General features: G+C 52.3%; 115 protein-coding genes, 1 other RNA gene, 1 riboswitch and 2 other annotated features (2 of these 119 only partly in view). Of the genes, 45 read left to right on the top strand and 71 right to left on the bottom strand.

The features are described from left to right. Positions 1-121: a binding site (T-box leader), on the bottom strand; it reaches 127 nt to the left of the window's first position. Between the two features lie 388 nt (positions 122-509). The 3 genes from HP435_RS11620 to HP435_RS11610 form a co-directional block, all read right to left on the bottom strand. Beyond that, positions 510-791 carry an Fpa/YlaN family protein gene (locus tag HP435_RS11620; RefSeq protein ID WP_063230762.1) on the bottom strand — a complete coding sequence of 94 codons (282 nt, stop codon included), beginning with the start codon at positions 789-791 and terminating at the stop codon, positions 510-512. 93 nt (positions 792-884) lie between these two features. Then, on the bottom strand, positions 885-1,817 hold the full coding sequence (gene glsA / locus HP435_RS11615; RefSeq protein WP_122965776.1) for a glutaminase A: 933 nt from the start codon (positions 1,815-1,817) through the stop codon (positions 885-887). Between the two features lie 81 nt (positions 1,818-1,898). Continuing rightward, positions 1,899-3,068 carry a MalY/PatB family protein gene (locus HP435_RS11610; protein WP_173599179.1) on the bottom strand — a complete coding sequence of 390 codons (1,170 nt, stop codon included), beginning with the start codon at positions 3,066-3,068 and terminating at the stop codon, positions 1,899-1,901. A gap of 181 nt (positions 3,069-3,249) precedes the next feature. Here HP435_RS11610 and HP435_RS11605 point away from each other — a divergent pair, with 181 nt between their 5' ends. Next, positions 3,250-3,753: a hypothetical protein gene (locus tag HP435_RS11605; RefSeq protein WP_122965774.1), complete on the top strand. Its 504-nt coding sequence runs from the start codon at positions 3,250-3,252 to the stop codon at positions 3,751-3,753. Positions 3,754-3,894: 141 nt separating this feature from the next. Here HP435_RS11605 and HP435_RS11600 read toward each other — a convergent pair whose 3' ends face one another. Together HP435_RS11600 and HP435_RS11595 are read right to left on the bottom strand one after the other, a co-directional pair. Further along, entirely contained in the window at positions 3,895-4,032 is a 138-nt protein-coding gene (locus tag HP435_RS11600) for a sporulation histidine kinase inhibitor Sda (protein WP_063230759.1), read from the bottom strand. 277 nt (positions 4,033-4,309) lie between these two features. Beyond that, complete coding sequence (locus tag HP435_RS11595) at positions 4,310-5,521, bottom strand: ornithine--oxo-acid transaminase (protein WP_122965773.1); 1,212 nt, start codon at positions 5,519-5,521, stop codon at positions 4,310-4,312. A 278-nt stretch (positions 5,522-5,799) separates the two neighbouring features. Between HP435_RS11595 and HP435_RS11590 the strand changes: the two genes are divergently transcribed. Further along, positions 5,800-7,140 carry a sigma-54 interaction domain-containing protein gene (locus HP435_RS11590; protein ID WP_229049948.1) on the top strand — a complete coding sequence of 447 codons (1,341 nt, stop codon included), beginning with the start codon at positions 5,800-5,802 and terminating at the stop codon, positions 7,138-7,140. A 215-nt stretch (positions 7,141-7,355) separates the two neighbouring features. Further along, positions 7,356-8,789, top strand: coding sequence for an amino acid permease (locus tag HP435_RS11585; RefSeq protein ID WP_173599180.1), 1,434 nt, complete (start codon positions 7,356-7,358; stop codon positions 8,787-8,789). Between the two features lie 307 nt (positions 8,790-9,096). On the opposite strand, the gene HP435_RS11580 is transcribed toward HP435_RS11585, so the two are convergent. Next, a complete protein-coding gene (locus HP435_RS11580; protein ID WP_173599181.1) occupies positions 9,097-10,314 on the bottom strand; it encodes an MDR family MFS transporter in 1,218 nt (405 codons plus the stop codon). Between the two features lie 132 nt (positions 10,315-10,446). Here HP435_RS11580 and HP435_RS11575 point away from each other — a divergent pair, with 132 nt between their 5' ends. After that, positions 10,447-11,331 carry a LysR family transcriptional regulator gene (locus tag HP435_RS11575; protein WP_122965769.1) on the top strand — a complete coding sequence of 295 codons (885 nt, stop codon included), beginning with the start codon at positions 10,447-10,449 and terminating at the stop codon, positions 11,329-11,331. 5 nt (positions 11,332-11,336) lie between these two features. Here the strand turns inward: HP435_RS11575 and HP435_RS11570 are convergent, their stop codons facing one another. Continuing rightward, positions 11,337-12,002 carry a phosphatase PAP2 family protein gene (locus HP435_RS11570; RefSeq protein WP_173599182.1) on the bottom strand — a complete coding sequence of 222 codons (666 nt, stop codon included), beginning with the start codon at positions 12,000-12,002 and terminating at the stop codon, positions 11,337-11,339. Further along, positions 11,989-12,453 carry a YaiI/YqxD family protein gene (locus tag HP435_RS11565; RefSeq protein ID WP_122965767.1) on the bottom strand — a complete coding sequence of 155 codons (465 nt, stop codon included), beginning with the start codon at positions 12,451-12,453 and terminating at the stop codon, positions 11,989-11,991. Before HP435_RS11565 ends, HP435_RS11570 begins: the two co-directional genes overlap by 14 nt. An 83-nt stretch (positions 12,454-12,536) precedes the next feature. On the opposite strand from HP435_RS11565, the gene HP435_RS11560 reads away from it, so the two are divergent. After that, entirely contained in the window at positions 12,537-12,851 is a 315-nt protein-coding gene (locus tag HP435_RS11560) for a hypothetical protein (protein ID WP_063230752.1), read from the top strand. Between the two features lie 108 nt (positions 12,852-12,959). Here HP435_RS11560 and HP435_RS11555 read toward each other — a convergent pair whose 3' ends face one another. After that, the gene (locus tag HP435_RS11555; protein WP_173595727.1) at positions 12,960-13,913 is read right to left on the bottom strand and encodes a S8 family peptidase; all 954 of its coding nucleotides are present in this window, start codon (positions 13,911-13,913) and stop codon (positions 12,960-12,962) included. A 192-nt stretch (positions 13,914-14,105) separates the two neighbouring features. Between HP435_RS11555 and HP435_RS11550 the strand changes: the two genes are divergently transcribed. Further along, a complete protein-coding gene (locus tag HP435_RS11550; protein ID WP_063230750.1) occupies positions 14,106-14,345 on the top strand; it encodes a stage VI sporulation protein F in 240 nt (79 codons plus the stop codon). 84 nt (positions 14,346-14,429) lie between these two features. Here HP435_RS11550 and HP435_RS11545 read toward each other — a convergent pair whose 3' ends face one another. From HP435_RS11545 to rnz, 3 genes are all read right to left on the bottom strand, one after another. Beyond that, positions 14,430-14,519 carry a YjcZ family sporulation protein gene (locus tag HP435_RS11545; RefSeq protein ID WP_122965765.1) on the bottom strand — a complete coding sequence of 30 codons (90 nt, stop codon included), beginning with the start codon at positions 14,517-14,519 and terminating at the stop codon, positions 14,430-14,432. Positions 14,520-14,651: 132 nt separating this feature from the next. Further along, entirely contained in the window at positions 14,652-15,263 is a 612-nt protein-coding gene (locus HP435_RS11540) for a YczE/YyaS/YitT family protein (protein ID WP_217364905.1), read from the bottom strand. A 121-nt stretch (positions 15,264-15,384) separates the two neighbouring features. Beyond that, positions 15,385-16,362 (bottom strand): ribonuclease Z, encoded by a 978-nt coding sequence (gene rnz / locus HP435_RS11535; protein ID WP_173595725.1) that lies wholly within the window; start codon positions 16,360-16,362, stop codon positions 15,385-15,387. 130 nt (positions 16,363-16,492) lie between these two features. On the opposite strand from rnz, the gene HP435_RS11530 reads away from it, so the two are divergent. The 4 genes from HP435_RS11530 to HP435_RS11515 all read left to right on the top strand — a co-directional run bounded on the left by HP435_RS11530 (position 16,493) and on the right by HP435_RS11515 (position 19,712). Next, complete coding sequence (locus HP435_RS11530; RefSeq protein WP_122965763.1) at positions 16,493-17,485, top strand: ABC transporter substrate-binding protein; 993 nt, start codon at positions 16,493-16,495, stop codon at positions 17,483-17,485. 6 nt (positions 17,486-17,491) lie between these two features. Next, on the top strand, positions 17,492-18,295 hold the full coding sequence (locus HP435_RS11525) for an ABC transporter ATP-binding protein (protein WP_122965762.1): 804 nt from the start codon (positions 17,492-17,494) through the stop codon (positions 18,293-18,295). Next, positions 18,276-19,082: an ABC transporter permease gene (locus tag HP435_RS11520; RefSeq protein ID WP_122965761.1), complete on the top strand. Its 807-nt coding sequence runs from the start codon at positions 18,276-18,278 to the stop codon at positions 19,080-19,082. The genes HP435_RS11525 and HP435_RS11520 overlap by 20 nt, the downstream gene beginning before the upstream one ends. 132 nt (positions 19,083-19,214) lie before the next feature. Further along, entirely contained in the window at positions 19,215-19,712 is a 498-nt protein-coding gene (locus HP435_RS11515) for an 8-oxo-dGTP diphosphatase (protein WP_122965760.1), read from the top strand. A gap of 27 nt (positions 19,713-19,739) precedes the next feature. Here the strand turns inward: HP435_RS11515 and HP435_RS11510 are convergent, their stop codons facing one another. The 3 genes from HP435_RS11510 to HP435_RS11500 form a co-directional block, all read right to left on the bottom strand. Further along, positions 19,740-20,129, bottom strand: a complete 390-nt coding sequence (locus HP435_RS11510; RefSeq protein ID WP_122965759.1) for a VOC family protein — start codon at positions 20,127-20,129, stop codon at positions 19,740-19,742. Positions 20,130-20,312: 183 nt separating this feature from the next. Further along, a complete protein-coding gene (locus HP435_RS11505) occupies positions 20,313-21,275 on the bottom strand; it encodes a tetratricopeptide repeat protein (RefSeq protein ID WP_122965758.1) in 963 nt (320 codons plus the stop codon). A 98-nt stretch (positions 21,276-21,373) separates the two neighbouring features. Beyond that, the gene (locus tag HP435_RS11500; protein ID WP_122965757.1) at positions 21,374-21,748 is read right to left on the bottom strand and encodes an ATPase; all 375 of its coding nucleotides are present in this window, start codon (positions 21,746-21,748) and stop codon (positions 21,374-21,376) included. Between the two features lie 174 nt (positions 21,749-21,922). Here HP435_RS11500 and HP435_RS11495 point away from each other — a divergent pair, with 174 nt between their 5' ends. Further along, positions 21,923-22,366, top strand: a complete 444-nt coding sequence (locus tag HP435_RS11495) for a DUF2621 domain-containing protein (protein ID WP_122965756.1) — start codon at positions 21,923-21,925, stop codon at positions 22,364-22,366. A 163-nt stretch (positions 22,367-22,529) separates the two neighbouring features. After that, a complete protein-coding gene (locus tag HP435_RS11490; protein WP_173595653.1) occupies positions 22,530-22,778 on the top strand; it encodes a hypothetical protein in 249 nt (82 codons plus the stop codon). Between the two features lie 124 nt (positions 22,779-22,902). Here the strand turns inward: HP435_RS11490 and HP435_RS11485 are convergent, their stop codons facing one another. Further along, on the bottom strand, positions 22,903-23,511 hold the full coding sequence (locus HP435_RS11485; RefSeq protein WP_122965754.1) for a DUF502 domain-containing protein: 609 nt from the start codon (positions 23,509-23,511) through the stop codon (positions 22,903-22,905). Between the two features lie 96 nt (positions 23,512-23,607). Between HP435_RS11485 and HP435_RS11480 the strand changes: the two genes are divergently transcribed. Further along, positions 23,608-24,435, top strand: coding sequence for a sulfurtransferase (locus tag HP435_RS11480; protein ID WP_173599183.1), 828 nt, complete (start codon positions 23,608-23,610; stop codon positions 24,433-24,435). A 145-nt stretch (positions 24,436-24,580) separates the two neighbouring features. Next, complete coding sequence (locus HP435_RS11475) at positions 24,581-24,994, top strand: DUF4288 domain-containing protein (RefSeq protein ID WP_173599184.1); 414 nt, start codon at positions 24,581-24,583, stop codon at positions 24,992-24,994. Between the two features lie 139 nt (positions 24,995-25,133). Here the strand turns inward: HP435_RS11475 and HP435_RS11470 are convergent, their stop codons facing one another. Beyond that, positions 25,134-25,877 (bottom strand): bleomycin resistance protein, encoded by a 744-nt coding sequence (locus tag HP435_RS11470; protein WP_173599185.1) that lies wholly within the window; start codon positions 25,875-25,877, stop codon positions 25,134-25,136. A gap of 497 nt (positions 25,878-26,374) precedes the next feature. Between HP435_RS11470 and HP435_RS11465 the strand changes: the two genes are divergently transcribed. Continuing rightward, complete coding sequence (locus HP435_RS11465; RefSeq protein ID WP_173599186.1) at positions 26,375-27,160, top strand: DUF817 domain-containing protein; 786 nt, start codon at positions 26,375-26,377, stop codon at positions 27,158-27,160. Positions 27,161-27,525: 365 nt separating this feature from the next. Here HP435_RS11465 and HP435_RS11460 read toward each other — a convergent pair whose 3' ends face one another. The 4 genes from HP435_RS11460 to HP435_RS11445 all read right to left on the bottom strand — a co-directional run bounded on the left by HP435_RS11460 (position 27,526) and on the right by HP435_RS11445 (position 31,491). Next, a complete protein-coding gene (locus HP435_RS11460) occupies positions 27,526-29,448 on the bottom strand; it encodes an AraC family transcriptional regulator (RefSeq protein ID WP_173599187.1) in 1,923 nt (640 codons plus the stop codon). Between the two features lie 166 nt (positions 29,449-29,614). Further along, entirely contained in the window at positions 29,615-29,797 is a 183-nt protein-coding gene (locus tag HP435_RS11455) for a hypothetical protein (RefSeq protein WP_173595647.1), read from the bottom strand. A 7-nt stretch (positions 29,798-29,804) separates the two neighbouring features. After that, positions 29,805-30,458, bottom strand: coding sequence for a hypothetical protein (locus tag HP435_RS11450; protein ID WP_173595646.1), 654 nt, complete (start codon positions 30,456-30,458; stop codon positions 29,805-29,807). A gap of 445 nt (positions 30,459-30,903) precedes the next feature. Beyond that, positions 30,904-31,491 (bottom strand): GNAT family N-acetyltransferase, encoded by a 588-nt coding sequence (locus HP435_RS11445; protein ID WP_173599188.1) that lies wholly within the window; start codon positions 31,489-31,491, stop codon positions 30,904-30,906. Between the two features lie 341 nt (positions 31,492-31,832). Between HP435_RS11445 and HP435_RS11440 the strand changes: the two genes are divergently transcribed. The 3 genes from HP435_RS11440 to HP435_RS11435 all read left to right on the top strand — a co-directional run bounded on the left by HP435_RS11440 (position 31,833) and on the right by HP435_RS11435 (position 33,728). Beyond that, a complete protein-coding gene (locus tag HP435_RS11440) occupies positions 31,833-33,125 on the top strand; it encodes a helix-turn-helix domain-containing protein (protein WP_122965892.1) in 1,293 nt (430 codons plus the stop codon). A 15-nt stretch (positions 33,126-33,140) separates the two neighbouring features. Continuing rightward, complete coding sequence (locus HP435_RS29060) at positions 33,141-33,269, top strand: hypothetical protein (protein WP_255679242.1); 129 nt, start codon at positions 33,141-33,143, stop codon at positions 33,267-33,269. A 285-nt stretch (positions 33,270-33,554) separates the two neighbouring features. Further along, a complete protein-coding gene (locus HP435_RS11435; RefSeq protein WP_217365719.1) occupies positions 33,555-33,728 on the top strand; it encodes an aspartyl-phosphate phosphatase Spo0E family protein in 174 nt (57 codons plus the stop codon). A 199-nt stretch (positions 33,729-33,927) separates the two neighbouring features. Here HP435_RS11435 and HP435_RS11430 read toward each other — a convergent pair whose 3' ends face one another. Together HP435_RS11430 and HP435_RS11425 are read right to left on the bottom strand one after the other, a co-directional pair. Next, positions 33,928-34,461, bottom strand: a complete 534-nt coding sequence (locus tag HP435_RS11430) for a GNAT family N-acetyltransferase (RefSeq protein ID WP_122965745.1) — start codon at positions 34,459-34,461, stop codon at positions 33,928-33,930. Positions 34,462-34,675: 214 nt separating this feature from the next. Further along, positions 34,676-35,833: an MFS transporter gene (locus HP435_RS11425; protein WP_122965744.1), complete on the bottom strand. Its 1,158-nt coding sequence runs from the start codon at positions 35,831-35,833 to the stop codon at positions 34,676-34,678. Positions 35,834-35,992: 159 nt separating this feature from the next. Here HP435_RS11425 and HP435_RS11420 point away from each other — a divergent pair, with 159 nt between their 5' ends. Beyond that, positions 35,993-36,511 (top strand): GNAT family N-acetyltransferase, encoded by a 519-nt coding sequence (locus HP435_RS11420; RefSeq protein WP_173595639.1) that lies wholly within the window; start codon positions 35,993-35,995, stop codon positions 36,509-36,511. Between the two features lie 126 nt (positions 36,512-36,637). Here HP435_RS11420 and HP435_RS11415 read toward each other — a convergent pair whose 3' ends face one another. Continuing rightward, a complete protein-coding gene (locus tag HP435_RS11415) occupies positions 36,638-38,236 on the bottom strand; it encodes a peptide chain release factor 3 (RefSeq protein ID WP_122965742.1) in 1,599 nt (532 codons plus the stop codon). A gap of 191 nt (positions 38,237-38,427) precedes the next feature. Between HP435_RS11415 and HP435_RS11410 the strand changes: the two genes are divergently transcribed. The 4 genes from HP435_RS11410 to HP435_RS11395 all read left to right on the top strand — a co-directional run bounded on the left by HP435_RS11410 (position 38,428) and on the right by HP435_RS11395 (position 42,053). Further along, positions 38,428-39,948, top strand: a complete 1,521-nt coding sequence (locus HP435_RS11410; RefSeq protein ID WP_173599189.1) for a carboxypeptidase M32 — start codon at positions 38,428-38,430, stop codon at positions 39,946-39,948. Positions 39,949-40,143: 195 nt separating this feature from the next. Then, a complete protein-coding gene (locus tag HP435_RS11405; RefSeq protein ID WP_167470357.1) occupies positions 40,144-40,287 on the top strand; it encodes a hypothetical protein in 144 nt (47 codons plus the stop codon). Between the two features lie 123 nt (positions 40,288-40,410). Next, the gene (locus HP435_RS11400) at positions 40,411-40,989 is read left to right on the top strand and encodes a mismatch-specific DNA-glycosylase (RefSeq protein ID WP_122965740.1); all 579 of its coding nucleotides are present in this window, start codon (positions 40,411-40,413) and stop codon (positions 40,987-40,989) included. Positions 40,990-41,066: 77 nt separating this feature from the next. Continuing rightward, the gene (locus HP435_RS11395) at positions 41,067-42,053 is read left to right on the top strand and encodes a phosphotransferase (RefSeq protein WP_173595637.1); all 987 of its coding nucleotides are present in this window, start codon (positions 41,067-41,069) and stop codon (positions 42,051-42,053) included. A gap of 72 nt (positions 42,054-42,125) precedes the next feature. On the opposite strand, the gene HP435_RS11390 is transcribed toward HP435_RS11395, so the two are convergent. Together HP435_RS11390 and metH are read right to left on the bottom strand one after the other, a co-directional pair. Then, entirely contained in the window at positions 42,126-43,991 is a 1,866-nt protein-coding gene (locus tag HP435_RS11390; RefSeq protein WP_173599190.1) for a bifunctional homocysteine S-methyltransferase/methylenetetrahydrofolate reductase, read from the bottom strand. A 34-nt stretch (positions 43,992-44,025) separates the two neighbouring features. Then, positions 44,026-47,475, bottom strand: coding sequence for a methionine synthase (metH, locus tag HP435_RS11385; protein ID WP_173599191.1), 3,450 nt, complete (start codon positions 47,473-47,475; stop codon positions 44,026-44,028). Positions 47,476-47,591: 116 nt separating this feature from the next. Next, positions 47,592-47,692: riboswitch (SAM riboswitch) on the bottom strand. Between the two features lie 209 nt (positions 47,693-47,901). Between metH and HP435_RS11380 the strand changes: the two genes are divergently transcribed. After that, positions 47,902-48,009 carry a YjcZ family sporulation protein gene (locus HP435_RS11380; protein ID WP_083955646.1) on the top strand — a complete coding sequence of 36 codons (108 nt, stop codon included), beginning with the start codon at positions 47,902-47,904 and terminating at the stop codon, positions 48,007-48,009. 69 nt (positions 48,010-48,078) lie between these two features. Here HP435_RS11380 and HP435_RS11375 read toward each other — a convergent pair whose 3' ends face one another. Next, entirely contained in the window at positions 48,079-50,247 is a 2,169-nt protein-coding gene (locus HP435_RS11375) for a YcdB/YcdC domain-containing protein (RefSeq protein WP_173599192.1), read from the bottom strand. Next, entirely contained in the window at positions 50,238-50,810 is a 573-nt protein-coding gene (locus HP435_RS11370) for a sigma-70 family RNA polymerase sigma factor (RefSeq protein WP_122965891.1), read from the bottom strand. Before HP435_RS11370 ends, HP435_RS11375 begins: the two co-directional genes overlap by 10 nt. A 208-nt stretch (positions 50,811-51,018) precedes the next feature. Between HP435_RS11370 and HP435_RS11365 the strand changes: the two genes are divergently transcribed. The 4 genes from HP435_RS11365 to HP435_RS11350 all read left to right on the top strand — a co-directional run bounded on the left by HP435_RS11365 (position 51,019) and on the right by HP435_RS11350 (position 55,496). Further along, entirely contained in the window at positions 51,019-51,513 is a 495-nt protein-coding gene (locus HP435_RS11365) for a hypothetical protein (protein ID WP_122965890.1), read from the top strand. A 43-nt stretch (positions 51,514-51,556) separates the two neighbouring features. Further along, positions 51,557-51,822, top strand: a binding site (T-box leader). Positions 51,823-51,898: 76 nt separating this feature from the next. Further along, positions 51,899-53,614 carry an arginine--tRNA ligase gene (argS, locus tag HP435_RS11360; protein WP_173599193.1) on the top strand — a complete coding sequence of 572 codons (1,716 nt, stop codon included), beginning with the start codon at positions 51,899-51,901 and terminating at the stop codon, positions 53,612-53,614. A gap of 172 nt (positions 53,615-53,786) precedes the next feature. Further along, the gene (locus tag HP435_RS11355; RefSeq protein WP_122965734.1) at positions 53,787-54,155 is read left to right on the top strand and encodes a hypothetical protein; all 369 of its coding nucleotides are present in this window, start codon (positions 53,787-53,789) and stop codon (positions 54,153-54,155) included. A 63-nt stretch (positions 54,156-54,218) separates the two neighbouring features. Beyond that, positions 54,219-55,496, top strand: a complete 1,278-nt coding sequence (locus HP435_RS11350; protein ID WP_173599194.1) for an erythromycin esterase family protein — start codon at positions 54,219-54,221, stop codon at positions 55,494-55,496. A gap of 189 nt (positions 55,497-55,685) precedes the next feature. Here the strand turns inward: HP435_RS11350 and HP435_RS11345 are convergent, their stop codons facing one another. From HP435_RS11345 to HP435_RS11320, 6 genes are all read right to left on the bottom strand, one after another. Then, positions 55,686-56,873 (bottom strand): thiolase family protein, encoded by a 1,188-nt coding sequence (locus tag HP435_RS11345; RefSeq protein WP_122965732.1) that lies wholly within the window; start codon positions 56,871-56,873, stop codon positions 55,686-55,688. Between the two features lie 33 nt (positions 56,874-56,906). Next, on the bottom strand, positions 56,907-57,647 hold the full coding sequence (locus tag HP435_RS11340) for an amino acid ABC transporter ATP-binding protein (RefSeq protein WP_122965731.1): 741 nt from the start codon (positions 57,645-57,647) through the stop codon (positions 56,907-56,909). An 18-nt stretch (positions 57,648-57,665) separates the two neighbouring features. Further along, positions 57,666-58,331: an amino acid ABC transporter permease gene (locus HP435_RS11335; protein ID WP_063227804.1), complete on the bottom strand. Its 666-nt coding sequence runs from the start codon at positions 58,329-58,331 to the stop codon at positions 57,666-57,668. 86 nt (positions 58,332-58,417) lie between these two features. After that, on the bottom strand, positions 58,418-59,227 hold the full coding sequence (locus tag HP435_RS11330; RefSeq protein ID WP_173599195.1) for a transporter substrate-binding domain-containing protein: 810 nt from the start codon (positions 59,225-59,227) through the stop codon (positions 58,418-58,420). Positions 59,228-59,266: 39 nt separating this feature from the next. Continuing rightward, positions 59,267-59,929 (bottom strand): 3-oxoacid CoA-transferase subunit B, encoded by a 663-nt coding sequence (locus HP435_RS11325; RefSeq protein ID WP_122965729.1) that lies wholly within the window; start codon positions 59,927-59,929, stop codon positions 59,267-59,269. After that, complete coding sequence (locus tag HP435_RS11320) at positions 59,929-60,594, bottom strand: CoA transferase subunit A (RefSeq protein WP_122965728.1); 666 nt, start codon at positions 60,592-60,594, stop codon at positions 59,929-59,931. Before HP435_RS11320 ends, HP435_RS11325 begins: the two co-directional genes overlap by 1 nt. 288 nt (positions 60,595-60,882) lie before the next feature. Between HP435_RS11320 and HP435_RS11315 the strand changes: the two genes are divergently transcribed. Next, the gene (locus tag HP435_RS11315; protein WP_122965726.1) at positions 60,883-62,307 is read left to right on the top strand and encodes a sigma-54 interaction domain-containing protein; all 1,425 of its coding nucleotides are present in this window, start codon (positions 60,883-60,885) and stop codon (positions 62,305-62,307) included. Positions 62,308-62,512: 205 nt separating this feature from the next. Here HP435_RS11315 and HP435_RS11310 read toward each other — a convergent pair whose 3' ends face one another. After that, the gene (locus HP435_RS11310) at positions 62,513-62,914 is read right to left on the bottom strand and encodes a hypothetical protein (protein ID WP_063227799.1); all 402 of its coding nucleotides are present in this window, start codon (positions 62,912-62,914) and stop codon (positions 62,513-62,515) included. 59 nt (positions 62,915-62,973) lie between these two features. Then, a complete protein-coding gene (locus tag HP435_RS11305) occupies positions 62,974-63,816 on the bottom strand; it encodes a deoxyribonuclease IV (protein ID WP_173599196.1) in 843 nt (280 codons plus the stop codon). Between the two features lie 153 nt (positions 63,817-63,969). On the opposite strand from HP435_RS11305, the gene HP435_RS11300 reads away from it, so the two are divergent. Together HP435_RS11300 and HP435_RS11295 are read left to right on the top strand one after the other, a co-directional pair. Next, positions 63,970-64,563 (top strand): TetR/AcrR family transcriptional regulator, encoded by a 594-nt coding sequence (locus tag HP435_RS11300; RefSeq protein ID WP_122965725.1) that lies wholly within the window; start codon positions 63,970-63,972, stop codon positions 64,561-64,563. A 61-nt stretch (positions 64,564-64,624) separates the two neighbouring features. Beyond that, positions 64,625-65,878 (top strand): MFS transporter, encoded by a 1,254-nt coding sequence (locus tag HP435_RS11295; RefSeq protein ID WP_173599197.1) that lies wholly within the window; start codon positions 64,625-64,627, stop codon positions 65,876-65,878. Between the two features lie 2 nt (positions 65,879-65,880). On the opposite strand, the gene HP435_RS11290 is transcribed toward HP435_RS11295, so the two are convergent. From HP435_RS11290 to fdhF, 12 genes are all read right to left on the bottom strand, one after another. Beyond that, complete coding sequence (locus HP435_RS11290; RefSeq protein ID WP_122965723.1) at positions 65,881-66,750, bottom strand: universal stress protein; 870 nt, start codon at positions 66,748-66,750, stop codon at positions 65,881-65,883. 225 nt (positions 66,751-66,975) lie between these two features. Further along, the gene (locus tag HP435_RS11285) at positions 66,976-67,833 is read right to left on the bottom strand and encodes an IS3 family transposase (protein ID WP_255679253.1); all 858 of its coding nucleotides are present in this window, start codon (positions 67,831-67,833) and stop codon (positions 66,976-66,978) included. A 32-nt stretch (positions 67,834-67,865) separates the two neighbouring features. Then, on the bottom strand, positions 67,866-68,549 hold the full coding sequence (locus tag HP435_RS11280) for a helix-turn-helix domain-containing protein (RefSeq protein WP_173600257.1): 684 nt from the start codon (positions 68,547-68,549) through the stop codon (positions 67,866-67,868). Positions 68,550-68,622: 73 nt separating this feature from the next. Beyond that, positions 68,623-69,684: an HD-GYP domain-containing protein gene (locus HP435_RS11275; RefSeq protein WP_122965722.1), complete on the bottom strand. Its 1,062-nt coding sequence runs from the start codon at positions 69,682-69,684 to the stop codon at positions 68,623-68,625. 184 nt (positions 69,685-69,868) lie between these two features. Beyond that, positions 69,869-70,492: an HD-GYP domain-containing protein gene (locus HP435_RS11270; protein WP_229049899.1), complete on the bottom strand. Its 624-nt coding sequence runs from the start codon at positions 70,490-70,492 to the stop codon at positions 69,869-69,871. Between the two features lie 39 nt (positions 70,493-70,531). Beyond that, positions 70,532-71,794 (bottom strand): molybdopterin molybdotransferase MoeA, encoded by a 1,263-nt coding sequence (gene glp / locus HP435_RS11265; RefSeq protein ID WP_173600088.1) that lies wholly within the window; start codon positions 71,792-71,794, stop codon positions 70,532-70,534. Positions 71,795-71,799: 5 nt separating this feature from the next. After that, a complete protein-coding gene (gene moaA, locus HP435_RS11260; protein ID WP_229049946.1) occupies positions 71,800-72,804 on the bottom strand; it encodes a GTP 3',8-cyclase MoaA in 1,005 nt (334 codons plus the stop codon). Beyond that, positions 72,794-73,615 (bottom strand): formate dehydrogenase accessory sulfurtransferase FdhD, encoded by an 822-nt coding sequence (fdhD, locus tag HP435_RS11255; RefSeq protein ID WP_173600098.1) that lies wholly within the window; start codon positions 73,613-73,615, stop codon positions 72,794-72,796. Before fdhD ends, moaA begins: the two co-directional genes overlap by 11 nt. Before the next feature lie 34 nt (positions 73,616-73,649). Beyond that, entirely contained in the window at positions 73,650-74,000 is a 351-nt protein-coding gene (locus tag HP435_RS11250) for a Na-translocating system protein MpsC family protein (protein ID WP_122965718.1), read from the bottom strand. Beyond that, positions 73,997-74,419, bottom strand: coding sequence for a phosphate-starvation-inducible protein PsiE (locus HP435_RS11245; RefSeq protein WP_173600089.1), 423 nt, complete (start codon positions 74,417-74,419; stop codon positions 73,997-73,999). The genes HP435_RS11250 and HP435_RS11245 overlap by 4 nt, the downstream gene beginning before the upstream one ends. Positions 74,420-74,463: 44 nt before the next feature. Beyond that, positions 74,464-74,943 carry a helical membrane plugin domain-containing protein gene (locus HP435_RS11240; protein ID WP_173600090.1) on the bottom strand — a complete coding sequence of 160 codons (480 nt, stop codon included), beginning with the start codon at positions 74,941-74,943 and terminating at the stop codon, positions 74,464-74,466. Beyond that, positions 74,943-77,894 (bottom strand): formate dehydrogenase subunit alpha, encoded by a 2,952-nt coding sequence (fdhF, locus tag HP435_RS11235; protein WP_173600091.1) that lies wholly within the window; start codon positions 77,892-77,894, stop codon positions 74,943-74,945. The genes HP435_RS11240 and fdhF overlap by 1 nt, the downstream gene beginning before the upstream one ends. Before the next feature lie 356 nt (positions 77,895-78,250). On the opposite strand from fdhF, the gene HP435_RS11230 reads away from it, so the two are divergent. Together HP435_RS11230 and HP435_RS11225 are read left to right on the top strand one after the other, a co-directional pair. Further along, positions 78,251-79,348, top strand: a complete 1,098-nt coding sequence (locus HP435_RS11230) for a GerAB/ArcD/ProY family transporter (RefSeq protein ID WP_167470354.1) — start codon at positions 78,251-78,253, stop codon at positions 79,346-79,348. Then, the gene (locus HP435_RS11225; RefSeq protein WP_122965706.1) at positions 79,345-80,436 is read left to right on the top strand and encodes a Ger(x)C family spore germination protein; all 1,092 of its coding nucleotides are present in this window, start codon (positions 79,345-79,347) and stop codon (positions 80,434-80,436) included. The genes HP435_RS11230 and HP435_RS11225 overlap by 4 nt, the downstream gene beginning before the upstream one ends. A 48-nt stretch (positions 80,437-80,484) precedes the next feature. Here the strand turns inward: HP435_RS11225 and HP435_RS11220 are convergent, their stop codons facing one another. The 6 genes from HP435_RS11220 to HP435_RS11195 form a co-directional block, all read right to left on the bottom strand. Beyond that, the gene (locus tag HP435_RS11220; RefSeq protein ID WP_122965705.1) at positions 80,485-80,796 is read right to left on the bottom strand and encodes a hypothetical protein; all 312 of its coding nucleotides are present in this window, start codon (positions 80,794-80,796) and stop codon (positions 80,485-80,487) included. A 45-nt stretch (positions 80,797-80,841) separates the two neighbouring features. Further along, positions 80,842-82,407, bottom strand: coding sequence for a solute symporter family protein (locus HP435_RS11215; RefSeq protein ID WP_370641099.1), 1,566 nt, complete (start codon positions 82,405-82,407; stop codon positions 80,842-80,844). Positions 82,408-82,491: 84 nt separating this feature from the next. Next, entirely contained in the window at positions 82,492-84,018 is a 1,527-nt protein-coding gene (locus HP435_RS11210) for a solute symporter family protein (RefSeq protein ID WP_208715233.1), read from the bottom strand. Then, positions 84,018-84,365, bottom strand: a complete 348-nt coding sequence (locus HP435_RS11205) for a DUF485 domain-containing protein (protein WP_122965702.1) — start codon at positions 84,363-84,365, stop codon at positions 84,018-84,020. Before HP435_RS11205 ends, HP435_RS11210 begins: the two co-directional genes overlap by 1 nt. Positions 84,366-84,499: 134 nt before the next feature. Next, a complete protein-coding gene (locus HP435_RS11200) occupies positions 84,500-85,231 on the bottom strand; it encodes a LytR/AlgR family response regulator transcription factor (protein WP_122965701.1) in 732 nt (243 codons plus the stop codon). Then, positions 85,231-86,982 (bottom strand): LytS/YhcK type 5TM receptor domain-containing protein, encoded by a 1,752-nt coding sequence (locus HP435_RS11195; protein ID WP_173600092.1) that lies wholly within the window; start codon positions 86,980-86,982, stop codon positions 85,231-85,233. The genes HP435_RS11200 and HP435_RS11195 overlap by 1 nt, the downstream gene beginning before the upstream one ends. Positions 86,983-87,118: 136 nt before the next feature. On the opposite strand from HP435_RS11195, the gene asnB reads away from it, so the two are divergent. Next, positions 87,119-88,966 (top strand): asparagine synthase (glutamine-hydrolyzing), encoded by a 1,848-nt coding sequence (gene asnB / locus HP435_RS11190; RefSeq protein WP_173600093.1) that lies wholly within the window; start codon positions 87,119-87,121, stop codon positions 88,964-88,966. A gap of 39 nt (positions 88,967-89,005) precedes the next feature. Here asnB and HP435_RS11185 read toward each other — a convergent pair whose 3' ends face one another. The 3 genes from HP435_RS11185 to rnpB all read right to left on the bottom strand — a co-directional run bounded on the left by HP435_RS11185 (position 89,006) and on the right by rnpB (position 92,389). Beyond that, positions 89,006-89,641: a DL-endopeptidase inhibitor IseA family protein gene (locus HP435_RS11185; RefSeq protein ID WP_173600094.1), complete on the bottom strand. Its 636-nt coding sequence runs from the start codon at positions 89,639-89,641 to the stop codon at positions 89,006-89,008. 57 nt (positions 89,642-89,698) lie between these two features. Beyond that, complete coding sequence (locus tag HP435_RS11180; protein ID WP_229049898.1) at positions 89,699-91,741, bottom strand: molybdopterin-containing oxidoreductase family protein; 2,043 nt, start codon at positions 91,739-91,741, stop codon at positions 89,699-89,701. Between the two features lie 259 nt (positions 91,742-92,000). Beyond that, positions 92,001-92,389, bottom strand: an RNA gene (rnpB, locus tag HP435_RS11175) — RNase P RNA component class B. Between the two features lie 134 nt (positions 92,390-92,523). Between rnpB and HP435_RS11170 the strand changes: the two genes are divergently transcribed. Both HP435_RS11170 and HP435_RS11165 read left to right on the top strand, forming a co-directional pair. Then, a complete protein-coding gene (locus HP435_RS11170) occupies positions 92,524-92,832 on the top strand; it encodes an iron-sulfur cluster biosynthesis family protein (protein ID WP_173600096.1) in 309 nt (102 codons plus the stop codon). 13 nt (positions 92,833-92,845) lie between these two features. Beyond that, complete coding sequence (locus HP435_RS11165) at positions 92,846-93,376, top strand: gamma carbonic anhydrase (protein WP_122965695.1); 531 nt, start codon at positions 92,846-92,848, stop codon at positions 93,374-93,376. Positions 93,377-93,434: 58 nt separating this feature from the next. On the opposite strand, the gene HP435_RS11160 is transcribed toward HP435_RS11165, so the two are convergent. From HP435_RS11160 to HP435_RS11150, 3 genes are all read right to left on the bottom strand, one after another. After that, a protein-coding gene (locus HP435_RS11160) for an IS3 family transposase (RefSeq protein ID WP_173600263.1) occupies positions 93,435-94,615 on the bottom strand; the annotation gives its coding sequence in 2 pieces (ribosomal slippage) (positions 93,435-94,318 and positions 94,318-94,615; 1,182 coding nt in all). A 108-nt stretch (positions 94,616-94,723) separates the two neighbouring features. Then, positions 94,724-95,269, bottom strand: coding sequence for a GNAT family N-acetyltransferase (locus tag HP435_RS11155; protein ID WP_173599745.1), 546 nt, complete (start codon positions 95,267-95,269; stop codon positions 94,724-94,726). An 82-nt stretch (positions 95,270-95,351) separates the two neighbouring features. Next, the gene (locus HP435_RS11150; protein ID WP_173595610.1) at positions 95,352-96,032 is read right to left on the bottom strand and encodes a DUF1385 domain-containing protein; all 681 of its coding nucleotides are present in this window, start codon (positions 96,030-96,032) and stop codon (positions 95,352-95,354) included. A 78-nt stretch (positions 96,033-96,110) separates the two neighbouring features. Here HP435_RS11150 and yfkAB point away from each other — a divergent pair, with 78 nt between their 5' ends. Beyond that, positions 96,111-97,226 carry a radical SAM/CxCxxxxC motif protein YfkAB gene (gene yfkAB / locus HP435_RS11145; protein ID WP_173595609.1) on the top strand — a complete coding sequence of 372 codons (1,116 nt, stop codon included), beginning with the start codon at positions 96,111-96,113 and terminating at the stop codon, positions 97,224-97,226. A gap of 31 nt (positions 97,227-97,257) precedes the next feature. Further along, a complete protein-coding gene (locus HP435_RS11140; protein ID WP_122965691.1) occupies positions 97,258-97,512 on the top strand; it encodes an alpha/beta-type small acid-soluble spore protein in 255 nt (84 codons plus the stop codon). A 235-nt stretch (positions 97,513-97,747) separates the two neighbouring features. Here HP435_RS11140 and HP435_RS11135 read toward each other — a convergent pair whose 3' ends face one another. The 3 genes from HP435_RS11135 to HP435_RS11125 form a co-directional block, all read right to left on the bottom strand. After that, a complete protein-coding gene (locus HP435_RS11135) occupies positions 97,748-97,939 on the bottom strand; it encodes a hypothetical protein (RefSeq protein WP_063227780.1) in 192 nt (63 codons plus the stop codon). A gap of 120 nt (positions 97,940-98,059) precedes the next feature. Then, the gene (locus HP435_RS11130) at positions 98,060-98,437 is read right to left on the bottom strand and encodes a LysM peptidoglycan-binding domain-containing protein (RefSeq protein ID WP_122965689.1); all 378 of its coding nucleotides are present in this window, start codon (positions 98,435-98,437) and stop codon (positions 98,060-98,062) included. 264 nt (positions 98,438-98,701) lie between these two features. Then, on the bottom strand, positions 98,702-100,237 hold the full coding sequence (locus HP435_RS11125; protein WP_173599746.1) for a fumarate hydratase: 1,536 nt from the start codon (positions 100,235-100,237) through the stop codon (positions 98,702-98,704). A 186-nt stretch (positions 100,238-100,423) separates the two neighbouring features. Between HP435_RS11125 and HP435_RS11120 the strand changes: the two genes are divergently transcribed. The 3 genes from HP435_RS11120 (at position 100,424) to HP435_RS11110 (ending at position 103,966) form a co-directional block, all read left to right on the top strand. After that, positions 100,424-102,376: a beta-propeller domain-containing protein gene (locus HP435_RS11120; protein WP_173599747.1), complete on the top strand. Its 1,953-nt coding sequence runs from the start codon at positions 100,424-100,426 to the stop codon at positions 102,374-102,376. 80 nt (positions 102,377-102,456) lie between these two features. Continuing rightward, positions 102,457-103,143 (top strand): tetratricopeptide repeat protein, encoded by a 687-nt coding sequence (locus HP435_RS11115; protein ID WP_173595605.1) that lies wholly within the window; start codon positions 102,457-102,459, stop codon positions 103,141-103,143. Positions 103,144-103,345: 202 nt separating this feature from the next. Continuing rightward, positions 103,346-103,966 carry a peptidylprolyl isomerase gene (locus tag HP435_RS11110; protein ID WP_173599748.1) on the top strand — a complete coding sequence of 207 codons (621 nt, stop codon included), beginning with the start codon at positions 103,346-103,348 and terminating at the stop codon, positions 103,964-103,966. Positions 103,967-104,051: 85 nt separating this feature from the next. Here HP435_RS11110 and HP435_RS11105 read toward each other — a convergent pair whose 3' ends face one another. From HP435_RS11105 to HP435_RS11070, 8 genes are all read right to left on the bottom strand, one after another. Beyond that, positions 104,052-104,741, bottom strand: coding sequence for an MBL fold metallo-hydrolase (locus HP435_RS11105; protein ID WP_122965684.1), 690 nt, complete (start codon positions 104,739-104,741; stop codon positions 104,052-104,054). A gap of 97 nt (positions 104,742-104,838) precedes the next feature. Then, the gene (locus tag HP435_RS11100; RefSeq protein ID WP_122965683.1) at positions 104,839-105,630 is read right to left on the bottom strand and encodes an ABC transporter ATP-binding protein; all 792 of its coding nucleotides are present in this window, start codon (positions 105,628-105,630) and stop codon (positions 104,839-104,841) included. Positions 105,631-105,792: 162 nt separating this feature from the next. Then, positions 105,793-106,230 (bottom strand): hypothetical protein, encoded by a 438-nt coding sequence (locus tag HP435_RS11095; protein ID WP_122965682.1) that lies wholly within the window; start codon positions 106,228-106,230, stop codon positions 105,793-105,795. Next, positions 106,227-107,057, bottom strand: coding sequence for a DUF3100 domain-containing protein (locus tag HP435_RS11090; protein ID WP_122965681.1), 831 nt, complete (start codon positions 107,055-107,057; stop codon positions 106,227-106,229). The genes HP435_RS11095 and HP435_RS11090 overlap by 4 nt, the downstream gene beginning before the upstream one ends. Before the next feature lie 34 nt (positions 107,058-107,091). Then, positions 107,092-108,267, bottom strand: a complete 1,176-nt coding sequence (locus HP435_RS11085; protein WP_122965680.1) for an amidohydrolase — start codon at positions 108,265-108,267, stop codon at positions 107,092-107,094. Positions 108,268-108,537: 270 nt separating this feature from the next. After that, positions 108,538-109,023 carry a hypothetical protein gene (locus HP435_RS11080; protein ID WP_173595602.1) on the bottom strand — a complete coding sequence of 162 codons (486 nt, stop codon included), beginning with the start codon at positions 109,021-109,023 and terminating at the stop codon, positions 108,538-108,540. 160 nt (positions 109,024-109,183) lie between these two features. Then, positions 109,184-110,713 carry an amino acid permease gene (locus HP435_RS11075; RefSeq protein ID WP_122965679.1) on the bottom strand — a complete coding sequence of 510 codons (1,530 nt, stop codon included), beginning with the start codon at positions 110,711-110,713 and terminating at the stop codon, positions 109,184-109,186. 22 nt (positions 110,714-110,735) lie between these two features. Next, positions 110,736-110,873, bottom strand: coding sequence for a hypothetical protein (locus HP435_RS11070; RefSeq protein WP_167470353.1), 138 nt, complete (start codon positions 110,871-110,873; stop codon positions 110,736-110,738). Between the two features lie 311 nt (positions 110,874-111,184). On the opposite strand from HP435_RS11070, the gene uvsE reads away from it, so the two are divergent. From uvsE to hutH, 4 genes are all read left to right on the top strand, one after another. Beyond that, positions 111,185-112,117: a UV DNA damage repair endonuclease UvsE gene (gene uvsE / locus HP435_RS11065; protein ID WP_122965678.1), complete on the top strand. Its 933-nt coding sequence runs from the start codon at positions 111,185-111,187 to the stop codon at positions 112,115-112,117. A 142-nt stretch (positions 112,118-112,259) separates the two neighbouring features. Beyond that, positions 112,260-112,514 carry a hypothetical protein gene (locus tag HP435_RS11060; protein WP_229049897.1) on the top strand — a complete coding sequence of 85 codons (255 nt, stop codon included), beginning with the start codon at positions 112,260-112,262 and terminating at the stop codon, positions 112,512-112,514. 10 nt (positions 112,515-112,524) lie between these two features. Beyond that, entirely contained in the window at positions 112,525-113,133 is a 609-nt protein-coding gene (locus HP435_RS11055; protein WP_173599749.1) for a hypothetical protein, read from the top strand. A 327-nt stretch (positions 113,134-113,460) separates the two neighbouring features. Next, on the top strand, positions 113,461-114,201 hold the beginning of the coding sequence (gene hutH / locus HP435_RS11050) for a histidine ammonia-lyase (protein ID WP_122965676.1). Its footprint extends 765 nt past the window's final position; 741 of the gene's 1,506 nt are visible here — the first part of the coding sequence; it begins with the start codon at positions 113,461-113,463; its stop codon lies beyond the right edge, outside the window.

Here is a 114,201-nt window from a genome sequence, read left to right as displayed (position 1 = left end):
GTTCAGAGGTCAGCTCCAGAGTGAATTCTACGAAGACTATTCCTGCGGCCGCTCTCAGTCTGTGGCGGCGCTTCCCTGTCAGGCAGCACTTTCGTATACTACTCTCTTTCGTCGCTATTTTCCTATGCAGGGGGTCGGCTAAATATAAAAAAACCCGTCCAAAAAAGGGACGAGTCTGTTCGCGGTACCACCCTGATTAAGCACCAAGAACATAGGACGTTCCCGGCACTTCACTTGCTCATCGTTAACGGAATGACCCGTTTCCTCCTACTTGGCCTGCGCCGTTCAAAGGGCTGCTCTGGAGGGAATTTCACGAGGCTCACTTCAAAGCTGCTTGCAGTCTTCGGCAGCTTCTCCCTGTCAAGCGATGTCATTCGTGTACTGGTCTCCGTCATTGCATTTTAGTTGTTATTGAAATGCTAGTGTTAAATTTAATATATACAACACAAATAGGCAAGACTTTTTTCAAAAAAAAACGAAAAGCGAGGATGATCACCGCTCTCCTCGCCTTACTTTTGGTTGAACAGTTCATGGAGAGTCGCCAGCTTGCGCTCCAGTGAACCCATGATATCACGGCCGATTTCTTCACCAATCAGTCCAAGTCGCACTGCATACTCTACTTCACGGGAAAGCCCGAACATTTGTGTATCAAGCACTTCTTCATACAGTGGGCACTGCGGCATGGTCAGGTTTTCCATCTGCACGTCGATTAGCTTGTAAATCTTGTCTGCGTCCGCTTTAAGCAGTGCTAGCGCTTTCTGTTCCAAGTCAGGAACTTTAATTTCTGTCAAAACCTATCCCTCCGTTTGCCTCCATCCTTATCATACATAGTACGCGATTCTGGGCCATTTGAAAAGGGGAGAAGCTAGATCAACTGCAAGAAGCTAAAAGATACCAAGATTCCATTCTTGTGAGAGAAGCTCAAGCAACTTGACTCCGGCAACCGAATTTCCTTTTTCATCCAGAGCAGGGCCGAACACGCCGATCCCCATCCGTTGCGGCACAGCTGCCATAATGCCGCCAGCCACTCCGCTTTTCGCCGGAATCCCGACATCGATGGCAAACTCCCCGGATGCGTTGTACATCCCGCAAGTCACCATGAAAGTCTTGCAGATGCGGGCAACTTCTCGTGGAATGATTCTTTCGCCTGTATGAGGGATAATGCCATCGGCGGCGAGCACCATGCCCAATCTCGCCACATCTTTTGCCGTTACCTCGATGGCGCAATGACGGAAGTACAGATCAAGCGTCTCTTCCACATCCGTGGTCAGCACTCCGCTGTCCTTCAAAAACCAGGCGAGCGCGCGATTGCGGTCAGCCGTCCGCTTTTCCGAGCGGTAAACCGCTTCATTGACAGACAGCCCACGATTCCCCGTAACGCTGCGCAGCAGGCCCAGAATCGCGTCCAGACGCTCTTCTACGCCATTGCCCTGGATCATTCCCGCAACCGCGATCGCCCCGGCGTTGATCATCGGGTTGAGCGGCTTGTGCGGCTTGATCGTCTCCAGCTTGATAATCGAATTGAACGGGTCGCCTGTAGGCTCCTTGCCCACCCGCTCAAATACATGCTTGTGTCCGTTTTGGCACAGGGCGACGACCAGCGAGAAAATTTTCGAAATGCTCTGTAGGGTGAAGGGAACATCCGCGTCTCCCGCTGATACAATCGTCCCGTCCGGCATACAGACGGCCGCGCCCAGCATGCGCGCGTCTACTTTTGCCAATTCGGGTATATATGCTGCTACCTTGCCTTGTCCTGTATATTCGCTGGCCGCTTGTACTTTCTCGGCCAATTGATTGGATGCACTCTCGATGTCCATCTGTTATCCCCTCTATCCATACTCGTGATGCATATGAATAGATTGTAGATTTGAATGCGTCGGCTGTCAAATTGTGGGACGCTATTCCACGATCGCCCGCTTCAGCCGCTCCATCGCTTCCACTACGACAGAGTGAGGGCAAGCAAAGTTGACGCGCTGGAAGCCTTCCCCTTCCTGGCCGAACACAAGGCCGTCCTGAAAGCCGAGCTTGCCTTTCTCCCGAAGCAGGCTGCTCAACTCGGCCTGTTTCAGTCCCAGGCTGCGAAAGTCCATCCAGCCCAAATACGTCGCTTGCGGAACCGGCATGCGAACCGCTGGCACGTGCTCGGCCAAAAAGCGGCTCATATAAGTCGCGTTTTTGTGCAAGTAGGAAAGCAAGGCTTCGAGCCACGGCTCCCCGTAGCGATAGGCAGCAATCGTCGCCTCCATCCCGAACAGGTTCACATTTTCACAGCCCATTCGCGAAGCCGTCACGGCAAAGTCACGCAGCAATTGGCGATTTTCCGTCAACAGGTAGGAAGTAAACAATCCTGCCAGATTGAATGTTTTCGATGCCGCCAAAAACGTGACGCTCTGCCTCGCCAGCTCCGTTGGCAGCGAGTAGTACGGAACGTGGCTGCCTTTTTCATAGACCAGATCGGCGTGAATCTCATCCGCCACGACGACGACCCCGTGCTCCACGCAGAGCGTGCCCAATCGCACAAGCTCCTGCCTCGTCCAGACCCGTCCAATCGGATTGTGCGGACTGCACAGAAGCATCAGCTTTACCCGTGGATCGCTCAGCTTGTTCGCCAAATCATCCCAGTCCATCTCATAATGCCCATTTTGCTCCACCAAGGAGCTGCGCACGACTTGCCTGCCGCGATTTTCCACCGCATGAAAAAACGGATGGTACACGGGAGTCTGGATCAGGACGCGCTCCCCTGGTGATGTATATGCCTCTATCGCCACATGAATGCCAGGAATCACACCGGGAATGCCCGTCATCCAGCTCGTCTGCACCTCTACTCCATACCGTCTCTGTATCCACTCCTGCAAGCTTTCATAAAAAGCCGCGCTTTTCAGCGGATACCCGTAGATCGGGTGCATCGCCCGCTGCGTGATCGCTTCCGTCACTTCCTTGGGACATGCGAAGTCCATGTCGGCCACCCACATCGGCAGCACGCCTTCTCCGTTCACTTTTGGATTGTCAATGTCCCATTTTACACTCTCTGTCCCTCTTCGCTCGATTCTCGCATCAAAGTCGTACACGTTGTCCCCTCCCGCATATCCGAAAGCTTCCGGCCATTTTGTCCTTTATTTTTACAACTATGTCCAGCATACCCCCTCTTGGCAAGATTGTCCAAGCGTGAGGCGAAAGCAGCGTTTGCCCTTTTTCAAAAAGGTATAGTAAAATGCTAGATGATTGAGAAAGATGACGGAGGTATGCATCATGTCTGATGTTATCGTGTTTAAAGGGGCCGTAACTTACCCCATCACTTTGGACCCGACTGTTTGGGTGTTCGACGATCGCAAGTTTGATTTGAACGCGTACACGGGTGAAGACGACCCTGCTTTGTCCAAACAAATGCAATATTTGCAAGGAACAGGAACACAGTGGGACAAGGAATTGCGCGAAGGCGCCCAGCTGCCGTCCGAGCGCAAAAGCTTGGCCGAGGAGCGCAAAGTGCTGGAAGGCGACTACGGGATTCGGCTCGATCCGTTCATCACTAACGCCGCTCCGCTGCCTGAAGCCACCCATGTCCGGCTTCATCGCGAAAACCAGGAGCCGATCGTCCTGCCGATTTCCGAAGCAAGACGGGCGATTTTGCAGTTTGCCAAGGCCGGAAAACCGATTAAAGAAGACGGGCCGGTTTACTTTTACTTGCCGGAAGTTCTGCTCAACAAGGAAGCGCCGATTACCGGAATCACGGCACTGGAGTTTTTTTCTGCCTGATCCCGCACGGCACTGTTTTTGAAAAAAGAAAGAAAAAGCCATCCTCTAACTGAACAGTCGCTCCCATCAATCAGGAGGACTGCTCATGGCCAAGGATGGCTTTGTCGTTTAGGTCTTATGTGTTGTGGTTGCACTGTGCACTCAGGCGCTGACCTGTGTGATGCGAATGTTTCGTGTCTGCATCTCTTCGCGAAGCAGTTCAATAAAAGCAGAATCTAGCTGAAGGTCGACAGCACGATGATATACTTCTATCAGCATTTGGTCACTCAAGTATTTCACCCTTGCTCACCTCCATCCTGTCGTATGAGTTCATTGTACCAGATGATAGAGTATCGAACAACCGTTCTGATATCCACAAAGCATGTGGAAATGTTGTGAGTAACTTGTGGGCAGCCTGTGTGTAACAAACAAAAACGCGGGATTCCCTATGTGGATTTTTCTTCCACTTTTATCCACAGGTAGTCGAATTTTGTCGAACGATTGAAGGATAGATTTCAGCGCTGCCAACGATAAAAAAACAGCCATCCTTGACGCCGGATGGCTGTTTGCTCTGTTTTTACGCGTTTGCAGTTTCCGATACGTGCAGCACTTGCTTGATGCGATCGATTGCCCAATCGAGATCTTCTTTGCTGATCACGAGCGGCGGAGCAAAGCGGATCGTTGTTTCGTGAGTCTCTTTGCACAAGAGGCCCAGTTCTTTCAGCTTCTCGCAATATGGACGAGCCGCTGTAGTCAGTTCCAGTCCGATGAACAGACCGCGACCGCGAATTTCTTTGATGATCGGGTTGTTGATTTCACGCAGTTTTTCCATGAAGTACGTTCCCATTTCCAGGGAGCGTTGCACGAGACCTTCATCGGCAAGTACGTCCATAGCGGCAATCGCTACTGCGCAACCAAGCGGGTTTCCGCCAAAAGTGGAGCCGTGGGAACCTGGCTCGAACACGCTGAGGATTTCTTTGTCAGCAGCTACAGCAGAGATCGGGAATACCCCGCCGCCGAGCGCTTTCCCCATGATGTACATGTCTGGCTTGACGCCTTCCCAATCGCTTGCGAACAGTTTTCCGGTACGGCCAAAGCCTGTTTGGATTTCGTCGCTCACGAGCAGCACGTTGTTTGCTTTACATACGGCTTGTGCTTCCTTCAAGAAGCCTTCTGTCGGAATGATAATGCCCGCTTCGCCCTGAATCGGCTCCAGCATGAATGCTGCGGTGTTTGGTGTAATCGCTTGCTTGAGTGCTTCAATATCGCCGTAAGGGATGATTTTGAAGCCTGGAGTGAACGGTCCGAAGCCGCGTCTGTACTCTTCCGCAGAAGAGAAAGAAGTAATCGTTACGGTACGGCCGTGGAAGTTTCCTTCACAGACGATGATTTCTGCCTGGTTTTCCGGTACTTTTTTCACATCGTAAGCCCAGCGGCGAACAGCTTTGAGAGCGGTTTCTACTGCTTCCGCACCCGTGTTCATCGGGAGGATCATGTCTTTGCCAGTCAATGCGGACAGCTTTTCGTAAAACTCGCCCAGCTGGTCATTGTAAAAAGCGCGGGAAGTCAATGTCACTTTGTCTGCCTGATCTTTCAACGCCTGAATGATGCGTGGATGGCGATGGCCTTGGTTCAAAGCGGAGTAAGCACTCAGCATATCCAAGTATTTGTTACCTTCTGGATCTTCTACCCAAACACCTTCTGCTTTGGAAATGACGATCGGCAGCGGATGGTAGTTGTGTGCGCCGTATTTTTCGGTTTGATCAATGACAACTTTTGTTTTCGTCATGGTGGTAGCCTCCTTCGGTTTCACTTGCCAATCTTAATCAAGCAAGAATGATGCCAATATAAAAAACGTGCGAAACGGCGCAATGGAATCCGTTTTTAGCAAAATTTTTTTGCATGCGTTTTCCTTATAATTTTGCAGGTGCATAGACATTTTGCACATCGCCTGTTCTATGATATGATACTGTCACGAAGAAAGGCTGGTGACCCATTGTGTCGACTTCAAGGCAAGAATCTTCCCTCGACACGTTTTTGCGCATTTACGAACATATCCTGGACAGAATGAACGAGGGCGTCCACGTGATTGACGCCACTGGCACGACGATTGTGTACAACCAGAAAATGACCGAGCTGGAGTCGATGGCCCGCCAAGACGTTCTGCACAAGCCTCTGTCGGAAGTGTTCCAATTCCACAGCGGTCAGGAGAGCACGCTGCTCACCTGCTTGCGAACAGGAAATAGCATACGCAATACGCGGCAAACGTATTTCAATGACAAGCAAAAAGAAATTACGACGATCAACAACACGTACCCGATCATCGAAAACGGGCAAATCATCGGCGCGATGGAGATTGCCAACGATGTGACGAAGATGGAACGGCTGATCAGGGAAAACCTGCTTGCCAAAAACGGCTCCCGCTACACCTTTGAGCAGATTATCGGCAAAAGCGGCCCGATTCTCGATGTGATTGAAAACGCCAAACGCGCGGCGCGCACCTCCTCCTCCGTCCTCGTCGTCGGCGAAACCGGAGCCGGAAAAGAACTGTTCGTGCAAAGCATTCACAACGCCAGTCTGCGCTCATCCGGCCCGCTTATTTCGCAAAACTGCGCAGCGCTTCCCGACAGCCTCATTGAAGGCTTGCTGTTCGGCACGGCACGCGGCGCTTTTACCGGAGCCGTGGAAAGACCCGGTTTGTTCGAACAGGCAGAGGGCGGCACTTTGTTTCTGGACGAAATCAACTCGCTTAGTATGCCTCTGCAAGCAAAATTGTTGCGCGCCCTCCAGGAGAAGTCGATCCGGCGCATCGGCGACACGAAAGACCGGGCCATTGACGTGCGGATCATCGCCGCCATCAACGAAGACCCTGTCGAGGCCATCGCCAATTCGCACCTGCGAAAAGATTTGTACTACCGTCTCGGCGTCGTCACGCTGTTTTTGCCCCCGCTGCGGGAACGCAAAGAAGATATTCCCATGCTCGTCTCGCATTTTATCGAAAAGTACAACGAGCTGTTTCAAATGGAAGTCGCGGGTGTCTCGGCGGATGTCCTGCAATTTTTCCAGGAGCATGACTGGCCGGGTAATGTCCGCGAGTTGCAGCATCTCATCGAAGGCGCGATGAATTTGATGGTGGACGAGACGATGATCCGCTACGAGCATCTGCCGCTGCATTTTTTGCGCCGCTCCCCTGCAAGCGCCGTCGTGATCGAACAAGCGCCGCCCCGTTCGCTTCCTTTTATCGAAGAAGGAAAATCATTGAAAGAAACGATGCAGGAGTTCGAAACCGCCTATATTCACCACGTCGTCGATCGTTACCACGGCAATATTTCCCGGGCGGCCAAGGAGCTGCAAATCAGTCGGCAAAGCTTGCAATATCGCTTGCGCAAATTGGGAATCAAAGGATAAAAAAACAGCTTCATTTTTCATGACGCCAAATTTCTTGGCGTTTTTTCATTTTTTTTGCACAAGTGTGCCGATTTGTTTTGCACTTTTCTCCATAAACTACCTGCAAAAGTCGATTTGCTTGGGCCGTTTCATTTGGTATCATTCTTGCAGAGCATATATCGCGCCTGAAAACGCATTCATCGAATCAATATTTCTCGCGTGAAGGAGAGGGTTATATGACACCAAGCAGCAACGAACAGAACAATGAACTAAAACGCAGTATGAACAGTAGGCACCTCTTCATGATTTCTCTTGGAGGCGTAATCGGAACCGGACTGTTTCTCGGTTCAGGCTATACTCTCAGCCAGGCTGGCCCTATTGGTACGATCCTTTCTTTTCTGGTGGGCGGATTCATCATGTACCTCACCATGCTCTGCCTCGGCGAATTGACCGTCGCCATGCCTGTTGCCGGTTCGTTCCAGACCTACATGACCCGGTTCGTAAGTCCGTCCCTCGGTTTTGGAGTAGGTTGGCTGTACTGGCTCGGTTGGGCGGTAACGGTTGCCCTGGAGCTTTTGTCGTCCGGTCTGTTGATGCAACGTTGGTTTCCAGACTCGCCTGTCTGGATGTGGTGCGCCATCTTCGGTGTCCTTTTGTTCCTGTTGAATGCGCTTTCTGCTCGTGCGTTCGGTGAGTCCGAGTTTTGGTTTTCCAGCATTAAAGTAAGCGCTATCATCCTGTTTATCATTTTGGGTGGCGCGGCCATGTTCGGCTTGATCGACATGAAAAATGGACAACCTGCTCCGATGTTCTCCAACTTCACCAGCACCTCACTGCTTCCCCACGGAATTACCGGGTTGCTGATGACGATGATCACGGTGAACTTCTCCTTCCAGGGTACCGAATTGATCGGTATCGCGGCAGGCGAGAGCAAAGAACCGGAAAAAACGATTCCGAAATCGATTCGCGCTACAGTTTGGCGCACGCTCGTCTTCTTCATTTTGGCGATTGCGATTGTGGCAGGGATGATCCCTCACCAGCAAGCCGGCGTTATCGAAAGCCCGTTTGTCGTCGTATTCGACAGTATCGGAATCCCTTATGCGGCAGACATCATGAACTTCGTCGTATTGACTGCCCTGCTGTCCGTAGCAAACTCCGGTTTGTACGCAGCTACCCGGATGCTCTACTCCTTGTCCAACGAGAAAATGGCTTCCCGCAAACTGGCGATTGTAAACCGCAAAGGTATCCCGATGAATGCGCTCATGATTACCTTCGCGATCTCCTTGCTCTCGCTGTTGTCTGGGTTTTTCGCGGAAGATACCGTGTTTATGGTGCTTTTGTCTATCGCTGGTCTGGGTGCGCAAGTAGGCTGGATCTCCATTTCGGCTTCGCAGCTCGCTTTCCGTCGCCATTACCTGAGAAACGGCGGCAAGCTGGAAGACCTGAAATTCCGCACGCCTTGGTATCCGGTCCTTCCGTTGGTTTCGTTGATCTTGAACTTGACCGTTCTCGTGAGCCTGGCCTTCGATCCGGAGCAGCGAATTGCCCTTTACTGCGGGGTGCCGTTCATGATTATCGCGATCCTCATTTACCAATACCGCTTCAAAAACCGACTGGAGCCACAACCGAAAAACGATCTTGGCTCTTATCGCAAAGCGGACAACCTATAAGAAAGCAAAAAGAAAAGCTTGCACTCCCATTTACGGGAAGCAAGCTTTTCGCTTTATACGCAAACTTGTTTGGCCATGCTACAAAGAGATTCGCACGATTTCCGTTATGACTACCATGGCAAAAACGGCAAATCCAAGGGAACTCGTCACCAGCAACATCCGCTTCAATTTTTTCATATCTTCCATATAAAATTCCCTCACTTTCGTTAACGCCCAGCATTTCGTTTCCTACCGATATATACGCACAAGGAATGGTAAATGTTTCAATTTGCGCCCAACATTTTTTCGTGTTTTCTCGTCAAAAAGTTTACGGCTGCGCGATTTTTGTCAAATCGTTGCCGAGTTTGTACGTATCGCGCTCCATCAGGTGAAGCATCCAGGCAACGAGCAGCCCGACAACGAGGCAGATCGTCCAAGGGAGCCACGTCGCTTCCAGCCTAAGCCCCACATCGTACACCCAGCCGCCTGCGATCTGGCCGAGCGAGCCTCCGATGGCGATCGAGTAGCCGTTGAAGCCGTAGTAAGCCCCTACCAAATCTTTTGGCGCAAAACGCGGAACGACGTCTACCAGATTGGGCACGGCGATCATCGTCCCCAGTGCGAACAGGAATACATCGATGAGCAACATCCACAGAGAGTCGGCAAACGTAAACAGGAACAGTCCTGCCCCCATGACGAGGGTGCCGATCCCGATCAAAGTGAGCCTGTGCGGGTAGCCTTCCAGCCATTGCGTCACTTTCATTTGAAAAAGGATGACGAACAAAGACATGGCAGACAAAACAATTCCGACCGAAGTCTTGCTATGTGTCACATGCTCCACGAGCAGTGGTATCGTCAAAAATACTTGCATGTTCAAATAGTAGTAACCCATCAAAATCAAGGTAAAGCGCACAAAACGCTTGTCCCGAATCACCGTGAACATGCTCTCCCAAATACTGTGCCGCGTGTTGGTCGCGCTGATCGGGGCCAGAAAAAAGAACGAGACGACCGCGTTCAAGGCAAAAATCGCTCCGGCAAACAGCGACAGGTAGGTAAAATCGACAGCCGACAGCGCTGTACCGACGATTTGCGAACCGACCACCGCAATATTTCCGAGCACATTGCGAAAGGCGAACACTTCTTTGCGGATAGAATCAGGGGTTAAAATCGCAAACGCCGCCGAGCCAGCCGGGTCAAACAACGCCCCACCCAAGCCCGACAAAATCGCTGCGATAAAAAAATGCCAAGTCTCGGTGCAAAAAGCAAACAGGGCAAAGCCGACAGCCCGCACTGCCATACCCAAAACCATCGCGCCCTTGTAGCCGAAGGCATCGGCAATGACTCCGCCCATAAACGCAAAGCCTTGCTGGGAAAATTGTCGCACGCTAAGTACCAGACCGGCCATCGCCAGCGTCCATCCGATACTGCCTGTCAAATACAAGGTCAAATAAGGAATCAGGGCGTAAAAGCCGAGATTCATCATAAAGGATGTCGCCAACAGCAGTTTGACCGAAAACGGTGTTTCTCTCCACATTTCCCGCTTCATTCGATACCCTCGCTCTCCCGTTTGCTCTCATGATTTAGGGATATCCCCAGCTTAAAGAACAGGGTATAATTTGGGAAACGAACGTTTTTGTATATGGTTATCAAATATTTAGATAAGAGGGAAACACACGCTATGGACTTCGAACAACTGCGCGCTTTCTACACATTGGCACAGACCAAAAACTTCACCAAGGCTGCGGAGATGCTCCATCTTGTCCAGTCTACGGTGACGATGCGAATCAAGCAACTGGAAGAAAAAGTCGGAAAGCCTCTCTTCATCCGTGACAAGCGAAGTGTTGAAATTACCCAGGCAGGCTTGACGCTTTTGCCTTATGCCGAGCGCATACTCAAACTGTCCCACGAAGCGCTCAACGAAGTCGCTTCTCTCCAGCCCTACGAGGACTACTTGTCGATTGGCAGCCTGAACGCCATCTGGACCTCTACCCTCGAACCGATCTTGAAAGAGTACCATTGCCGCTATCCGCAAATTGCCATCAGCACCAGAACCGGGCATTCCTCGGACGTCATCCAGTATTTGCTCGACAACGTGATCCAGATCGGGATCGTGTACGTGCCGCCCTCCTTGCCGAACTTTGAAGTCATTCCTACCTGGGATGATGAAATCGTCCTGGTCTGCTGTCCAGAGAGCAGCGTCGCCCAAGCGACTCACGTGGATTCGCGCGAGCTTCGCAACCTGCCGCTGCTCTACATGAACTGGGGACCGCCTTTTAACGAATGGATCAGGCAAACATTGCCGCGCAACTACGTGCCCAAGCTGACTGTCGACAAGGCGGAGCTTGCCATCGATTTGATCAAGGAAGGGCTTGGCGTCAGCTTGCTCACCCGCTCTGCGGTCAAAGCAGAGCTGGCTGCCGGGACGCTGAAGGAACTGCCGATCACTGGCAACAAGCCGCCCAAGCGCTCAGCCTATATCGTCCTGCCGAAAGACAAAAAAAATAAACCCAGCGTAGAAAAATGGCTGAGTCTGATGAGTGAGTTGGGATACTCAACAACGTAGCGCAACTAGCGCGATTGCGGTATGGGGCCGACGACGACATCTCGTCTCCCCAGCCTTTTTTCATAACCCCAGCGAACGCAGAAATACCAGCACATCGACAGGCAAAACCCGGTCAGCACATCGCTCAAAAAGTGCACGCCCAAGTACACGCGGCTCGCGGCAAGCAGCACAACGAAAACAAACACGACAGGCTGTACGTATGCCGACCAGCTTTTTTCCTCGTACCAGCGGGCGATCAGCAAGGCGAGCATCAAATAAAAGCCGGGCGCGATCATGGCGTGGCCGCTTGGGAAAGAAAACGAATCCGGCAGATCGATCAGATTGAAGCCAACTGGTCGAGGACGGGCAAAAATCAGCTTCAAAATCTCGTTGACGACTTCACTGACCCCGAGCGACAGCAGGATGACGACAGACTCAAGCCTGCGTTTTTTGAGGAAAAGGGCGACGATCAGCACGACGCCAAACGGCGCAAGGAAAGTCGCGTTGCCAAATTGGGTAAGCAACTGGAAAAAGCTCGTCAAGCCAGCAGAGCGAACAGCGGCTGCCAACGAAAAGGCTGCCTGATCCATCCCCGCTACCTGACCGGTTATGTATTGGCGAAACATCCATGCCCCCAGCACCGCGAACACGATGCCGCAAAAAATCAATCCTCTTTCTTTACTCGTTCCCATCCTGTTGTTCTCCTCTCTCTAGCAATGAACGCAGTGCCGTCAAAAAGCGCTGGTCATCTTCACGCGTACGGGCCGCAGGGCCGCGCGTTCTTCCTCCCCCGCGACGAAAGCGGGCTTTCTCGTTTCGCTCCTCCAAATGAAAAGCCATCCGTTCCGGTTCAAAAATCAGGCCATGCGGCGTCAGCGGCTGCGCACGCTTGCCAAGAATCAGAGCCGCCAGTCCAATATCTTGCGTCACGACGACATCATTCGGGCGGGTTTCATTTGCGAGCTTCATGTCGACCGCCTGCGGGCCGGCATCGACTGTCACGTGATGCTCGGAACCGATCTGATGATTGTAGCTGGCAAACGTGAGGCACTGCCACCCGAACTCCTTGCACAACTGTTGCGCGATCACCAGCGCCTGGCGCGGACAAGCATCGGCATCGATCAGGACGCGTCCTTTTTGCATCCAACCATTCCTTTCAAGCGCTTTTCTCTCCCCGATTCCGCTCATTTTTGGTATGATGGAACTGGAGAGGAGTGAACTTACCTTTGCGCAATTACTTTACTTTCGATGAACGTTTAGGCATTCGCCTTCCTGCATTGGATATGCAATGGGAGGAGTATTCACATACGGAACGTGCGGACATTTTGATGGAGTGGGAAGAAATTCGCGCAACCATCCCCGATCGGATTCACCGGGTGGAAGCTGTGATCATCGAGAAAACCAAGCAGATGTCCGAGGAGGAAAATTTCGCGCGCTCTTGTGAGCTGAACAGCGAAATTCATGAATTGGCGAGCGTCATTAATGATCTTAATATATGGTTTCGCGTCCAGCAAGATCATGACACCAAAATTCATCAATAATCCTCGAAACAACACGGCGAGGAACACATTCGAGACGTTTTTCCCACAAAAAAAGCTCTGTGGCTGCAAGAAAGCCATGGAGCTTTTTTCCATTTCGCTGTCTTTCATCTACTTTGCCTTGTTCCGCTTGCGGCCGATTTCCAGCGCCATCAGCCCGGAGACGTGTGGAGCTGCCATCGAGGTGCCGTTCAGCTTTTTAAACTGGTTGCCCGGCCACGTCGATAAAATTTCCACACCAGGCGCTTTCGTATTCGCTCCCCTTCCGCGCGAGCTGAACGAAGCCAGCCTGCCCGACTGATCGATTGCGCTCACTCCGAGAACGCCTTTGTACTTGGCAGGGTACTCGACCTCTCCCCCGCTGTTTCCCGCCGAGGCTACCATGACGATGCCGTGCTCTTTCGCCTTTTCCACAGCTCGCGCCAACGCCTCGCTGTATTGCGGCATGCCGAAGCTCATGTTGATCACGTCCATTTTGTTGGCAATCGACCAGTGCAATGCCTGCAAAATCGTCGACAGCGACGCTTTGCCCTCGTGGTCGAAGGCGCGTACGTCGTACAGATGCGCCTCGGGAGAGACACCGACGATTCCGCGCTGGTTCATCTCGGCCACAATGATTCCGGCTACATGCGTCCCATGTCCGTTTTGCTTGCCGCGCACAAAATGGACGCCCCCTTTGATCCGATCCTTCAAGTCAAAATGGTCGCGGGAGATTCCCGTATCAATGACCGCCACCTTCACCCCTTCGCCCCGGCCTTTTCGCCACAGCTTTTGCGCGCCGACATAGCGGACGCCCCACGGGATTTCGTCTTCGCCCTCTGTTTCTGTTTGTGTTACTGTTTGTGCTTGGGCATGGACGCTTACGGTCACATTCTCTTCCACCATGGCTTGATACCTGCGAAAATGCTCGCAGTGCTGCTCGTATATGTTGTCCTTGATGCACAGGCAAGCCCAGTCATCGAAGCATCGCCAAGGAAGTCTCTCTGTTTTGGTCATCACTTTTTTCTGCAAATCGCTCAGGATGTCGTGAAAGGACGTCTCCCGCTGAAAGCTGATGATTTTCAACCCACTAGCCTCCTGTCATGCACAGCGTTGCCACATCCTATGTCGTATCTGCCTCTGTCTGCTTGGGCATCTGCACACCGCCCGCCAAAATAGGCGATTCCCCCAGTCCATCTGTCCAAGCAAACAGATGCCTTCTCCCATATAACTGCTTAGGGCAGGCTCAAAGCCAATCTTGAGAGGAGAGAGTGCTGTATGGGTAAAAAGAAGGGCAAAGGCACAGGCGATCTCTTGAAAAAAATCAACAAGAAAAGCAAGAAAAAATGGAAAATGAGCGACATCAAGTCGTTGGCGAAAGGAATCACGAAAAAAGATTTGAAGGACGACAAGAAGCTCGGCGATCTGATTAAAAAAGTCAGCAAAGCCGTAGGCGTCAAACTGTCCGACAAACAAATCTCCAGTGTCAAAAAACAGGTTCATGAAAAGCTCGACTAAGGCGAGCGGAACAGCAAAAAGGGAGAGCAGTTACGCTCTCCCTTTTGCTATTGCCAACCTTTTTGCGGTCGGTGTGTTACCTCGTTAGTCGCAAGCGCAAGCAACGATTGTCAGCAATACGAACAACACCAGAATCAAAGCAAAATCGTCGAATCCTCCGTTGAACAGACTCATTCGCTTTCCCTCCTTTGTCAGCAACTAATCATAATGTATGTGCGAATAGCCAATCTTGATTGGACGCTCGCCCAGACATTGCCCATTTTTCAGGATAAGAGTGTAGCTGCTGTGAGGGAAAACCGCGTCAGATCAACTCGCGCGACGCTCGATTGGCTCCATCAGGCCATACTGTTTTTTCATAACCGACTGCCAAAAAGGAATCGTCCGCTGAATCATCGGCCCCGTCAAAACGGCAATGAGCACCGTTCCGATCGACACCGGGCCACCCAGCGCCGCCCCGGCAATCAACACCGTTACTTCGATAATCAGCCGAACCTTTTGAATGCTCCAGCCCAACCGCTCGTTCATGGCAAGCATGAAGCTGTCGCGCGGCCCTGCCCCCAGGCGCGGAGACAAGTACATGCCGATGCCGATGGTCATGACGACTACGCCGAGCAAAAACACCAGCAAGCGCAGCCAGAATGACTCGAACTCCGGCACGATGTTGAGCCATAAAATCAAGTCCAGAAAGCTTCCGAAGCAGATCATGTTCAGAAACATGCCAAAGGTCGGCTTGATTTTGGCTACCAGATAGGACGACAAAATGACCACTACGCCGACGATCTGCGACCAGATGCCAATGGTTAAACCAAATGTTTTTTGCAAGCCGATGTGAAACGTATCCCAGGGCGCCACCCCGAGATTCGCCTTGATCGCGAGCACGCAGCCGAATGCCCCGATGAACAATCCGAGCACAAACATGGCGTAGCGCACGGCAATCGACTTGCTGACCCGTGTACCGGACACCGTCGTTCACCTTTCCTCTCCCGTTGCCATTTTTCTCTCACTGAATGGTGAAGTCTCACATCCATGCGTTCATAATTTATTCATTATAACAAGGAAGATCGGTTTCTCCCACCGTTTTTCGCACTCGCTTCACTTCGACGCTGCCCAAGTCTTCGGCGAGCGTCGTCATGGGAAAGATCGCCTGCGCCTCTTTTAACAGATCATCCATGGAGAAGTCGCCGTCCTCATCCTCGTAGCGCGGACTGAAATGGGTCAGGCAAAGCGCTTTTACACCTGCACGCTTCGCCAGCTCAGCCGCTTCTTTCGCCGTGGAGTGTCCGCTGCGCACCGCCAGCTCCTTGTCGTGATCGGCATACGTGGCTTCGTGCACGAGCAAATCGGCATTCGCCGCAAGCTCCTCGACGCTTTGGCACGGCTCCGTGTCGCCGCTGAAGACGATTTTGCGGCCTTGCTGCGGCGCTCCGACAAAATCTTTGCCATCCAGCACGCGACCGTCGGCAAGCGTCACCTGCTCGCCGCGCTTCAAGGCTCCGAAGAGCGGCCCGGACGGAACTCCCGCCTCTTTCGCTCGCTCGACGAGAAAAGCTCCCGGTTTGTCTTTTTCCAGGACGCTGTAGGCAAAAGACGTCACCCGATGGTTCGCTTTCCGGCACGAAACGACGACTTCCTCATCCTCGTAAATGACGCCTTCGCTGACCACTTTCAGCTCCAGCGGATATTGCAAATGCACCGGACTTACATCCATGATCGCCCGAAAATAGCGGTCAATCCCCGGCGGTCCGTAAAGCGTGAGCGGCGATGCTTCGCCATTGCGCAGCGAGCGGGAAGCGAGCAACCCGATCAAGCCGTACAAGTGGTCGCCATGCAAATGCGTGATGAAAATTTTGTCCAGCTGACTGATTTTCATGGGAGAGCGCAAAAGCTGATGCTGCGTGCCTTCCCCACAGTCAAACAGCCACCATTTTCCTGCCTGTAAAAAGCGAAGCCCGATTCCGCTCACGTTGCGGCGCGTGGTGGGCGCTCCTGATCCCGTACCTAAAAATGTCACAATCACAATGATTGCCCCTCTCTTTGTGCAGAGCTTCCCGCAAGCGTGCCTGTCACCAGCTGTAGGCATTCACCCTTTTTTGTCTGGGCGCATACCTTACAACAAACAACAGCCTAGCAAGGAGGTACTCCTGATAATGAAACGATTTTTCGCGCTGGGGCTGGCTGCCTGTCTGGCTCTGATCGCCGTTTTGGCCGGCTGCTCCAGCACTCCTGAAAAAGTAAGAATTGGCGAAGTAACCCGCTCGCTTTTTTACGCCCCCCAATACGTCGCGCTGGAAAAAGGCTTTTTCAAGGAAGAGGGGCTCGATGTGGAGCTTTCCACTATTCCCGGCGGCGACAAGGTCATGTCGGCGCTCTTGTCTGGCGGGATCGACGTAGCGCTCGTCGGCTCGGAGACGAGTATTTACGTCTCCCAGCAAGGAGCAGCAGACGTCGTCGTCAACTTCGCCCAATTGACCCAGACGGACGGCACCTTCCTCGTCGCCCGCAACAAAACCGACCAGTTTTCGTTTGACCAGCTGAAAGGCAGCGTCTTCCTCGGTCAGCGCAAAGGAGGAATGCCGCAAATGGTCGGAGAGTATGTCCTGAAAAAACATCAAATCAATCCGCAGTCCGACCTGGAGCTGATCCAGAATATCGAATTTAAAAATATCGCTTCTTCTTTCGCTTCAGGCACAGGCGAGTACGTTCAACTGTTCGAACCGGAAGCGTCGCGGTTTGAGCAGGAAGGGATCGGGCATGTCGTCGCCTCCTTCGGCAAGGAAAGCGGCACCGTTCCCTACACCGTCTACATGACGAAGCAAAGCAATATCGACAGCAATGCGGCAACTATCCAAAAGTTTACCAATGCGATCTACAAAGGGCAACAGTGGGTTGCAAGCCACAGCGCCAAGGAGACGGCTGCGGTCATCGGCAAATATTTTGAACAGATCGATCCGACCATCCTGGAAAAAGCCGTGCAACGCTATCTGGAGCAAGGCTCTTACGCCACCGATCCGATCCTGGACGAAGCGGAATGGAATCAGCTGCAAGACATCATGGATGCCGCTGGCGAACTGAAACAACGGGCCGATTACAGCAAGCTGGTCAACACCACCTTCGCCAAACAATCCAAGGAAGGGAATTAATCCGTCATGAACCAGACTCCTTCTGCGCCAGCCAAGATTGAACTTTCCCACGTGACCCACCTCTATTTATCCACAACCAGGGCGTTCATGGCGGTCCAGGACATCAACCTGCGCGTGGAGGAAGGCGAGTTCATCTGTATGGTTGGCCCTAGTGGTTGTGGCAAGACGACATTGCTCTCGCTCATGGCGGGACTGGAATTGCCGACTGCCGGAAAAGTGTCCATTGATGGGACACCCGTTCGCGGAACTTCCCGCCAAGTTGGCTACATGCTTCAGCAAGATTACTTGTTCAACTGGCGCTCGATCGAAGACAACGTCTTTCTCGGCCTGGACATCCAGGGAATCCGCTCCAGGGAGACAGAGCAATACGCCTTGCATCTGCTCGATGAAATGGAGCTGTCTGACGTGCGCAAAGCTTCGCCCATGCAGCTGTCCGGCGGCATGAGGCAGCGTGTCGCGCTCGTTCGCACACTGGCTTGCCAGCCTGACGTGCTGCTTTTAGACGAACCTTTTTCCGCACTTGATTATCAGACGAAGCTGAAACTGGAAGACTTGATCTTCTCGACGCTGCGCAGACACAAAAAAACCGCCATCCTGGTCACGCACGATTTGTCGGAGTCGATCGCCATGGGAGACCGCATCTACATCTTTTCGCGCAACCCTGGCCGCGTCAGCAGCGAAATCGCAATCCCGCCCGCCATCCGCGACTCCCTGCCCTTCGACGCCAGAAATCAGGATGGCTTCCAGGACCTGTTTCATCGCGTCTGGAAGGAGATGGAGGTAGTATCTGATGCAGCAAAAGGAAATTGAAAGCATCCATCGCCACTATTTGAAGCAGGAAGCAAAAAACCGCTACTGGGTGTTTTTCACCCAATGCATGCTGTTTCTGCTGTTTCTCGCCCTGTGGGAAGTGCTTGCGCGCACCAACACGATCAATGCGCTTATTTTCAGCTACCCGTCGAAAATTTGGGCGCAATTCTGGTCGCAGCTGCTCGACGGAAGCCTGCTGCCGCACGTCGGCATGACCGTCTGGGAGACGATTATCGGCTTTTTGCTCGGAACGTTGCTCGGGGCTGTGATCGCAACGCTCATCTGGTGGTCGCCCTTTCTCTCCCGCGTCCTCGATCCGTACCTGGTCATCGCCAACAGCATGCCAAAAGTCGCGCTCGGCCCTGTTTTCATCGTCGGCTTCGGCCCCGGACTCATGTCCGTCATCGCCATGGGCTGCGCGATCTCCATCATCATTACCACGATCAACGTCTACTCCGGCTTTCGCGAAGTCAACCAAAACTACGTCAAAGTCGTGCAGACGCTCGGCGGCAACAAACGGCACATTTTCCGCCTGGTCATCCTCCCCGCCACCTTCCCGACCTTGCTCGCCACGCTGAAAGTAAACGTCGGCCTCTCCTGGGTCGGAGTCATCGTCGGGGAGTTTCTCGTTTCCCAACAAGGCTTGGGCTATCTGATCATCTATGGATTCCAAGTGTTCAATTTTACCCTGGTCATGATGAGTCTCGCCATCATCGCGGTCGTCGCCACCTTGATGTACCAAGGCGTGGCGTTTTTGGAACGGCGGCTCACCAGCCAGTTTAAATAGATGCCTTTTCGCAACACAGCGCGACCATCGTCCGGGGATGGTCGCGCTGTGTTTTGACTGACAGACGTTTTGCGGTGCAAAAGCTGTGCTATACTTATGGTCAAAAAAGTCCAGAAAGCAGGAAAATCATTTATGGGTACATCAGATGTACAAGCTCCCGCTCTTACTTATCAGTTGATGACTATGTGCATGATCCGCGACGGCGACAGGGTACTTTTGCTCAATCGCCCCAGTTCCAAAGGCTTCCCCGGCTACATCGCCCCCGGGGGCAAGGTGGATTTTCCCGAGAGCCTGACGGAAGCGGCCATTCGCGAAGTGTATGAAGAAACAGGGCTTCGCGTCACAGACCTTGCCTTCAAGGGCGTGGATGAGTATGTCGTCCCGGCGACAGGCTTTCGCTACATCGTTTTCAACTATTTGGCAACCCGCTTTGAAGGCGAGCTGTTGACACATCCTCCCGAGGGAGAGCTGCATTGGATTTCGCTCGACGAGATTGACCAGGTGCCGATGCAACCGTGGTTTCGTCGTCGTTTCCCGCTCTTTTTCGAGCCGGGAACATTTGAAATCTCCATCGTCTGGGATGAAGAAAAACAAGAACCGATTGCCGAGAAAATCAAGCAGCTCGGGTAAGCCGTCCGGGACGTGCCGCCTGTTTACTTACTCCGGCGCTACGATCTCCACCTTGATCCGATCCGGGTCTTCGCAAAACAGCGCGTAATGTTCCGGGCCGCCCGCATGTGGATGGCGATCCTCGTAGAGCAGCGGCACGCCTCGCCGCCGCAGTTCCTCGCGAATCGACTCCACCTGCTCCCGGCTGCGCGCGTGAAAAGCGAGATGATTCAATCCGACGCGACAGCGGTGATACGGCACATCGCGAAACCGCTCCTCCGCCTGCACGAACACCAGATACGTGTTGCCATGCTTCCAACTGACCCCGCTCGCCCATTGCTGGTAGCGTTCATAGCCTAGCTGCTGCTCCAACAGCCAGCCCCAAAATTCCGCGGACCGCTTCAAATCTGTGACGTACAACTCGACATGATGCAGCATCGCCCAGCCTCCTTTGCCCCAGTTACCTGTCTTTTATCGTGAAAACACGTGAAAGCCGCTTCCTTGCTTCAAGCCTAAGCACAATTCTAATCGCTTTCCGGTCCGGCATAGCCTTTTTATCCGCATACGCATAGAAAAAACGCCCGACCAATCGCATGCCGGGCGTTATGTACGCGTCTCATCTTACTTCCAGAACTTCCACCAGCTCTTTTTCTCCGTCTGATCGCCAGCGTGGTTGCCTGCTTCCACTTTTTGCTTCGCTGCTTCTTCTGCTTCCAACGCGCCAGGCACCCGTGCGAGGAAATGATCGACCATCGGCTTGTAGTTGTCCGGCAAATGATCCTGCATGTTGCGCAGCATCGCAATCGCCCGCTCCTTTTGGTCGGTAGCCAGCAAAGCGTTGGCGTAGTTGAAGCCCGCATACGGATACGGGAACTGCGGCGTCCAAAACTTTTCGCAAATCTGGATCAGCTGATAGACATAGCCTGCCTGGCCCAGCTCGCCCGTTACCGTCATGACCACTTCAAAGCGGTCTTTCGCCCCCTCGATGGCAATCGTGTACCACTTCATCGCGTTCAGGAGGTCGGTCTCGGTCAGAGCAAGACGCGCCAAGTGCAGCTGCGGTCTCCACGCTCCCTCCTTGACGGAGAGCGCTTCCAATCGGGTTCTCAGCTCCTCGCGCTTGCCATTTTGCAAAAAGCTTTCCACGTACATGTTCAATCCGTTTTCCTGGTTCGGATCTTTGTGCAGTCCGGTATTCAGGATTTCGAACGCTTTGTCCTCTTCCCCTTCATACGCGTAAATTTTCGCCAGGTTGGTACAAGCCGTTCCCGACGCCGGGAATCGTTCCAGGCAATCGTTCAAAATCGTTTTCGCTCTCTCAAATTCTCTCGCCTGCATGTGAACGACTGCACGGAAAATGAGCGCGGACTCGATCGGCCCGTACAATTCGAGCAGCCTGTCCGCCGCAATCGCCGCTTGCTCGTGAAATTGCTCCTTCACCAACTCCATCGCGAAGTCACGAAGCTTTTCCTTTTGGTCCCAATACATATCCAGATTGTGCGGAATCACTTTTTTCTGATAGTCCTCTCTGGACATCTCGATCGTATGGCCAAATTCATTGGTAAACGTCACAAATTCAGACATGAAACAGCCTCGCTTTCATTTCCTTCACAATAGTATCAAGGGACAAGCCCTGTCTTGCAAAGAAGAACGATTTTCCCCAAAAGGAAAACCGCGATTGGTTATATCCAGGCTTTCAGGTTTACTTTACGGATAAAATCCTCCATTGATTCCTTCGCTGGTTCGTCATTTGCCTCATCTGCATCCGACATGCCCATCAGTTGCCTGAAGAGAGCCTCGTTGCGGGTAGCCAAAGCGTAATCAAGCAAGGCTTCCTGCGAGACGCGCTGCGCTTCCTCCTCCAGCAATTGTTCTTCCAGGGCGATGTCCTCTTCCACCACAGGAATGTGCTTATCTATTTTGGGTATGCGAATGACCCATGCAAACGCACTGTCCGGGTTGCGGTCGCGCGCGATCAAATACCCGTATTCGCCAATCGGCAAACCTTGCTCGAAGGAGTCGGCAACAATGACGACGCGTTGTCCAAGCTTGAACATGAGCGTCCACTCCCAATAAAGATTAATTCTAATCATACTAAATTGTATGTGTACTTGGGAAGAGAAAACCCTCGCGATGGGCAAAAGCACAAAAAGTTTGTTGCGTACATGAAAATAAGGTACACTTTACCTATACAGGCTTTTTTATGGATTACGGTTACGAGGTGTTCGCAAATGAATGAAATGTCTACAGGGTTTTCCCTGTTCATTGTTGGCTGGACGATTGTGCTTGTAGGACTGATGGGGATTGGCGGCTACTTCATGTTTCGCAAGTTCCTCAAGTCCATGCCCAAAAAGGACGGCAAGTCCGATCTCGACTGGCAGGACTATTACATCGACAAAACGCGCGCAATGTGGACGGAAGACGGCCTGGTGCTTCTCAACGAACTGGTCGACCCGGTTCCGCAGTTGTTCCGTGATGTAGCCAGACGTTCGATCGCAGCCAAAATCGGGCAGATCGCCCTTGAAGAGAAGGCGACTGTAATCACCACCGACCTGATCGTCAAAGGCTATATCGTGGCTACCCCCAAACGCGACCACAAATGGCTCATCGCCCATTTGCAATCCAAGCAGATTGACTACACGCCGTACGAAAAATATTTGAACGCGGAGGGCTAAACAGCTTGCACGCTCATGCCCGAAGGCTCGTTCTCTTCGCTTGAAACTTCTTGTCTTCCCGTCCGTAACATAACTTATACGGATAATCGGCCCGCGAAAACGCGTGAAGCTTGCTTACCGCACTTTTCGCGAAAACCAGGTTGGACAAAAGGAGACGATGTTGATGTCAGTCATACTTACCATTTTGGCGATCGGTTTCGTGCTGTTTCTCGCCGCGATCATTATTGTGGTCGTCCTGCTGAAAAAAGGGGCCAAATTCATCTGGAAAATGGGCGGACACGGCTATCGCAAGTACAGCAGCAGCGATTACCGACATCGCGGGCCGTTGTGGAAGTTCGGTCACAAGTCGTACGGACATCACTACTATCGTCGTCGCAAACACTCCAGCCACAGCGGTTTTTTCAGCAGTTGATCCTCTCGCCAAAAATCAGGGCAGCCCGACTTGTCTAAAGTCTGGCTGCCCTTTGTACGTTCTGCATAGCGTCTGCGGATGCTTGTTTGGATAGAGGCGGCGCATGCTTGGCTGAAAAACTGCCTCATCCCTGCCCGGCTGCTTCGTTTTCCGCCTTGGCAGCCGTCTTCTTTCCCGATACTCCACCGGACACGAGAAAAGCCATGACGTCCGCGCTGTCCATGTCCAGCGGCTGTACTTGCTCGCTTGGAAAAAGCAGCAGATTGCCAGCAAAGTTGTACGACTGCGGAAGGTAGACGGCGACGTGATCGGCAAGCCCGTATGTATCCATGCTTTCTTTTGTGATGAAGCCGATGACTTTCGCCCCAGTGTCTTTGGACAATGTGACCAAGACAGGTTTGTCGAAGCTTTTTTTATCCCCGACAAAGGCGCCGATCAAATCTTTGATCGAGGTGTAGATCAGCTTGATGAATGGCACTTTTTCAAACAGTCTGTCCACGATGGACAGCACCCCGCGAGTCAGCACATTCGACGCGAGAAATCCGACAACCGTAATCCCCACAATCGTGATCAGCACGCCTATGCCCGGGAAGTGCAGAGGGAAATTGTTGCGGGCCAGGTTGTAAAACCAGCTGTCGACCGTCGCAAAAATGTAGTACAAAATATAGATCGTCACAGCCAGTGGGATGACGTACAGCAATCCTTCCAAAAAGTAGCGGATAACACGCTTCATTCTGTTGCCCCTCTCTGCCAACACTTTTTAGAAATATTGTACCCCATCGGATAGCCATCTGCTATGATGAAGAAAAATCAGAAAGCAGGGTGAACGATGCAAGCACTTGTCACGCCACAATGGCTCCGCGATCATAGGAACGACGAACGAATTGTTATCGCCGATTGCCGCTTTGCCCTTTCCGCTTCCGAACAAGGAGCCGAAGAGTACGCAACAGACCACATCCCGGGAGCGCTCTATTTTCATCTGAATCGCGACTTGTCCGGCCCGAAACAGGAACACGGCGGACGCCATCCTCTTCCTGATCCGGCTGCCCTCGCCGCGCTCTTTTCCCAGGCTGGAATCGATGAGCACACAACCGTCATTGCTTACGACGACCAGGAAATGGCGATGGCGGGACGCCTTTGGTGGCTATTGCGCTACCTCGGTCACGATCGTGTCGCTGTGCTCGATGGCGGATACGCAGCCTGGAAAAAGACTGGCTACGAAGTGACAGCGGAAGTGCCGACGCCGCAAGCACGTACTTTCGTCCCGCAACTGCGCCCGGACATGCTGGTCAGCGTCGAAGGCGTAAAAAATCGCGAGCCGGAAGCGGTGCTGCTCGACTCCCGCGCAGGCGAACGCTATCGCGGCGAGCAAGAGCCGCTCGATCCGAAAGCAGGACATATCCCTGGCGCCCGCCACTTTTTTTACAAGGACAACCTCAACACAGACATGACCATGCTGCCAGCCGAGCAGCTTCGCAACCGCATCGCTGACTTCGCCGAACAAGAAATCATCGTCTACTGCGGCTCAGGCGTGACCGCTTGCTCCAACCTGCTCGCCCTGCACCAGGCTGGCCGCACAGATGCGAAACTGTACGCAGGAAGCTGGAGCGACTGGGTTTCGTACAGCGATAATCCGGTTGCTACGGGGGAAGAGTAAGAGTTTTAATAGGAAGACTGTTTGACGCGGTAGTAGGGCTGTAACAGGTTAGCGGTATGCGACCTGTTACGGCTTTTTTTGGCGTTTTGGAGGCAGATGCTAAAACAGGAGATTCAGCAAAAATTAAAGGTGTAAGGGTGAAATTATGGAGACAAATTCTAAACCGCCCCAAACAAAATGGTATGCAGTCAAAGTCTTATTTGAATCGGTTCACTCTGGAGGTTCCGATCAGCCAAAAAATGAAGTCAATGCTGAGAACAACATGAAACTTTTTGAAGAAAGTATTATTCTCGCAAAAGATACGAATATGGAAAAGGCCATTGAAATTGCGGAAAAGTTTGCCAAAAAGGCTGAACATGAGTCTTTGAATAGCTTTGGTGAAACAGTTAAGCATCAGTTTGTAAGACATCTGCATGCATTTGAGCTAAATGATGATAAAATCACGATTGGAACTGAAATTTATTCAAGATTTATCCATGTTGGTCAAGAGATTTCAGCTAGTGATGTCATCAAGCGCTATTACCCAGAAGTTTTAGATGAAGACGGCGATTCTGAGTAGAAAATGCAAAGCAGTAACCGTAACTCCTGTTAATATGGATTGCCTGAGCAACCAGCGTGAGACGGTGTTCGACCGTAGCACACTGGTTTTTTCTGGAAAAAAGTCCGCGGGAGCTACAATTGCACTGGTCCTATCCCCGTCAAGAATGACCGTGCCCGAAAGCCCCTTTCAGTTCAGCCAACCTGTTTGTTGCCTCCACCACCTCTTCCCGCTCTTGGCCAGACAGCGATAATTGCTCTGCCTCCTGCATCAAAACCCGCGCGAGATTTATCTCGTCCATCGAGGCCGCGATATCGGCTCGCAGCACATAAGCTTTGTAGCGCAGGCTTGCCGAAGCTTCTTCTGCTTTTGAAAATACAAGATCCAGTACCTTGGCCGCCTCTGCGGGTTCGTCTTTGGCATACGCCAATCGATATGCCGTTTCGAACGCATTGGCAAACCTGGACGGCTGCGCCATCACGGTTTGCTCAGTTTGGACTGGCGCGGCAGATGCGTGCTTCTGACCGATTAACAAGCGGTTTCCGGCAGGGTCGATGAGGTTAAATCGGCGGTCTTCCACGAGATTATTCGGTTTGGTAATTCTCGGAAACCCCCTGGAAGGAACCTTGCCATACGCATTTTTCAAGTTTTCACAAAACTCTTTGTGCACGGCATCCACATCGCGGACGTGTACATAGCACATGCTGTACGAGTTGGATGGGTCCAATTGCTTCCAGACAAAAAAATGCAATTCCACAATTCGGTGACGGACGCAAGCGTATAAGTTTGGCTTGGCTTGCCTGTAAGTCAGTTCAAAACCTAGCGCCTGATAAAACTCCAACTGTTCGTCTATCGATCTGCAAGGGAAAATAGGAATTGTTACGCTCTCCCGATTGGCTGACACGCTACCACCCTCCACGCCCAAAGAAATACTGTGCTAAGTGAAATCAATTGACCTCCTTAATCGTACTATATTTATGCAAATGGTAAGGTTTTGCGGAAGTCAGCCTTGCGCTACAAGCAACATCCGTCGCGAAGTTTAAACATTGATTGAAGGTTTAGAAGGAGGTGGGCCATACGCGCCTGGGCCGCGGGTTCGGGCTGGCAATTTGTTCGCGAAGGGATGCCGCGCATCATACAAGGGGATAAGCTTGAGGTTCCGTGATTAATCAACAAAGCGCACATTGGCCTCCAGCTCGCGCGTCAAAAAGAGTGGTGGGTTCGCTTCTATCGTTCCTCTGACATTCGCAATTCGCATTGCGCCCGCACGATCATCCCCGCATGTTTGTTTAGGTACTATTCAAGCATTTGGTTTCATGGGAGAATAAGAAGCTGGAGCGACGGGCGTTCCAACGATCTGCCTGTCGCCAAAGACGCTACAACTGCCGAAGGAGTCACATCATGATCCGATTTATCCGCCTCCTGCTCCACTTCGGATACCAGGAGGCCATGTCTTGTCTGTTTCCCGTGTTCATCTTCGCCTCGCTCGCGATCTCCAAGTTCGTCGCCATCCCTGGCCTGCCCAGATACGACCTGCTTTTGCTGCTCTGTCTGGCCTTCCAGGTGTTCATGGTGAAAAGCGGACTTGAGTCGCGGGACGAGTTGAAGGTCATCACGGTTTTTCACCTGATCGGACTGTGCCTGGAAATTTACAAAGTGCACATGGGCTCGTGGAGCTATCCGGAAGAAGGGTACAGCAAAGTGTTTGGCGTCCCGCTCTACAGCGGATTCATGTACGCGAGCGTGGCGAGCTATTTGTGCCAGGCGTGGCGACGGCTGGACGTCAGTCTGACAAACTGGCCGCGGCCGTTTTTGGTCACTTCGCTCGGTGCGGCGATCTACTTGAATTTTTTCACCCATCATTACATCTGGGATCTTCGCTGGGTGCTGATGGTGCTCATGTTCGTCGTGTTCTGGCGCTCGAAGGTCTACTTCCGCGTCACCCATGAGCGTTTTTCCATGCCCGTCCCGCTCGGCTACTTTCTGATCGGCTTTTTCATCTGGATCGCAGAAAACATCGCCACGTTTTTCGGCGCCTGGGCGTACCCGAACCAGCGCTCCGGCTGGGAGCTGGTCCATCTGAGCAAAATCAGCTCGTGGTTTTTGCTCGTGATCGTCAGCTTCATCATTGTGGCGGAGTTGAAGCATGTGAAGGCTAGGCTGGGTGGCGGGAAGCCCGATCGCTAAAACGAAAAGCTCATAAGCGTAAATGGCAGTAACAAGCCCATGTTCATTTGGGCGACCGCAACTGCTCACCTGTTCTTTTATGAAAATGGCGAAATGTATGCTCAGAAAAAGACAACGACAACCTCGTTGTCTTTTGTCATGAAAGGCATGAAACTTTTCCTGCTGCTTTGTCTGTTCGGCGGTCCATCCGTCAAAAAGCTCCGCTTGCGGCAAAACGTCGATCAGGTTCCAAGCCATGAGCGTTCCCCGCCCCAGTTGACAGTTGATGAAGCCTCGTCCATTTTTGACCTGCGTCCACCTTGCAACAAAAAAACCCAAACCCCCGCTCGCCTGCCGCGTGCAAAAGGTTTGGGTTTTGAACTGGCTTACTTCACCACATTTTCCAGCACGTTCTCGATCATTTGCCGATTGGCGATAACTCCCGTGTACAGCCAGCTGGACTCTGTGGAGAAATCGTAGACCTGCCCTTTTTGAACGGCAGGGATGTTCGCCCAAACCGGCTCCTTCAAAAATTCATCCTTGGAAGCGCCTTTGCTGTTCACGATGAACAAGTAGTCCGCATCCATCTGAGCCAGCTTCTCTTGAGACAGAGCGTTCCAGTTCGCGTCGCCGGATTTGGAAATCTCCTGGACGACGGCTGGCACCGTAAACCCGAGGTCTTTATACAGCACATCGCCACTGGACAAATCTTGGCGCGCTACATAAATGTTTTTGGATGTCACCCACAGGGCCGCAGCCGTTTTGTCGCCGATCGCCTGCTTGAGCTTTTGTTTCGATTCCGCGACGTAGGCATCGTAGTCCGCGAGCACTTTTTTCGCCTCTTCGCTCTTGTTCAACACTTCCCCCACGACCAGCAGCTCTTTGCGCCAATCGCTGTTTTTCTCTTTTCCGATCGTATATGTCGGCGATATTTTGGCGTACTGGCTGTACTTGTCTCCCGCTACGAGGTCTTCATTGTCCATGATGATCAGATCCGGATTGTAGCTCATGACCACTTCTGGCGGCAAATCATGCGGGATTGCCGGAATACCGGCCAAGTCTTTTTGCAAATATCCTTGAACATCGCCCTTCCCTACCGACCATTGGGCAACCGGCTTGACTCCGAGTGCCACCAGATGATCTTCCAGGTAGGTCGCAATAATGCGTTGCGGATGTGACGGCACCGTAACCTTGTTGCCCATGCCATCGGTCAACTCGCGCTGTGTCGCGCCAGTTTGCTCCTGCACGCTCCCTGTCTGTGGTGTCGGGCTGGCTGTACCGGAGCACGCGCTCACGAACAGTGCTAGACTGACCATGAAAAGAGTTGCCATGTGGCGCGTCGATTTTTTGTTCATGTGGATGCTCCCCCCAAAGCTTCGCTGATAACGATTATCGTTAACACTATAGCTTTCCCTATGCGCGTCCACAATACACAATCCGGGCTTTCCATATAGACGATCTGGACCTGGGGCATGTCCGGAAAAGCTGGTGGGTGTCATGCCCGTATGCTTTTTGAACAGCCGACTGAAATAGAGCACGTCGTGGTACCCGACAGAAGCCGCCACCTCTTGCATCGTCGCATCTGTCTGGGAAAGCAGTTCCTTCGCCTTTTCCATCCGTAGCGAGATCACATAGTCGATCGGGCTGTGGCCCGTCTCTTCCTTGACCAGTCGAGTCAAATATCTGGCACTGTAACAAAAATGCTCCGCGAGGCTCTCCAGCGAAATTCTCTCGGTATAATGCTCCTCCAAATAGCGAACGACCTGTTTGGCGAGCGGCTCTTGTTCTTGTTGAAACCCGTGCCGCAGAAGCTGCTGCATGACCTCATGGACGAATTGCAAAAACGTGCCTTTTGCCCGAAGCCGCTCCTGTGCTGCCCATTCGCGGGCCATCGTCGCGACGAGATGATACAGTTTGGTCGGCTCATGCGGCACGAGCGCATACGGCAGATGAAACGGCTCTTCCCCGCCATTGCTCAACAGAGCTTGGTCGACGGAGCGCGGCAGCATCATTTTGGCTTTGTACAAGATCAAATAAAAGACGAACAGCTCATCCGTCAGCTTCACGTCGAGCACCATTCCTTTGCCGCCGTGAAGCAACAAAAAGCGATCCGCCGCATATTCGCGTCCATCCAGCCGCACCGTAGCCTGTCCTTTGCAAGCGTATAAATAACTGGAGGCCGGAAGCCGGTAGCTGTTCCACGACTCTTGCGCCTGCAACACAAAATGCCGAACGTCGATCACCTGAACAGCCGCATGCGTCCAATGCGCGAACCAATCATGGATTTTCTTCTTTTCCTCTTCCTTCATCCGAGCACCCCTGCCTGTTTTGCGTGAAATGAACAGCATTGATTTGTTTGATTTTTATGAGAATGATTATCGGGAAAACACATCGGTATTATAAGGGAATTTGTTGGGGGGAGCAACATGTGGAAAATTCCAGGTGGGATATATCTATTTCTTTAATTAAAATGGTTCAGGTCATTGAGAGCTTGGGCAACGAAAAAGAGGGAGAATGCCCCTCTTTTTCATCTAACGCTTGATCTGTATAGCCTACGTTGCAATGTAAAAACGGTGTTACGCGTATTTCATGAATTACCTTAGAAAATCTATTATTTTTATATCTTTCAACATTTGTTTTAACTTCTTCATTTTCCATATACCACTCATGCATTTTCGATCCGAAATTCATATTGCCCAAACTGATCTCTGAGCTTCTCTTCGTACGGCAGCCACTCCGAATCACTCCAGATCGGTATCCCTGTGAGTTGCGACAGCTTGTCTGCGGCCTGTTCCGGACTTGTCAGCTTGATGAACGAATCAAAATCCTCCACACGCATCCCCAACGCTTCTCGCATGTAGTCATCATGAAGACGCTCTTCTTTCAGCCCGTACTCGTCCCGCGTCCACGGTTCACAAAAGATTTTTTCCGCTTGAATCTCTCCGTTCTCGTAAAACGACAACTCGAATATTTCCTCATTGATGTATCCGGCGGTCATTACTGGTTCCTCGATCAGCTGGGACAACGCTTTGCCGATCTTCTTCACCGTGCCCCAGACAAAATAATCGTGGAGCACGCTGATCCAGTTGTCGTTGCTTTTGCTTATGTGCATGACAACTTTGGGCTTTTGCGCCTCCGTGTCTGGCTGATTACTTTTCCATTCGCCAACAGACCGCTCTGAAACATCCGCAGCCGCTTCATTTTGCGTAGATGAATAACCTAATACCTCGGCGCGCTCTTCGCTTAGCTTTTTTAGCGCTTCGACAGCCTTCTCAAAGTTCCCCGACTTGATATGCAAATTTGCGAACGATCTGCCCACAGGTTTGCCTCCTCGCACTTTTTTGCCATTGCAGTACATTGCTGCTACATGCTCATCGCCTAAAAGCAGACTCTCGGTTGTCTGATATTTCCATTATTAAGGAACATTCGTGCTGAGTCTATCTACTTTTCACCTGGATGTTGGAAATGAATTTGGCAAAGGTTTGTTGTTCATACTTGTTTCGTGCAACCCACCCGGTCAGGAACTTCGACATCATCAATAGGCGTTGTCGACTCATTTACCAGGCTAGGCCATATTCCACATCCCACACAAAAAAGAGTCCCCCCGTTTGCACCAGGAAAACTCTCTCTACGTCTATATATCGCTGGGCTTTTCCTATTGCAGGTCGCCAGCATGAATGCTCGATTGTCCTTACACTGACATCGCTTTTCCTAAACAAACCAAGTCTGTTCGTTACACGGAAAGCGAAAAGCAACTGCATGTACTAATCAATGTATGACTTTAAAAATCCCTCAAGCCGCGCCTTGACGGCTGGCCACTCCCTGTCGAGTATGCTGTAGTAAATCGTGTCTCTTACATACCCGTCAGGCAAAATCATATGGTTGCGCAAAATGCCCTCTTTGACTGCGCCAAGCCGCTCAATTGCTTTTTGGGACCTGACATTCCGACTGTCCGTCTTCAGTTGAACCCGAATGGCTCCCGCCGTTTCAAAGCAATATTTTAACAGCAAGTATTTGGCTTCCGTATTGATGGAAGTCCTCCACATCGCAGGAGTCAGCCAGGTCGAACCGATCTCCAGGCTTTTGTTTGGAATAGAGATATCGTAAAATCTGGTGCTGCCTACTGCCTTTTGCGTCTTTTGTTCGACGATAACAAACGGAAACGCATTCTTTTGTTCCAAAGCTTTCGAGACATACTCTTTTGCGTCTTCCAGTGACTGGATTCGCCCTTGTGTCAGCCCCCATATATCCGGGAACCGACCCGCCTCATACAAATCCTCGGCATGCCTCAGTTCCAGAGGAGCCAGCGTTACATTGACACCAGTTAGCACCAATGGGGTTGTCATATTCATCCCAAATCTCATCCTTTCAGAGCTTTTTTGCTGAACAGACTCAACCAATACCGATCACAGAGCCAGCCTCCATCTGATGTATGTATTAGTACCAAGATTTTATATAGGGCTACTAGGTTTTAGTGGCATGAGCGTGCTGTTTTCTGCTCATCATCATATCACATCATGGAAAAAAGTGGACAAAATTTGACAGCGCGAACAAACTTCGATCTCGTGCAAAAGCTCACTCTATTTTCACACAGTTACCAATTCCTATAATTTACAAAGAAAATGCATAGTGTTAAAATTCAAAAGGATAAAAAAGGAAAATGCAGGGAAACCAGGTTAGAAGGTGGAACGAGATGGACGAAAGTGTAGGCACTCTTCAATTTACTACCATCGGTGATATCATAAAAAAGCATAGGGAACAGGCTAGTCTCAGTATCACACAGCTATCAAACCTCTCGGGGGTACACAAGGGCGTCATTTCCAAAATCGAATTGGGAGATACCAAACGACCAGAGTTGAGAACAATCAAAGCGATTTCACATGTGTTGGAAATCCCTTATCAAAAAATTGTTGCGCACTATATTGACGTCGAGAAACGAGTAGAAACCTTAAAGGAACTGCTTTTGGAGGCCGTACAATTCGCGAACGAGCCATTAGTCTCAAAAGTTGCCGTAAAGCTTCTTGAATCTCCCCAAGAAGATACATATAACGCAATAGAACAGCTATATCTTCTGACGAAAAACTTGACAGAAACAGCTTTTCAATTGTTGCTATACAAGATCATCGCTCAATACGCAAGAGAGCGTGGCGTGCCTCCATACGTTGCAAAAAGCCTGCTGCAAATATATTTGATCGAGCGACTTGATTTAAAACAAATGGAGGATTCATTCAAAGCTGGCGAGGAAATTCTGTATTACGTGGACTTCCTGTCTCAAGAAGAAAAAATCATCTATTATTTCAGAATGGGGCTTCAAGCTTTTGCCATCAAGAAGTACAAGCAGTGTATTGAACTTTGCGAAGCAGGTCTGGCTTTGGAGACGACTGAAACAGAACTAAAAGCCAGGGCCTATTTGGCAATGATCAACTCATACTATTTCTTGGACAATTTTGACGCAGTAGAAAAGCATTTAGATGTCTTTGAAAAGTTTCGATATGATTTTGTTACAGACGCAACCAAGACGACCCGTGGTATTGTTAAAGCAAGACTAAAAAAATACGATACAGCCATTCCGCTACTTCGACGTTGCTTGGATGAGGTTAGCAAGGATATAAAGATTCACGTTGTAACCGAACTGCTTGATGTTTATTTTCAAACAGAAGACATGGACTCCATAGCAGAACTGCTCGCACGGGAGGAAGAGTTTTTGCCTGATTCTCCGCAAACACCCTATAAACATGTCTCGATTGGAATCTATCATCAACACAAAGGGAATTACATGGTGAGAATGGGGCAGCTTGACGCCGGGATGAACAGCTACGTTACCAGTTTGCAAGCATATGGAACAGTTAATGCCGAAGAAGAAATTGTCAAATGTATGGCAGATATTTTTTCCTATTTCTCCAACAATTCCAAGTCTATGGATTTACATTTTGTAGATATGATTCACCAAGTATATAATAATTATATTGGTAAAAACCGTAAATAAAAGGAGGCTAGTAACATGAAAAAAGCAATTGCTATGATATTCTTATCTTTAACTCTGTTTGTTTCTGCCCACTATCTGCCTGGTGACCAAGTGAACTCCCCGTCAAACACGGTAGTTCAACGAGTAGTTGACCCTGGCTATTAATCTAGAAGTAAAAAATCGCTTCAACTAAGAACGCTCAATGAGCGTTCTTTTTGCTTTTCATGTAAATTCAAGTCGAAATATGTAGAACTTCTCAAGGCTTTTATTTTTATTAACATGCATGCGACAGCCTTTACAATAAGGACATTCAGATTGCAAATATGCCAAAGGAGTGAGCGTGCAAAAGACTAGCTAACTGGACAACGGTTTCTTTGCTATGACATTTCTTGCAAAGGTTTTCAACCAATTAGAATAAAAACCCAATATTTTGCTAGGAAGGGTATCGTTTTGGAAAAGGAAAAACTTGAACTGATTATAGAACAATTGCGACAACAATTATGCCAGATAGTAAAAGAAAAAGGTTTATCCGATGCTTCCGTGGTTGAGCTAAGCCAAAAACTCGACATTTATATCGTTCAATATCAACTTAAACACGGAGAAGAAAAAAATGGCGAGTTCTGAATCGGGAACACGATTATGTGGAGTAATGAACGAACTCAGCGTATATATTCATAGAGCCAGCCCTCATCAGATGTACATATTGCAGTACCAAGGTGTTACGTATGAAGATTTTTTTCTGAATATTCATTCCCTGTTGAGACTGGCTTTATGATGAAGCGCAAAACGCATCATGAATTATAGGGTTACAGAAAGACGTTTCCTACTCCGAAACACCCTCCACATTCTCCCTCATCAACGACCAGTAAATCATTTCTCCGTCTCTAGCTGTCTCTTGAAAATTCAACTTTTCCAAAATCCTCGCAGAGTCAGCATTATGTATAAGGCATCTGGCTGTGATCGCTTTCACCTCTGCTTGTGAAAATGCCCACTTTACCAACCCTTTCGCTGCCTCCACTCCAAAGCCTTGCTTCCGCTCCTGCCTAATAATGCCATAGCCGATATCGACTTCTCCCAGCTCATTCGGTCTTCCTTTAAAACCCGCATCTCCAATAATCGTGTTTCCGTCTTTTTTCACGATCATCCAGGATTCGAACCCTGTTGGTTCCCCGACAAGCTCCAGATTTTTAATGATCTTTGGCAACGTTTCGATGGCATCCTCATCCGGCCAGCCGTCGCCCAGGCGATAGCCGTCCACTAAAAGCTCATCAAAGTTTCCCCGCAAGATCGACTCCGCGCTGCTTTTCGTAAACGGTGTTAAAACAAGTCTTTCCGTCGTGATTCGTTTGTCTTTCATCTGGTGTTTAGCTCCTTTTTTCACTTTTGGCGCTTATCATAAAAATGATCGTCCGCTCATCATCATAGCACGCCATGGAAAATAGTCGATTAACGGAGTCTTAATTTTCAAAATCGGACCGACTGAAAACGTGAACACCCTTCTCCCGATTCCCCTTTTCCCCCTGCACAAAAAAAGAGTCTCCCTGCCCCCCTCCAGGAAAACTCTCCGCTCCCTACCTTGTCACCCCGCTCAACAACAGCCGATGCAACCCGCTGATCAGGCACACCCCCGCCGTGACAAAAAAGGCGATGAAGTACGAGTGATGCCAGTTGCCCAAAAGACCTGCCACCACGGGACTGAGGACAGCCCCGACCGACAACACGGCAGAGTAAATGCTGAACACGCTGCCGTACATTTCGCGCGGAGTGTGGATCGTCAAGGTCGTGGCAAAAGCCGGGAACAGCATTCCGAAGCATGCGCCGAGGCAGAACATCATCACCTGAATCGGAATCGCCAGACCCATCGCCAGCATGTACATCAAGAGGCTGAGGATGCCAAGCCCCGCAAATGACCGCGTTTCTATCGCTACCTTGTGCAGCCAAAACTGGCTGAGGATCGCGAGCGCTCCCAATCCTTTCAGGCTGAACAAAATTCCCGTAACGGCTGGCGACATCCCTTGCTTTTGCACGAGCAGCGGCACTTCGTAAATGATCGTCCCTTGCGCGTAGATGATGGCAAACCCGCCGAGAAAAGCCGGATACAGCATCCGATTTTCCATGATCGCGAGCAGGCTCTGTTTGCCTGATATGTTCGGCTTGGAGGGCGCCACCTGGTCGCTGCCGCTGTCCACTACTCTGGAAGGAAGGACGAGCCAGGAAAAAACGCCTGCCACGATCATGATGTAACCCAAAATGACGAACGACTGGCCGTAGCCGAATTGTACCGCAAAAAAGCTCCCGACCGCTGGCGAGACGATCCCGGCTGTCGTGAGCACAAGTCCTTTTTTGCCCATGATTTCGCCCTGTTCCAGCGCGGTTTTGCCTGTCTCCCCCAGCATGGCGGAACAGGCGGGCGAGACGAACGCCATGACGAAGCCAAGCATCAGGCGAAACGAAAAAAATGCCCCGGCATGCGTCACGAGTCCTTGTCCAATCAGCATTACCCCAGCCAGGATCAGGCCTCCGGCAATAAACCATTTCTTCGGAAAACGGTCGAGAAAAGGGCCTGCGATGAGATTGCCGCTCAGATTGCTGATGGCATAACCGCCCAGCACGAAGCCGATCATCGCAGCGGATACGCCCAATATATTCAAGTACGGCGCCAGCAGCGGCGTTTGCGCGTGCATGTCAAAGGCAACGAGAAACAACACGACCAACAGCAGAACCCTCAAAGCATTCCCATCCTCTCATCCCGCCAGTCTTTGTCCCAGTATATGAGGGGAGTCGTCCAAGTAGGATAGGAAAAGCTTTCTGAATTGCCAAAAACAAGCAGCTTTTCTCGCTTGCATCCTGTATGATGGAAAAAAATGAAAAGGCTGGTGAGTCAAGCTATGATCGTTTTGCAAACAGAGCGTCTTGTTCTGCGGCGCGCGCACGCGGAAGATGATGCGGCCTTTATTTTCGGGCTTTTGAACGAGCCATCCTGGTTGCAGTACATCGGTGATCGCGGCGTCCGCACGTTGGCAGATGCGCAGCAGTACATCGTCAACAGCTTGCAGGCAAGCTACGAAAGCTACGGCTTTGGCTTGTTTGTCGTCGCAGAAAAAGCAACAGGCACTCCGGTAGGCTTGTGTGGCCTCATAAAAAGAGATTTTCTGGAGGATGTCGATATCGGCTATGCTCTCTGTCCTCCCTATTGGGGAAAAGGGTACGCCTTCGAAGCGGCCTCCGCTGTTTTGGACTACGGGCGCGAGGCGTTCGGGCTGAAACGGATCGTCGCGATCACGGACAAGGCGAATGATGCATCCGGCAAATTGCTTGAGAAGCTGGGCTTGCGCTGGGAAGGCTACGTTCGCAAGCAGCCCGATCAGGAAGAGCTGAAGTTCTTCTCCATTGATTTCCCCTCCTAAGACTTTAGGCAAAAAAGCCGTTAGCAAGCCCGTCTTTAAGCGAGCAAATCTTTCAGTCAAGCGCGCCGGAACACGAAAAACAGGACCCCGCAATTCCTGCGAAGTCCTGTTCTACTCTCCTGCCACTTACGATTGAACAGCTTTCAACCCGAGCGAGCTTTCATGGAATTTGATGGACGAATGCTTATCCATCGCTACCCGAAGCTGGTACTCGCTTTCGAACAGCATGACCGGACGTCCGTAGCGGTCCGTCACGGTTTTGTTCTTCACGGCATCGAGCGCCGCTTTGTCGCCTTCGAGCCAGCGGGCAATCTGATACGGCATTCTCGTCAGCATAATATCGACGCCATACTCTGCTTTGAGTCGGTATTCCAGCACCTCAAACTGCAAGACGCCGACTACGCCGAGAATCAGTTCTTCCATTGGATAGGTGCGGAATAATTGTACCGTCCCTTCCTCTGTCAGCTGCATGATGCCTTTTTGGAACTGCTTGTGCTTCATCGCGTCTTTCACCATGACTTTGGAGAAAAACTCAGGCGAGAAGTGCGGCATTTCCTCGTACTCGAACGACTGGCCGACACAGAGCGTGTCTCCGATCTGGAAAATGCCCGGATCGAACAAGCCGATGACATCGCCTGCGAACGACTCCTCGACGATCTCGCGGTCTTGCGCCATGAACTGCACAGGCTGCGCCAGCTTGATGTCTTTGCCCAGACGCACGTGCTTCACGGCCATGCCGCGCTCGAACTTTCCGGAGCAAATGCGCAAGAAAGCGATACGGTCGCGGTGAGCCGGGTTCATGTTGGCCTGGATTTTGAAAATAAAGCCGGAGAACGGATTGGTGTACGGATCGATCATGCCGGCATTGCTCTTTTTCGCGGAAGGCGCTGGCGCCATTTGCAGGAAGTTGTCCAGGAAAGTCTGCACGCCGAAGTTGTTGATCGCGCTTCCGAAGAACACAGGTGTCAGCTGTCCTTGGGCAATCAGTTCCGGATCGAACTCATCCCCTGCTACGTCGAGCAGAGAAATTTCGTCTTGCAGTTGCTGCCACAGCTCCTGACCAACGCGGTCGCCGATCAGCGGGTCTTCGGCTCCCTCTACCGGGAAAAACGAGATATCTTCATGCTGCGTGTTGGTCTGATACAGCTCGACGCGGGATTTCATGCGGTCGTACACTCCGCTGAAGTAGCTTCCCATGCCGATCGGCCAGTTCATCGGGTACGAACGGATGCCCAGTACGCGCTCGATTTCTTCCAACAGCTCAAACGGGTCTTTCCCGTGACGGTCCAGCTTGTTGACGAATGTAAAAATCGGAATGCCGCGCATCCGACAGACCTTGAACAGCTTGATCGTCTGCGCCTCCACCCCTTTTGCCACGTCGATGATCATGACGGCAGCGTCGGCAGCAGTCAGGGTGCGGTACGTGTCTTCACTGAAGTCCTGGTGACCAGGAGTGTCCAAAATATTGATGTGGTGCCCGTTGTATTCAAAGTCCATCGCACTGGACGTAACGGAGATTCCGCGCTTTTTCTCGATCTCCATCCAGTCGGAGGTAGCGTGCTTGGAGTTTTTCCGGCCTTTGACCACCCCTGCTTCGCGAATGGCTCCGCCGTAGTAAAGCAGCTTTTCCGTCATCGTCGTTTTACCCGCATCCGGGTGGGAGATGATGGCAAAGGTGCGTCGTTTTGCTATCTCATTTTCCCATTGGGGATTGGTTTGACTCATCAATCATTCTCCTGTCATCGCGAATAAGTAGCCAGATTGTTTTCCTATACGATTATACCGACAAATGCGTGCTGCATCCACCTAGTAATTTTTCTTCAAACCGTTATAATATTTAGTAGTAAAAATTTTTTGACTGCATGATGTACATACTTGACCAATTAACGTTTTCATACTTACACAGGAGGGACTCCATGACGACCAATCTGGAAACACGCGCGGCTGATTTTCGCGCCTATGTGAAAAAAATGACCAGCTACAACCAGGCACTCGCAGTTCTGCAATGGGACAAAGCAACGCAAGCGCCACGCAAAGGGATGGATGCCCGCTCCGAGATTATCGGCGTGCTCGCTGGCGAACAGTTCAAGCTGGCGACATCCAAAGAAATGGAAGCGTTTTTAACCGAGCTCGGCGAACCTTCCGCACTGGAAGCGCTCGATGAGATCACGCGTCACAGCGTGCTCGAATGCAAAAAAGAATTTGACCGCAACAAGCAGATTCCGGCTGAGAAATACCAGGAATTTGTCGTTTTGACCTCCCAGGCGGAAACGGTATGGGAAGAAGCCCGCGCCAACAACGACTTCTCGATGTTCCAGCCGTACCTGGAAAAAATCGTGAACTTCCAGCTGGAGTTTATCGAATATTGGGGACACGACGGCAAAAACAAGTACAACACCTTGCTCGACCTGTACGAGCCGGGCATGACAGTCGATCAACTCGATCCGATCTTCGCTACCCTGCGCGAGAAAACCGTCAAGCTGGTCAAAGCAATCGCGGAATCGCCGAACAAGCCGGACACCGCTTTCTTGAACAAAAACTTCCCGATTGCCGAGCAGGAGGCGTTCAGCCGCTTCATTTTGGAAAAAATCGGCTACGACTTCAAGGCGGGCCGCATGGACAAGAGCGCCCATCCGTTCTGCACCACCTTCAATCCGGGCGACGTGCGCATTACGACTCGCTACGACGAAAACGACTTCAACTCAGCGCTGTTCAGCTGCATCCACGAAGCGGGTCATGCCATGTACGAACAAAACATCAATCCTGAGCTTTTGTTCACGCCGCTCTGCGACGGTACTTCGATGGGCATTCACGAGTCCCAGTCCCGCTTCTGGGAGAACATGATCGGACGCAGCCTGCCGTTCTGGAACCACTTTTTCGCTGATTTGCAAAAAGCATTCCCGGCCCAATTCGAAGGCGTATCCGTGGAAGACCTCTACCGGGCGATCAACTCTGTCACTCCGTCCTTCATCCGTACAGAGGCTGACGAGCTGACGTACAACTTGCACGTCATGATTCGCTACGAGATCGAAAAAGGCTTGATCAACCAGACGATCCAGGTTGCCGATCTGCCGAAAATCTGGAACGAAAAAATGCAGGAATACTTGGGCGTGGAACCGCCTACCGACACACTCGGCGTTCTCCAGGACGTGCACTGGTCCGGCGGCAGCTTCGGCTACTTCCCGACTTACTCGCTCGGCAACGTGTACGCGGCCCAATTCGCCCACGTCATGAAGCAGGAAATCAGCGGCTTCGAAGACTTGCTGGCAAACGGCGACTTCGCTCCGATCCGCGCTTGGTTGAAAGAAAAAATTCACCAGTACGGAAAAATGAAAAGCCCGCGTGAACTCGTGCAAGCGATCACGGGCGAAGGCACCAACGCGACCTACCTGATGGAATACTTGGAGAAAAAATATACCGACATCTACAAGCTGTAATGTGTAGATGGTTGTACCCACAGCGTTCCCAATCCGGGAGCGCTTTTTTCACGGATCGCTTGAAATCGCTTCCTTTTTGTTCACCTTCTATCCACGATTTCTTCACGCCTTATTCACACCTGCCCAGCCACAAACTCACAAAAGAGGAGTATGATAAGCGTGTAAAACATTTCCACCAAGTGAGGGGTAATCCTTATGATTCAACAATTGTCGCGCTGGTTGTGGGGCAAAGAAGAACACGAAGCCGTTCCTTTCGAGACAAAAAAATACGTCCGCAATGAAATGGAACAATTCATCACGAATGAGCCGGAGCACATGCTGCCGTACGCTCAGCTGTAAGATCGAACCTAATCACACTTTTACCGATAAGCTGCCAGCGTTTGGCAGCTTTTTTTGCCTGTTTCTGTAAGCGCTCTCCTCTGTGCTACAATCAAATCAAGGAAAACAATCGGAGGGATCATCTTGGTGGAATTTACGGAAAAATGGCTGCCTACTTACATCCGCCGCGATTTGACAGTGTTGTTTTGCGGCATCAATCCCGGGCGCGTATCGGCCACAGCCGGATTCCACTACGCGAACCCGGCGAATTTGTTTTGGCGCGGCTTGTTCGAGGGCGGGCTTACCGCAAGACAACTGCTGCCGGAAGAAACCTCGCTGCTGTTGGATTACAACTACGGCATTACCGATCTCGTCACGCGCCCTACCCGCTCCTCTTCTGATCTCACGCGCGAAGATTTTGACACAGGCGCAGAGCAGTTCGTGCACATGATCCAAACGTACCGCCCGCGCGTCATCTGCTTTAACGGAATTACGGCTTTTCGCCATGCAACAGGCCAGAAAAAAGCCGCTGTCGCGCTGGGTCTGCAACCAGAGAAGGCATTCGCTACCAATGATTGGGCAGGCAGCTACTTGTTCGTCATCCCGTCCACGAGTGGAGCCAACGCCTCATTCACACGCGCGGAACGCATCGCCAAATTCGCCGAGCTGAGCGACTTTTTGCGCCAAAAAGACTGGCATCCGCTTCCCTTGCCGCCCAACTGAAGCGCCATGAGTGTCATCCGCTTGGGCCGCCGCGTATGATAATCGTACGTTTCTTTTGCAAGGGAGGCGCAAAACGGATGGACGACCTCATCGGCAAAATCGAGCAAAAGTACGCGCTGAAAGTATTGCAGCAGGAAACACTTCGCGAGACGCCCAAGTCGCTCGTCGTCTTTCTCGATACCTCGATCGGCAAGTTTATCGGCAAAATTTCGTACTTACCGAAAGAACGCCAGCACTTCATTTTGAACGCCGAAGCGCATTTGCGCAAAAAAGGCATTCTCATCCCCGGCATCCAGCGCACGAAAAGCAACCAGCGCTCGATTGTGTACAAAGACAACTTGTTTGTGCTGCACCAATGGTTTTCCTGGCCGAAAATCGCCTACAGCTCACCGAAAAAGCTGGAACAGGTCGGAGCCGCACTAGGGCGCTTCCATCTGCAATCGCTCGGTTTTACTTCCAAGCATGGCGAGCTGTACAACGGGGCGAAAAAATGGTCGGAGGAATACAAGACGGATCTGGCTGCACTGGAAAAATGGGAGCAGCGCCACATGAGCAAAAAGAATCCGAAATCGACGACGATTGTGGAATACTTGCCTTATTTTCGCCAGGCAGGGCTTGCGGCGCGAGAACAGTTGAAATCATCCGCCTACTTTTCCAGCTGGAAAAAGCTTGCCCTGCGCAAGCATTTCCTCTGCCACGGAGATTTCAACAACGGCAATTTGCTCACGCGCAACCAGCAAATCGCGATTATCGACTGGGAAGACGTCCGCTACGATTTTCCTTCCAAAGACATCAGTCGCGTCCTCTCGCTCGCCATGCGCAAGGCAGGAAGCTGGAACGAGCCGTTGTTTACGTCTTTGTTGCGGGCCTACTTGCAGGAAAATCCGCTGTCTGCCGAGCAGCTGCATTTGCTGTTTGTCGATCTGACCTTCCCACATATCATGGAACGGTTTTTGCGCATGAAGCAGTATGAGGAGATGGAAGTGGCCGAGATTCAGAAGTTTTGCACGCGTGAGGCGATCAAGACCGCCTATATGCTGGATGAACTAAAAGCCCTCGCGTAAAGACGAAAGGCAGCTGCCTGTCTTGCGCGAGGGCCTATTGGGCTTTTTTCCTGTTTGGGCTGGTCTGGTCTTCTACGGTTGCGCCGTTTTGACCAGGGCGCTTTGCTGCCGCACGTACGCAATCAGGTCAGCAGCCATATCGTAATAGTTGAAAGGCGTAATCAGGTAAATCCCGTTGAAATAGCGGACAGCCGTGTCGAGCAGTTCTTTGGCGATGGCGATGCCTTCCTGCCTGGCCGCTGGTCCCTGTACTTTTTTCATCCGTTCCAAGGCTTCCGCCGAAAGCTTGATGCCAGGCACTTCATTGTGCAGGAACTCGGCATTTCTTGGACTGGTCAGCGGCATGATGCCGATAAAAACCGGGATGCCGATGTGCTTGGTCGCCTCGTGTACAAGGCGAATCGATTCGACGTCATACACAGGTTGGGTCATGATGTAATCAGCCCCTGCCTCGACTTTCTTTTCCAGCCGGGCGACAGCCGCTGCCATGTTGCGCACGTTCGGGTTGAAGGCTGCGCCCACGATGAACTGGGCTTTTTGCTTGAGCGGTCGTCCCGAGAACGAGACGCCTTCGTTCAACTGCTTCACCATGCGGATCAAATCGAACGAAGTGACATCAAACACCGAGCTTGCCCCCGGCAAATCGCCGAAGCGGGACGGGTCGCCCGTGATGACGAGAATTTGGTCGATGCCAAGCGCGTGCAGCCCCATCAGATGGGATTGCTGCCCGATCAAGTTGCGGTCACGGCAGGCAATATGCAAAAGCGGATCGATCCCGTGTCTCGTTTTCATCAGCGCTCCGAGCGCCATGTTGCTCATCCGCACCGTCGCAAGCGAATTGTCTGCCAGCGTGATCGCGTCTGCCCCTGCTTTGTGCAGCTCGCAGCAGCCGTCCAGAAACTGTTCGGCGTCGAGATCGCGCGGCGGATCAAATTCGACGATGATCGTTGTAGCTGTTTTCACCCGTTCCACGATGCTTGGCTTCTCGCGCTCGTGAATGCTTTGTACCGTTATGTGCGGACGCTCCGCCAACGCAATCGTTGGATTCACGCGTGCTTGCGGTTTTTGCCCTGCGAGCGCGTCTGCTATCGCCTTCACGTGTGCAGGGGTCGTTCCGCAGCAGCCGCCGATCAGGCGCACTCCCTGATCGCGCAGGCGCAAGGCGCTTTCGGCAAAATAGTCGGGAGACGACTTGAAGGCGTACTCCCCGTCCGTCATTCCCAGCCGCCCCGCATTGGGGAACGCTGACAGAAGCGAATCATCCGGGAAGATCGTGCTTTCAAAAGAGCGCAAAATTTCAGCCGGACCCAAGCGGCAGTTCAGACCGATGACGTCTGCTCCTGCCTGTTTCAGTTGCGGAAAAGCATCCGTCAGCGAGTAGCCGTCGCGCGTGCGTCCGACTTCCAATGTCGCCAGTTGCGCAATGACGGGCACATCTGTCAGCGGACGAATGACCTCGATGGCGAGCAGCAGTTCCTCCAGATCGAGGAACGTTTCCAAAATCAGCGCGTCTACGCCTGCGTGCAACAGCGCGATCGCCTGTTCCTCGTACTGGTCCCGATACTCATCCAGTACCTTTTTCTTCACCCGTCCAGCCAAAATCGAGCCGATGCTGCCTGCCACGTACGCATCGTCCTTGGCGGCTTCGCGGGCAATCGCCACGGCAAGACGGTTGATCCGCGCCACTTTGTGCTCCAAACCGTAGCGGCTGAGCGCATCCCGGTTCGCGGAAAATGTATTCGTCTCCAAAAGGCGCGCTCCTGCCTGATAGTACGACGCATGAACTTCGTGCACCACGCGCGGATTGGACAAACACAACTCTTCAAAGCTGACGCCAACCGGGGCGCCCAGCGCATGCAGCTGGGTCGCCATGGCTCCGTCTCCGACCAGCAGGTGCTCCTGCAAATACTCCCGTAAGTCTTGCTTGCTCGTCGTCAACTCAATCCCTTCTCTCCCATTTTCATTAGACGATCTATACTTCAAACACCGACGGACCTGCGTTAAAGTAACGCGCTTCCGGGTGGGCAAATACCATCGCGGATACAGAAGCTTCCGGCTCCATCATGAAGCCTTCTGTCAACTGGATGCCGATGTCTTCCGGCCGCAACAGGCGGAACAGCTGCGCCTGGTCTTCCAGGTTCGGGCAAGCCGGATAGCCGAACGACACGCGAATGCCTCGATAGCGGGCACCGAAGCGCTCCAGCATGGTCATTTCCGCCGGATCAGGAATCCCCCATACATCGCGCATTACGTGGTGAATCCGCTCCGCAAAAGCTTCCGCCAGCTCCAGAGCCAATGCTTGCAAAACGTGCGAGCGCAAGTAGTCGCCGCGTTCCTTCAGTTCAGTCGAGCGCTCGCGAATGCCGCCGCCTGCTGTCACCGTCAAAAATCCGACGTAATCCATCTCCTTGCTCTCGACCGGACGCAAGAAATCGGACAGGCACAGATGCGGCTCTTCCGGCTGACGCGGGAACGAGAATCGTTCCAGCACTTTGCTGTGGTCGTTTGGATCGTAGACGATAATATCGTTGCCGTCCGCTTGCGCCGGGAAAAACTGATAGGCACCGTGCGCCTTGATCGTTCCCTGCTGCTTCGCTTCATTCAACAGCTCCTCGACTATCCCGTACAGTTCCAACGCCTTTTCGTCGCCCGCTTCCAGCAATTTTTCCACGTTTCCACGCACACCGAGATGCTTGCCGAGCAGCATGCGCAAATTCAGGTACGGTTGCAAATGGCTGATCGGGTACTGGCGCAGCACGTGTCGCTCGCAGTCTGGCGGCAACTGAATCGGAACGGTTCTGCTAATCGCCGAGCGGGCCGGCAGCGGAGCTTTTTTCTCCTGTACCACCACGTGTTGCGCCGTTGCCGCCGCTTCAGCGAGTTCTTGCTGCTCAGCGACCAGACGCTCCCGCTCGTTCGGGTTTTGCAAACGGTTGACGAGGTCGAGTCCGTCCATCGCATCCTTGGCGTACAACACGATTCCGTGGTATTCCGGCGCGATCCGGTTGGAAGTGAATTTGCGCGTCAAAGCCGCACCTCCGACCATCATCGGCACATCGATTCCCGCTGCTTTCAAGTCTTGCGCGGTAATGACCATTTGCTGGGCTGATTTGACCAAAAGACCGGACAACCCGATCGCATCCGGCTTCTCTTCCCGGCAAGCGGCAATCAGTTGCTCAGGCGGCACCTTGATCCCCAGGTTCACGACGTTGTAGCCGTTGTTTGCCAAAATGATTTCCACCAGATTTTTGCCGATGTCGTGCACGTCGCCTTTGACTGTCGCCAGCAAAATCTTGCCTTTGGCCGCCGCATCGCTCTTTTCCATAAATGGCTCCAAAAACGAGACGGACGCTTTCATGACTTCCGCGCTTTGCAGCACTTCCGCTACGATCAGCTGGTTTCCGTTAAACAGGCGGCCGACCTCTTCCATTCCTGACATCAACGGGCCGTTAATAATTTCAAGCGGCGCATACTTTTCCAGAGCCAGCTTCAAATCGTCAGTCAAGCCATCCTTGGAGCCTTCGACGACATATCGGGCGAGGCGCTCTTCCAAAGTCAGCGTGGAAGCTTCCACCCGCACTTCTTTTTTCTTCTGGCGGTAAAATTCGGTGAATGCAGCCAGTGTTTCGTCGTTTGTCTCGAACAGCAGCGCTTCCGCCAGCTTGCGCTCATCCTCGGGAATCGACGCGTAGCGCTCCAGCTTTTCTGTATTGACGATGGCAAAATCGAGTCCGGCAACCGTCGTGTGGTACAAAAACACGGCGTTGAGCACTTCGCGGCCCGCTGCTGGCAGCCCGAAAGACACGTTGCTGACCCCGAGAATCGTTTTGCACAGCGGCATCGCTTCTTTAATGAGGCGAATCCCCTCAACCGTCTCCTTGGCGGAACCGATGTACTGCTCATCCCCTGTACCGACCGGGAACACCAGCGGGTCGAAAATGATGTCTTGCGGGGCAATTCCGTACTGGTTGACCAAAATATCGTACGAGCGCTTCGCCACTTCCAGCTTCTTCTCGCGCGTGACAGCCATGCCCGCTTCCTCGATCGTTCCGACGACTACAGCCGCTCCGAACTTTTTGATCAGCGGCGCTACTTCTTCAAAGCGCTCCAGGCCGTCTTCCAGGTTGATCGAGTTGAGAATCGCTTTTCCCTGGGAATAGCGCAGGCCCAGCTCCATTACTTTTGCATCCGTCGAGTCGATCATCAGCGGAGCCTTGACCTTTTTCACGACGAATTGCAGGAATTTTTCCATATCGGCGTATTCATCCCGATCCGGGTCAGCCAAACAAATATCGATGACGTGAGCGCCGCGTTTTACTTGTGCCCGGGCGATATCTGACGCTTCCTCGTATTGGCCTGCGGCGATCAAGTCGCGGAATTTTTTCGAACCGATGACGTTTGTGCGCTCCCCTACCAACAGCGGGCGACTGTCATCTTCCACGTACACGACTTCGATGCCGGATACCGCGCTGACAGCCTGATCGACAGCCTGACGTGGCTTGCAGTCTTTCAATGCTTCTGCCATCGCCCTGATATGGTCGGGCGTCGTTCCGCAGCAGCCGCCCGCCACGTTCAGCCAGCCTTGTTCTGCAAAAGCGCGCATTTTTGTCGCAAGCCCTTGCGGTGTCTCATGGTAATGTCCGTTTTCATCCGGCAAGCCCGCATTGGGGTAACAGCTCACTCCGCATTGAGCCAGTCCGGACAGCGTGCGCAGATGGTCGCGCATGAACTCGGGGCCAGTCGCACAGTTCAGCCCAACGGACACGGGATTCAAATGCTCAAGCGAGATATAAAACGCCTCGATGTTTTGACCGGCAAGAGTCGTGCCCATCGGTTCAATCGTCCCGGACAGCATGACGGGCAACTCCACATCCAGCTCTGCGAACGCTTTGCGGATGCCGATTCCCCCCGCCTTGACGTTCAGCGTATCCTGCGATGTTTCCAGCAGCAGCACGTCGGCTCCGCCAATGATCAGTCCTTTTGCCTGACGATAGTAGGACTCCACCAGCTCCTCGAAGGTGACACCGCCTGTCAAAGCGAGCGTTTTCGTCGTCGGTCCCATTGCCCCTGCCACGTATCGCGGCCACTCGGTTGTGCTATAGGCATCTACGGCTTCCTTCGCCAGACGGGCCGCAGCGATGTTTAACTCCAGATCCTTGTCGGCGACATCGTACTCGGCCAACACGACGGAGGTGGCTCCGAATGTATTCGTCTCGACGATGTCCGCTCCCGCCTCCAAATATTTTTCGTGGATGGATCGAATGACGTCTGGTCGCGTCAAGTTCAAAAGCTCGTTGCAACCATCGTAGGCTTCGCCGCCAAAATCATCGGCGGTCAAGTTCGCCTGTTGCAGCATCGTGCCCATCGCACCGTCCAGAATCAGAATTTTCCGGGAAAGCTGTTCGCGAAAAGTGGGTTTCATTGACGTACTCCTTTTCTCCCTTGCGGCGTTTATTCTCGGCAGTTTTTTTGCACAAAAAAATCCTCTTCTTTGAAAGAAGAGGATTTGTCCGCGGATACAATTGCGCCTGAACCATCCTCTCATCTTTCAAAGCCGTAGCTTTGCTGGAATTGGCACCGGATTTTAACCGGTTGCCGAGGCTTCATCAGGCCAGTCCCTCTGCCTCTCTTGATAAGAGTTGTACCATGGTATTCATTTTTGACTTTCAGGTTTCATGTTTGACAGTATCTTAACACCGCGTCCTGTCTACGTCAATTGAGAATTTGTCTATTATTTACTGCTTTTCTCCCCGACTGCGCCCATTTTTGTGCTTACCGGGCATCCGCCCACGCCAATCTGTGCGATCGTGTATAGACTGTAGCATAACGGAAAGGAGGGGGAACAAACGTGAGTACATCTTACTGCGGAAATGGCATCTTTGGAGACTGCTTCGCACTGGTGCTCGTACTGTTTATCCTGCTGGTCATTGTTGGGTGTTCGTGTGACGACTGCTAGGTAAATGACAAGAAGAGGCTATCCCCCCGCCTTCCAGCTGGCTTGCGGGATAGCCTCTTTTTCTTGTCCTTACGGCTCGATTACAGCCTCGCCGCTTTTGGCATCGATGGTAATGAAACTGCTTGCCAGCTCTTCCTCGCTCCACGGAATGTACGCGAGTCTCGGACGATCCAGCCAATCGTTTTCCTGATCTTTTAACAGGTAAACAAGCCTGAGTGGCATGACGCGCAAAAACGACTCGGCAGCCTTTTGTTTGGAAACGACCTCGGCTGACGAAGGAAGCTCTATCAACTTGTGAGTCTCTCGCCAATTCCGGAAGCTGTTTACCTTCCCGGTCGAAGGGTCTACCGACACCTCGTAAGCGGCATCTGGCCCCTTGTCCAACACCGGAATCCCATCCTTGCTCATGACATAGCGGAATACCCAGTTGCCTGACGAAACCGGATTGGCTGCGCCAGGTTCCATCACTTGTGCAAGCTGCACTTCTTTTACGCCCGGATCGGCGTATTTGGCCAAAAAGAACACGGCTGCCTGCTCGGCCTGTTCGCGCTTCACGGTCACTTGCGTATTTGTGCGGGGAACGCGCAACCCAACTACCTGGCTCGTCTTCGCGTCGATCGTCACTTCATGCCAGCGGTCTTTGCTATCTGCCCAGTTGAATGATTTGTTCTTTTGGTGATCATCTACGGATTCCCGATAGGACATGCCTTCGACGTTGACGCCAAATTCCGTTTGCAAAAGCGCCTTCGCCTCTTCCTTCGTACGCACGATGACAGGCTGTTCGTGTGTCTCGAACGCATCTGCCTGCGGCTGCTCCCGCTGCAGCTGATCGTAGGCAAAGCCGTTGTTTCCCGTACCGTAGTTGATCTTGCCGCTATGCGCATCAATGTACCAATCAAGGAAAACCGGCCTTCCTTGTTGGAAAAAGGAAACCGCTGCCCTGTATTCCAGTGTCGGCTGTTTCAGCGCCTTCCCTTCGGACATGTGCTGCACGTATACAAGCTTCATATTTGCGGCCAGCTCGTTTTCGGCGGCGCTTTTCGCCACAGCTTCCGCAGCATCCGGGAACGAAGACGGGGAATACGCTCTCGTCGGTTTGCTGAACATCAGAAGACGTCCGGAGCTGCCCAGTTCAATATCCAGCACATCTTCCATGACAGGTAACCCGTTATGATAACGCATGAATTTTTCCGCGCTATTCGATTCCACATGGCGATAGTTCGCGCTGTCAGCTCCAAGCAATCGGCCGAGAAGCTGCTTCGCTTGCTTTAACGCCTCTGCTTCATTTGGCTTTTGCGCTTCTTCGTTGCGGTCCCGCTGAATCCGGTACAGATCGATGTCTTGCCCGTTGCCGATTTCGCTCACCATCGCTGTCTGGCCTTCGTCGTTCACTTTGCCCAAAACCAGCGCCCAGCCATCTCGAGTCAGCTGTTTGTTGTAGACAACCGGGAACGGATTCAGTTCAGTCACGGAGGCGGCGAATTTGGCAAACAGCTTCTGCTCCTGCTCGTTCAACCTGCCGAAAAAGGCGACGCGCTCCTTTTTGTCCACCTGGACAGTCAAGACATCGTACGGGACAGGCTTGCCGTTTTCCAACCGCTGATAGCTGACGTTCATCCACGTTCCGTTGCGCCAATCCTCATCCGCATAAACTTCTGTCGCCTGATGCGCGTAAACCTTCGCTTCTTCACCGAGCGCGGTCTGCAAAAATGCTTGCGCGACTTTCTCTGCTTGCGCGGGCGCAATCGTTGTTTTCTCGCCGTCACTGCTTGCGTCCAGCAAGTAGCTTTCGATCCGCCCCGTCCGGGTGTCATACGCGACTTGTCCGATTGCCCTGTCCTTTTGCAGCAAGGTCACAAGCGCAATCCCATCCAGCGTCTCGCCTTTGCGCAGTGTGACACCGCCAAGCTCAGGGACTGCCTTTTGCAGCGGAGCCAGCGCTTGTTCCGGTGAAACGGCCTGCTCCGCGGTTTTGTCCGTTTGATGCGCCGCCGCTGCGCTCGTTCCATTTTTTTGCGGCGACATGGACGGCAGAAAGCCCTCTCGCACCCCTAGCACGGTCAATGCCAGACAAGCCGCAAGCGATCCCGCCATGACTAACTGCTTGTGATTTTTCTGCTTTTTCTTCCCGACCTCCATCCGAATCCTCTCTTCCATTTCCCGGGTAAACTTCACTTCCGAAGCTGCCGCTTTCCCTGCTTCGCGTACAGCTTCACGCAGCCCCTGATCTAGTTCCATTCCAATCCCTCCTTTTCACACAATGCCCGAAAATGTTTGCGCGCCCGATGCAGCTGCGTCCGTACCGCATCCTCGGAAATATCCAGCACTTGTGCTACTTCCTTAATTGACAAATCTTCATAGTAATGAAGTACCATGACCTTTCGATACAAAGGCGACAGCATCATGACTTTCTCGGCGATATGTACCTGGTCCAGTTGCTTGAAAACGGACGATTCCACGTTCCCTTCCGCCACTTGTTCCGGCACGGTTTCTTTCGGGGAGACAAACGTAGAAAAGATTTGCCGGAACGACCACGATCGCAAATACTTGCGCGATTCATTGATGGCAATCCGGTACAGCCATGTTTTCAAACTGCTCTCATGGCGAAACTGATCCAGCGACCGATAGGCTTTCAGGAACACTTCCTGTGTGATGTCTTCCGCGATTCCGCGATCTTTGACGATCATGTAGGCGAGCTGGACGATTTTGTCACCGTAGTCATTCATCAAAGTCGACAGCAGCGCATCCTTGGTCGGCTGCAAAGACCGCTCTGCCGCGTTAGCCTTTGCACTGGCATTCAGATTGACATTCACTTTGCTTCACCTCCTCTTGCAAACGATATCCATTTGATCCAGCAGCCTGCTTTTTGTGACAGAAATCGCGATTTATTTTTCCTGGCCTCTGTTTTCAGCGGAAAAGACGACACCTGCGCGCACTGCGTTCGTTGTCAGAGCGGAACGCTTTTGCTATCATGAGGCTTACCTAACCCCTAGAAAGGAACGATTGACGATGAACACTTTGCTCGCTTGTGAAAAAGACGAGTTTTTGTCCTGTATAGAGACGGTAAAGGAACTGGAAACATCCGAGTTTGAAACATATTCCATCGTAAAGCATACCGAAACAGGTGAACACTATTTGCGCTACTTTTTGTCGCATATCAACCTGTCCGAAGGCGGCAGAAGGGACAATTACGATCACTTTTTGCCACTCGACTCCGACGACGTTCTCGGTCTGATGTTTGGCGATCAGGATTACCACTTCCCGGAAAACTGGCGCTCTTCCTACCTGCGCAGCGGCAACGACAATCGGCTGATCCCTTTTGATCCATCCGAGAATTACGATCTGGAAGAAGAAGCGGCTGCCGAGCTGGCCATGGTGGAAAAACTGGAGCAGTACAAGGCGCAATGGATGCATGCCGAAAACTTGACGGCGGAAGAAAGAGAAAAGCTGACGCAGGAGTATTTCGCGGCACTCGACAAGATTTTGAAAAAACCGGAAGAGTAAGTTGCACAAAAGCACCAAAAACGGCTATAATGCTAGGTAAACAAGCGAATCGTTGATGAGGACAGTACCCTTGGACTTACGGCTGTAGCGAATCGGGGATGGTGGAAGCCCGATGCCTGACCAAGTGCGGAAGCGCCCCTCGGAGATGCGGCCTGAACATCTGACGCTATAGATGTAAGCGTCTGGATTGTGTAGGGTTTTGCCGGGTCTGCCCGTTACAGCAGCGCAAAGCGGTTTTTGCCTCAACCAAATCATGCAGGCAAAAACAACAAGAGTGGCACCGCGGGAGCACAACCTCTCGTCTCTTTTTACAGGAGACGTAGAGGTTTTTTTATTTTTCAAACGTTCCGTTCCAAAGCTTTTCCCATCTGAAAGGAGAATTACCATGAGTTACAAACATCAAGTGGCAGAAAAAATCGCCGCGGCCCTCACCGGACTCGGTGTGAACGATTTCTCGCAAGAAACGGTGTACAACATGCTGGAAACACCGCCAAACCCGGCTATGGGAGATATCGCTTTCCCATGTTTCCAATTGGCAAAAGCACTGCGCAAAGCTCCGCCGATGATCGCGACAGAGCTTGCGGAAAAAATAGAAGGTGCGCCGCTGCGCTCGGCACAAGCAGTCGGCCCTTACGTCAACTTGTTTCTCGATCAGCAAAACGTGGCGGAGCAAGTCATTGGCACCATCCTGGCACAAGGCAGCGCTTACGGCAGCAGTGAAGCAGGCCAAGGCCGCAAAGTGCCGATCGACCTCTCCTCCCCTAACATCGCCAAGCCGTTTTCCATGGGGCACTTGCGTTCGACCGTCATCGGAAACGCGATTGCGAACATCATGGAAAAACGCGGCTACCAGCCTGTGCGCATCAACCACTTGGGTGACTGGGGCACACAGTTCGGCAAGCTGATCGTCGCCTATCGCCTGTGGGGTGACGAGGAGAAAGTCAAAGCGGAGCCGATCAAAGAACTGCTCAGCCTGTACGTGCGTTTCCACGAAGAAGTTGAAAACGACTCTACCTTGGAAGACCAGGGCCGCGAATGGTTCAAAAAGCTGGAAGATGGCGACGCCGAGGCGCAGCATCTGTGGAAATGGTTCCGCGACGAATCGCTCAAGGAGTTCATGAAAATTTACGAGCTGATGAACGTCTCCTTCGACTCCACGCACGGGGAAGCTTTCTACAACGACAAAATGGATCGCGTCGTCACCCTGCTCGAAGAAAAAGGCTTGCTGACCGAATCGGACGGCGCCATGGTTGTCAGTCTCGATGAGTACAACATGCCGCCATGCCTGATCAAAAAGTCGGACGGCGCTACTTTGTACGCCACGCGCGATCTGGCAGCCGCCCTGTACCGTCATGAGACGTACGACTTCGCAAAAGCGCTCTACGTCGTAGGAAACGAGCAGCGCCTCCACTTCCAGCAGCTCTACAAAGTATTGGAGAAAATGGGCTACGCCTGGTCCGCCGACATGCATCACATCCCGTTCGGCATGATGCTCAAAGACGGCAAGAAAATGTCCACGCGTAAAGGAAAAGTCGTCCTGCTCGAAGAAGTTTTGGCGCAGGCGATTGCCGATGTGCAAAAAGTGATTGAGGAGAAAAATCCTTCCCTCGCGAACAAGGACGAAGTTTCCCGCCAAGTCGGGGTCGGTGCCGTCATTTTCCACGACCTGAAAAACTACCGTCTGAACGACATCAACTTCTCCTGGGAAGAAATGCTCACCTTTGAAGGCGAGACAGGGCCGTACGTGCAATACACGCATGCGCGCGCTTGCTCGCTTCTGCGCAAAGGAGAGTACAAGCCGCAAACAACTGCCAGCCTCGTACCAGATGCATTGGACAGCAAGGAAGCGTGGGCAGTCATCACTTTGCTGAACAGCTTCCCGGAAGTGATTGAACGGGCCAGCGACAATTTCGATCCGTCGCAAATCGGCAAGTACGTCATCGACCTTGCCCAATCGTTCAACAAGTTCTACGCCAACGTGCGCATTTTGGCCGAGGAAGAAGACGTCAAAGCGTCCCGCCTCCAGCTCGTAGCTGCGGTAGTCGCTGTCCTGAAAGAAGGATTGCGCCTGCTCGGACTGGCTGCTCCAGAGGAAATGTAACTGTCGCAAGATCACGAAAGCCGGCTGCCTCCTGCTCTCAGGAAACGCCGGCTTTCCTTTTTGGAAAACAGCAGCCACGGCTCGCTTGCCGATATCTCACCACCTAAATCGTTCCATTTTTTGTCATGCTTTGCGATAATAAAAAGAAAAACGTCATCGGTGGTGAGTGGATGTGAGCAGAACGATACAGTTTGGCCCGTCGGAGTGCACATTGGCGCTCAGCGGCTGGCGCGCGGTGATCGCATTCGAGAACCGCATTACCATGCCGTATCGATTCATCAAGCATGTTCAAGTCGATTCCTTTACTCCCGAGCCGGGAACGCTGCGCATGCCGGGAACGGAGATTCCTTTTTCCAGCACATATGCGGGCAGATTCCTCTACGGAAACGATTGGTACTTCCTTTCCTTCGAGCGGACGAATCATCTGCTTTTGCTTGATTTGGAAGGACATGCGAAATACCGGAAAATTGTCGTGCAGGTGGAGAACCCCACCGAGATCGCCGTTACGCTGCAACAACATCTGCTCGCTCAACACGAATGAGGACAGACAACCGTTGTGAAGCAGATTCTTTTTGAAAAACGCCCCGAAGAAAGTGAGATTGTTATGAAAAAAATTGTTTTGATCGCCGCAAGCTTGCTGCTCATGCTCAGCGTCCTGACTGGCTTTGACACCCCTGCCCCTGCTGCAAGCTCCCTGCAAAGCTCTTTGCAAAAATATGCCGTTCCTGTAGCGAAAATGGAGCTGCCCGCGAAGACGATTATCGGCTTTGGCGAAGCTACGCACGGAAACAAGCAGTTCACTACGCTCAAGCTGGACGTATTCCGGCATGTAGTCGAGAAGCAAGGCTATCGCGTGTTTGCCATCGAAGGTGATTTTGGCGGCGCCCAGAAGGTCAACGACTTCCTTTTGGGTGGACATGTAACCGCAAACGATGCGGCAAAGGCGATCGGCTTCGCCATCTACAACACGCAAGAAATGGCCGATCTGCTGTCCTGGATGCGCACTTACAATGAAAAGCAGCCTGCCGACCAAAAAATCCATTTTTACGGATTTGACATGCAGCGCTACGATCACAACAAGACAAGGCTTTTCGCCTACTTGCAAAAAGTCGACCCTGCGCTTGCTTCTGAATCGGCAAAGGCACTCGCCAAGCTGACCGATCAAACCGTGTCCGACGAAAAGCTCGCAAAGGAGAGCCTTGCTTCGACTCGCCACATGCTCGAACGAATCAAGCAAAACAAAACCGCCTACATCGCCAAAAGCTCGGAAAAAGACTACGAGCTGGCTGTCGCCTATGCCGAATCGATCATGCAAAATGCCACTTTGCACGGAACGAACGTCCCTTACGGCAGCACGCGCGACCGCTTCATGGCCGACCGGGTCAACTGGATTCTCGCGTTTGAAAAGAAATTTTACGGACGCCAGCAACTGTTTATCGCCGGACATAACGGACACATCGAAAAAACGTCGACGACGGCTGGCATCACCGCCTCCATGGGCGCCCATCTGGCGAAAACGTGGGGCGACCAGTATTACGCGATCGGCAGCGAATTTTACGAAAGCTCGTTTCTGGCCAAAGACGCGTCAACCAATGAACGCAAGCTGTTCCATGTCAAAAACAGCGGGGAGCAGCGACTAGCCGTTCTGTTCGCGAAGACCGGAATGGCGGATGGCTTTTTGGATTTTGCCAAGACCCGCCAGGACACAGCCTTTTCCGCCTACGTGAATCGCGCCCAGCCAATCAGCGCCATCGGCGACATGTTTGCCAGCTGGTATGGCAGCATCGAGAAAATGTACACGCTGCAAATGGTTCCGGCAAAAGCGTTTGATGCGCTGGTGTTCGTGCGGACAGCGACGCCTTCTGTCATGCTCGCAGAGTGACAGCGTCCGAGCGAGCCGTTGAATGCTTGATCTACCTGACTCTACGTCAGTCGCATGTGCACACATGAGTAGACTGCAAAGCGCTGATCCCGACCACCACAAAAGCCCCGCCAGAATGCCGCTAAATCGAAGCGGCTCTCTGACGGGGCTTTTTTATGTGCTGTGCTTGTTTCGCTTACATGCTTGGCCTTACGAAGACAGCGTCATGTTTTCATAGATGACGGACAGACCCATTCCGCCTGCCATGCAGAGCGTGACCATGCCGTACTTGACGCGGCTGCGCACCATTTCGTTCATCAGCGTCACGGTCAGCTTGGCGCCTGTCGCTCCGACCGGGTGACCGAGTGCGATCGCGCCTCCGTTGACATTGACCTTCGCCGGGTCCAGCTCCAGCCCTTTGATGACGGACAGCGCTTGTGCGGCGAACGCCTCGTTCAGCTCGATCAGCCCGATGTCATCCAGCGTCAGACCTGCTTTTTCCAACGCTTTTTGCGTCGCCGGGACAGGCCCGATTCCCATTACGCCCGGCTCCACTCCTGCGCTGGCAAACGCCTTGATTTTGACCAGCGGCTTAAGACCCGCTTCCTCCGCTTTTTCCCGCGACATCATCAAGACGGCTGCTGCTCCGTCGTTCATCGGACATGCGTTGCCCGCCGTAACCGTGCCGTCTTTTTGGAAGACGCTTTTCAGCTTCGCCAAATCGTCCAGATTAATATCCGCACGCACCGACTCATCCTGGTCAAAGACGCGCGTCCCTTTGCGCTCCTTGATTGCAATCGGCACGATCTCGCTGGCAAATTTGCCTGCGGCGATGGCGGCTGCGGCTTTTTTATGGCTGTCAAAAGCGAACTGATCCTGCTCTTCGCGGGAAATCCCGTACTGGAGCGCGAGCCGCTCCGCTGTGATCCCCATGTGCTCGCCTTCCAGAGAACAGATCAAGCCGTCCGCCAAGAGAGCGTCTTCCATCGTCAAATTGCCGAATTTGCTGCCCCAACGGTTTTTCACCAAGTACGGGACATTGCTCATGTTTTCCACGCCGCCGGCAACGACGACATCTTCCTGCCCGGCCATGATCGCGAGTGCGCCGCTTGTGATCGCCTTCAAGCCCGATCCGCACGCCTTGATCACGACATGCCCGTACACCTGGCGCGGAAATCCGGCGAGCTGCGAGCTGATCCTGGCCGCGTTCAGACCGCCGCCGTGCACGTAACCGTTGCCAAAAATCACTTCATTGACTTCCTGCTTGGAAAAGCCGGACTTTTCCATCAAGCCTTCCAATACTTGCCGTCCCAGCTCCGTTGCCGGCACGTCGCGCAAGCTTTTGCCGAAAGCGCCAACTGCGCTGCGCGCCCCGGCGACAATGACTACTTCTCTCATCGCTACGCTCCCTTTCGCTGTTGCCTCGTTACCTTACAAAACCCGATTCAAAAACTCGCGTGTCCGCTCTTCTTTCGGATTGTTGAAAATTTCTTCCGGGCGCGCCATCTCCACGATTTTCCCCTGGTTCATAAAAGCGACCCAGTCCGCTACTTCTTTGGCGAATCCCATTTCATGCGTCACAATAATCATCGTCATCCCGTCCTGGGCGAGCTGCTTCATCGTTTCCAGCACTTCGCCGACCAGCTCCGGATCGAGCGCGGATGTCGGCTCGTCAAACAGCATGATCTCCGGCTTCATCGCCAGCGAACGGGCGATCGCCACCCGCTGCTTCTGACCGCCTGACAGCGAGGATGGATAGACGTCTGCTTTTTCTGACAATCCTACCTTCTGCAAAAGCTGCAACGCTTCCTGCTTCGTTTGCTCCTTGTCCGCTTTTTTCGCGATCAGCGGCGCTTCCATGACGTTTTCCAACACGGTTTTGTGCGGGAACAGATTGAAGTGCTGGAAGACCATGCCGACCTTTTGCCGCACTTTGGTCAAATCGTCCTTTTTCGGATCGATGCTCTTTCCTTCAATCAAGATATCTCCGCCATTCTTGATTTCCAAAAAGTTGATGCAGCGAATCAACGTACTCTTGCCGGAGCCGCTCGCCCCGATCAAGACGACGACCTCGCCTTTTGCCACCTCTAATGTGACGTCTTTCAACACTTCTACCTGTCCAAAGCTCTTCTTCAAGTTTTGCACGCGAATCATGACTTGCTTGTCTTCCATTGTTTTCGCCCCTTTGCTCTACACGTCACCTTTGGCCAACCGCTTTTCCATCCGATGGACGACATACGTGAAAATCATGACAATCACCAAATAGTACAAGGCGACGATCAAAAAGTACGTCATCTCGTCAAAGGTTTCTGCTGACAGACGGCGAGCCAGCGAAAACAGCTCATCCATCGCGATAAATGCCGCCAGCGACGATTCCTTCAGCGACAAAATAAACTGGTTGCCGAGCGGCGGAATCGAACGCTTCATCGCTTGTGGCAAAATGATTCTACGCATCGTTTGAGACGAGGACATCCCGAGCGACAAGCCTGCTTCCATCTGGCCCTTGTCAATCGACTGGATGGAGCCGCGGAAAATTTCTGCGATGTACGCCCCGCTGTGAATCGCCAGAGCCAAAGCCGCTGACCAAAATTGACCGAGATCGATCATCTTGTAAAAACCGAAATAGAGGACAAAAATTTGCACAATCAGCGGCGTGCCGCGAATGACCATGATATACACGTTGGCGATGATTTGCCCAAGCTTGAACTTGGACACTTTCAACAGGGCGACGAACAGCCCGATAATCGAACCTACGATGACGGAAGCAACCGTCAGCTCAAACGTCAGCAGCAGCGGCTTCCAAAAAAACGGCAGTGTGCGAAAAAACTCTTCGGTCAAATGTGAAATACTGGGCACTCGATGCCACCCCTCGCTGATAAAATGTTCCTGTCACCCGCATCTTTGCGCCCGCAGATGACAGGCAGTCGAACCGATGCGTCAAACTACTCGTTTTTGCTAATATCGCGTTGGAAATACTTTTCGCTCAACTGTTTGTAAGTGCCGTCTTCATGCATTTGCTTCAGCACCTCGTTGATTTTGTTCAAGAGTTCTGTGTTTCCTTTGCGCACGGCAATTCCATGCTGAACCTCTGACAGCGGCGCTCCGCTTTTCTTGATCTTCAAGCCTTGGCCAATCGCGATTTCCCCGACCACGCTATCGGTAATGACGACATCGTGCTTTCCTTGCTCCAGGGCACGCAGCGCAGTCACGTCGCTGTCGTACGTCTTGATGTTGTCGGTGTACTCGCGCGCCATTTTTTCGTGCGTAGTGCCCAGGGCAACCGCAACTTCCTTGCCTTTCAGCTCTTCCAGTGTGGAAGTTGTGCCGTCCGGACGAGTGAACAGTTGACCACCAGACAAATAATATGGATCAGCAAAATCAATTTGCTGTTTGCGTTCTTCTGTAATGGCATGACTGGCAATCGCTGCGTCGTAACGCCCTTCTTTTACCCCGGCAATGATGCCGGAAAAAGGCGATGTAACTGCTTTCGGTGTAAGATTCAGCCGCTTGGCGATTTCGTTGCCGATCTCGATATCGAATCCGGTCAACTGCCCGTCTTTGAAATAGCTGAACGGCTGGTATTCACCGGAAGCCGCGAAAGTGAACACGCCCGCTTCTTTCGTCATCGAGGAACCCGCAGCTGCGCTGCCTTGTCCTCCGGTATTGCCAGTCGACGCTTCTTGTCCACACCCTGCTACGAGAAGTGACAAGGAAAACAATACTCCTGCAACGGCTTTGAGTGATTTTTTCATAGTAATTAGCCCCCTTATGATGTCTGTCAAACTGTTTCATTACTCCACCATTTGCAAATGTTCGGAAATCAAAAGCGGCGCTCCGGTATGGTAAATGACATCCTGCAATGAATACGGATACATCACCTCCGTCAGCATCAACCCTTCTGGCGTTACCTCAATGACCGCCCGCTCCGTGACAATCAGGTCGACACAGCCCTTGGCTGTCAGCGGAAACGTGCATTCCCTGCGAATTTTCGGCTCCCCGGAAAGCGTCACATGGCTCATCAGCACAATCACTTTTTTGGCGTAAAACGCCAGCTCGGCACCACCGCCGATCCCGTGAACCCTCGTCCCGGGAACGATCCAGTTCGCCAAATCTCCGCGGCGATTTACTTGCAGCGCCCCGATAAAAGCCACATCCAGCTTTCGGCGCCGGATCATGCCGTAGGCGACGGTGCTGTCAAAGTAGGAAGCCCCCGGAACGATGGTGACCGGCGCTCCCCCCGCGTTGGAAATATGCTGATCTTCCTCGCCCTGGATCGGCGTAGGCCCGACTCCGAGAATGCCGTTCACAGAATGGAACATGACGTGCCACTCGTTCGGGATAAAATCAGCGACCAGCTCGGGAATCCCGATCCCCAGATTCACGGCCATTCCCGGCACGATTTCCTTTGCGGCCCGGCGCGCAATCATGTTGCGTTGATCCATTGTCAGTCGCATCAGCTGTTCCCCCCGCTGCGATTCACCATGTAATCGACAAAAATGCCTGGCGTCACGATTTTTTCCGGGTCCAGCTCGCCTGCCGGAACGATTTCTTCCACTTCAGCGATCGTGATTTCCGCCGCCATCGCCACCAGCGGGTTCAAATTTCTCGCCGACTTGTCGTAGATGAGGTTGCCGTACGTGTCCGCCTGTTTCGCGTAGACGATGCCCACATCCGCCGTCAGCGCCGGCTCCATCCAACAGGGCTTTCCCTCGAACAGCACCGCTTCCCGGCCGTCTGTCGCTTCTCCCCACATGCGCGCATCGACGAGAATCCCGGGTATGCCCACGCCCCCGGCGCGAATTTTTTCGGCAAAAATGCCTTGGGGGCAAAATGTTACCGCAAGACGTCCGTCCATCATCTGCTGACCTGCTTCGGGATTGGAGCCGATATGGGTCGTCAGCAGCTTTTTGACCCGTCCGTGGCTGATCAGCTTGCCAATCCCCACATCGGGGTATCCGGCGTCAATCCCGATCAAGGTCAGGTCGCGCACTCCCTTTTGCAGAAGCGCATCAATCAGCAAGGCCGGAGAACCGATCGTCCCAAAGCCGCCGTACATCAGCCGTGCTCCGTCTTGTACACATTCCATTGCTTGGTCGCGCGTCACCAGTTTTGATAGCATAGCATGGCCATTCCTTATCTCTCTTGATTATTGGGCAAAGTCGCTTTCGTCTTCTTCGTTGTAGCAAGTCCCGTGCCAATGCCGTAAATGCTGAATCGTAGCGAAAATTGCCGAAACTATGTTTTTTCTGACGAATCGAATCAGACTCACTTTTGAATCGAAATCAAGAAAAACAGGCTTGTTTACGCCGAATTGATATCGACTCACATTTTTTCAAATCCGACTCACTATACAACGGGCGGTTTCATCCTGTACAATCAGTTCAAAAATGGGGGGAGCGAATCGCCAATGGAAAAAGATGCGGAGATTTTGGCCCTGTCGTCTGTCGATCGCTTCATCGACATATTGAACTCGCTGGCGGACGGCATTTTCATCTCGGATGCGCAAGGCACGACTCTCTGGTTGAATAAAGCGAGCGAAAACTTGTGCGGCATGCCCAAAGCAGAATTGATCGGACAAAACGTGGCGGATCTGGAGGAGATGGGCATTTTCAGCCCGTCTGTGACACGTCTCGTCCTCGAATCCGGCAAGCCGACGACGACAATCCAGCTGGTGAACAGCAGAGGAAAATTTCTCGTGACGGGGCATATCATCCCCGATGAAGCTGGCAATCCGGAGCTGATCGTCGCCCATTCCCGCGACATCACAGAAGCGGCGCGGGCCAGCTCGCAGCTCGAAGAAACCGTGGCCCTGCTCAAGCGCTACAGCGAGGAGCTGCAACTGATGAAGCGCGAGGCGAACCAAAGCTCGTCGCAGACGCTGATCGGCAACAGCCGCTCCTATCTGGCGCTGATGGAGCTGATCAAAAAAGTCGCTTTGGCTGATACGACTGTCCTGATCACAGGGGAAACCGGCGTGGGCAAAAGCCATCTCGCCGAGCAAATCCACCAGCTGAGCGAGCGCAGCACCGGACCTTTTATCCATGTGAACTGCAGTGCCATCCCGGAAACGTTGATCGAGTCGGAGCTGTTCGGCTACCACAAAGGGGCGTTTACCGGAGCCAACCATTCAGGCAAAATCGGCTTGGTCAAAATGGCGGACAAAGGCACGCTGTTTCTCGACGAGATCAGCGAGCTGCCCTATCACCTGCAATCGAAGCTGCTCCTGCTTTTGCAAAACAAAACATTCATGCCGATCGGCGGCACGAAAACCTACACGGCCGACATCCGCATCATCGCCGCCACGAACACGAACTTGCAGGAGCTGGTGCGCCTCGGCAAGTTCCGGCACGACCTGTACTACCGACTGAACATTTTGCCGATCAACGTGCCGCCATTGCGCGAGCGCAAAGACGACATCTTCCCGCTCTTGCACCACAACCTGCAAAAATTCAACGCCAAGCATAACCAGAAGCGGCGGTTTACGTCAGATGTGCTGGATGTGCTGCACCAGTACGACTGGCCAGGAAATGTGCGCGAGCTGGAAAACTTGGTGGAGCGCATCGTCATCACCTCCAAGCTCGACGAGATTTCTGTCACCGATTTGCCGGAAGAACAACGCAGTATTCGCGAGCTGGAGGAAGGCATCCTCACGTTAGGCTCGCTGTCCCTGACGGAGCGCATGGAAAAAATCGAAGTGGAGTTTATTATGCAGGCGCTGCGCATTCACAAGACAACCCGCAAGACGGCAGCCGCTTTGGGGATTACACAGTCGCTGCTGATGCGGCGGATCAAGAAATACGGGATTGCCTTGGAAGACGAGGAGGACGCTTGAGAAAAGCGGCCGTGGACAAGCCGAAACCTGCTGCAAGTCGCTGGTAAAAGGGCTGACCACTTGCACTCGCGAAAAAAGCATGCCGGACATTCCGTTCACAGCTACACAGTTGTCTGCGGGCTGTCAGCTGTTCGCAGCCCATCCACGGAACAGCAAAAAAGCGCTCAACACGTGAGCGCTCTTTTCTGTGACCTTTTCGTCTGACTTATTCCTCGATTTTCTTGGCGGTTTTGCCAAACCACGTCTTCGCGACCAGCTCCACCACTTGCTTCGGCAGCGATTGCGGCGCTTGCACTTCATTGCCCGCCGCATCCACGCTCCGGTAGAGCAAAGCTGTGTCGTCAGCCGGATCGGACTTCGTTTGCAGCGTCAAATCCCCGATTTGTCCCGCGTTTGTCCATTCCTCGATCATCAGCTGGTATTCGCCTGGTGCCAGCTCGATATAGTCGTCCTCTGTCACATCGATGACAGCGAACCCGTCGTGCTGGATATCGGCATCGTATGTATTCCCGTTCGCTGTCTCGTAAAGCGCCAGCTCCTCAGGGTTGTTCAACACTTCTTTCAGCGAAGCAAAGTCAGCAATCGTCACTTTGATCCGTTTTGCCATTGGTAACTCCTCCCTCATTGACCACACATCACATCATTTCACACTGTATCACAATATGGTCAAGCCTGCCACTCACCCGCCAACTGACGCACATGTCTGATTTCTTCCCGGTGCCCGCCGTCTGTCCCTCTCGCTGTCTCCAGAACAATCGGCAAGCCGTGCAGCTCAGGCGTGCGCAGAAACTCCGCGAAAGCCTCGTCACCAATCATCCCTTTTCCGATTGGGGCGTGCCGATCCCGAAACGAGCCGCTCGGATAGACCGAATCGTTCAAATGCACCGCGCGCAGATGAGAAAAGTAGTCCAGCTCGCGCATCCGCTCGGCAACCTCGCACCAGTTTTCCCCGTTCCACAGCCCGCTGGCAAACGCGTGGCACGTATCGAGACAAAACCCGACCTTTTCTGGTTCCGCGAGCAATTGCCGCACTTGCGTCAATTCTTCCAGCGTAATGCCCATCCGGTTTCCCTGCCCCGCGTTGTTCTCAATTAGCAGCTTGGCCTGTCCGCTCCAGCCAGCGAGAATCTCGTTCATCATCTGAATCATGCGTCTGTATCCGGCAAGCACATCCGGTCCTTTGTCCTGTCCGAAATGGACGACGACGCCGAGCGCCCCGCACGCCTCCGCAATCTCCAGATCGTTGCGCACCGAAGCGACCGTTACCTCGTACAAATCGGCCGTCTCGACACACAGATTGACGAGATAAGCGGTATGGGCAATCGCCAGCATGCCGTGCTGTTCGCAAAACGCCCGGCAAGCCGCAGCATCGCGGGAAGCAAACGACTTGACTCCCAGACTGCGCGGGTTTTTCGGGAAAAACTGAAAAGAAGCGCCCCCCTCCTTGTGCGCCGTTCTGGCAGCCTCTTCGTAACCGTTGCGAATGCTGACGTGACACCCGATTTGCATCGCTCTTCCCCCCTCGTACGCTCCCTTCATTTTTCCCTGGCTCCTGCTTTCTCACACGTCCTTTCCGGCAAACAGCCCTTGCACTTCTTGCGCATTTCCGCTACACTTTTATTAAACCGAACGTTCAGTCTATAAAAAGGAGTTTACTGCATCATGTCCAGACGCCGCCTAGATGGGGAGAAAACGAAACAACATATCGCCGAAAAAGCAACCGAGCTATTTTCGCAAAAAGGCTACCTGGCGACTTCCATTGAAGATATTTGCCAGGCGACTGGTGCGAGCAAAGGAAGCCTTTACTACCACTTCAAAAGCAAGGAATATTTGTTTTTGTATTTGCTGGAGAAGCAGTACACGGAATGGTCAGGGCTGTGGCAAGAAAAAGAAAAACAGCACGCCACCTCTGTCGAAAAGCTGTATGCCCTGGCTGCTTTTTTGCTGGAAGACTTTTTGTCCCACCCGCTTCGCCGAGCAGGAGAAGAGTTTGCCGGAAGCCAGCTTGCCGATCCAGCCATCATGGAACAGGTCCTGACGATGCTGTCTTCTTCCTACACGCTGTACATCCCGATCTTTGAGGAGGGCATCGCGCGCGGGGAATTTGCCGATGGCGACCCTCGGGAATTGGCGATGATTTTGGAAGGGTACATAACGGGCCTGATCAATGTCGGCTTGAATATGGGCGAAGAAAACCTTTTTGACCTGATGAAAAGAGGAATTGATATTTTGCTGCATGGTATCGCCGCCAAGTAGCTTTTTTTTCAGGTTTATTTAGACCGAACGTTCGGTTTAATTTCTTGCGGGAGTGGTTGAAATGAAATCGATTTGGGGAAACCGGATCTTTTTGACCGTTTTTGTCACCGATACTTTGGAAAATATCGGGATTTGGATCAGGAATATGGCTTTGCTGTACTACGTCATGGAAACGAGCGGCAACAATCCGACCGCCGTGTCGCTGTTAACCGCGATCGAGCTTGTGCCGATCTTGTTGTTTTCGATCATCGGCGGGGCGCTTGCGGACCGCTGGAATCCGAAGCGGACGATGATGACGGGCAACTTGTTAAGTGCCTTGTCCGTGCTGCTGATCGTGTATTTGCTCTGGCACGGGATGTGGGTTGCCGTCTTTTTCGCTACTTTCATCTCGGCAGTCGTGTCCCAGTTTTCCCAGCCGTCGTCTGCCAAGCTGTTAAAAAGACACATTCCGGAAGAACACGTCGGAGTGGCCGTCTCCATCTCGCAAAGCATGAGCGCACTCTTTTTGCTTGGCGGCCCGGTCATCGGCAGTTTTTTTTACGAACAATGGGGCATCTACCCTTCGCTGATAGCCATGGCAGCTCTGTTTCTGCTCTCCACGCTCATTTTGAGCCTGCTTCCTAACGCTGCAACAGCTCCAGAAGAACAGAACGGCACACTTTTCTCCGAGATCAAGGCAGGTTTCGCCTACGTCAAAAACCACCCGTCCTTGCGCGGAATTGCGCTTGCCTTTGCCTGCCTCGGTCTGGCCTCTGGGTTGATCAACCCGCTCGAAGTGTTCCTGGTCACGGAGCGGCTCCAGCTGCCGAAAGAATCGGTCCAATGGTTTGTCGCCCTGGAAGGGTTGGGCATGCTTGTGGGCGGCGTATTCGCCTCCTTGTCCGTGCAACGCTTGAACAGCCGTTTTGTCATCACGGGCGGCTTGATCTTCTTCGCGCTTTCCATCGTGGTGGAAGCCTTGTCTGTCTGGGTTGTCGTGACAGCTTCCATGCGCTTTTTCACCGGAATCGGGATGGCTTTTCTGGAAATCGTGATCGGGATGCGCATGATCAAGTTCGTCGACGAGGCGTACGTTGGTCGGGTAAACGGAACGATTACCCCGCTGCTCGTCGGATTGATGATGATCGGTTCGTTCGCAGCCGGCCCGCTCATGCAGATGACCTCGCTGATCAGCGTGTTTGTAATCGCAGGTGCCATCGTCCTCGTCGCTGCCTGGGGATGCTCGCGGATTCCGTGGGAAACCGCCTCGGATGCCCCCGCCCTGGAAAGCAAAGAAGCTGCCCGCAGTGCGGACAGCTTGCCAGTTCATAAATGAGCTTATGATTTGACGATCAACAGCGGTGTTTTGGTGCGGTGGATCGTTTTGAAGGTGACGCTGCCGAGCAGAGTGCCCGCGATGCCGCCCAGGCCATGGTGGCCGAGTACGATCAGGCCAACGTTTTCCTCTTCGGCTGTTTGACGAATCGCTGTTGCAGGATCGCCAATCACGACTTTGCTCTCATAAGGGATTTGCGCTGCTTCCAGCACTTCTTCGCAAGTGCGAACGGTTTCTTTTCCCCAGTTTTCCAGAGTCGCTGTGTCTTCCCAGCCTACACCGTACACACCAGCGTAAGCAACAGGAGGAGTGACGACACTCAGGAGCAGGTAAGAAACGCCAGGAATGCCCTCGCTCAAAGCGATTGCTTTTTGCGCCGCGTTTTTCGCTTGCTCCGAGCCGTCCACCGTGATCAAAACTTTTTGCCATGGGAAGCTGTCGGCATCTGTCTCCTCGGCAATGAGGAACACAGGCAACTGCGCATCGTGAATGGTTGGGTAGCTGACGCTTTGCAGCAAGAATCCGGTAATCCGGCCATATCCGTGCGTCCCCATCACGATCGCGGCATACTCGCCGTTCGTAGCGTGCTTGGAGATGACTTCATGCGGCTCTCCGAACTCGATTTCCAGCTCGTAAGGAACCCCTGCCTCTTCTACGATCGTGAGGAACTTTTTCAAATCTTCTTTTGCTTCGTCCAATTGAAAATCTTCCACGCTCTGTTGTCCGAGCTTTCTTACGACATTGCGTGAAGGAAATGGAGGAATGGCATGAAGCAAGGTCAATTCATGCTTATTTTTGGCGTACGCAAGAGCGAAGCGAACCGCCTGGATCGACTGTGCAGAAAAATCTACTGGTACTAGAATACGGGACATAAGGACACGTCCTTTCCTCTTCTTCGTCGCAAAAAGTCGATTCTTACGACTTTTTGCCTGCTTTCATTGTAGACTTGCTCCCTAGTTATGTATGTAGGGGAATTCCCTGATCTTGGCATTCCAAAAACCCTTAGGACTGGCTGTGCGTGAAGTGCCCCCTGTCAAGTAGACAGTGAAAAAAACAAAAAGCTTAGACACCAATCTGAACCTAGGTTGGTGTCTTTTTTATGCCACAGAACTTTGTAAATAGTGCCTATATTCTAGGGGCGTCATACAGTTTAGCCTTTTCTGGTACCGATGATTATTGTAGTAATGTATGTATTCCGTAATGGCTACTTCTAGCTCTTCGTATGTATTGAATTTCTGGAGATAGTACATCTCCGATTTTAACGTTCCCCAGAATGATTCCATTGGACCATTGTCGATACACCTAGCTACCCTCGACATGCTCTGAGTCATTCCCGTATCATCTAGTTTCTTCTTGAACATTTTGTTCGTGTATTGAAATCCTCGATCACTATGAAAGATGGGTTTCGCATTAGGATATGCCCGATGGGCAATATCAAACGTTCTAAACACAAGCTCATTGTTGTTCGAGTGCCCAATCACAAAAGAAACAATACTTTTATCCGACAAGTCCAGAATCGCACTCAAATAAGCCTTGCTTTGAAGGCCGTACTTCATTTCCGTTACGTCTGTGAGCCACTTTGTACCGAATTCTACGGATTTGAAATCCCTGCTCAAGACATTTTCTGCCGTGATTTCAGGCGTTGTCGGAACGTAATTCTTTTTCTTTTTGCGGCAAACGGATTTCAATTCTAAAATACCCATGAGTCTGTATACGCGTTTATAGTTGATAGAAAGATGGAACTGTCGATTCAGTTTGATGGTCATCTGGCGATAACCAAGAATCCCCTTTTTTTCTTCGTAGGCACGCTTAATCATAGGCAGCAACCCTTTGTTGAATTTCTCGTTTTCAGTTTCTTTCCTATTTCGCCACTTATAATACGACGAACGCGGAATCCCTGCGATTTCACAAAGCTGACTGATGGCATATGATTTACTGTCGTACAGATTACGGATGGCAAGATAAATAGGTTCATTGCGGACTTGGTTTAGGGTCGCCCCCTTTGAATTTCGTCTAGCTTTTTTAGAAAATCGATCTCCATTTGCTTTCTTTTATTCTCAGCTTGAAGCAATGTATTTTGTGCTCGTAGCTTCTCCACCTCAGACATCTCGTTTTCAGATTTTCGTTTCCCACGTTTGTCCTGAAGCGCATCTACGCCAAATTTTATGTATTTGTGTGTCCATGAGTAAACCTGCTGATAGGAAACCTGAAATTCTTTGGCTGTTTGGGCATGATTATGCTGATGTTCTAAGCAGAATTTCACAATTTCGATTCTTTCTTCGAAAGTAGTCGCTCGTCCTTTTGTCATGATTGGTGTTCCTCCTGCTCCGGAAGATTTCAACTTCTCATGACCATTATACTTTAGAATCCATTTACGCAGTTGGCGGGTTGATTTAATGCCATATCGCTTACATATCTCCATATGAGAAGCACCGCCAGCTAGATAGTCCTCAACAGCAGATAACTTCAGTTCTGCGGAATAAGTCCTGTTCTTAGGTGTACTGAGCAGTCCATCTGGACCTAATGATTGATAGGTTTGAAGCCATTGTTTCATGGAGGAAAAGGTAACGTCTAGCGTGCTTGCTAGATGATTGAGAGAATCTTCTCCACGGAGATATTTTTCGATAGCTGCGATCTTTTCTGGTCCAGCTATTTTTGCTTTATGGGACATAAAAAAATGCTCCTCCTTACAGGTAGACAGTTTTATTATTTCAACTGTCTACCCAAAGGGGAGCATATCAGCGCTATTCCATCACCCCTGTAATAAAAATGGTAGGCTCTGCGCCGAGATCGATGTCGCAAATCTCGTGATCCTCTGCCATCCGCCGATTGGCCTGCTGCTCTCGCCGGATGACCCGGACGACAGGGCGGGCTGGCAAGCCGCGGTTTTGGTCGATGACGACGCCGACTTCGCCTGTACTCAGCTTGAGTGACGTTCCGGTCGGATACATGGCAATCGAGCGCAGAAAATGAACGACCATTTTGTGATCGAAACGCTTTTCCGCCAATCCCATGACCTGCTCGCATGCTTCATAGGCCGCCATCGTCTCCTCTTCTTCGGAAAAAGGCGAAATGAGATTGTCGTAGTAATTGCAAATCGAGACGATTTTGGCGAAATCGTGAATCTCGTCTCCGCTGAGGCCGCGGGGCACGCCTGTCCCGTCGACCCATTCGTGGTGCTGCAAGGGAACGTGCGCAGACACGATGCTCATCTCGTGTTTTTTGCGCAATATGTCAAACCCTAGCCATGTATGATGATTGGTCTTGTTGTTTTTCTTGTAGGCAGGCGCTTCCTTGTCGACCGACAGTTTGCCGATGTCATGCAAAAGGGCGCCAATCGCCAGTTCTTTCAACTGCGTCGTGTTGTACCCGAGACCCACGCCCATGACCGTCGCCATCATGCAAACATTGAGTGAATGGATGTACAGGGCGTTGTCGGTCGTGCGAATTTCCCCCAGATTGAGCAGCACCTTGCGATTGCGCAGCGTCTCCTCGACGATATTTCCGACCGACTTTTGGATGCCGCGCACGTCGAACTGCTTGCCCGACTGGACACATGCAATCGCCCCGGACAGATTGCGGATCGCATCTTTTCTCGTCGTCTCTGTCACGACTTCCTGTTCTTTGATCTCGTCGAAAAAAGGGTCTTTGATACTGAGCATCGTCACCCCGAAACGACGCAACTTGTTAATCATTCCGACGGTCAGCTGCACGCCCGTCTGCAACAGCGTCAAGCCCTCGCTTGTATAAATGCTGCGAGCCAGCACATCTCCAGGCTCGACTTGATCCACACTCACATATTTCATGGGGTCAATCCTCCTGATTCCTCTTCCCCTGATGCTTTTTCCCTATATTAGCATTGAAAAAACATGTTTCGCCGCTGTTTTTATGAACATTCCCACACAAAAAAGACCTTTGCGGGCAGAAAGCACCTGATTGATCCGGTACTTTTTGCACAAAAGTCTTTCGTGTCGTTATTTTTTAAAGGAATCAGTCCCACCAGCTGCGATCAGCCATGCTTTTCAGGAAGGCATCAACCACAATCGGGTCAAATTGCGTTCCTTTGCCGTCGATCAACTGCTCGACTGCTTCGCCGTATGGGAGAGCGGGACGGTACAGTCGAACGGTTGTCATCGCATCGAAAGCTTCTGCTACAGAGACGATTTTGGCGCCGAGCGGAATATGTGCTGAAGAAAGGCCATGGGGATAGCCCTGCCCATCCATCCGTTCGTGATGGTACAGGATCGTCTGATCGATTCCCCGATTTTGCAGCGGGCCAATCATTTGCACGATCGCGCACCCTGTCTCCGGGTGTTTCTTGATCAGTTCCCATTCTTCCTTCGTCAGCTCGCCGTATTTCCGCAAGATCGAATCTGGCGTACCGATTTTTCCGATGTCATGCAGCAGGCCAGCGATATACATATTGGCACATTCCTCTTCGCCCAGTTGAAACTGGTTGGCGATTTTCCAGGCGTAAAACCCGACGTTGAGCGAGTGTTGGTACGTATACGGATCACGAGCATTCACACTGGTGATGAGCGAATGAATCGTGTCGATCATGAGATTCGTCGTGGCTTGATGACAATACAACATTGTTTTTAACAGTTTTTGCAATGGTGCCTCCTCGATCCAAAAAATGCGTCGGCACGCTCGCTACCCTTTGAGCAGGAGAGCGGAGATGAGCTCTCCTTGTTGTACTCCTTTCCCGCCAGCGGGAATCTTGATCAGGCAATCGGAATCTTTGATCGATACGGTAACGCTTGACTGATCCATTCCGACAGGCTCAACGAATAGCTTGCCTTCGCTTACATAAGACTTGCCGCGAACATAGCGCGGATAGGCATTGACTTTGCTGAACTCTTTTCCCAAAAAGGCTGTACATTCCTGCCGGTATCTCTGGGACTGGCCTTGCATCCCCAAAATAACCGGGCGGACAAACAGCTCAAAACCGACAAAACACGCTCCCGGATTGCCTGACAGCGCAAATAAAAACTGCTCGTTCCAAACGCCTGCCGTCGTCGGGCTACCGGGACGCATCGCTACTTTGTTAAACAGCATTTCCCCGTCCCAGTTTTGAAACAGGTCTACCAAAATATCGTAGTCGCCTACCGATACCCCACCGGATGTCACGACAAAATCCGCTTGAGAAAATGCTTCCAAGACAAGCAACTGCGCTTTCGCCGCTTCATCCGGGATGGCGCCCATCAGCAAAGGGATTCCTCCTGCTTCGCGGATCAACGCTTGCAGCATATAGGAGTTGCTGTTGCGAATTTTCCCCTGCGTCAGTGGCGCTTCCACAGGCAAAAGCTCCGAGCCCGTTGCGAAAATCGCAATCGTCGGACGCTTGCATACGTGGACATGGTGGAAACCGAATGTAGCCAACAGCGCCGTTTCACCTGCGCCAATTTTTGTTCCTTTCTGCAACGCACAATCGCCCTGCGTGATTTCGTCACCGATCGGAGTCAGATTTTTTCCGGCTGGAATCTCTTTTCGGATGGAAATGCAGATTTTGCCCTCTTTTTCGCTCTCCTCCGTCATTTCCAGCATGATCACAGCGTCTGCTTGCTCGGGCACCATCGCGCCTGTCATGATCCGCGAAGCCGTTTTGGGCGAGACGGCTTTCGTCGGGACAAAGCCGCACGGAATATGCTCGATCACTTCCAGACAGACGGGAGATTCAGGCGACGCTCCTTTGGTAGAACTGGACATAATAGCGAAACCGTCCATCCCGGAGCGGCGAAAATGCGGCATGTGCGAAGGCGCGAACACATCCTCTGCCAATGTGCGGCCGTAGGCATTTTCCAACGAAACTTGTTCCACGCCAAGCGGACGCAGATGCTGCTCGATTCTGCGCTGCGCTTCCTCCACCTGGACGGTATTTCGACGAAAACGGTTGACGCTTGCCCCTTTTTCCATGTCGACTATCCTCCGATTTGCGACATACGTCTTACGGTTGGTACGTGCGACTGACTTTCCCCCGCCAAAGCCAAGGCCATTTCATGATTTTGCGGCTTGATGCTCAGCGCTTTGAAAAAAAGCTGACGAACCGCTTCGTCATCGCCGATGCATTTGCGGACGTTAAATTCATCTGACCAGTACAGGCACGGCTTAATATTGCCATCTGCCGTCAAGCGCAGCCGATTGCACGTTTCGCAAAAATGCTCGCTCACAGGATGAATCAGCCCAAAGCTGCCTTTGGCACCTGCTATGCGAAACGTTTGCGCAGGCCCGTTGCCGCAGCCATCATGCGTCTCTGCGACTTTCCAGCCCAGTTCCTTGCAGCGATCCAGCACGGTGGACAACGGCAAATACGACTGTTTCCATCTCGTGTCGTTGTGGCCGATCGGCATGTACTCGATAAAGCGGACTTGCAGAGCACCGTCGATGGTCAGCCGCAGAAAATCTGCAATCTCGTCATCGTTGATTCCCTTCATCAGCACGACGTTCAGCTTGATCGGCTGAATCCCGACTTGCTGGCACGCCGCTATGCTGTCGAGGACGCGGTTGACGTCTCCCCCGCGGGTGATCAGCGAAAAACGCTCCGGCCTCAACGTATCCAGGCTGATGTTGATGCGCTTCAAGCCCGCTTCTTTTAACTTCTTGGCCTTTTTCGCCAAAAAAATGCCGTTGGTCGTCAGCGCAATATCTTCGATTCCCGGTATCCCCGCTACGCTCTCGATCAGCTCTTCCAATCCTTTGCGGACGAGCGGCTCTCCGCCGGTCAACCGCACTTTTTTCACGCCCATTTCGGCCAAAACTCTGACAACCTCGGTAATCTCGTGAAAAGACAGAATGTTTTCTGCGGGTTCAAATTCCATGCCATCAGCAGGCATGCAGTACACACACCGCAAGTTGCAGCGATCTGTCACGGAAATGCGCAAATAATCGTGAATCCGGCCAAACGAGTCCACTAATTCACTGGGAATCACTGGACTTCCCCCCTTTTTCCTGCACGATTCGCTCAGGCCAGGTGTACACATTAAACGACTGATTGCGAATAAAGCCAACGGTAGTAATGCCGAGCTCATCTGCCAGACGAAGCGCCAATTCGGTCGGCGCTGACTTGGACAAAACGATGCTGCAGCCGATCTTGGCTACCTTCAGCAATACTTCGGAAGAAATCCGGCCACTGAACACCATGACCTTGTCATGAACGGACACTGCATGCATCAAACTGTAGCCGTACAGTTTATCGAGGGCATTATGCCTGCCTATGTCCATTCGGGAGACGACAATCCCGTTTGGATCGCACAGGGCAGCATTGTGCACCCCTCCCGTATCCTGAAAAAGCGTAGCCGATTGCTGCATCGCCTGCATGAAGCGAAAGCAGTCAGCCGCCGGGATCGTCACGGCTGTGTCATCCCGCTTTTTCACCGTTCGGGCGTCATTGTAAAAGTAGAAGCTTTGCCGACTTTTTCCGCAACAGGAAGTCACGTACCTTTTCGAATGAAACATCTGGTTATACGTGTTTACATTTTTAGCGCGAACGTAAGCGAATCCGGTTGGCTCGTCAATGAACAGGTCCGTAATGTCCTGATAGCTCTGAATCACCCCTTCGGACGCCAAAAACCCGATGACAAGCTCCTCGATGTATTCCGGGCTGCATACGAGAGTCGCAAATTCCTCGTCATTCAGCACGATCGTAATGGGCGACTCTGTCACGATTGAATCTTCTTTTTCCTGCATAGAGCCGTTTTCATAGTGCAGGACAGGCGACAAAACAAAGACGGGTTGGATCACGAAAGCTCCCTGCCTTTCCTCCAGGTCTCGATCATGCGAGAGGACGGTCCAATACGTAGACCGTCATGGCGATATCCTCTTCCAAGCTGATATCCGAAAAAATCCGCAAAATCTTGGCATCAATCAATTCCTCAAGCTTGGCTACGACCGCCTGATCGTGGTAAATGTTCTTGACCAGCTTGGTGCGCGCCTCGTGGACCATGCGCTTGCCGTCTTCGGAAAGAATCATGAACTTTTCTACGTTGGTCAGATTTCCCTTCATCTCGCAGATGACCCAGGGGCCGCAAAAGCGGGTGAGAATTTCCCGCGGGCCGTTGCCGACGTGTTCTTTGCGGATTTCGCGGACGAGCATGCTGAATTGATGTTCCAGGTTTTTCGTCATTCGATTATCTCCTTTGCTTCCCCCGCCTTGTTTTGCCGGGGGGCCAGCATGATATAGCTGATCACCAGAATAAAAATGACCAGCGACAAAATCAGATTGTTCATGGCATCGTCGCGGTTGACGATAATAAAGCGCACGGTACCCGTAATTCCAATATAAATCAAATAGCGCAGGGGAAAGTGGTACGCTTCATGAAAATATTTGACGATCATCGAAACAAAGACAAAATACAGAAAAAAGGCCAGAACCTTTTCCAAAATATCATGGACATTAGTATTGCCTTGCACCGCATCTACTACGATGGCGTACAGCTCACGCAACAAATAAAAGCTGAGTACCAATCCAAGAATGATCAGAGACGCGTTTAGCATCATTTGATAGAAGCGTACGATTGACGCTTCGTTTTTACTTGTTCGCATCCAAGCTTCTGCCCTCCTTCTGATCAGGATTGCTGCGGCTCTCCTCATTCTTTTAGCCCTTCCCCTATCCCCTTCAACAGGTTGATGCCAAAGCCCATCGCGCGGTTGATGTCCGGATCGCGCAGTGCTTTCATCAAATCGAAAATGCCGACCTTGGTTCCCGATTGCAGCGCTTCGTCAGCCCGTTGCAACCCTTTGGTCACACCGGACATCAGCTTTTTCGTCATGTCAGGATCAAGCTCTGTCAAGCCTCCCGCTGCTGCCATCGCGTTATTGATCATGTTCGTGACAGGCGGACGCACCATTTGTCCGACGACGATTTTGGCAATATCCTCTTTCGCCTCGACGGCGGCGTTGAGCGCTCCCAGGATGCCGCTGTCATGCAGCTCCTGGAGCAGCTTGATCGTCGCCTGAATGCCCTCGGGGTTTTGCGCCAGAGATTCCAGGACACGATCTACCGTTTGCGCTTGCTTTTCTTCCTCGGTAACCTCTGGTTTTACGATTTTCGTGATCGGTCTTGCCATTATTTTTCGCCTCCCGCAACGTTTACTTCCGCAATCGGTACATAATCTTCTCTCGCCCACTTGCGCTCGACCTGGACGCCCATTTGCGGGTTGCGCTTCGCATAGCGCGGATTGTACATAGGCAACGGAGTCATGCCTTTTTCTTTGAGGAACTCCATGCGCACCTTCGTTTGCTTGTAAGCAGGTGTCTGTGTGCGAACGTCTCCCACGCTGCCTGTCAACAAGTTGATCGCATTTTCATGGCTGACGGAGTGCATCGGCACGTACAATTCGTTGCCGCTTACCCGATCTGTCACGAGCACCCGCAGCTTGATCGCTCCGTATGGCGAGACGAGACGCACCAATGAACCGTCTTGCACACCGCGTTCGCGCGCAAGCTCAGGGGAAACTTCCACAAATACTTCTGGCAATTTATACTGGATTCCCTTCGATTTATTCGTCATGTTGCCTTCGTGGAAATGTTCCAGCAAACGTCCGTTATTCAAGGTAAGGTCAAATTCCGACGGATACTCGACTGGCGGAATGTATTCCACTGTGGATAGTCTTGCTTTTCCGTCCGGGAAGTTGAAGCGCTCTTTGTACAGAAGCGGCTCATCCGTGCCGTCTTTTTGTACCGGCCAGTGCAGGCTGTTCCATCCTTCTAGGCGCTCGTAGGATACTCCGCCATACAGCGGTGCCAGACTGGCAATTTCGTCCATGATTTCACTCGGATGCTGGTAGTTCCAATCGGCTCCCATGCGCTGTGCGATCGATTGGATGATCGCCCAGTCCGGTTTGGAGTCACCCAGCGGCTCCAACACTTGATACAAACGCTGGATACGTCTCTCTGTGTTCGCGAAGGTGCCGTCTTTTTCCAGCGATGGAGACGCAGGCAAGACGACATCGGCAAATTGCGCCGTTTTGGTCAGGAATACATCCTGTACCACGAAAAAGTCAAGCTTGCCGAGCGTATCGTGCACGTGGTTGGCGTTGGAATCTACCCAAGCCATGTCTTCGCCCATCAGGTACATGGCTTTCAGCTCGCCTTTTTCGACTGCTTCCAGCATTTCGATGTTGGTCAAACCAGGTTTATTGGAGATCGTTACGCCGTATGCTTGTTCAAATTTGGCTCTCGCTGCGTCATCGGTAATATGCTGATACCCTGGCAGCCATGTAGGCAACGTGCCCATGTCGCAAGCGCCCTGGACGTTGTTGTGCCCGCGCAACGGATAGGCTCCGGCACCAGGTCGGCCGTAGTTTCCGGTCACCAAAAGCAGGTTGGAGATCGCGGCAGACGTATGCGAGCCAGCGACATTTTGCGTCACGCCCATTCCCCACAAGACGCAAGTGCCATCCGCTTCGTGAATCATTTTCGCTGTCTGGATCAACTGTTCTTTGGGCAGTCCGGTTACTTCGACGGCGTAATCTAAGGTGTACTTTTCCAGCATCTTGCGATATTCGTCAAACTGGTTCACCCGCTGCTCGATAAACGCCTTGTCGTGCCAGCCTTGGTCGATGATGTACTTCGCAACCGCCGTCAGCCAGACAAAGTCGGTTCCTTGTTTCGGATGCAGGAACAGATCGGAGCGTTCTGCCATTTCATGCTTGCGCAAATCAGAGACAATCAGTTTTTGGCCGTGCAATTTTTTCGCCCGTTTCACCCGTGTTGCCAAAACAGGATGGCCTTCGGTCGGGTTCGCCCCGACGATGATGACCAGTCCGGCACTGGCGATGTCTTTGATCGTGCCTGAGTCACCGCCGTGTCCTACAGTGGCGAGCAATCCGTCCGTGGCAGGCGATTGGCAATAGCGGGAACAGTTGTCGACATTGTTCGATTCAAACACTTGACGCGCCAGTTTTTGCATCAGGTACGCATCTTCGTTTGTCGTTTTGGAGGAGCTGACGAATCCAAGAGCTTTTCCGCCATACGTTTGCTTGATTGCGCCCATTCGCTCGGCGATCAGGGACAGCGCCTCATCCCACGTAGACGGTACAAATGCATCTCCCTTGCGAATCAAAGGCGTCGTCAAACGCTGGTCACTGTTGACAAAATCCCAACCGAACTTGCCTTTGACACATGTGGAGACGCTGTTGACCGGAGAGTTTTCCGTCGGCTCCACTTTCAAAATGTGGCGGCCTTTCGTCCATACTTCAAACGTGCAGCCTACCCCGCAGAACGTACACACGGTTTTTGTTTTCTTGGTTCGCGTTTCGCGCATCGCCGCTTCGACTTCCGAGATCGCGAAAATGCTGCTGTAGCCAGGCTCGACTTCTTTGATCAAGTCGATCATCGGGTTCAGCAAATCTTTTTTGATCCCGGACATGAAGCCCGCTTCGCCCAGCATCGATTTTTCCATCAAGGCATTGCATGGGCAAACCGTCACGCACTGACCGCAAGACACGCACGAGGATTCATTAATTGATTTATTGTCATCCCAGATAACTCGCGGGATTTCCCGTTCCCAGTCGATGGTGAGCGTTTCATTGACCTGCAAGTCTTGACAAACCTCTGTACAACGTCCGCAAAGAATGCATTGATCCGGATCGTAGCGATAAAACGGATGCGACATGTCCACTTCGTATTCTTTTCCGCGGAACGGGCGTGTTTGGTGGTCGATTTCCAGCAGCTCTGCCGTATTGTGCACGCGGCAATTTCCGTTGTTGTTGTCGCACACGGTACAGTACAGCATGTGGTTTTCCAAAATGCGGTCCATCGCTTCGTTCTGAGCGCCTTTTGCCAGTTCGGAAGCAGTCAGGATGTTCATTCCATCCTCGATCACAGTCGAACAAGCCCGCATGATTTTGCCGTCAATCTCGCACATGCACGTATCGCAAGTCTGGATCGGGCCTAAAATCGGCGAATAGCAGATGTGCGGATGCTCGATGCCATGTTCCAGCAAATAATCGAGGATTCGCGTCCCTTCTTCTGCCTCATGCTGCTCCTGATTTAATACGAAGCTTACTTTTTTCATCTCCCAAAAACCTCCAGCAAAAATAATAAAGCCCACCATAAAACAATCTGGGCAAATACATGCACAAATTGTTTTATGGTGGGCTAATGATCAAACATCAACTGATGCCCATTATCCGTCCCGCCATAAACTATGGAAGTGATCAGGATGATTCAGCAATTCGCATTACTAATCATCAATGATCGGCTATGGGTCCATTATAGCACCGAATCTGGCGGGAAATCCAACTTTTTTTCATTCGCACCCCGTTAACTCAGCTTCCCTTTCACGTATTTCGCGTTAAAAATAAACAAGCGCATAAGCAGGAACAGCGACGGAATCAGCAACACCATCCCGCCGAAGAGCAGGTGAATCGGTTGTCCCGTTATTTTCTCTATTTTGTGACGCTTTCCATACTGATTAATGCCATCCTGTTTGTCCCGCGCATTTTGATCGACGAGCGCTATGACGGGGCGATTTCGTCCATGCTGTTCGGGGTGATCATCGGCGGCGCACTCATGTACCTGTTTACCAGCTCCATGTTCAAGTTTCGCGGTCAAGGGTTGCCGGAAATCATGCGACAGGCTTTGCCCAAAAGCATTGTGGTTCCGTTCCTGCTCCTGATGGGCAGCGTGTCGTTTATCTCGGGAGCGCTCGTGTTGATCAATTACGCCTTTATCGTGTCCAGATATTTAATCCCGAACACCCCGATCTATGTCGTGCTGATTCTCTTCGTTCTCGTAGCGAGCTTTGGCGCCATGCAATCGTCGCAAACGGTGCTGTACAGCACGGAAATGATTCTCGTTCTCTGCTTGCCGTTTCTCCTGTTTTCCATTTTCAAAGCGTATACGAATCAAAACATGAATTACGATGAAATCCGCGCCATGATTGACTACTCGAACATCCTGCCCAGCTGGAAAAGCTTGTCCGTATCCACTTACGCCGTTACGGGATACATCAGCTTGTCGATTTTTAACCGCGTGTTTGCCGATATCCCCAAGCTCAAGCACCGTTGGGCCGTCCCTTGCATCGGCTTCAGCATCCTGTTTACCGCCTTTTTTGTGCCGATCGGCATTTTGGGCACAGATGGCGTGAACGAATTTATTTTCACCTGGGTTTCGACGGCAGATGCGATTCGGATGAAGTATGCCTTTATTGAACGCGTTGTTTATATTTTTCTGCTCGTTTATTTAGGCATCTCTTACTTATTCGCCATGACGACCTGGCATGTCGGGTCCGAGTTCATACGCGGCTGTTTCTCCCACTACCAGCCCAACACGTCGTCCATCAACTCTGTGCTGCCGAACGCGATCAGTTGTATCGTATTCGGGATCGGAACCGTGATCGTCGGCAATTGGCTCGGTGAAGACGACCTGTTTTCGGTATCCTCGTATTGGATGATGATACGATCCCCACTCGATATTTGTGTGGTCTTTTCCGTTTATATCTTGAGCAGGTGGAGGCAAGCTTTGTGAAACATGTCTGGATGTGGCTCGCGGTCTTGTTTCTGTTTACGGGCTGCGGCTTTAAAGATATTGACAAGCGCTATTTAGTCATGGCGGTCGGCGTCGATAAGTCGGAGCTGAAAGACAAGCCTTATCGCGTATCGTTGAAGCTCGCGATTCCGACAGCGCAAATCAGACCCGGGCAGTCGAATACGTTTCATCTCATCAGCGACGATGCCCCGACGATAACCGAAGCGGTGCGGCATTTGAAATCAAAAGTCGATAAAGACCTCGATTTCTCGCAGACGAAAATTCTCGTTTTCGGGACAAAGCTGGCCGAGGAACGGTTGGACAAGACAACTATCGACTGGTTTTTGCGGAAGCCGGAAATTCAGGGCATCGCCTTCATGGCGCTAGGCTCCCCGACAGCCGAACAAGTGCTGGGCGTCCGCCCCAAGTCCGAACGCATGCCTGCTGACAGCCTGATGCTGAGCTTTGATCAGGAAGGAACGGAATCGTCTTTTATCGTCACCGCTTTTTTGTTTGATTTTCATCGGCGGTTGAGCGAAAAGGGTCTGGACCCGTACATGCCCGTCATCCGCCCGCTCAAAGACACGTATTTGATCGATCAAGTCGCTGTTTTTGACAAAGAAAAAATCAAAGCGGTATTAAGTCCCGAGGAAACGCGGATCTTCAATGAATTGTCCAAGAAAATCAGCAACTTTGATATCGAAACCAGGACGGAGCAGGCCCGCTTTGCCTTGAATGTCACCTCTTTCCGCTATTCGTACGAGTTTGATGAACGCAACGAAGCGGAACCAAAGCTGAAAATGAACGTCCACATCAGAGGATTGTCAGAGGAATCGAATCAGTCTTTTTACAACTCGAATTGGGATCGCTATAAAGCAGAAGCGGAAAAAGAGGCGGCGAAACGATACGCTCATGTGCTGCGGAAGCTCCAGTCACTGAAAGTCGATCCGATCGGATTCGGGCTACGCTATCGGGCAACCCATTACCAACGGGATCAAGATTGGGAAAAATGGCTGAGCATCTACCCCCGGCTCGACTGGAACATCAAGGTGAACATCGACCTGCTTGGATCAGGGGGGATCAAATAATCCCCCGGTAAAAAAACAAAACGACCCTTTTGCACGGGTCGCCGTTCCTTACTCTTCTTTTCGCATCACACTGTATTCATCGCGGACCATGGAGACGTCATCCCCTTGCTGGGTCAGCTCCAGTTTGTAAAGGATATCCGAGAGCACAGACGCGACGATCAAGGTCAAATCTCCCGTATTGACTGGTGTGCGAAAATAATGCCCGATCATTTCATAGCCTTTTCGCTTGAACGTTTCCGTATTTTCTTCATCCAATGCTTCGCACAGCTCTGCGATCAACTCATCCAGCGCGATTCGCGCCCGTTCGTACACATCCGGCTGATCAGTGGAAACGGCATCTGCTGCTTTTTTCTTCGACAAGTGGCCCCTCCTCCTTCCCCTATAGGTTGGAGCAGAAGCCGTTTTTTATGCAGAGTCGGCCTTACTCGCCACTTTTGGTCCATGGGCGCGAATGCCGGTCAAAGCCTGGAGCAACACGCGGTCGTAATGTGTCTCGGCCTGTATGTCGCGCCGGTCCAGCAGCGTCCCGAGCACCGCCCCCAAAAAGCCGAGTGGAATGGAAATCAGGCCAGGATTGGTCAGCGGGAACAAAGGCTGCGCCCGGATGAAGCCAGTATCGGGATTCATCACAGTCGGCCCGGCCATGACGAGCACGACAGATGCAACCAGTCCGGTAAGCACGCCGCAAATCGCACCGCGCACGGTAAAGCGGCGCCAATACAGGGTGAACAACAGCAGCGGCAAATTGGCAGAAGCGGCTACGGCAAAAGTCAAGCCGACGAGAATCGCCACGTTCATTTTTTCCGCGCCGATCGCCAGCCAGATCGAGGCGAATCCGACCGCAACGGACGAGCATTTCGCCATGACGACCTGCTCCTTTTCCGAAGCCAGCCCGCGGCGAATCAGGTGGCTGTAAACGTCATGGGCAAAAGCCGACGAGGCGGACAGCACCAGCCCTGTCACGACAGCCAGTATCGTGGCAAAAGCGACAGCCGCGATGTATGCCATCAAAAATTCGCCGCCAAGCGCGTCCGCCAAAAGCGTCACCGTCAAATTGCCGCCGAAGCCTACATTTTTCAGCGCCTCATACCCGACAAACGTGCTTGCACCAAAGCCGAGAAAAATCGTCAGCAAATAAAACGCGCCGATCACCCACGTAGCGGTGTAGATCGAGGAACGGGTTGTCACTGCGTCCTTGACCGTAAACAGGCGGGAGATGATGTGCGGCAGCCCGGCCGTCCCGAGGATGAGCGCAAGATGCAGCGAGATCGTTTCCAACGGGTCGTTCAACTGGTTGCCCGGATGCAAAAATTGCTCCTGCAAAGGCGTAATCGTGCTGACATGGGAAAACATTTCCGACAGGCTCCAGCCAAAACGGGAAAAGACGATCAGGCTGAGCACCAGCGTCCCGGTCAAAAGCAAGATCGCTTTGATGATCTGCACCCACGAAGTAGCGACCATCCCTCCGAAGACGACGTAAAAAGTCATCAGACTGCCGACGATCATCACCGCCGTATCGTAGTGAACCCCAAGCAAATAGTGAATCAGCGCCCCCGCCCCGACGAGCTGGGCGATCATGTAAAAAATCGTGATCAGCAAAGTCGTACAGGCAACCACTCCGCGCAGCCACAAGCTGTCAAACCGCACCGCGATGGCATCTGCCAAGGTGTAGCGCCCGAGATTGTGCAACGGCTCGGCAATCAGGAACAAAATGATCAAGTAGGAGACGAAAAAGCCGATAGCGTAGACGAAGCCGTCAAAGCCGTACATCGCAATCGTCCCGGCGATGCCGAGAAACGACGCGGCACTCATGTAGTCGCCCGCAATCGCGATGCCATTTTGCAGCCCTGTCAGGCGGTTGCCTGCCGCATAAAAATCTTTGGTCGTTCCCGTTTGTTTGGCCGCCGAATACGTGATCGCCATCGTCCCGATGATGACAGCCAAAAAGAAAATGATCGTCGTCACCGACAAGCCCCCTCTCCCGTACAAATGGAAAAAGACCGGGGATGACCCCCAGCCTTTGAACTGGCACGAGCTTCCTTGCGTTAATTGCTTCTACGCTGAATCTTTCATTCCTGTGTTGGCCCGCACCAAAATTTCGTCGTACTTCGCATCGTTGCGCGAGCTGGACAGGAGCGTTCCGATCCAGGCTGCCAAAAACCCGAGCGGGATGGAGACGATCCCCGGATTCGGCAGCGGGAACAGCGCTTCGCCGACCAAAATGGCTTTTCCGGCAACCGGGTTCCAGACGTTGGGGCTCAACGCCACGAGAATCAGTGAGCTGAACAGTCCGACGAGCATGCCGCTGATCGCCCCTGTCGTGTTGAACCTTCTCCAGAAAATCGTGAACAAGATGACGGGCAAGTTCGCGCTTGCTGCCACCGCGAAGGCGAGCGCAACGAGAAAGGCCACGTTCAGCTTCTGGGCAAACAGCGCGAGCAAGATCGAAACGATCGAGACGCCGACCGAAGCCCATTTTGCCATTTTCATCTGCTCTTTTTCCGTCGCTTTGCCTTGACGGATCACATGGCCGTAAAAATCGTGCGCGAATGCCGAAGCCGCTGTCAGTACGAGTCCTGCCACGACCGCCAAAATAGTCGCGAACGCTACAGCCGATACGAAAGCGAAGAGGAAGTTGCCGCCGAGCGATTGGGCAAGCAACGGAGCGCCCATATTGCCAGCCGCATCCATGTTGGCAGCGCCGACGAAAGCGGCTGCTCCGAACCCGAGGAAGATCGTCATGACGTAAAAGATCCCGATGATCCATGTCGCGTACACGACGGACTTGCGCGCGGTCGTCGCATCTTTTACGGTAAAGAAGCGAATCAGGATGTGCGGCAGACCCGCTGTTCCCAGTACGAGCGCGAGATTGAGCGAGATCGTATCCAGCCCGACTTTGAACTTGTTCCCGGGATTGAGAAATTGGTCCCCGAGCGGTGTCGCTATTTTCATTTGCTCGAACATCGTCAGCAAATTGAAATCAAACTTGGCGAACACCATGAGCGAAATCACGAACGTCCCGAGCATCAGCAGCACCGCTTTGACAATTTGCACCCACGAGGTTGCCGTCATGCCGCCGAACACGACGTAGACCGTCATCAGCGCACCGACGATCAACACCGAAGTGCTGTACTCCAGCCCCAGGAGCAGCTTGATCAGCGCCCCTGCCCCGACCAGCTGGGCGATCATGTAAAAAATCGAGATGGCGATGGAGTTCAGCGCGGCCACACCACGTACCTGCTTATTGTCAAAACGCGCGGCAATCATGTCTGCCATCGTGTACTTGCCGAGGTTGCGCAGCGGCTCCGCCACCAGGTACAACACGACCAAATAAGCGACAAGAAAGCCGATGCTGTAAAAGAACCCGTCAAACCCGCTGAGAGCGATCATTCCGGCGATTCCGAGGAAGGAAGCGGCCGACATGTAATCTCCGGCGATCGCCAGCCCGTTTTGCCACCCCGTCAGCCCGCCGCCTGCCGTGTAAAACTCGCTCGTCGTATTCGTCCGCTTCGAAGCGAAGTACGTAATGACAAGCGTGAGCAGAACAATTCCTAAAAACAGTAAAAATGCCGTTACATTCATCAGCCTCTGCCCCCTGTCTCCTGTTTGACTTTCTCCACCAGCTCGTCAAAACGTTCCGCTTTCTTGGTGTACAGAATACAGAGCCCCCAGGTCATGATAAATTGGGCAAAGGCGAACACCCACGCCCACGAGATCGCCCCGAACGCCGGCTGATTGAGCACCGTGAAGTAAGAAGTCAGGATCGGCAAAGTAAAGTAAAACACGAAGAAGAAAATGGAAGATGGCAGGATGAACGCCCTTTTGCTTCGCAAAAGTTCCTTGAAGGTGGCTGATTGGATAATCGCCGTGTAATCGGTAGCGTCCTGCTTTTGACTGCCGGCTTTTTTCGCCGATAGCGGATTGCTCATGGGAACCTCCCCCTCTTCAAACAAAATGTAAGCGCTTCCTCTATTGTAGGGAATCATTGGTAATTCGTGTGGTTTTGCGCGCAAGATGTCTGGGGGCGTGCGCCAACGGCAAGTTTTGCATCGCGATCTGCGGTTTACGTTTCTTCGAGTCGTTTGAGCAAGTCTTTGGCGGAAGTCCGGGAAACGGGGATTCGCGTTTTCGCCTCTCCTTTCAAGAGCAGGTTGTACGCGCCGTTGAACCACGGCTCAAGCTCGCTCACGTAGTTCAGATTGACGAGATAGCTTTTGTGCGTGCGAAAAAAATCGTAGCCACTGAGCTTGTCAGCGAGCTGCGTCAAGGTCATCCGCGTGGAGTAAGCGTCCGACTGGGTGATGATACGAACGAGCCGTTCTTCCCGCACCGCGTAGACGATCGTCGCCGGGTCGATCACCACCAGCCTGCTGTTTTCTTCGACAAGCAGCTTGGAGCGCTTGGCAGTCGCAGGCTCCGGCTTCGGCTTGACCAGTCGCTCGCGTATGCGCTGCATCGTTTCCACGAGTCTTTTTGGCTCGGTCGGCTTTAGCAAATAATCGACCGCGTTCAGCTTGAAAGCATCCACCGCAAACGCCTCGTACGCTGTACAGAACACGATGAGCGGCTGCGGCTTTCTGGCGGCGAGCATTCGGGCAGCCTGTGCCCCTTCCAGCTCCGGCATTTTCATATCGAGAAAAACGACGTCCGGCTCGTGCTCGTCTACCATTTCCAGCAGCTCTCTTCCGTTGGTGGCACAGGGAAGCAGCTCGACATCTTCCTCCTGCTGCAACAAATAGCTCAGCTCTTCGCGTGCCAGTCGTTCATCTTCGGCAATCATGATGCGAATCGGCATCAGGCACTCACCTCCTGTTTGATCGGGATCGTAAATGTGATCAAAGCACCGCCTTCTGGCCTGTTGGCAAAATGAAGCTGGGCATCCGGGCCTTGCAAGCTGATCAGCCGCTGATTGACATTATGAACCCCGATGCCGTTTCCTTCCTTGCGCTCCATCGGAATTTTGCCCAACAGAGGAAGCAGTTCCTCCGGGAATCCTCTGCCGTTGTCTTCGATCGTAAAATGAACGGCGGTTGGCTGTCGCTGCACACACAGCCTGATTTCTCCGCCTGCGCCCATATCGCGCAGTCCGTGGTGGATGCAGTTCTCGATCAACGGCTGAAGGGTGCCAGGCGGCATAAGCACATCCTCCACACCGGGATCAACCAGCGTCTGCACGGCAAATTGCTCGGAAAAGCGAATGCGGATAATTTCCAAATAGGCGTGCAAATGCTCCAGCTCCTGACCGACCGTTACTTGTGCGCTTGACGTAAGCTTCAGGTTGAAGCGCATGAACACTCCCAGCTGAATCGTCATGTGTCTGGCGAGCTTCGGATCGATGCGAATCAAGGTCACGATCGAATTAAGCGTATTGAACAAAAAGTGCGGATGAATCTGGGCTTGCAGCATTCGCAGCTCTGCGTCCTTCATCAACCCTTTCATCTGCTCCGCAAGCGAGATGGTCAGCTGGTTAGAGATCAGATTTCCCAGCCCTTTGGCCAATGCTTCCTGGACTTTGCCGATTTGCTGGGGGCGGCGAAAGTACAGCTTGATCAGTCCGGCGACACTGCCCCCTTCTTTGATGGGGATGAGGATGGCTGCATGCAGCTGGCAATTTTTTTGTCGGCAGCCAAGCAGTTCCCGGCCATGGCCTTTTTCAATGCAGCCACTCGCCATCGCCCGCCGATCGAGGTCGCTCTGGATCGGCTCTCCCGGAGCGTGATGGTCCGTACCCGCTCCGACGTGGGCCAGCAGCCGCTCCCGATCGGTCACCGCTACGGCGATCGCCTTCGCCTCCCGCTGAAGCACGAGCGCCGCCGCCTGGGCTGTTTGCGGATTCAGCCCCATTTTCAACTGCGGTAAAATTCGCTGTGCAATTGTGAACGAACGCTCAGCCTCCAGCGCAGCAGAACGCTCCTCTTCTTGCAAAGCGACGCGAATCATCGTCGTAAAAATCGCAATCGAGATGCTGTTGGTCAAGACCATCGGAATGCCGATCACATTGACCATCGTGCGCACGAGATCAGGCGGGCCCGACATGATCAGCAAAAGCGACATCTGGATCACAGGCGCGAACATTCCGATAAACAATGCCTTGGACGGAGAAATGACCCGCTCCTGGGAAAAGAACCGCGCCACATAGCCTGCCAAAAATCCAGTGAGCGGAACAGACAGCCCCATCGGAAGCGCTGCAAATCCGCCGAGATCATACAGATGCAAGCCCGCAATGATTCCGGCTCCCATCCCGACCATTGGCCCGCCGAGCAAACCGCCGATCACGACGCCGACCAGCGTGGAATTTGCCACAATCTCGTCTCCGGAAAGCGGAAAAATCCAGAAGCTCGGAACGTATCCATCCTCGTGCACCACTACGCCTGCATATGTACCTGCCACACCGAACAAGCCAAACATCATGGAAAAGGCAACAGACGTGCCAACGTGCAGTTCCCGATCGAGCAGCTGCCGAAACAGCGGAATCCTCGTCAACATAAACCCGAGAGTCAAGAGAATGCCCATTCTCTCGATGAGCAACAGCGTGAGATTGTCCACGGCGTCCTCCTGATTGCTTGTTGAAATCTTCTATAAATTCCGCATTTTACTCCCAATTCCCTGCTGGACAGGCAATCTAACTGGGCGTCCTGCATACGCTGAGTGTGCAATGCTTCATGGGAAGGGTGATCAGAACATGTGTGGAATCGTAGGTTGGATTGATTGGGAAAAAGACCTTTCCCAGGAGCGTCCGGTACTCCAGCAAATGACGCAATGCCTCAAAGATCGCGGGCCAGATGCAGAAGGCTTTTGGCTGACTCCGCGCGCCGCCCTCGGCCATCGCCGCCTCGTCGTCGTAGACCCTGCCGGCGGGCAGCAGCCGATGACAGCTCTCAAAAGCGAACATGCCTGCACGATGATTTACAACGGTGAGCTGTACAACACGGAAGACCTCCGGCAAGAGCTACTTGCTTGCGGTCATACTTTTCAGTCCCACTCCGACACCGAAGTGCTTTTGCACTGCTATCTCGAATGGGGGACGAACTGCCTTGCCAAGCTGAACGGTATTTTCGCTTTTGCGATCTGGGACGAACGGGCGCAGCGCCTGTTTGTCGCCCGCGACCGGATGGGAGTCAAACCGCTTTTTTACGCGCAAAGACGCAGCTCTTTCTTGTTCGCCTCCGAACTCAAAGCACTGCTGGCGCATCCAGACGTCAAACCGGAGCTTTCGCGGGAAGGACTGGCGGAAGTGTTCGGCATCAGCCCCGCTCGCACCCCTGGTCACGGCGTCTTCCATCAAGTGCACGAGGTGCGGCCCGGCTGCTTTTTGACCGTAACTCGCGACCGTGTCAAACAGGAAACATACTGGCGGCTTGCGAGCCGTCCGCATACCGATGACTTGCCAACCACAGCGGCACGGGTCAGAGAGCTTGTCGTCGATTCGATCAAGCGGCAGCTCGTCGCGGACGTCCCTGTTGCCACGCTTTTGTCCGGCGGGCTTGATTCCAGCGTCATTACGGCGGTAGCCGCCGAGCATTTCAAGGAAACAGGCCGGGGAACGCTCCACAGCTACTCGATTGATTACGTGGACAACGACAAGCATTTTCAAGCGAGCTCTTTTCAGCCAAATGAAGATGCGCCTTACGTCCAGCTCGTGTCGCAATACTTGGGCACCCAGCACCATACGATTGAGTTTGACACAGCCGAACTGGTCGATGCGCTGAAGGTAGCGACACTCGCCCGCGACCTGCCGGGAATGGCCGATGTCGACGCTTCCTTGTACTTGTTCTGCCGGGAAATCAAAAAAGAGACAACCGTCGTTCTCTCAGGAGAATGCGCGGATGAGGTATTTGGCGGCTATCCGTGGTTTTACCGCGAGGAGCTGCTGCATGCAGGGACATTCCCCTGGTCGCGGGCGGTCAAGGAACGGGCTTCGTGGCTGTCGCCCGAGCTGCGCGCCTGGGTCAAGCCGGAGGAGTACGTCGCGATGCGCTACGCGGAATCGCTGGACGAAGTGCCGCACCTGCCCAGTGAGGACCCGATTGAAGCACGGCGAAGAGAAATGTTTTACCTCAACATCACCTGGTTCATGAATACGCTCCTGGATCGCAAAGATCGGATGAGCATGGCTGCAAGCCTGGAAGCGCGCGTCCCTTTTTGCGATCACCGGATCGTGGAATACGTCTGGAATATCCCCTGGGAAATGAAAACGCACGGCAATCGCGAAAAGGGCATTTTGCGCAAAGCGATGGAGGGCATTTTGCCGGACGAAGTGCTGTACCGCAAAAAAAGCCCGTATCCGAAAACGCACAATCCTTCCTATACAAAAGCGGTTCGCACGTGGCTGCTCGACATTTTGAACGATCCCAGCTCCCCGCTGCTGCAACTGATTGACGTCCCGGTCATTCGCAAAATCGCCGAGTCGGACGCCCAGGCTTCCAGCATTCCGTTTTTCGGCCAGCTCATGAGCACGCCGCAGCTGTTCGCCTACCTCGGCCAAATGGATTACTGGCTGCGCGAATATCGCGTGACGATCAAGGCATAATCGTTTTTGGAAAAGGCAAAAGCTCCCCGAACCCCATCATCATGGGGTTTTGAGGAGCTTTTGCTTCCCTTTGCCTTTGCCTTTGGGTTTCCGCTTTGAGCTTGCTTCCGGCTTCACGGCTGGATTCAGCAACGGTTTCGGCGCTGCTTTTTTCGCCGCTGGCTTGGCAACAGGTTTTGCGGCGGCTTTCGGTGCGGCTGCGGGAGCGACTGGCGGACGGTATCGCACATCCAGCTCACGACCGGATCGCTTCATGATCGTAAACGATTGCGTCTCCCCCGAACGGATCAACCGATAGTCTACTTTTGTCTTCTTTTCTCCCCCGACCAAAGTAGCGGCAATCGTCCGCTGATTGGGGAGATTAGCCTTTACTTGCAAAGATTGAACCGAGCAAGGTACGGAAGAGATGGTTCCACACGGGATACACAGCTTTCCTTTGAGCAGCCGTAATTGGAGATTGCGAATCATCGTTTCTGTCAGCTGCTTTCCCCAATACCTGCGAAAAATACGGGAGATTTTCCGCTTGGTGTTGTACTTATCCGGCAATGGCGTGTAATCGACGCCGTTCACGGTGTAGACAACCTTCCCTCGAGGCGAGGTGGCAATCTGCGTCCAGACTTGCTCGGCGGAACTGATAAACTGCTTGAACATACGCAATTCATCCAACGTTTTCACCCCCTCCATAAACCGTATGGAGAAGGGCTTATGCTAGTACGCCCTTTTACGCCCGAATTACCGCGCGATCCGGGCTACATCCACCCGCCCGGAGAAAAATGTCGCTCCACCGCCCATGTCGGCAATCCGATCCGGGGTCAACGCGTTTACGTAATGTTTGGACTCCGGTCCATCCGCCCACAAGCCTTGGCTGACAACCACTCCCGGCAGCACATTTTCCCCAACAGAGACAATCAGTTCGCACTCTCCGCGGTCATTCCAGACACGGACGGTATCCCCATCCTCAATCCCGACCTGTTGGGCATCCGCCCGGTTCATGTGCAGCTTCGGTATTTTTTCCATCTTTATATGCTTCTCGTTGTTGGAAAACGTCGAGTTCAAAAAGTTATGGTTCGGCCCGGGCACGAACTGATACGGATAATCGCCGTCTTTTGCGAGCGGCGAGTAGGTCGGCAACGGCGGATACCCTCTGTCCGCCATCGTCTGCGAGTACAGCTCGATTTTTCCGCTCGGCGTGGAGAGGCGGCCCGTAAAGTACGAGTCGACCTTGGCTTTGCGGTAGTTGTGCTCCACCAGCGACTCGAAGGTGATATCTTCCATATGCGGATTGCCGTGCCCTTCCAGCGCCTGGCGAATCATGTCTTCGTCGGAATCGCGGAAGGCAGGTTCATCATAGCCCATGGCGGCTGCCAACAACCGGAACAGCTCCGTATTGGACTTGCTCTCTTCATACGGGGCGAGGACGGGCTGTTGCAACTGGATGTAATGGTGCCAGTAGCTCGTGTAGAAGTCCATGTTTTCGTAGGAAGACGTGGCGGGCAAAACGATATCCGCATACTTGGCTGTCTCGGTCAAAAACAGATCGTGCACGACCGTGAACAAATCTTCTCTTGCCAGCCCTTGTCTGACCTTGTTGCCTTCCGGTGCGACAAGAGCCGGGTTGCTCGTGTACACAAACAGCGACTTCACGGGAGGCTGTACTTCAAGCAGCACCTTGCCCAGTTCATTCATGTTGATGACTCTCGTGTTTTTGTTCGCTAACAAGTCGGGCCGTTGCACGGCCGTTTTGTTGTGTTCCAAAAAGCCTTTGTTCCCTTTGATCGCGCCGCCGCCCCGGACCAGCCACTGTCCGGTGAGCGCCGGCAGACAGGAAATCGCCCGGACGCACATTCCTCCGTTGTCATGATGCTGGATGCCGTTGCCAATGCGAATAAACGAAGGCGACGTCTCCCCATACCATCTGGCCAGCTTGTCAATATCGTCAACCGGAACGCCTGTAATGGCAGAGACTGTTGCCGGATCGTATGCCTTCACATGCTCTCGCAATTCTTCGTATCCAACCGTATACGATTGCAAAAAGGCGGAATCAACCAAGTTTTCTGCAAACAATACATGCATCAGTCCCAAGGCCAGCGCCGTGTCCGTGCCCGGCAAGATCGGAATGAACCAGTCGGCCCAACGCCCTGTCTGGTTTTTGTGCACGTCGATGACGACGATCTTCGCGCCATTTTTCCGGGCTTGTTCAGCCAGGACTACCTGGTGCATGTTCGTGCTGACCGTGTTGATCCCCCACATGATCATCAGCTTGGCGTGAACGGTATCCTCCGGGTCGGTCCCGAAAGCTCCGCCCATCGTGTAGTTGTAGCCAACTCCGCCAGCACTGTTGCAAATCGTCCGGTCAAGCTGGCTCGCTCCCATCCGGTGGAAAAAGCGCCGATCCATTCCCTCCACATTGATTCTGCCCATGTTCCCGTAAAAGCTGTACGGCAAAATCGCTTCCGGTCCGTCTGTGGCAATCAGGCTGCGCCAGCGGGAGACGATCGTATCGATGGCTTCCTCCCAGCTGATGCGGACAAATTCGCCGCTGCCTTTTTTCCCGACCCGCTTGAGCGGATAGGCCAGACGCTTGGGATCATTCAATCGCGCCGCCATGTTGCGCACTTTGTTGCAAATGTTTCCTTTTGTCACAGGATGATTCGGATCGCCTACTACTTTGACCAGCTTGCCATCCTGCTTGTGAAGCAACAACCCGCATTGATCCGGGCAATCCAGCGAACAAACGGCTGGAAAAATCCCATTTTCCTCTGTCGTGAAGCTCACGGTCGATCCCTCTTTCGTCTGCGCTTTTTTCCTTCGATCCCTCACCCGAACCTTTTTCCGTGTAAGCAGATCGAGAAACATACCTTTATCTTATCACAGAAGGTTGTCTTTTGCTCCTCCAAAGCACACTTGCCGCTGTGCCGCGCTTGCTTTTGGCATGCAAAAAGACCGCCCTCGCATGAAGGCGGTCTTTGCTTTTTAACCGGAACGTCGCCAAAGCTTGGCGCCTCCCGGTATTCCAATCATATCCAGCAGGAAATGCTGTAAGCCAGGTTCTGTCTCTCCCGTGCTTCAAACGGGCCAAGCCCTCGCACCAAGAGCGGTAGCCATCTATCTATGGCATCCAAAGATACCATCCGTCCCTTCCGTTTGGTTCCTTCAGGACGGTTCCCCTACCAAATTTGGGTTTCTCGCTCGCAGGGTTTACCGCGTTCCATCTTTTCTGTCGCCAGAAAAGCTACGTTTCTGTGGCACTTTCAGCGTACTCGGGCCTCAGAGAGAGCCCTTTCCACGCCGTCAGCAAAGCTTGCGCCTCACTGCCCTGGCTTGCGCCAGGTACGAACACTCCAAGCATCTCAGCTTGGGCGAGCCTGGACTTTCCTCTACCGCCAACCGCCTAAGCGATTGCGGCAGCGACTACCCACATTTCCCGCATTCACGAATCAGTACTACATACTCTATCACATGCGCCGTTTGCGGTCAACTAACAGAAGCTGGAATGTTCGCATTCGATCCAATCGCAAACCTGTAGTACAATAGAGAGGCTACAAGGAGGGTTGATTGTGATAAACATTACCTCGCAGGCGGCAGCGCGCCTTGTCCTGATGATTGCGGAAGAACACGACGCAGACAAGCTCGGAATCAAGCTTGTTCCAACCACGACCGGATGCGGCAGCTTCACCTACAGCATTGCCATTACCGAAGCGGACAAGCGCGACCAGATTGAGGAAATCAACAGCATCCGCTTCTTCTATCAACCGCAAGATGTGGACAAGCTGATCGGCACCGTCATTGACTGCGACCCTGTCACGGGGCGATTCTCGATTCATCATCCCCGTCCGCAAGAAAACAGCTGCACGCTTACTCACTGACCAGGAGGTTTTTATGCTACTGCTTCCCTTTGAAAACATCAAGCCTAACATTCATCCCAGCGTTTTTCTGGCCAAAGGCTCTGTCGTAACAGGCGACGTTGAGATTGGCGAAGACTCTTCCATTTGGTACAACACCGTAATTCGCGGTGACATCGCGCCAACCGTGATCGGCAAACGGGTGAGCGTGCAGGACAACAGCACCTTGCACCAAAGCCCGAACAATCCGCTGATCCTCGAAGATGAAGTCACCGTCGGGCACAATGCCGTCCTGCACAGCTGCGTGGTGCGCCGCGGCGCGTTAATCGGGATGGGAGCGATCATTTTGGACCGGGCCGAAATCGGCGAAGAGGCGATGGTCGCCGCCGGAGCGCTCGTTCCTCCGGGAATGAAAGTGCCACCGCGCACGCTCGTCGTCGGCAATCCCGCGAAAGTAAAGCGCGAGCTGACAGAAGCCGACTTCAAGGAACTGGTGCGCATTCGCCAGTCCTATGTGGACAAAGGAAAAACGTACCGCCAGCTGGAAGAAAACCCGCTGGAGAGATAAAGCGAAAGGTCGAGGACTGGTCATAACCCCGTCAAGTAGACAACAATGAAAAGTCTGTTTATGCAGCGACTGCTTTCCGGTATTCAATCGGAGAGCGGTCGCTAAATTTTTTCTGAAAACGATCATAGTTGTAATAGGAAATGTACTCAGCGATAGCTTGCAGAAGTTCTTCTTGACTTGTCGGTGGGTGCAGATAGATTTTTTCCGTTTTTAGATGGGAAAAGAACGACTCGATGCAGGCATTATCTAAGCAGTTTCCTCTTCTAGAATGGCTGCCTAACAGACCATACTGCTCGAGTTTCTGATTGTATACTTTTCCGGTATATTGGAAGCCCTGATCGGAGTGCAGAATCGTTCCTTTAAGCTTAGTTAAGGGAAGTTGTTCTAAAGTTTGCATAACCAACGCCAGATCATTGCGGTGTGAGATCTGCCAGGCTACAATCTCATTGTTAAACAAATCCTGAACAGCAGAAAGATAATAATATTTCTCGCCTACAGACAGATAAGTAATGTCTGTTACTAACTTTGTTTTAGGGGTGTCAGCATGGAAATCACGTTCTAAACGATTTGGCTGGACAACCGATGCCTGCTTGCCAAAGAACCGCCTTTTTTTACGGATCAATGAGCGTATGTTTAGTTCTTTCATCAATCGGTAAACCCGTTTATGGTTTACATGCATGCCTTCTTTACGAAGAGCAGTTGTCATACGCAGATAGCCATAATAAGGATGAAGCCGATGGATGGCCATCATGTGTTCTTTCACGTGTTGTTCTGACTCGGTGCGTTTTTGTGAATTCGCCCGAGATATACGCCACTTATAGTATCCCGCACGGGATACCTGTGCTAGTTGTAACAGCCAAGAAAGTGGATGAATGGAGCGAAGCTCATCTATGATGGAAAAACGTGCTGCTTTCAGTGTCACTCCCCGTGTAGATTTGGATACCGCTTTTTTAGATAATCGTTCTCCGCTTTGATGTAAGCTAATTCTTCCTCGATGCTCGAAAATTTAGTTTTTGTTCTTCCTTTTCGCCAAGCTGTCTTTCCTCGTTGGTCCTCTTTCAACTCTCCTCGTTCTTTCTGTTGATGCTTCTTTATCCATTCCTGAACTTGAGTTTTGCTACGTACTCCTAACTGTGCTGCAATCCGATACGGGCTCCATCCGTCCTCCACGTACAATTTAACTGCTTCAGCTTTAAATTCATCCGTATACCTTTTATTGCTACGTCTTGCTTCAGGCACGAAAAATCCCCTCCGGTCAACAATGGTAAGCCTATCTTATCAGACAGACTTTTTTCATTGTCAACCACGAGGGGATAATACCAACAATGCGTATGCCCTCGACCTTTTTTATTTTGCAAATCGCCCCATCACGATCGTGCTGTAATAGTTGCCGTCTGATAACAGCTTGTCCTGTTTCAGCACGCCCTCTGTCTCAAAGCCAAGCCGTTGATACAGCTCAATCGCCTTTTCATTCGTCTCCAGAACTTGCAGCGTCATTTTTTTCACGCCATGTTCATCTGCCCAGGCGATCGATTCTTGAAGCAGCTGCTTCCCGATGCCGTATCCCCAATATTCCTGCAAAACGCCTACGCCAAATTCAACCCGGTGCGCCAGTCGCTTGAGCGAGCTTCCTTGACAGCGCGAAAAGGCAACGATGCGACCGTTCGCCACCGCGACCAGGAACAGATTGCGCTCACTTTCCGAGTCAGCCCGGATCAATTCGCGAAAGGCAGCTTCATCCAGAAACCCCTCGCCTTTTTCTCTGTCCATATTTTCCGTTTCCCCATCGATTTGCAGTCGTACGGCTACCAGCTCGCTCGCGTCTTCCTCTTGGGCCGAACGAAGCGTATAAGCGAGTCCTTTTCCAGCAAAATCTCGCGGTGCTATTTTCATATCCCTCTGCCTCCTTCGTTGTCGTGACCCAAAAAGCCCCCTTTGCCCAGGAGGCTTGCTGCTTCTCACTTCTCTTTCCTTCTCATGCCGAGTGCTGCCGTTCCATATCGCGTATGTGCTCAAACAGCATGTAGGAGCGAATAGCCGTCTCCAGATGCAGCCGATCCGGTTCTTTCGTCGTAAAATGCTTTTGGAAAAAGGCCGAGAGCTTGTAAACAACTCCGCAATATTTGCGCACGTAGCGATCTCCGAACATTCCTACCAAAAGTCCGCCGACGCCGCAGACGATGCTCCACTCCATCGGCAAAAACCAGACAGAGAGCAGAAAGCCAACGAAAAACCAGACGACCAGATTAGTCGAGCAACCGTCATTGACGATGTCAGCCTTGGCAATTTGCGGCAAGGCGGCCAGCGATTTTCTGCCGGAATAGCTGAATACTTTATGTTCTGCACCGTGAAACTTTTTCATCATTTTTGGAAAAACAAAGTGAAAGCCGCCGATATAGACAGCCGCCCACATCGGGTCTACGACTGCCCAGGCCGGATGCACCAGAGCCGCCACTACATAGCAGGCGAGAAGCAGGTGAAAAAGCTGATAATACCAGGGAAAGGAGAAAAAAATACGATACCATAGCTTTCCAATCGTTTTGAGTGTGATTTTTTCCGCCCACATGTGGATAACGCCGTCTTTTACTTCCGCACAAGCCAGCACATTGCGATCGTGAAAAAGCACACCGCGCCCAAAAGACATCCCCATAATCATGTCGTTAGCTATTCTCCTTCCGCTCTAATGTCGTTATAATAGGTTGAGTTGTACGCAGAATGAAGGAGGTTTCCACAATTGATCCGCATGGTTCCAACAACACCACTAACACCGATACACGATCCATGGGAGCCGTTGTTTAATGCGACACCCCCCGCCTATAAATTGACCAGCGTCGAGTTTACTGTAACGAATCTGTGCAATCTCCGCTGCGAGCATTGTGCGGTTGGCGATACATTGCGATATAAAGACGATCCCGCTCTGCCTGTCGATCTCATCCTTCGTCGCCTGGACGAAGCCAAAGATTTGCTTACGCTAAGTATAACAGGCGGAGAACCGATGTACAGCGAACGAACTGTCAAGGAAGTCATCCAGCCCATCCTGCGCTACGCCGCGGATCGCGGGCTGCGGACCCAGATCAACTCCAACATGTCCATGCCCTTTTCCCGCTACGAACTGGTTTTGCCTTACATAGATGTCATGCATATTTCCTGGAACTGGTCTACCCCGGAGGAGTTTCATGATATTGTTTACGCAAAAGCCAGGCAGCCGGTTTCAGGCAAACAGGCAGAAGTGCAGTTTGAGCGGATGATGGACAACGCGCGCAAGCTCGCGGAGGCAGGCGTGTTTGTCTCGGCGGAGACGATGCTCAATCATCGCACCTGGCCCAAGCTGGAGACGCTCCATCGGCAAATCCAGGAAATGGGCAGCCGCAGACACGAAGTGCACCCGATGTACGCGAGTGATTTTGCCCGCGATCTCGACGTGCTTTCTCTCGATGAGCTGCGCCAGGCCATTCACCGGATGCTCGATGTCCGTAACGAAGATTTGTGGATGCTGTTCGGCACGCTGCCGTTTTTCGCTTGCAGTGCGGACGAAGCAGACAGGGCGTTGATCCAGCGGCTCCGTACGGCGAAAAATGTCACGACCCGCAACGATCCGGATGGTCGGAATCGCTTGAATATCAACATTTTTACGGGCGACGTGATCGTGACAGACTTCGGAGACGTGGAACCGCTCGGCAATATTCAAAAAGACGAGCTGCAACGCATGTTTGATACTTGGCAGGGACATTCCATGAACCAGAAAATCAACTGCTTCTGTCCAGCGGCCAAATGCGCGGGGCCAAACCTGCTCGTTGCCAACACTTACTACCCGGAGACGAATTTCACGATGCGCAAGGCACTCGTCTAGTTGGGCACGCTAAGACGAGAGGTGATGATCCATGAGCAGACGAAAACGTCCTCTCGTCCCGGGTGCCCAAGAAGGGCTGGATGCGTTGAAAGCACGAGTCGCCCATGTCGCTGACCCGAACCAGGCCAAGTACGAAGTGGCATCCGAGCTTCACGTCCCTTTGCAGCGCGGATACAACGGCCAGCTCACTTCGCACGATGCAGGCCGGATCGGCGGCAGACTGGGCGGCAGCATGGTCAAAGAAATGGTGCGGATGGCTGCGCAAGCGATGAATCCAAAATCATAACAGTCTCACGCTTTGGGAACCCTGCCTTTTGATGAAATCAAGCGGCGGGGTTCTTTTTTTCGATTAGCCGCGCCTTGCCCAAAAGCAAAAGCAGACTGGCAGACTGGCTGATGAGGATCAGGAGCATCCCGGAGAAAAACACTCCGTGCAAAAGCCTCGCTGAATACTTGTTTACAAAAAAAACCGCCCCGAGATTGGAGGCGGTTTTTTTGCTGTCCAGCTTCATAGCTGGTCGTCATCTGAGTTTGTCGAGTTTTTTCGCACTCGGCTTCCGGGGCCCGAGCATCGTCTTGCTGATGCTGTTCACTTTGTGGAAGGAATCGAACACTTGGTCGATCACTTCTACCAGCTCCCGAATTTGCACCACTTTCCCATAGACGCCCATGAAATGGTGTCTGACGTTTTTACCGTTGAAAAACCCTAGCATGGCCGCACCTCCTCGTAATCCTCTAGTACCACCTTATGCAGATCGGGGCCAAGAGGAAATGGCGAAGCGGGAATTTTCTTTGCCCCTTGCAAAGAAAGGATAGCCGGGCTATTTGTTCAATCAACGCGGACGCGGGGTCGCAGTTGGTCTTGGTGTCGGTCTGACGGTTGGTGTCGGCGGAGGTGCCGGGACAATTCGCTCCAGACGGGTTACACGGGCTTCCAGGCGGTTCATGCGCGTCTCCAGGCGATCTACCCGATCGTCGAGCTTGGTATAATCGTCGCGCAACGCGTCCACCCGGTTTTCCACGCGAGTCAGTCTCCGCTCGACATCGCTTGTGGGGGCAGGTGTTGTACTGACGGGGATGTACAAGTTTTGACCCACGTAAATGTAGTACGGATAGGCAATGTTATTCACTCGGATCAATTCCTGTACCGGCACGCCAAAGCGGGCCGCGATACTGTTCAATGTATCTCCCGCACGAACTGTGTAGTTCACGAATCTCACTCCTCCTATCGTTTCTTTGTTCGTTACTAACCTATGCCCGCCCGCAAGCAACGGAAATAAACCAATACCTATCTTTGCGAAAATGGTCATTCACCCAGTATATTCGCCGTGACAGGCTCGAAAAAACACGGCAAAGGCTAAAGGCAGCCAGAGCCAAAAGCTCGGCGTACAGCGTGCGTACAGTCACGGCAAAAAAGCAAAACGCCCCCAGCGCACAATGCGGCGCCAGAGGCTTTTTTGGCTATCTCGTTATTCTTATTTAAATACCGGTTCGGCAAATTGCGCCAATTTTTCCAGAGACGATTGCTCGACATCTGCGTGCAGGCTGTTTCCGTGCGAATCCATCGTGACAATCGCGGCGAAGCCTTTTACGCGCAAGTGCCACATCGCTTCCGGGATTCCAAATTCCATGAAGTCCACGCCTTCGACTTTTTCCAGGCACTCCGCATAATATTGCGCGGCACCGCCGATGGCATTCAGGTACACAGCGCCATGCTCATTCAACGCTTTCAACGTTTTTGCGCCCATTCCGCCTTTTCCGATAACAGCGCGGATTCCGAATTTCTTGATAATGTCACCCTGGTATGGCTCCTCGCGGATGGAGGTTGTCGGTCCAGCCGCTTTTACATGCCACTCGCCTGCTTCGTCTTTCAGCATTACCGGACCGCAATGGTAAATAATGCCCCCATTGAGGTCGACCGGACAGTCATGGTCCATCAGGTAGCTGTGCAAAGCATCGCGGCCTGTGTGCATTTCCCCGTTGATGATGACCACGTCGCCCACTTTCAGGCTGCGGATTTGTTCCTCGGAAATCGGCGCCTGGAGCACAACCTCGCGGCGCTCTTCAGCCGCTTCGCTCGCAGCTGCGGTCGGAGCCAAATCCATTGCCACAGCTTCATCCTTGTACAGATAGCGCAAAATTTCGCCTGTTTCTGCATGCAGACGAACCCCTTGACGGCGGAATGCCCAGCAGTTGTAGGCGACGGAAACGAAAAAGCTTGCTGGCAGGCGATTTTCCACGCCCACCTTACAGCCGAGCAAAGTGGAGTTTCCGCCGAAGCCCATCGTACCGATGCCCAGTTGATTGGCTGTTTCCATAATGTAGTTTTCCAGGGCAGCCAAATCCGGGTTTGGATTGACATCGTCCACAGAACGGAACAGTTGATGCTTCGCCAGCGCATAGCCGGAGGTGCGATCGCCACCGATCCCTACGCCGATGAAGCCGGCGCTACAGCCTTGGCCTTGGGCTTGGTAAACAGCATGCAGGATGCACTTGCGCACGCCATCCAGGTTGCGGCCTGCTTTGCCCAGACCTTCCAGCTCACAGGGGAGGGAATATTGGATGTTCTTGTTCTCACAGCCGCCGCCTTTCAAGATCAGCTTGATTTCAACTTCATCCTCTTCCCATTGCTCGAAGTGAATGACAGGCGTACCTGGCCCCAGGTTGTCGCCGCTGTTTGCCCCTGTCAAAGAATCAACGGAGTTCGGACGCAGCTTGCCTGTTTTGGTCGCCTCTACAATCGCTTCCTTGATCGCTTTTTTGATCGTGAGCTGGTTAACGCCAATCGGAGTTTTCACTTCAAATGTCGGCATTCCCGTATCTTGGCAGATCGGAGAAACATTTTCTTCTGCCATGACGACGTTTTGCGCGATGGTGGACAAAGACAGTGCTGCCCGTGTTCCGAGATCTTCTTTTACCTTGGCAGCATTGACGGCGCGACGCACGTCTGGCGGCAAGTTCGTAGAAGTATCCGTGATCAGTTCCAGAATGCTTTGCTTCAAGTTTTCCATCTAAGACGCCCCTTTTGACGTAAGTGTGAATGGTAGCTTAAACCGCCTATTATTATAGCACACGCTCTCCCCCCTGTCCGTACACCGCTGGGCAAAGACTTCATCATCCGTGAAACGTTCTTGCCTTTTGCCACGTCTTACTACTGAATCCACATCCTGACCAGATAGAGAAACGGGGGATTGAAAATGAAGAGAAAAGCAGCCGGGCTGCTCGCGACAGTCATCGTGCTTTGCGCCATGCCGCTCTTGTTCCCGGCAGGCACGCTCCACGAGCCGACAGTGACTGCGGCCGCAGAAAAAGACGGATTGCCACTCGTCGGCAGCTACGGGCAATTGAAAAAGCTGCTCAAAGCAACGGAGTACAACTACGCCATCGCAGAATCGGCTTTAAGCATGCCAACAGCAGCCCCGATGTCGAAAGCGGTTGCGGACAATGCAGCAGCAGGTGCATCCCGCGATTTTTCGACGACGAACACGCAGGTACAAGGCGTAGATGAAGCCGACATCGTCAAAACCGACGGAACCTACCTGTACCAGTCGACGAACCGGGAAGTGCGAATCGTCAAGGCTTACCCTGCAACCGAGATGCATGTCGTGAGCAGAATCGGCTACGAAAACGGTTTGTTCACCCCGCTGGAAATGTTCGTCGACGACCGCAGGCTGATCGTGATCGGCCAGGCGAATGAAACCGTCGAAATGGCCCCCCTCCCTGCTTCCAAGCGCGGCATTCCGTACTATCAAAACAATCAACTGGTCAAAGCGTTTGTCTACGACATTGCGGACAAAGCGCATCCTCGCCTGATCCGGCAGCTGGATGTGGAAGGCCAGTATTTGTCTTCCCGCAAAATCGGCGGCAGCTTGTACCTGACAGCGAACCGCTACATCGACACGTACCGGATTTTGCAGGAAAACAATGAACTGCCCGGCCCTGCCTATCGCGACAGCGCCTCGGGCGACAAGTTCCTGACAGTCCCGTATGACGACATCCGCTATTTTCCCGAAAACGTGCAGCCGAGTTACTTGATGGTCGCAGGCGTCAATCTCGACGATCCGAAGCAAAAAATGTCGCTGTCCGCCTATTTGGGGGCAGGCGAGAACATTTACGCCTCGCCAACGAGTCTGTATGTTGCCGTGACCGAACAAAAAGTGTTGCCGACGAAAATGAAGCAAGGAGAGTCAATCGCCCCTAGCTTCGCTCCGCCGCCCATGCAAACCGACACGACCATCTATCGCTTTGGCATGAACAACGGCCAAGTGACCTACGCAGCAAAAGGCAGCGTGCCGGGGCGCATCCTCAACCAGTTTTCCATGGATGAGTACGACGGCTATTTCCGGCTCGCGACGACGAGCGGGAACATTTGGCGCACCGATGAAAACACTTCGCAAAACAACGTCTACGTCCTCGACAGCAAGCTCGATCTGCACGGCAAGCTGGAAGGCGTCGCGCCTACCGAACGAATCTACTCGGTCCGGTTCATGGGCAAGCGCGCCTACATGGTCACTTTCAGAAACGTAGACCCGCTGTTTGTACTTGATTTGTCGAAGCCCGCAGCACCCCGCATTTTGGGAGCGCTAAAAATTCCCGGCTACAGCGACTACTTGCACCCGTACGACGAGAATCACATTATCGGGTTTGGCAAGGAAGCCGAATCTGACAAGGACAGAGCCTATTACCAAGGGATGAAAATCGCGCTGTTCGATGTCAGCGACGTCAGCAAGCCAAAAGAAAAGTTCAAAACCGTGATTGGCGACCGAGGCACCGATTCCGAGCTTCTGTACAATCACAAGGCGCTGCTTTTCTCCAAAGAAAAGGAACTGCTCGCTTTCCCTGTCACTGTCTTTGAATTAACGGAGGAGCAAAAGCAAAGCCCGGACATACGCGATTACGGCCACTTCACCTTCCAGGGCGCCTACGTCTATCATCTCGATTTGGCCAAAGGCTTCACGTTGACCGACAAGATCACGCACCTGAGCCAAGAAGATTTGAACAAAGCTGGAGAAGGCTGGTACGAAAACAGCAAAAACATCAAACGCATCCTGACGATTGACCGCACGCTGTACACCGTCTCGGACGACATCCTCAAAACCCAGCAGCTTGACGGGTCAAAAGCAGGGCGGACACTCACTCTGACGAAATAAAGGGAATGGTCTGTCACCCGGACAGGTTCTGTGCTAAGATGGGGTAATAGAGGCAGCGCAAAAAGAGAGGGTGTCACTACGTGGAGTATTTGAGTCTTAATTTGACCTCGACACTGGCGGGTTTGGCAGCCGTGCTGTTGGTCATGTTCATTCGCCTGCACTGGCCCTTCCGTTTTCAATATATGGCGAATTTGTACAAACGCCGTTTGGATGTTCGGCTTAGCTGGTTGGAGGCTTCCTACCGAAAAAACCGTTCGCGTGCAGTAGCCATGCTGGATAAATCGACTCATGAAATTATGATTGGCAATTACGAACTGGCTGAAAAATATATTGTTTCCGGCATCAATGTGTGCAAGGAACGCCCTTCTTTGTTCAACCAAGCGATGATTCACTACTTGTTCTACAATTTGGCGGTCGTGTACTACTCTTCCGGCCGATACAACGAATCGCTCGAAGTGGCTTTCCGCATTTACCAGCGCGACCAGGGAATGACCGATTCTTTGGCGCTCATCGCCTGCTCGCACGCCAGACTGGGCGAAATCGAAAGCGCGCTGGAAGCGTACCAGTTGATCGCCAGCAAGCGCTCCGCCAAGGAATGGAAGCTGTTTTGCCTGGCTGAAATCGAGGCGGCCAAAGGGAATTACGAACACGCTTTGACCTATCTTCGCCAGCTGCTGGACAAATCGGCCAGCTCCTTGCACTTCAACCGTTCCGAGCTGGAAAAACGCCTGGAAGAGTGGCAAAAGGCATCGACCCACGTCAGCTAAACACTCCTTGCCGTTGCATGAATTTTACCAAACACCGCACATGATTCAGGTGTGCGGTTTTCTATTGCCGCCTTTTCGCCCCAAGCTCTAGGCATGGTTGGCAGGCAAATGTGGGATTCTCGTAAAAAGTCGTTCCATTTTTCCCCCGCATCGCTGCTCTATACTATTTTCACATAGGTACGCCAGAAAGAGAGGTTTCTTTATGAAAAAGTTTGATGTTTCCATCCTGACTGTAGCCGTGCTCCTGACCGGGCTGGCAGTCATCGGAGTGTCCCAAGCAAAAGATTCCGCTGCACTCGATACAAATGCAGTAGCCAAGATCGGCGACGTCTCCATCTCGCAACACGAACTGTACGAGCAGATGAAAAAAGAGTCCGGCGCAAGTGTCATGTCCGATCTGGTCGCCATCGAGCTGTGCCGACAGGAAGGCGCCGCACAAGGCATTACCGTATCCGAGCAGGAGGTTGACGCAAAAGTCAATCCGATCAAGGACAAGCTGAAAACGCCGGAAAAATTCCAACAATACTTGAAGGAAAAAAACTTTACGAACGAAAAAGAGCTGCGCGAACGTATCAAAATGATTTTGCTGCGCGACAAGCTGCTTGAAAAAGCGTATCCGGTGACAGACGAGCAAATCAAGGAATACTACGAGAAAAACAAGGAAAAACTCGGAAAATCGCTGGAAGAAGCCCGTCCAGAGATTGCCGAGAAGCTGCAAGAGCGGAACAAGCGCAAAAACGTCGACGAGTGGATCACTCAACTCAAGAAAAAATACAATGTGCAAATTTCCGACCCTGTCCTGATCGAACCGGAGCAAGAATAGTTCCCATACGCCAATCGGGATAGCAAAAAGACTTGTGTCGCCTCCTGGCTTCACAAGTCTTTTTGCACGTCTTCGCTTCCGACCATTACGTGCGGAGCACCCCAATCAGCTCGTGCAAGTAATCCGCAATCTCCCCTTGCAAAATCGGGCCGTGTCCGGTCGCCAAAAATTCAATCGGCCAATCCAGCAAGGCTTCGAGACTTTCTACATATTCAGGAACGCGATCCGGTTCTTCCCCTGCCCATGTTTTGAGCTGCTGCCTATATGCGGCCCGGCATTCGCTTTCCTTCCCGATCACTTCGCCCAGCTCGGTTTTCTCAAAGCAAATATGATCGCCGACAAAGCAAATTTTGCTCTGCGGGTCAAAAAAAGCGACAGAGCCTTCCGTATGAAAGGCCAGCTGACGAAATCGCAAGGACGGCAAATCTCCTCCGCTCCCCGTGAAGGTGTGTCCGAACAGCGTCTGCGAAAAATCGTCCAGTTCGTAGTAATCGTCCAGATGAATCCAGTTGTTGCGAGACGGGAACATGTCGGCATTCCCGATATGGTCAGCGTGTCGATGCGTAAAGTACACGTAGTCAATCCGCTCAGGCTTGGCGCCAATTCCCTCCAATGCCTGTTGAAAATACGCCCGTTGCTTTCGCTGATGGGAGTCAATCAGTACAAACGAGTCACCTTGTTTGATCACATAACTGTTCACGTAGCTGTTCCATGCGTCCTCATAAGTGATGATCGCCCAGGTGGAGTCTGTGATTGGCGCAATCGCGTTGTTCATGCTTCCATCTCTCCTCTCCTCCCAGTTTTTTATTCCTATTGATATTATTATACACAATGATACACGACATTGCCGATCCTTGCCAAATGATGGACTGCTAACGCACAGATGCCTCTTCTCCCAGGCTGACCCAGGAGCGTCCCTGGGAACGGGCGATGTTGACAGGAACGCCGAAAAAGCGGGTCAACCCTTCGGCTGTCAATACCTCATCGGTTCGTCCAGCCCGCTCTACCTCACCTGATTTCAACAGCAGCGTGTGAGTAAAGCACGGCAAAATCTCCTCGATGTGATGGGTGACGTACAAAAGCGTCGGTCCCTCCGGCTGTTTGGCAATCTGCTCAATCATCGACAAAAGCTGCTCTCTGGAGAGCAAATCAAGCCCCGTACATGGCTCATCCAGAATCAAGAGACGCGGAGATGCCATCAGTGCCCGCGAAATCAAAATCTTTTGCCGCTCGCCCTGGGACAGCGCACCGAACGGCCTGTCCTTCAGCTCGGCGCAGCCAAACGTCTCCAGCAGCTCTTGCGCTTTTTGCACATCTGCCTCACTCGGAACAGAGTACAAGCCAATCGTCGCTTCCCGCCCGCTCAAAATCACGCGAAAAGCCGTTTCGTGTTCGTGGAGCTGCGCGATCAAGGCCGTGCTTACCCAGCCAATCGATTTTCGCACCTCACGCAAATCAACCGTCCCGTACAAATCGCCGAGAACGCTTACTTGTCCTTTCGTCGGCCATGTGTACCCGCAGATGATTTTCAACAAGCTTGTCTTGCCGGAACCGTTCAAGCCGACAAGACACCAATGTTCGTTTTCTTGCACTTGCCAATCAATGTTTTTCAAGATCGTTGTGTCGTCCCGCTGCCAGGTGACCTGATTTACGTCAATGATCATGTGCTGCCTCCACTCTCTCTTTTTGTCGTATGCCGTAATCTTTCTGATTATTAAGAGTATACCTGTCTAATCCTGATCGATCAATTCTTTTGTACACCCCGGGTAGAGACGAAAAAACCTTCGCGCTATGTGCCACGAAGGTTTTCGGTCATGCTTTGTGCGTTAAAACTTGCCTTGAATTTTGAATACGATCTCTGCGAACAAGGTTGCGAACAGGAACGTACCAGTGAAAACAACGAGGGACACGACGACGATCCGCCAGCTCAGTTGCTTGAACAGATGGATGTCTTTGCCCAGCGACAAACCTGCATAGGCGAGAATCGGGGTAGCGAGAGCCAGCAAATTGATTTTGGCAATCGCCGCAGCCGTATACGCGCTTCCTGGGAAAAAAGGCGAAGTGGCAATCATGGCAAACAAGGAAATCCAGACGATGACTGGAGATTTGAACGGCAATATTTTCGTGAAGCCCATCCCGATCAAGGTAATGACCGCCAAAAGCGCAATGCCTGGCAAGGATTCCAGGATGGGAACCTTGTAGCCGATCCAGTTTCCGACAAGTGTGATGGCACCAATGATGAGAATCGTCAGGACTTGGTTCATGCGCTTCTTTGCCCCCCTTCTGTTTCCGCAGAAGCGTTTTTACGCCCAATAATCGGTTCAAGCCATGCGTACAGGCGCTGAGTCAGCGGCAACGACACGAAGATACATACATACGTGCCGATGATGCTCATCATCAGGTTGGCCGCACCTGAGTAAAAGGCGATGTCTTGCTGTGCTTCCGGGAAAATAACAGCCAGTGATCCTGTCGCTGCGGCCATCATGCTGCCTGAGCCAACTGCCGCGCCCATCGCGAGGGAAATCGGATGGAACAGTCCGCTGCTTCCCAAAATGCTTGCCAAAAGCGACATGAAAATCGCGCCGAACAGCGTACCGCAAATGTAGACGCCCAATGCGCCGCGCGCTTCAGGAGAACTCGCGCCAAACTTGTCCACAACAATGGCCAGGTTCGGCTCGCGGTCGAGCGAATAAGTGGCCCCGATCGATTCACGCTTGAGTCCGAGCAAGAGCGCTACCGGCAAGCCCAAAATGATCGTTCCGACGATGTGCCCTACCTCCTGCACGAGCAGAGATACACCCGCTCCCCACAGCTTTGGCAGCTCCGGCCCAATATTCGCACCCAGCTTGCATACGAAGAGCAAGAACGAAACTCCCAAAATATTCGCAGCGACATTCATGTCTTTTTCTTTCAAAAATTTAAATGAAGGCCAACTGATCACACCGCCCAAAACAAGTGCGTACAGCATTGGAAACAAAGCGATTACCCCGATACCGATGTTAATTTTTTTCGTGCCGATAAACTCTGTCAAAGCAACCAGTATAAGCACCAAGAAATGCAGCTTGAACACATTCACGCGTCCCTCAGTCATAATGTTTCCCCCTGTTCGGTCTCGTTCCTGTCTGTTATTCCATGACTACTTTTTGTGCGGCCCGAACAAACAACTCTACACCTCGAGCAAGTGCATCTTCATCGAAATCAAAGCGTGGATGATGGTGCGGGTAAACAAAGCCTTTTTCCGGATTGCCGGCTCCCAGTTGAATGAAGCAGCCTGGCGCTTTTTTCAAGTATTCGGAGAAGTCTTCGCCCGGCATCAGCGGATCGATGTAAATAATGTCTTCCTCGCCCCATCTCTCGCGAATCGTGTCTTCCATCAGCTTGGTCACTTGCTGGTCGTTGACGACCGATGTGTAGCCGTGGGAGAACGAAAATTCGTAGCTGGCTCCGTGCGCTTCCGTCGTTCCTTTGACGATCCGCTCGATCCATACCGGGAGATTTTCGCGAATCTTGGCGTCGAAGCAACGGGTTGAGCCAGTCAGCGTCATCGAATCCGGGATGATGTTGTACGCTGTGCCTGCATTCAGCATCGTGACGGACAGGACCACCTTGTCCAACGCGCTGACATTGCGGGACACGATTTGTTGCAGGGCCGTAATCACCTGAGCGCCGATGACAACCGGGTCGATCGCCGACTCTGGCTGCGAGGAGTGCCCGCCCTTGCCCTGGATTTTGATATCAAACCGGTCTGTGGAAGAGGTAAGCGCTCCGTACAGCACACCGAATTTTCCTACTGGCATGTACGAGGCCAGGTGGATGCCGATGATGGAATCCAGTCCGTCCGCTGCTCCAGCCCGGACGATCTCCACGGCACCACCCGGCGGCAGTTCCTCTGCGTGCTGGAAGAAGAAGCGCACTTCTCCTTTGATTTTGTCTTTGTATTGCGACAATATTTTGGCCGCTCCAAGCAGCATGGCCGTATGCCCATCGTGTCCGCATGCGTGCATGACGCCAGCTTTGCCGGAAGCGTAAGGCACTGCGTTTTCCTCATGAATCGGCAAGGCGTCCATATCGGCGCGCATCCCGAGCACTGGCCCTGGCTGGGAACCAATCAAACGGGCAACCACGCTCGTCTTTGTCGGACGCGACAGTTCCAAATTTCCGAAAGATTGCAACGTTTCATAGACGTATTGAGACGTCTGCTCTTCTTCGAATGACAATTCCGGATGTTGGTGGAGATGTCTGCGCCACGCAACAACCTGTTCTGCCAGCTCGTCCGCCAATCGTTTTGTATCCAAACTCACTGTAACCACTCCTTTTCTCTCTACGTTCATGTTCAGTTAAGTTTAATTAAACAAATCAGCTTTTCGTGAATCTTACCACGTATTAACTAAAATTACAAATGTCCATTCCGAGCGGACATTCTTTGTCGAATCCACCTCAATCCTTGTCTATTTATTAGTTATTTTAGAATTTTCTATCTATAATGTCCACGTAAAATATACACAATGTTCAATAAAATTTTTTTGATGAAACTTTAGGGCTTTTCCGCAAAAAAGCCCTCCTCCTTCCGTTTATTCATTGACAGCAAACAGCACGTATTTCCCGCCGATTTGCCCCAGCCACAACTCGCCGTTGCCGACCATCACGCCCTCCGCGTTGACGAACGTCTCCTGGACGTTTTGCGCGAGCAACGCTTTTTTGACTTTATCGCTAAAAATCTGGTCGTACTCCGCCAAAAATTGCTGCTCATCCCTGATGTAGCGGCTACTCCCGTCTTTGTTGATCCGCAGCGGGAAGTGTACTTTTTTGGCTACTTGGCGCTTATCTCCCGCCTGTACTGCCTCCTGCAGCTTTCGGAAAAAGGCTTCAAAGGCAACCGGATCGGTAATGCCAGCGGCTTCATAGCGGTTGTGCACTTTCTCCGAAGCCTGCTTGATCATCGTATGAATGGCTCGCTTCCCCATCTCCATGCCTTGCCACGCTGCTGCTGGTACCGACAGTTGGGCCAAAATGACGATCCCCGTCACAGTCGCTATCGCGCTTTTCATTTTTTGCATGATCTGCTGCTCCTTTTCATTCATTTTGCCGGGATACAACTAGCTTTTCTCCCGTGTGCGTCCGTTATGAGCGCTGATGAATGCAAAAAAGCCCCGCAGCTCGCACATGAGCGGGGGCTTGCTGATATTCGTAACGATTTTCCATTGGAATTGATGCGAGTTACTCGCGGAATTTCGCTTCCTGGCGTTTGATTTCCTCTGCCGAAGTCGAGAGCGCCGCCTGCGGACCCGCAAAATGTTTGCGGTAGTAAGCGAGATCCATAATGATCAGGACGACAAACATGGCGATCAGCGCATACGCTGCTGTCTGGTTCGGAGGAATCACCATCATGATCGAAATAAACACGATCCAGAGCAAGCTGAGCACGTTGATTGGCTTGCTCCAGTTGCCGAGGTTCCACGGGCCAAAATGCTTTCGCTGGAACACCCCTCGCGACTCGGCACGCAGCTTGAGATAGAGCGGAATACCGTAAGCGACATACAGTCCGACCACGCTTACTGCGGTGAGAAAAGCCAATGTCGTGTATTCGGCATCAGGGTTGATCCGCTTCAAAATGTAGTCAAACAGGGCAAGGGCAAACGAGAGGATGACCACCAGCCAGATCGCTTTTGCAGGCGTTCTGTATTTCCTGGAGATTTCGGCCCACTGTCTGCTCCACGGCATGCCTTTATCCCGGGAAAAAGCGTACAGCATGCGGGAAAAGGAGGTGATCGAAGCAAGGCCGCAAAACCACATCGCAAAGGTGACCAGCCACAGTACAACGGAACCGAACGTTCCACCCAGCGCGGCGCTGATCACGTAAATAAAGGCATTGTCCGCGGCGCTGGCAGCTGCTGCATCGTGAATGGACAGCGTGACAAAAGCAAGCATAATAAAGCCAAAAATAAAGGAAAAGGCCACAGAAGTGAAAATGCCCCAAGCGGCGCGAACCCTTGGGTTGATCGTTTCTTCGATCGTATGGGCAGAAGCATCATAGCCCGTGAACGTCCACTGCGCCTGCAACAGTCCGATCAGGAATGCGATGGCGTACGGTTTGTCGGAAAACGTTTGTCCGACCTGAAACAAATAGTCGAGCGGCTGCAACTCATTGCGCGAGAAAAACACAAGACTGCCTACAAGCACAACGACAACGCCAATATGATACCAGGCGGAAAAATCGTTCAATCTCGCTACAAGCCGTATGCCAATATGATTGAAAATGCCGTGTAAAAGCAAAGTGATGCCAAACAAGATCAAGGTGGTCGTCTCGGTCGAAGTATAGCCAAACGCGCTGGCTAACAGCGGATCGGCAAACAAGGAAAAAGAATAGTCGATTCCCGCTACGATTCCGATTTGTCCGATCAGGTTGATCCAGGCGGTGTACCAGCCCCAGCGTTTGCTGCCCAAAATAGCCGCCCAGTGATACAGCGCCCCTGCTGTGGGAATCGCGGATGCCAGCTCTGACATCGAAGCCGCGATGAGGATGACAAACAAGGCGACGATCGTCCAGCCAAACCCCATCATGCCTGGCCCGCCGTACAACAGCCCGTGCCCGTATAAAGAAACAGCCCCTGTCAAAATCGAAATGATCGAAAAAGAAATCGCAAAGTTCGAAAATCCGCCCATATCCCGCAGCAGCTCCTGGGCATAGCCGAACTTGTTCAAGTCTTTTTTATCCTCAAGCAACTGATGTTCTTTATCCTGCTGCATATTGCCTCCCTCCTTCCCCCTGTCACGAATTAGTCCTGGAACCGATAAAGCTTTCATGCTCGTTTTCGTCAAATTTCCGCACGCTTTCATTCGCCCTGTAGCCAATGGCAATGGCAACGGCAACCGTCAGCAAAATCAGGATGATGCCCAGTACCAGCATGTCTTCGTCACCTCCCTTCCTACTCATAACAAATGACAGGATCAGTACATTTTACGTGCCAGTTTGACAGCTAGACCTATCGGCTTGATCGCGGACATGTTTGACGACCTGACCGTTTAACGGCTCGTCCAAGTTTTTTTCTCCATAAAAAGCAGACGGAAACAAGTCACTGTCTGCTTTTGCTCACATACATATTTCTTTGGGGGATTGCTTGCATGGTTCGTTTCCCTTCACTGGGAAGTTTTCATCCCGACCTTGGGACTGCTTTTGGGAGATACTACAGAAAGACGACGATCCTAGGGGTGATTTCCTTGATCCGTTTGGGCTATGCCTGCATCAGCGTGAAGCTCAAAAACAATCCGAACAAAAAAACGACCGTCGCCCAAATCAACAAGCTGGAGCCGCAGGCGCGGTTGAAAAAGCTTCGCCAAGTTTTGCAGACGAATTTCTTTAACCTGATGGATTTGCTCGCCTACAACGTGGACAACCGCATTTTTTTGTACCGCCTCCCTTCCGAGTTTGTACCGCTCGCCACTCACCCGGTTGCGGCAGAATGGGATTGGGCCAAAGAGTTTGCCTGGGATTTTCAAAAAACCGGGGAGTTTATTCGCAACAACGGCATCCGCATGACGGCGCATCCCGGCCACTTCAGCATTTTAAACAGCGAGAAGCCATCTGTCGTAGAAGCGACCATCGCTGATTTTTCCTATCATGCCAAAGTTTTCGACCTGCTCGGGCTTGACGACAACTCGGTGCTGGTCACCCATGTCGGCGGCGTATTCGAGGATAAAGCGTCTTCGCTCGATCGATTTGCCGCCAACTTCGAGCGTCTTCCCGAGCACGTAAAGCGCAGGCTGGTCGTCGAGAACGACGATACGTCTTTTACGATGCTCGATGTGCTGGGGCTATGCGAGCGAATCGGAGTGCCTATGGTGTTTGACATGCATCACCATCAATGCCATTCGGATGGAGAAGATTGGAAGGAGTACCTTCCGCGCATCATCCAGACATGGGGAAAGCGCACTCCGAAAATGCATATGTCCTCGCCAAAATCAGCCAAAGAATTTCGCGCCCATGCCGACAATATTGACCCCGACGAGTTTATCGCTTTTGTCAGCGCCCTTGCCGATTACCATGTCGACATTGTTTTGGAATGCAAAAACAAAGATGATGCCCTGCTGTCGCTCCGTCATCATTTGAAAAAGCGCGGGCTGGAAGTCGAGGCGTTCGCTTCCGCTCCTTGATCGCCAGAAAGTACGCCTGTTCTTTCCATTTCCGTGCGAAACAACAAACAAAAGGACGCCCCTGGTGAAACAGGCGTCCTTTTGGCTTTGCTTAATCGCAGCCGCAACCGCAGCCGCATCCATGTCCGGAAGAAGATCCTCTATGTCCATGAGACGAGGAGCTGCCACGTCCAAAAGAACTGCTGCCGCCCCTATGATGCCAAACCTGGCAACGATCGTGATAATGCTTCATTCTGCGCTGATGGTGTTTGTAATACTTGCGGTACTCGCTGTACTTTTTGCGATGATCGCGGTATTGCTCACATTTGTGGCGGAAGTATTGCATCCGGTCCATATGGAAATGGAATTTGAACAAATAAAGCTCGATTTCCGTTCCGGGACGTGCATTTTCCGCTGATGGCGGGCGCATGTTCGGCGAAGAATTGGGCGGACGCCGATTTGGCATCATGGAGTTCGGCGGCATTGGATTGGCTGGTCTGCGATTCGGCGGCATCGGATTCGCTGGTCTGCGATTCGGCGGCATCGGATTCGCTGGCATCCGGTTTGGCGGCATCGGGTTCGCCGGCATCCGGTTTTCTGGCATCCGGTTCGGCGGCATCGGGTTCGCTGGCATCCGGTTTGGCGGCATCGGGTTCGCTGGCATCCGGTTTGGCGGCATTGGATTCGGCGGCATCGCTTTTGGCGGGATCGGATTCGACGGCATCGCTTTTGGTGGCATAGGCTTCGGTATGTTCGGCATATTCTGGTTAGGCGAAGGCATGATTGGCCGTTGTGGCATCGGGCGTGCCGGAATGTTGTGCTGTGGATTCTCCGAGCTTTGCGGCGGATTTGGTTTGGACGGCGATGGCACGTTTGGTGATGGCACATTCGGTGACGGCAACGATGGCGATGGCATCGGCATCATCGAGGAAGGCGGTTTTGGCATTTCTTTTGGACGCCTTGGAGAAGATGGCGGCACTGGCGGCATCTTACGTCGCTTTTCCACGGAAACGAACACGTCCTTTCTGATGAAATAACACAGTACATGGTATGACATTTATCCCGCTCAAGAAACGACACTCGCCCAGTTTCCAAAAATGGATTGAGCCCGTTTTTTCTATCCTGGGGAAGCCGCCGTGACAATCTTGCTCTTGACTGCGCGCTCACTTCCGTTACAATAATACTAATAACAAAAATTATCTGACAGTTGTAGAGCGAAAGTGAGGACAGACGTATGCAGCCGCCGAGCAGGCTTACACGTTTCATCCAATCACATATAGAACCCAGGAGCGAGGGGTTAGGATATTAGTATCCTAACCCCTCGCTCTTTTCGTTCTCTGCTCTGTTAAAGGAGGAAACTATCCATGAATCAGCCAACACTTATCCAAATGAACGGGGATCAACTGCGCATTGAAGATGTCGCCTTGATCGCCAGAGAGTTCGTCCACATCGAATTGACTTCGGAAGCACTGGAAAATGTGCGCCGTTCCCGGGCCATGGTGGAAGAGATGGTCCAGCAACAAAAAGTCGTGTACGGAATTACTACCGGCTTCGGCAAATTTTCCGATGTGATGATTCAAGGCGAAGATGTCAGCAAGCTTCAGGAAAACTTGATCATGAGCCATGCGTGCGGCATGGGCGACCCGTATCCGGTAGAAGTCGTCCGCGCCATGATGGCACTGCGCATCAACGCTCTGGCAAAAGGCTATTCCGGCATCCGCGAAGAAACGCTGCTCCAGCTTGTAGAGCTGTGCAACCGCGGCGTGCATCCGGTCATCCCGCAGCAAGGCTCGCTTGGCGCCAGCGGTGACCTGGCGCCGCTCGCCCACATGGTGTTGGTCATGCTCGGCAAAGGGGAAGCTTATGTAAACGGGCAACAAATGAGCGGTAGCGAAGCGCTCAAAGCAGTCGGTCTGGCCCCGATTCGCCTGCAAGCGAAAGAAGGACTCGCGCTGATCAACGGCACGCAAGCCATGACCGCGCAGCTCTGCCTGGCGCTGTATGATTCCCGGGTAGTGCTGGAAAGCGCAGAGCTGATCGCTTCGATGACGATTGAAGCTTTGCGCGGAATCCCGAAAGCATTCGATCCACAGCTGCACCTCGTT

Origin of the sequence: Brevibacillus sp. HD3.3A (assembly GCF_013284375.2) — a bacterium.
GTDB classification, from domain to species: Bacteria; Bacillota; Bacilli; order Brevibacillales; family Brevibacillaceae; genus Brevibacillus; species Brevibacillus parabrevis.
Note: the sequence above shows the minus strand (reverse complement) of the source record. Positions and strands in the feature narration are given on the sequence as shown.

Excerpts from the sequence above, each read along its gene's own strand:
- HP435_RS11505 (WP_122965758.1), bottom strand. The coding sequence starts at position 21,275 with ATGTCTGAATTTGTGACGTTTACCAATGAATTTGGCCATACGATCGAG.
- HP435_RS11510 (WP_122965759.1), bottom strand. The coding sequence starts at position 20,129 with ATGCTGCATCATGTCGAGTTGTACGTCACAGATTTGAAGCGGTCCGCG.
- HP435_RS11430 (WP_122965745.1), bottom strand. The coding sequence starts at position 34,461 with ATGAAAGACAAACGAATCACGACGGAAAGACTTGTTTTAACACCGTTT.
- HP435_RS11125 (WP_173599746.1), bottom strand. The coding sequence starts at position 100,237 with ATGGAAAACTTGAAGCAAAGCATTCTGGAACTGATCACGGATACTTCT.
- glsA (WP_122965776.1), bottom strand. The coding sequence starts at position 1,817 with ATGGACATCGAGAGTGCATCCAATCAATTGGCCGAGAAAGTACAAGCG.
- HP435_RS11595 (WP_122965773.1), bottom strand. The coding sequence starts at position 5,521 with ATGACGAAAACAAAAGTTGTCATTGATCAAACCGAAAAATACGGCGCA.
- HP435_RS11330 (WP_173599195.1), bottom strand. The coding sequence starts at position 59,227 with ATGAAAAAATCACTCAAAGCCGTTGCAGGAGTATTGTTTTCCTTGTCA.
- HP435_RS11365 (WP_122965890.1), top strand. The coding sequence starts at position 51,019 with ATGAACACTTTGCTCGCTTGTGAAAAAGACGAGTTTTTGTCCTGTATA.
- HP435_RS11410 (WP_173599189.1), top strand. The coding sequence starts at position 38,428 with ATGACGACCAATCTGGAAACACGCGCGGCTGATTTTCGCGCCTATGTG.
- HP435_RS11150 (WP_173595610.1), bottom strand. The coding sequence starts at position 96,032 with ATGATTATGGGGATGTCTTTTGGGCGCGGTGTGCTTTTTCACGATCGC.
- HP435_RS11495 (WP_122965756.1), top strand. The coding sequence starts at position 21,923 with ATGAATGAAATGTCTACAGGGTTTTCCCTGTTCATTGTTGGCTGGACG.
- HP435_RS11320 (WP_122965728.1), bottom strand. The coding sequence starts at position 60,594 with ATGCTATCAAAACTGGTGACGCGCGACCAAGCAATGGAATGTGTACAA.
- HP435_RS11090 (WP_122965681.1), bottom strand. The coding sequence starts at position 107,057 with ATGACTGAGGGACGCGTGAATGTGTTCAAGCTGCATTTCTTGGTGCTT.
- HP435_RS11525 (WP_122965762.1), top strand. The coding sequence starts at position 17,492 with ATGAACCAGACTCCTTCTGCGCCAGCCAAGATTGAACTTTCCCACGTG.
- HP435_RS29060 (WP_255679242.1), top strand. The coding sequence starts at position 33,141 with ATGAAAAAAGCAATTGCTATGATATTCTTATCTTTAACTCTGTTTGTT.
- HP435_RS11465 (WP_173599186.1), top strand. The coding sequence starts at position 26,375 with ATGATCCGATTTATCCGCCTCCTGCTCCACTTCGGATACCAGGAGGCC.
- HP435_RS11480 (WP_173599183.1), top strand. The coding sequence starts at position 23,608 with ATGCAAGCACTTGTCACGCCACAATGGCTCCGCGATCATAGGAACGAC.
- HP435_RS11440 (WP_122965892.1), top strand. The coding sequence starts at position 31,833 with ATGGACGAAAGTGTAGGCACTCTTCAATTTACTACCATCGGTGATATC.
- HP435_RS11515 (WP_122965760.1), top strand. The coding sequence starts at position 19,215 with ATGGGTACATCAGATGTACAAGCTCCCGCTCTTACTTATCAGTTGATG.
- HP435_RS11070 (WP_167470353.1), bottom strand. The coding sequence starts at position 110,873 with ATGCTGGTACTGGGCATCATCCTGATTTTGCTGACGGTTGCCGTTGCC.
- HP435_RS11605 (WP_122965774.1), top strand. The coding sequence starts at position 3,250 with ATGTCTGATGTTATCGTGTTTAAAGGGGCCGTAACTTACCCCATCACT.
- HP435_RS11415 (WP_122965742.1), bottom strand. The coding sequence starts at position 38,236 with ATGAGTCAAACCAATCCCCAATGGGAAAATGAGATAGCAAAACGACGC.
- metH (WP_173599191.1), bottom strand. The coding sequence starts at position 47,475 with ATGAAACCCACTTTTCGCGAACAGCTTTCCCGGAAAATTCTGATTCTG.
- HP435_RS11140 (WP_122965691.1), top strand. The coding sequence starts at position 97,258 with ATGAGCAGACGAAAACGTCCTCTCGTCCCGGGTGCCCAAGAAGGGCTG.
- HP435_RS11060 (WP_229049897.1), top strand. The coding sequence starts at position 112,260 with ATGTCCATGAGACGAGGAGCTGCCACGTCCAAAAGAACTGCTGCCGCC.
- HP435_RS11300 (WP_122965725.1), top strand. The coding sequence starts at position 63,970 with ATGTCCAGACGCCGCCTAGATGGGGAGAAAACGAAACAACATATCGCC.
- HP435_RS11315 (WP_122965726.1), top strand. The coding sequence starts at position 60,883 with ATGGAAAAAGATGCGGAGATTTTGGCCCTGTCGTCTGTCGATCGCTTC.
- HP435_RS11375 (WP_173599192.1), bottom strand. The coding sequence starts at position 50,247 with ATGGAACTAGATCAGGGGCTGCGTGAAGCTGTACGCGAAGCAGGGAAA.
- HP435_RS11250 (WP_122965718.1), bottom strand. The coding sequence starts at position 74,000 with ATGACGAAAAACCTGGAACATCAATTCAGCATGCTCGTCCGCGAAATC.
- HP435_RS11325 (WP_122965729.1), bottom strand. The coding sequence starts at position 59,929 with ATGCGACTGACAATGGATCAACGCAACATGATTGCGCGCCGGGCCGCA.
- HP435_RS11080 (WP_173595602.1), bottom strand. The coding sequence starts at position 109,023 with ATGCAAAAAATGAAAAGCGCGATAGCGACTGTGACGGGGATCGTCATT.
- HP435_RS11395 (WP_173595637.1), top strand. The coding sequence starts at position 41,067 with ATGGACGACCTCATCGGCAAAATCGAGCAAAAGTACGCGCTGAAAGTA.
- HP435_RS11295 (WP_173599197.1), top strand. The coding sequence starts at position 64,625 with ATGAAATCGATTTGGGGAAACCGGATCTTTTTGACCGTTTTTGTCACC.
- HP435_RS11550 (WP_063230750.1), top strand. The coding sequence starts at position 14,106 with ATGGGTAAAAAGAAGGGCAAAGGCACAGGCGATCTCTTGAAAAAAATC.
- HP435_RS11135 (WP_063227780.1), bottom strand. The coding sequence starts at position 97,939 with ATGCTAGGGTTTTTCAACGGTAAAAACGTCAGACACCATTTCATGGGC.
- HP435_RS11405 (WP_167470357.1), top strand. The coding sequence starts at position 40,144 with ATGATTCAACAATTGTCGCGCTGGTTGTGGGGCAAAGAAGAACACGAA.
- HP435_RS11155 (WP_173599745.1), bottom strand. The coding sequence starts at position 95,269 with ATGAAAATAGCACCGCGAGATTTTGCTGGAAAAGGACTCGCTTATACG.
- HP435_RS11580 (WP_173599181.1), bottom strand. The coding sequence starts at position 10,314 with ATGAAGCGGGAAATGTGGAGAGAAACACCGTTTTCGGTCAAACTGCTG.
- HP435_RS11475 (WP_173599184.1), top strand. The coding sequence starts at position 24,581 with ATGGAGACAAATTCTAAACCGCCCCAAACAAAATGGTATGCAGTCAAA.
- HP435_RS11350 (WP_173599194.1), top strand. The coding sequence starts at position 54,219 with ATGAAAAAAATTGTTTTGATCGCCGCAAGCTTGCTGCTCATGCTCAGC.
- HP435_RS11455 (WP_173595647.1), bottom strand. The coding sequence starts at position 29,797 with ATGGAAAATGAAGAAGTTAAAACAAATGTTGAAAGATATAAAAATAAT.
- HP435_RS11490 (WP_173595653.1), top strand. The coding sequence starts at position 22,530 with ATGTCAGTCATACTTACCATTTTGGCGATCGGTTTCGTGCTGTTTCTC.
- HP435_RS11575 (WP_122965769.1), top strand. The coding sequence starts at position 10,447 with ATGGACTTCGAACAACTGCGCGCTTTCTACACATTGGCACAGACCAAA.
- HP435_RS11570 (WP_173599182.1), bottom strand. The coding sequence starts at position 12,002 with ATGGGAACGAGTAAAGAAAGAGGATTGATTTTTTGCGGCATCGTGTTC.
- glp (WP_173600088.1), bottom strand. The coding sequence starts at position 71,794 with ATGGAAAAAGGGGCAAGCGTCAACCGTTTTCGTCGAAATACCGTCCAG.
- HP435_RS11305 (WP_173599196.1), bottom strand. The coding sequence starts at position 63,816 with ATGCAAATCGGGTGTCACGTCAGCATTCGCAACGGTTACGAAGAGGCT.
- HP435_RS11100 (WP_122965683.1), bottom strand. The coding sequence starts at position 105,630 with ATGATCATTGACGTAAATCAGGTCACCTGGCAGCGGGACGACACAACG.
- HP435_RS11210 (WP_208715233.1), bottom strand. The coding sequence starts at position 84,018 with ATGAATGTAACGGCATTTTTACTGTTTTTAGGAATTGTTCTGCTCACG.
- HP435_RS11110 (WP_173599748.1), top strand. The coding sequence starts at position 103,346 with ATGAAAAAGTTTGATGTTTCCATCCTGACTGTAGCCGTGCTCCTGACC.
- argS (WP_173599193.1), top strand. The coding sequence starts at position 51,899 with ATGAGTTACAAACATCAAGTGGCAGAAAAAATCGCCGCGGCCCTCACC.
- asnB (WP_173600093.1), top strand. The coding sequence starts at position 87,119 with ATGTGTGGAATCGTAGGTTGGATTGATTGGGAAAAAGACCTTTCCCAG.
- HP435_RS11585 (WP_173599180.1), top strand. The coding sequence starts at position 7,356 with ATGACACCAAGCAGCAACGAACAGAACAATGAACTAAAACGCAGTATG.
- HP435_RS11345 (WP_122965732.1), bottom strand. The coding sequence starts at position 56,873 with ATGAGAGAAGTAGTCATTGTCGCCGGGGCGCGCAGCGCAGTTGGCGCT.
- HP435_RS11420 (WP_173595639.1), top strand. The coding sequence starts at position 35,993 with ATGATCGTTTTGCAAACAGAGCGTCTTGTTCTGCGGCGCGCGCACGCG.
- HP435_RS11120 (WP_173599747.1), top strand. The coding sequence starts at position 100,424 with ATGAAGAGAAAAGCAGCCGGGCTGCTCGCGACAGTCATCGTGCTTTGC.
- HP435_RS11500 (WP_122965757.1), bottom strand. The coding sequence starts at position 21,748 with ATGTTCAAGCTTGGACAACGCGTCGTCATTGTTGCCGACTCCTTCGAG.
- HP435_RS11340 (WP_122965731.1), bottom strand. The coding sequence starts at position 57,647 with ATGGAAGACAAGCAAGTCATGATTCGCGTGCAAAACTTGAAGAAGAGC.
- HP435_RS11565 (WP_122965767.1), bottom strand. The coding sequence starts at position 12,453 with ATGCAAAAAGGACGCGTCCTGATCGATGCCGATGCTTGTCCGCGCCAG.
- HP435_RS11590 (WP_229049948.1), top strand. The coding sequence starts at position 5,800 with ATGAACGAGGGCGTCCACGTGATTGACGCCACTGGCACGACGATTGTG.
- HP435_RS11310 (WP_063227799.1), bottom strand. The coding sequence starts at position 62,914 with ATGGCAAAACGGATCAAAGTGACGATTGCTGACTTTGCTTCGCTGAAA.
- HP435_RS11290 (WP_122965723.1), bottom strand. The coding sequence starts at position 66,750 with ATGTCCCGTATTCTAGTACCAGTAGATTTTTCTGCACAGTCGATCCAG.
- fdhF (WP_173600091.1), bottom strand. The coding sequence starts at position 77,894 with ATGAAAAAAGTAAGCTTCGTATTAAATCAGGAGCAGCATGAGGCAGAA.
- HP435_RS11200 (WP_122965701.1), bottom strand. The coding sequence starts at position 85,231 with ATGCCGATTCGCATCATGATTGCCGAAGATGAACGACTGGCACGCGAA.
- HP435_RS11245 (WP_173600089.1), bottom strand. The coding sequence starts at position 74,419 with ATGCGAACAAGTAAAAACGAAGCGTCAATCGTACGCTTCTATCAAATG.
- HP435_RS11205 (WP_122965702.1), bottom strand. The coding sequence starts at position 84,365 with ATGAGCAATCCGCTATCGGCGAAAAAAGCCGGCAGTCAAAAGCAGGAC.
- HP435_RS11280 (WP_173600257.1), bottom strand. The coding sequence starts at position 68,549 with ATGTCCCATAAAGCAAAAATAGCTGGACCAGAAAAGATCGCAGCTATC.
- HP435_RS11520 (WP_122965761.1), top strand. The coding sequence starts at position 18,276 with ATGCAGCAAAAGGAAATTGAAAGCATCCATCGCCACTATTTGAAGCAG.
- HP435_RS11075 (WP_122965679.1), bottom strand. The coding sequence starts at position 110,713 with ATGCAGCAGGATAAAGAACATCAGTTGCTTGAGGATAAAAAAGACTTG.
- HP435_RS11530 (WP_122965763.1), top strand. The coding sequence starts at position 16,493 with ATGAAACGATTTTTCGCGCTGGGGCTGGCTGCCTGTCTGGCTCTGATC.
- HP435_RS11105 (WP_122965684.1), bottom strand. The coding sequence starts at position 104,741 with ATGAACAACGCGATTGCGCCAATCACAGACTCCACCTGGGCGATCATC.
- HP435_RS11445 (WP_173599188.1), bottom strand. The coding sequence starts at position 31,491 with ATGAATATGACAACCCCATTGGTGCTAACTGGTGTCAATGTAACGCTG.
- HP435_RS11460 (WP_173599187.1), bottom strand. The coding sequence starts at position 29,448 with ATGAAGGAAGAGGAAAAGAAGAAAATCCATGATTGGTTCGCGCATTGG.
- HP435_RS11545 (WP_122965765.1), bottom strand. The coding sequence starts at position 14,519 with ATGAGTCTGTTCAACGGAGGATTCGACGATTTTGCTTTGATTCTGGTG.
- HP435_RS11540 (WP_217364905.1), bottom strand. The coding sequence starts at position 15,263 with ATGTTTGTGCTCGGATTGTTCATCGGGGCATTCGGCTGCGTGCTCGCG.
- HP435_RS11485 (WP_122965754.1), bottom strand. The coding sequence starts at position 23,511 with ATGAAGCGTGTTATCCGCTACTTTTTGGAAGGATTGCTGTACGTCATC.
- HP435_RS11165 (WP_122965695.1), top strand. The coding sequence starts at position 92,846 with ATGCTACTGCTTCCCTTTGAAAACATCAAGCCTAACATTCATCCCAGC.
- HP435_RS11275 (WP_122965722.1), bottom strand. The coding sequence starts at position 69,684 with ATGAAATATGTGAGTGTGGATCAAGTCGAGCCTGGAGATGTGCTGGCT.
- HP435_RS11240 (WP_173600090.1), bottom strand. The coding sequence starts at position 74,943 with ATGGCAAGACCGATCACGAAAATCGTAAAACCAGAGGTTACCGAGGAA.
- HP435_RS11055 (WP_173599749.1), top strand. The coding sequence starts at position 112,525 with ATGTTCGGCGAAGAATTGGGCGGACGCCGATTTGGCATCATGGAGTTC.
- HP435_RS11095 (WP_122965682.1), bottom strand. The coding sequence starts at position 106,230 with ATGAACCAAGTCCTGACGATTCTCATCATTGGTGCCATCACACTTGTC.